We start from the raw sequence: 111,388 nt of genomic DNA, 5'->3' as shown, positions 1-111,388 counted from the left end.
CAGGCCGTATATTTCGACCAAATCCGTCTCGAAGATGAGTAACCAGTACTGAAAGGTTAGGTGCTAATATAGTACCTAACCTTTATTTTCAATGTGTTATGTGAATATTCGCGTGCTGATGGTAATTCAAGGGGCACCAATGGCACATGTACATTTCATGTATATTTCATGTAATTCTCGTGGTTATTATATTTGGCAAAAGTCATATGTAGGAAAGCTAATTCGATTTGACTTGAGAACTAGAGATCTACAAATCGCTCATAAACGTTCAAAAATTCTACTTAGTACTTTTCATCGATTAAAAAAAGAATGCACTGATTTTGATGAGATCAGAGCACATTTAATTAATGAACGAGATATGTTCATCGAAGAAGGGATTCATTTAGAGGCAAACTACATTTATTGGATTAATAGCGGGAATTTACCTAGTAGACAGCAGAATGATAGCCGCTTTCAAGCTAAAGGGCATAAAATTAGCCAAGTTGCTGATGAGTGGTACAACGAAATGAAATCTGAATGGAGGCCATTAACATTTAAAGGTAACAAGGCTGCGATTGATTATTTAATTAGCCTATATGGTGATAAAGATATTCAATCATTTAACAAACCAAAGGTAGCTAGTTTTAAAAAGGCTTTAAAGAATAAGTATAAGTCTGAATTCTCTAGCCAATCCATGTTTAAGAAAGTATCAGCTCTTTTTAGCTTTGCCGCTGATAAAAGGGATTATATTACTAAAAATCCTTTTAGTAATATGGGATATAAGAAGATTAAAAAAATTAACCCTAGAATCTCAGTATCCACTGAATCACACAAAAAAGTACTTGAACTTATAGAGCACAAATCTCATCTGTGGTGGCTTATACAGGTACTATATTACACAGGTATGAGAGTGACCGAATGTATACAGCTAACAGAGCAGGATTATGTATACATTGCGGATAAAGGACAAAAGATAGCTTGTATAAGTGTTAATGATAGGGATGGTAAGAGGATTAAAAATTCAAGTAGTATAAGAACTATACCAATTCATAAAAATTTACTTCAAAGCGGAATTATGGATGAGAAGCCTGTATTTCCATGGGCTGTTCATAATCCAGTATCTAATGCTGTAGCAAACCTATTTAAAAAAATAGATGAAAAGCATAGCCCACATGACTATCGATACGCTATGAGTGATAGGCTAAGAGATATATCAGACCTTCCCGACCATATAAGGTTTAGCATACTTGGTCACAGTAGTAGTAGTATGACTGATAGCGTATATAGAGGGAAAGAGCCTATTTTTCTGATGAAAGAAGCAATTGACCGAACTTAGCCATGTTGTTCCAACATAGCTAAGTTTTTACCATCAGCACGCGAATATTCACATAACACATTGAAAATAAAGGTTAGGTACTATATTAGCACCTAACCTTTCAGTACTGGTTACTCATCTTCGAGTACTATCAGTACTGGATCCTAATCCAAAAAAATTAGTTATTACAATGAATTACAATTCATACTCACATGCTAATGAGTTTAGTTTTACATGAATATTACATGATTATATCAGGCTCCAGTACTGATATGGTAGCGTTATGATAAGTACAAAACTGAAGTTCACTGTGTTCTCGCGACAAAGTTACTTGCCTTTAGTACTCGAATTATTTTGGGTCAGGGGGAATATACTGATTTTATGAATACTTAAAGTAATCCCTTACTGAAGTAAAAAATGATGAGCTTTTTATATCATTGAAGTAAAAGTTCAGTATACATAAATAGTAAATTTTGGTAATGAATTTTAAACAATATATTTAATATATCTATACTTTAACAAAGTGGAGTATATAATTCATCTTGCTATTGTTAAAGAATTAAATATCCACTTTGGAGATTAAATTAATTAGTATTAATGGGGGTTAATAAAACTGATGAAACTAATTCAGTGTTTAATAGAGGAAAAACAAATAAATAAACTGTATTTATTAGTGCAATCTATAAATCTATTCGAACATCTATAGTAGATAGTAATTTATTAATATGTATATCTACCGTATCTAAACACTTAACAGGTAGTACTGTATTATCAAGTAATATAGGTAACTCAGTACATCCGAGAATTAAATTTAACACATGCCTAGGAATTCATTTAAATTTTATCCATTATAAAACCCAATATATTTAACTCTATTAAAATACTTATCACTGTTAAAACATTAAGACATACTTTACTGAGTTCAAATAAAAAACCATATAGAAATATAATTATTAAAATTTAAATGCAAAATATTCGATATAATCCACAATGAAAAATTCATTTCTATTGATGCTATAAAATCAGCATATCAAAAAATTTCATCTTTAATATGGTTTAAAATAGATAAAAGTCAAAAGGTTATTGTAACACTTATCTTCTATTGATAAAATGGGAGTATTTTTACGTTAAATTAACTGAATATTAACACCAATGAATAGAGCAAAGTAAATTTAAAAGTTAACTTCTAAAAATATCATTTATTCATAACTAGTCAATCTTATTTTTTTTATAGCTTGTGATTCACTTTAAAATAATAAAAATAGTGAATATTATTAAACAAAAAAACACTAAAGATTAATTAAATTTCCTATGTTAGCAGGGCTAACATTATTAAAGATAGATAATTTCTTACTGATATTGCTAGTATGCAAATGCTAGATTTCAATAAGAGATAAAAATCAAATTTAATAAAAGAGGTTATTATGAAATATAATTTTGATGAGATTATTGATAGGAAAGATACAGATTCTCTAAATTATGATGGTTGGAGGCAGTACATATTTAAAGATGATAAGAACGCAAAATATAATTTTGATGATGATGAATTTATCCGTATGTGGGTTGCTGATATGGATTTTTCAACTCCTCCAGAAATATTGAATTCATTAAAAGAAAGATTGGACCGAAAAATACTAGGATACACTAAGGTCTATAATGATGAATATTATCAAATATTTGAAAACTGGTGTAAAAGAAAATATCAATGGGAGATAGATAGAAATGAAATAGTTATATCTCCTGGGATTATCCCTGCATTAAATAGAATAATTCCTTTAATCATAGATAGTAACGAGAAAATTTTAATACATACCCCATCATATGCACCATTTAAAAATGCTGGTGACTACAATTCAAGAGAAGTAATTTATTCTAATCTTAAATATGTAAATGGAAAATATGAGATTGATTTAGTCGATTTTGAAAAAAAAATAACAAATGTTGATCTAAATATAAGGTTATTCATTCTCTCTAATCCACAAAATCCTACAGGGCATATCTGGACTGAAGAGGAGTTAATCAGTATAGGAAAAATATGTTTTGATAATAATGTATGGATTATTTCTGATGAAATACATTGCGATTTGCTAAGAAAGGGAAAAAAGCATGTTCCTTTAGCTAAATTATTCCCTAATGAGGATAAAATAATAACTTGTATGGCACCAAGCAAAACTTTTAATTTAGCTGGGAATCTAATGTCTAACTTATTGATTAAAAATGAAAAAGTAAGACATGAATGGTTAAAATTATATGATGATTTTATATCTCCACTTAGTATTATAGCAACAAAATCAGCATATAAAGATTGTGATGATTGGCTAGAGCAATTAAAAGAATACTTAGATGATAATTTTAAATTAACTCATGAATTTTTTATGGAAAACTTCCCAAAATGTAATTTTATAATTCCAGACTCAACTTATTTAGCTTGGATAGATATAAATGAATACTTACCAAGCTATTTCAATAAAGATAAATTATCGCTATTTTTCGCTAATAAATCTGGCGTTTTACTGGAAGGTGGTAATATGTTTGTGGGGAATGGAGATGGATTCATAAGATTAAACTTAGCATGCCCTAGGGAAATATTAATTGAAGGATTAAATAGAATTAAGACCTCTTTATTATCACTATATTAAAGTGAGTGAAAATTATGAAAGATAATCATAAATCTAAAATACCATTTACTTCATACGACCTTGGTTGGGTTATTCTATGTATTGGAATGGCAATTGGTTCTGGTATAGTTCTAATGCCAATACAGATTGGCCTTAAAGGAGTGTGGGTATTTTTATTTTCTATATTACTCTCGTATCCTGCAATATATCTCTTACAAAACCTTTATCTAAGGACATTATCAGAAACAAAGGAGTGTGATAATTATACTGGAATCATAACTCAATATTTAGGAAAAAATTGGGGGATAGCTTTAGGCATTATATATTTTCTAATGTTATTAACAGGAATACTCGGTTATTCATTAGCAATAACGTATGATGGAGCATCTTATTTAAAAACATTTGGATTAACTAACAAAACACTATCAGATTCATTTTGGTTCCCATTAATAATATTATCATTATTAGTGTTCATTGCCTCCCAAGGAGAAAAAATATTATTTAAAATCTCAGGGCCAATGGTTATTATAAAATTTGGAATAATTTTGATTCTAGGTTTTTTCATGATACCACATTGGAATTTTGATAATATAAAAGCCATGCCTGATTTATTATCATTTACACGAGATGTTTTTTTAACTTTGCCTTTTACACTATATTCAATTTTATTTGTCCAAATTTTAAATCCAATGAATATAGCTTATAGGAAAGTAGAAAATAATAAAGAAATCGCAATTTACCGTGCGATAAGAACTAATAGAATTGCATATTTTGTGCTAGCGGTTGGTGTTCTTTTTTATGCGTTTTCATTCACATTTTCAATAAGCTATGAACAGGCAGTATCTGCATTTGAGCAAAATATTTCGGCACTAGCAATAGCAGCACAAGTAATACCAGGATCTACAGTCAAAGTAATGGCTACATTACTAAATATTTTTTCATTAATTACTGCATTTTTAGGTATATATTTAGGTATACACGAATCAATAAAAGGAATCATTGTAAATATAATATCTCGATTTATACCAAATAACAAAATAAGCAATAAATTATTAGATATTCTCATTGGTATTTTTGTTATCTTATCATTGTCAATATGGGTATCTACAAAATTCCCAGTTCTATTAGTATTCCAACTTGCGGGTCCACTGTATGGGATTGTAGCATGTTTAATACCAGTTTATTTAGTTCTATAAAGTCGATTCATTACAGAAGTATAAAAAATACTCTTCAATATACATTGCTTTTTTTGGCTTACTTCTTTGTATATCTCCATTTTTGAAACTTTTTGAATGAAATAAGGATGTTTAAATTTCAGTAATAAAATAAAATTATAGACAACCTATTATCATTAGGTTGTCTGTAAAATGGCGACGTTATATTGGTAAACCTCTAAATGATTTAATTTCTCTAATACCAAAACTTGTATTCATTTCTTTTATATTTCCAATAGAACGAATCTTCTCCATTGATACATGATGAAAATCATCCATATCTTTGACCACTAATTGTAAAAGGTAGTCATATCTACCAGAAATATTATGGCAAGTAATAACATTATCTACTTTTAATATTTCTTTTTCAAAACGTTTCATTGACTCTTCTGAATGTAAATCTAATGTAATATTCATAAATGCATAAAAATTATATCCAATGCTTTTAGGTTCAATGACTGCTTGGTAGTGTTTAATGGCACTTTGCTCTAAAATTTTTAATCTTTTCCAACATGCGGGGGGAGATAAAAAGACTCGTTTGGCAATCTCTGCGTTATTCAAGCGGCCATCTTCTTGTAAAAGTTTAAGGATTTGTATATCAATTTTATCAAGTTTCATCTTACTGCCAACCTATAAATTTAGCTGAAATAGATTAATTATTATTAATTACAATTGAACTGTTTCATACACGAAAGGTGCTTTTTAAAAAAATCAATTATTATCAAAAGTATTAATACATGATATTTAAATAACTAAATTTTCTAAAATTATAATCTATATTTTTATCTAATAAAATAGATTTTTAACTCTTTGTTTATTAACTTTATTCTAGAGATTACTATAAGTAGTATAGTATTATCATTTAAGTACTCCCTAATGATACCCGCCTAATTCAACTAAAATAGTATCATTTAGTACTTGATCCTATCTATATGATTCAGTATCATTTGACTATACATAAGGGGAATTTTGATATCCTCACGTACAGGTCATCAGCTGTTAATGATTAAAAAAAGCCCGACATAATGGGGTCACTTCATAAGCAGGACTTTCTGGGGGAAGTAGGAAAAAGAAGGAGAGGTGTTATTTTTGTACTTTGACCGCTTCAGCCTTCATGGCTGCATCAATTTGTTCTCGCAGCTTAGTGGCGTGATGATCATCCTCTTCATCGGTTATGGTTTGGGCTGTGAACATAGCCTCACTTCCATAGCGAAGCGGTTTTCTAACCGCAACATGATGCGCCACCAGCCAATTCATGCGCCGGGCATCGTCTGCTAACGTGTAACAGCTACTTACAGGCTGAGCAAGCAATGCGGTGCGGTAGGCGTTCCAGCCTTTGCACTCAGCAATAGCTTCGATAACCTCTCTATCTTGGCTGGTAGTGTCGAGATCTGAATAATCGACAGCATCTGGCACTGCTGGCGCTGGTGGAACGGCGACATTGCATAGAGCAGCACGTAGACCGACCTTGATTTCTTCTAGTTCGTCGTTGCCGATACTGCCATCAGTCAGGGCGTGATGAAAGTCGAGCGCCATCCGTTCTGTTACTTGAACTGCCTGAGCCTCTCGGCTCGCCCGCCCTTTCCACCCTTCCCACATGGCCGCAGCCATCATAAACCAGACGTTGCCACAGCTGTCTTTTTTGTTGTCGAAGAACCAATTCACAAAGTCCATCGACATGGCGTTATCTTTGGCAAACTGCTCACGTTCGGTCATGCTATCGTTTCCTCTGACTGCCCGGCCAAAGCCAGGTGCTGTTGCAGTGCAGCCCGAACGATGTCAAACATGCTATTCAGGCGGATAAAGACTGGGTTCGGCACCGTCGGCCACGGCAGGTACCACGGTTCAGTGCTGAAGTATGGCACCTCACTGATCACTGAAGAATAGGCACAGACTGTGCTTTTGATATCGTCAGATCCGTCGATTTCCTCCCAGCACACACGGGCTTGGTCTTTGGATAACTCCCCTTCCCGGCGCAGGCGCAGCACTTCACTGAACATGAAACGCATATTCGCCTCATTGTCATTGTCGATTTCGCTGCTCACGTTACCGGCCATGCAATTGACCAGGTAATCATTGCCGCAGTCACAGAAAAACTGCTCAACGGAGCGGTCGCTCATTGCGAACCAGGAGCCTGTCCACGCCTTGCCCTCACACGTTATCGTGATTCGGCCACGCCCAGGCCCGTAGTTTTCAGTCACCACGCGGATCGGGTCAAAGTCCCGAAGCTCGCTGATCTCAAGGCTCATCACCTTGGTTTCAGTTACTTTCATCGTCATTACCTTTTGTATAAGTTGACTTTCATCAGCGCGCGGGTGGCTTAAGCCAACATCTACTGATCGGTTAGTTTTACCAGCAAATTCCACATCACAACTTCTTCATCAGTGGCCGGACAGCACCCACCGCCAGACTTCCATTGTTTGACCCAAATACCCGAACGGTCTTCAATGAAAAAATCCAGATCCTGGAGAATTGGATTTTCCGCTGGCTTCTCTTTTGCAATTGGCATGATTAACAACCCCAATAATTTTCAGAAAGATAGAACACGGTACTTTAACGCTTGAATTTTTGAGTCTAACACCGGGTTCACCTTCCGGGAATTACTGACATTGCTTTTAACTCTGCTTGATTTCAGTAGGCAGATCCGCCTCAGGTGAAGCACACATCGCCGCAGCATACTGACGGGTAGCGACATCAATGTCGTCTTCAGTCTTTTTCGCTGACTTCGGCCCGTTGTCTGGGTGGCGAAGGTGTTCACGGTAGATCGCAGGCCACTGCACTGCGAGCATCGCCCGCAGCTGTTCGTCGGTCGGTTTTTTCGGTACCAGCATAAACCCGACAGGAATATGCAGCGCTGGTGGAGCGGCAAACACCGGCACCGGGTTTGTAATGCGATCGGCACGGTCAGCCGGATAAATGAAGCCTTTGCCGTTTTCGGCATAACCCAATGGAGGCGCTTCCTTCAGTTCGGCCAGCTCTTCCAAAGCATCAGCATTATCCCGCAGCCGTTTCGTTTGCTCGGAATAGCCCATGTCTTCCCAGCGCAACGCCTCCAGACGAAATGCCGCAGCGCGCGTTTTTAACTGCTCTACTGTCATTGCCATTACGATTTCCTGTTTTGCTACGTCAATTAGAGGGTATGTGGCTTTTCAAACAGCTCACGGAACTGGTATGAACCATCGGTATGAATAGCCCGCATACGTTGGTACAGCGATTCGTTAGGGATGGAGTGCCGGCGCTCCACATACTGCGATCGGAAGAACTATACCGGTATTGATACTCCGCCACCGGCATAGGCGCTGTTGCCCTGTATAGTTCCGCCTCCACAGAGGCCTTTTCACGGCGCGCAGTGTCCAGGTCTGTCTGAAGCTGAATAACCCAGCGCGCGAGCTCACCGGTTTCATTCCGGAGGCGGCTCAGGTCTTGAATCTGGTATTTGTCAATTTTGCCCATTAGCAGGGAATCCCTTTTCAGTGAAGAAAGCCAGCCCTTCGGAGTACATCTGCTTCAGTTCAGCAGAACCCGGCTCAGCAGCGCACTCCGGCGACCATTTCGCCATGTCGGCCAGACCGACAACCAGCTTTTTAACGATCACACGCTGAATGTATTCCCGTCGCTCTTCCAACAACCAGGCAGAAGCTTCAGTCATGTAGAAATGCAGGGTCTTGGCGAAGCCCACTCGCTCTGTCGTTTCAGCCCGGCCAGCCAGATAGTCGCAGCGTGCGATCGCAATGCTCAGACCATCTTCAGTGAGTGCATAAGCACTATCCCCCTCGGAGTGGGTTACACCGGACTTCATCACGCAGTAAGCATCTTTATCGCGCAACACCCAAAATTTTCCATTCTCGTGAACGATGTCTTTTTCCTGCATGGGGTATTACTCCTGCTTTACAGCCGAATCGAAGTCAGTTGCCCGGAACGAACGGCAGGTATTGAAGATTGCCCAGCAATTGGGACAGTTAACTTTTGCGCCACGAGGTGCGGGTTTGGTTTCCATCGCCGTGTCGCTCAGGCCACCATCAAGGCCGCACAGAGTCGTATAGCCGCCACCCGTGCCCAAATCCCCCACGGGCAAGTGAACATGCTCTTCCCCGCCGTCTTCCAGCAAAGTCACAACAACCAGGCGGCTCATCGGGCATCTTCCACGACTTTGAAGTCGATCACCCAAACCATCGGATTGGCCTCCCAGCAGTCAACGCCGTGGATAACCGACCACTTACGGGCGAACACATCGGCCAGGCAGTCACCGCTGCGGGTATCCCTGATAGAACAGCCTTCCCTCAGCGCATCGGCATCACTGATGTCGCGAAGGGGCTCAATACGAACCGCCGTAATCTCCAGCGTAATTCGCGACTCAAACTGCGTCATTTGCTGCGCCGGAAACCAGCGTTTAACTTTATTGGCTGAGCCATCTTCAAGGTCTGCACGATAGACCAGTCGCACACCGCAATCGCCATAGGTTTCACGGACCCACAACCGATCGCCTACATGCCCGAAACGACAGAAAAACGTCGGCCCAAACTTGGGGGGCAAAACCTTATCCACCAGCGCGCGCTGGCGTTTGGTCAGGGATTCCGGGAAGGTATCGAGGCAGATTTCTTTGATCAGTTGGCGGGTTTGCACCTTCTGGCCGCTGTGGATTGCCCGTACCTGTTCGTCGGTGAAATTGATAGGAAACAGTTTCATGCCCTTTCCCCCTGCAAACATGCTGCTTTGGTTTCGGTATCATCCGTATGCTCATTAGGTACGAGCAAGCTGAATACCGCATGTGGACGAAGGCCAGTCTCGAAAAAGCTCAGTCGGCCGCGAATAGACACTGGCTTCAGCGTCTTGGCATCCGCCAGCGTGAAGCCTTTCGGCCCGAAGAACCACGGAGATTCGCTCTCTTCGACACAGCCTGTGATTGTGGCTACGCCGACAATCGCGCCGTAAGATAAATACTTTCTTTCAGGCAGCATCAGGGAATCGCCATATTTGGCGCGCAGGATCTCCCGCGCCTTTTCCATGTCGGCTTTGGATGCCAGTTGCGCACTGGCGTGAATGAGCACCGGTCCGCGCTGGTGGGTGTTCCAGCTGCGGTTTTCGATGTCCTTGTGGCCGTGAGTGATAAGCCATGCCCACGGCTGTCGGATAGATAATGCTTTCATGCTTTGGCATCCTTCGCTTCGGAGCGCTTAGCTGCACTCAAAATGGCTTCCACCACGGATTGTGCGATAACGGAGCTACCCAGACCGCCGACATATTTCACGATCTGTTCACGGAACGCCACAGCACCCGGAGCGCTGATCGTTTGGCTTATTTCAGCGCGCTGCGCCGCATCAATCACTTCATTAGCCCAATCGCGGTCGAACCCTGGCATTGCAGGCAAACGTGACACAACATCAGACGGCAGCGCGTCGATGTAATCGCGCATTGCAATGACAACTTCCAGCAGTTCGTTTTTCATGTCAGATCCTTATCGCGCTGATGGCGCATAAATTATTTATGGATTGTGTGGCGGTGTTGCTTGCCGTGAAACCAGTATTACCCCACCCGTTCAGCTGACGAAGTTATTGAAGGCGCCTATTTTATTGCTTACCGATCTGATTTTTGGCATGAGGCATGAGTGATGTATAGAATGGATATTTTGTGTTGGAAGGTTTGGCACTCACAACCTTCCATACACTTTAATTTGATAGTTGTCATTCGCTACAGTTGCGTTAATGAATTATAGTGAACGTCGTAACGGAATCTGTTATTACTCAGCTCAATTCATTTTTGCTAGAGGGGCTTATGGAATTAAATAAAAATGGCTATCCAACTGGCTTGCTAGTGCGGGCGGTTTGGGACTGTTGTGATGATCTTTATGAAAAACTTGGCCGCGCTCCTAGCCGTCAGGAATTTAACAATGAAATACGAAAACGTGAGCCCCATCGAACTGGTATTAGCACTCATTCTCGGCAATGGGGAGAATGGATTCGTTTTCATAACTTTTCAACTTATGTAGCAGACATTCCGGGGATTATTCCTGAAGAAATGCTTCATCCTCAATATCTTCGTGTTTGGTATGCTGTCACTCAGCTTAGTTCTGCTTCAGCAGTGGATATTGTCAAATGGATTCTTAATAGCAATGCTCCGTTAAAGGAATCTGAAGTTCGTATTCAATTAGATGCATTAACAGTTAACAGCAAGGCCAGATATAGATATCTTGGTAGCCGCAAAAATGCACGTTCTGATCAGGGCAGCCCATATGACTTATTATTCCGTACAGGAAAATTGAGAAATACAAGATATGAGCTATATGTTCAGGAGCTTCATGGAGTTTGGGATATTAGTGATGATGGCAAAACGCCAAAGCGCATTATTTCCCCTAGGCAATGTGATCGCTTAGTTGTGGAAGCTAGGGATGAATTATTTGCTGATTTATCTGAAGAAGAAGTTGATTCCCGATTAAAAGCTTTACGTGAAGTTGTTATTCGACAAGGCCAGCCAGCGTTCAGAAGAAAGCTGATTGAAGCTTATGAGGGTAAGTGCGCTGTGACAGGGTGTTCTATCCAAGTGTTATTAGAGGCTGCTCATATAATTCCCTATGAAGGCCTCTGGCACACCCAAGTCCAGCATGGATTGTTACTTAAAACAGACATTCATACTCTTTTTGACCGAGGCTTGCTTTGGATTGATTCCAAAATGTTAATTAGGTTATCTGATTTGTTAGCTGGAACAGAATATGCAGAACTTGATGGGCAAAAACTAAGATTACCAAGTGATAAACGACATTGGCCATTAGAAATTCACTTGGAAGAACATCGTCAATATTGTAATGAAGAATTAAATGAAAATTAATATCTTTTTTATTCCTTATTTACTGGAACTCCAATCAACCCCCGATGTTCTGTTATGAGGAAAGCAGAGCTATCGTACTATCTTTGGCAGCCTTATCGTGCCAAGTATGGCATATTCAAGAGGGGGAAACCTCTGAAAGGAGATATAACCAATGTTTCGTGTTGATGTAGAAAATAAGTCATTAATCAAACTAAAACCAACAAGCTTTTCGGAGCTTGGGCTAAAGGAACGCTTTGATATTCAGGAGTGGATCGAAAAAAGTCCAACTATTTTAGGCCAGGAACTCCTTGTTATTGGAAAAGAGGTCACCCTTACTTCCAACAAGCGTCTTGATTTGCTTTGCGTGAATAAATCGGCAGCACTTGTTATTGTAGAACTAAAAAGGGATGATTCAGGCTCGTCCGTTGAATGGCAGGCAATAAAATATGCATCGTATTGCTCAAGCCTTTTACCCAGTGAGATTTTTAAGCAATACGCGTCGTATTTAGGTAAATCAGAATTTGATGCAACAAAAGAAATTGAGCAATTTATCGATGCTGATATCACGTCACTTAACACTAAACAGCATATTATCTTGGCCTCAAAGGAGTTCAATTCGGAAGTCATCTCAGCAGTATTATGGTTGCGAGAATATGGTGTAGACATTCAATGCACTCGCTTGGCTCCATATGTTGATTCCAATGGGGAGCTATTTATTAAGCCTGAAACGATTATTCCGTTACCGGAGGCTAAAGATTATATTGAACGAAAAGAAGTTAAGCAAAGAGTCATTGCTTCAAGTCAAGATGATTGGACTGGTAGTTGGTTCGTGAATGTAGGTGAATGCGAATATAGAACTTGGGATGATAATAGAAAATTTGGATTCATTGGCGCAGGTCAAGGGAAAGTGTATTCATCTGCGCTTAAGCGACTTGCAGTTGGTGACAAAATTTATGCTTACATGAAGGGATGTGGTTATGTCGGTTTTGGAGAAGTAACCAAATCAGCAGTTATGATTCGCGATTTCATTACTGATTCAAATGTTCCTCTTCTCTCTGCCGGATTAAAAGCGCAATACCCAGACGAAAACGCTGACAATGAAGAGCTTTCAGAATGGGTTGTTGGTGTTCGCTGGATCAAACAACTTCCGAAAGAGCAGGCGAAAACGTTTTCAGGCGTCTTCGCGAACCAAAATGTCGTTTGTAAATTACGGCATGAGCAGACATTAAAATTTGTACAATCCCAACTTGGTCAGTAAGAACTGCTAAGTTGGGACTATAACTGCCTACTTTCACCTTTCAGTTCGCTGATCATCTGCTCAGCCAATACCGCCGCAGAGCGCGCCTGGTTAATCAGCGCCGTGCTCATGCTGTCGTCCACTAGCTGATTAGCGCGCTGGTACATGCGAGCAACAAAGCGCTCCAACCCAGCGATTTCAGCCCCAGCCAGCAAAGGTGCAACGCCTTCAGTCAGCTGGTTAAGCGCTTCGTGCATACCGTCCACAAAGCCTTCGCAGTAGTCGCCGCTTTTACCTGTGCGATCGCTCACGCAGTCCATATCATCGCCATCCAACATCCGGCGCATCGTTGCCTTCAGGTTGTTCATTGGCCGTTCCCTACATGTTCCGCCAGCACAAGGAGGCGACGACCGACGGCCTTGACAACTTCCTGGCTAGTTTCACGCGTCATTTCCTGCGCAATGTTACCGGCATGGTTTGCCGCTGCGATGGTGGCATCCTTCTTGATTTTCCGCAGGCCGCGTTCAATCGCCGGGTAGTCCGTGTTGTGGAGAGCGTCGTTTGCGATCATAGCCGCAGTACCGGCCGCGCCTTTGTCCGTCACGTCGATGTGCTCAAGAATGGCCGCATGAGCATCTTTCAGCATTTTACCTTCAGCCATCAGCTGTTCCACTTCAGACGTCGGGATGTAACCTTTCGTCGGGCTGTTTTCCAGTGCAGGCATCAGTGCATAGTCACAAACCTGAGTGATGTGACGGCCCACGCTGTCTTCCGGCCCCACTTCGCGCAGGTCGGTCTGACTGGCGCGTTGCACGACGATACCCCAAACAACCTGGTCTGTTTCTTCAGGCCAGCCGTCACAGGCCTCTCCCCGGTAGTAGTCGATATGCTCTTCAGCGGCTTTTCGGGCTTTGTCGGCGCTGTCGTGCTCATCGTAACCGCCGTCGGTACTGTAGGAGAAAAACTCCAAACCGTCGGTCACGCGCTTGAGCTCTTCCACCAGATGGATGTTCTCAGCGCGCATCTGCTCGCCTTCAGTCAATTTGCGCGCCAGATAATTCACCAGCGGCTCGTTGACCTTCATGTCGCGAGGAATGCATTTGCCGTCCAGCAGACCTTGGATCTCAATTGGTGTCATCTTTCTTCTCCTGATATACCAGTTTGCCAGTCAAAATGGCGTCGCGGATGGTGTTGAACTCCTTCGCCCAATACTGCGAATCGACGAAAATTTCCAACTTGTTGTAGTCGTGCTTTTTGCGTTGAATGAAGGCCTGCGCGGCTTCGCGCGTGAAGTGTGCGTTGACGTATTCCCACTCCCAGACGTAGCCGGTTACGGTATGCTCTGGTAACTCGCCGAGCACATCCCATTGCTGATCGACGCGAATAGCCAGAAAATCAGCTTGGTATTCGGCCTGGCATTTTTGGTTGAGCTCGTTTCGCTCGTCCGTATCCAGGTCATCCCAGTATTCTTGGGGGCTAAACCAGCGAGCATCATCTATGGCCACCAGCCGGTCTTCGATGTAGTCCATATCCAGCCCCGTGATCAGGCGTTTCTTTTGAACGACGAACAACGGGTCTGCGGTACAGTGCTCATCAACGCCTTTGCCGACGCAGTGATATTTCAGGCGGGAGACAAAATCAGCCCAGGTTTCCGCGTTTAATGGCGCACCGGTCGCGAGCGAGGGTTTCTGTTCAGTAGTCATTGTTTCGTTTTTCCATCCAAAGGGCGCTTATATTCCACAACCAGTATCGCCCCGCCCTCTCAGCCAACGAAGCTATTGCAGGTACAAAAAAAGGGGCTTTCGCCCCTGTCATTTGCAACATGACCAGAAATGTTTGGCGTGCTCTCCTGGCAATGTATATTGCTTCAGCGGCGAGACGAACTCAGTCAGCAGCGGATCCCTCATCCAGACGTTGAACAGCGTCGTTAACGTGAGCACTTCATTTTTAAAGCACTCACCTTCAGCCAGATCGCGCGCGCGGATGCGGGCTTCAGGCGACAGTGTTTGCCCCGCAATCTTCTCCAGAAAATTCACCAGTTCTAAAGGGATCCGGCCTAGCGATGATGGTGCAGGTGGCTCATTTAACAGGTGAGTGATGATTTTGAGCCAATCATCATTGTTAACGACCACCAGGGGGATATTGCCAGGACGGAAATACTCAACCGATACAGCCCCGCCGTCATAGGCCTTAACCGTTGCACAATCGGATAAGACAGCCCTGTTTTTGCCTATCACATAATACCCCTGGTGATCGCTGTGCGTGCAGGTGTGAATTATCCGCAGCCCCGCTTCCAGTATCTGTTCGCTGGTGGTTTTAGCTGGTGAGTGGCTCATTACTGCATATCCTTTTTTTCCTGCCGACGGTATAGCGCTGTAACGATGAACACAATCAGCGCGGCCATAATGAGTGGGTTTTTAAACGGTGGTTCAAAGGGACCGAAACCGATCACGATCGGCCCGCCAAGGGCACACGCCCACAGCGATAACCAATAGATGGTTTCAGGGAAGTTCTCTCGGACAGAAGGCCTGGAAAAAATGAGAACATGAGAAACCAGCGCAATCGCGACTCCCATCCACAGTGAGTTGATATCCAACGCTCCCAGAATTCCCGCGACGCCTGCACCAAACAGTGCGTATGCCAAAGCGGCATACTGAACCAGCATGGCAAGTTCCCGACGGTCGGCTTTTTGCTCTTCCGTTAATTTCATCTTTTTCTCCAGGGTTAATGAATGAGGGAAAACTTATCGCTAACCTGCGCCATGTAGCGGATCATCTCAATCCCTACCCACTCGCCGACGTAGGTGCTGACACCGTTACCGATCTGCTTATACGCGGAGGTATCGCATACCGGGAATTCAAACCAGTCTGGAACCCCTTGCAAACGTGCATATTCACGCACTGAATACGGACGCGCTCCCAGAGGGAAACGTTTATCAACGACTAATCGTGTCGATTTATCCTTTGCATAGTGAGCTACACACGTCGGCGCGATATCGTCTTTGGCCGGGTCGCTAATGATGGGTAAATCGCGATATCCGCCCTGTAGGCGTGTTTCTACCGACTTAGGGATACGAACATCCGGGTTATCCTCTAAAATCGCGCTGAGGGGGATTGGGCGCGTATTTTCCGGCGGGCGGATATCGAACGGGCGTCGTGTGCCAATGATGATCAGGCGGTGCCGACGCTGCGGTACCCACAGCTCAGATTTCACGGGGCAGAATACCTGAATGAAATAGCCCGCCAGCTTGGTCATGGCTTCCATAACGACCGGGAAAGCCTGCATGCCCGGCACGTTTTCAATGACATAGAACTCAGGCCGGGCGACAGCCAGGTGGCGCAGTGCGTGAAGGAATAGCTCATCACCCGTTCGCGTGCCGTGGATGTCGCCGATCGTCGAATACTTCGTACAGGGATAGGTAAACGACATGCCGTGGCAGCTATCCTGCTCCAGCACCATTTCCTGTGTGATATCGCAGTGTTTGATATGGTCGCCCAGGTTGTGGCGATAGGTCTTAACGGCATCTTCGTCCAGTTCGAAAGACTGGGCGATCTGAATACCGGCATTCTTCAGGCCGATATCCATCAGCCCGGCACCGCAAAAATAACTGTTCATCAGAACTGGTGACATTCGACTTTCCTCAGAGATGGTCGATGATTTCTATGGCTATGCTCAGCCATATTGCACAGAGAGAAAGTGACAACATCACGCGGTAACGTTTAGGAATGTCATTCTCGCTGTTGAATTGAAAAAGGGCCCAACCGAATATCACACTCATCAGCCCAAGAAGAAAATAACCCAGGGTAGCGTGCCCTTCTGGTGTTTTACCGATAGCCGATAAAATCTGGTTTAAATGGCCCATTAATGACAAATCGCCTTAAGGTCTAAGCAAAGTTAATCCAAAGAATTGTGGCAATTGCACCCAGCCCAGCAATTCCGCCCGCCACCATCAGACCCAATGATGGGCGAGGGATACAGCACGCTACGACGAAAAAGAGGATGAAAAAGGCCAACATAACAATGGCAAAGGGTGAAATGCCACTCGCTCCTGATACAAAGTCGTGTACAGTCATTATCGATACTCTTAGTGATTGGTTTGACGTTCAGCGGCATACAGGCGAGCCAGAATGCCATCCAGCGCGCCATCCAGCGCTTTGTAAAACGAATCTGTGCCAGCCATTTCGTCACGCATATCCAGCAGCGCTTCCAGCTCGGCATCGTCGATCGGCTGCACGGCATTGCTGGTGGCCGACACTACTTCGCCCGCATCAACAGGAACCCCGGCTTTAAACAGTACGTCGATAGCGTCCTGTCGGTACATCACCGGACGGCCGGAAGGCGGCGTCCAGTTGATAGGCTCCAGCATCACTTTCATTTCGACTTTTGCATCCACCAGCGCTTGTGTCAGCTCGGCGAGCAAGACAACGTCAGCCCCGCTTGGTGGTTGAAGCCCTAAGGCTGGAGGGATTGCGACGGTTTGATAGCTCACGGCATTCACCTTCTTACTTGGCTTCGCCAGGAGCCGAAAACAGTTCAGGCTCGCGCATCTCGATCATGACACACATCCGGGTATAACCAGAGATAGCATCGCCTTCTGGCTTTCCGTCAATCAGCGCCTTGATACAATCGGGGCGATAACCCGACCAGGACACCGCTTCGCCTGCATCAGGCTCCACCAGCACAACCGGCGCAGACTTGAAGCCCATATTGCGGAACAGCTCGCGATGAATTTCGATGCTGCCTTCTACGAACTCAACACCGTTTGCGGCCAGGCGCTCTTTGGTCATACGGCAAGGCTGGCAATTTGGGAGGCTGAAGATAATGACTTTCATGGTGACCCCTGTTATCGGTTAGTTTGTTTACCTGCAACCAGTATCCCCTCCCCCCAACGGCTGACGAAGCATTTGACATAAAAAAAGCACCTCGAAAGATGCTTTTATTTTGGTATTTTAAAACGCCAGGCCCGCATGATGTTTGGTGGAAAAATGGGGGGCGCTGCAACCGTGCTTTTACTGATAATTGGAAAGTGGTTGACCGATCATCCCAGTGACCTTCAACAGTTCTCCAGCGGTGACTGTGCGCAGCATTTCGGAGCGCCCGAACTTAACGTAATCCTCACGGGACATGGTTTTGTAATCCGGATGTGGCCTGTCGTTACAAAGCTGCCAATTCTGGTCAGCGCTATCGCGGCGAAGCACGAAGACATCGACCGACATGTGCAGGCCAGCGCCAAACATTGCCGTAGCAACAATTTTTGCCTGCGAACCATCATTGCGCTGAATAAGCTGTTCCGCTTTGGTGACCAGTTCTTGTTCTTTCATTTTTCGTTCCTCAGCTGGTGGTTGTCATAAACAGGGGGAACCCCCCTGCCCTATTGGTTATGGACGGTCTTCCAGTGCCAGGATCTGTTTATCAATCGCCTGAAGCTGTGCAGCGAAACGCTTTTCGATTTCGTTACGCAGTGCCTGATAGGCAAGTAGCTTGGTCGAATACAGCGGCAAGCCACCGTAGAATTCAGTTGGGTTACCGGCCGCGCCGTGTGAGTTAGGTTTTGACCAGGCCGGATAAATAGCAATGGTTTCACCTTTGAACGAACCGATCTTGGCAGCGTCGTAGGTAAAGCCAGTAGTTTTACCTGAAGCCGGGATAGCAATATCAGGCTGAACCTGATCAGTAACACGCAGAGCAGCAAGAAGAGTTTTCATGATGATTCCCTTATGTTGTTTGTTTTGTTTACCTGCAATCAGTATCATCCCACTCCACCCGCTGACGAATAGCTAAAACAAAAAAAGCACCAAAAAAGGTGCTTTCTATGCATAGTGGGATTTGCCTTACAACGACAGTTCGTTAATCCTGCCCTCCGGCCGTTTACCCAAGGTCGTCATCTCGCCGAATTCAAAGAGGCCGCAAATCTCTTCCCCGATCGGAGCCACCAGCACGCGCCAGCGACCTGTACCATTCTCACCCCAAAGCTTAACACCAGCAGCGTCCAGCTCTTCTTCTGTGGCGAAGAACTTTGCTCCTTCCAGTTTATCGACAGCGATCAGTAACTGGCTATCTACCGTAAAGCATATCCCGTGCTGGTTCATGAAGAACAAACGACGTTGTGCATCACGGGTAGAGATAATAGTTTCCCCGTTTGGTAGCGGGGTGGCTGAAGTGGTTTTCACACTAATCAACCGCCCTGCTTTCTCCAGTCCACCGATCAGGATACCTACGGCATTGGTCAAATCGCTGTAAGGCGGCAAACCCACCAGCTTTTGGAAAGCCATACGTTCATCGTGTGTTTTCAGCTCCGTAGTGCGAGTATGAATTTTACCATCGTCGTGATCGGCTGCGCCCTGCTCTGCCAGAATTTTTTGCAGCATCAGGTTGCCTGCTGTCCCAGGGTCATTCCACAGTTTCTCGCCCTTCAGTAGGTTTTCGGCAAACAGGCTGCTTGTGGAAAAAGGTGCGGGCACTTTGCCTACAAACTGAAATACCACAGTGATGACACTTTCATACTTTTCCATTACACACCTATTCATTCGTTTTGTTTACCGAATGATACCACTATCTGATCACACGGCGAAACGGCGGAAGCGAGTCGAGAATGTTCTGGCCGTACCGTGTGTTCTTGATGCGAGAGTCCAGTATCGTCACTGCACCTGTATCGGTCTCGGTTCGGATGAGTCGCCCCACAGCCTGGATAAGTTTGATACACGCCTGAGGAACGGTTATTTCTTCAAAGGTGTTACGCCCCGCCTTCTCCATCCACTCAGTCATCGTCTGACTAACCGGATCGCTCGGTACGCTAAATGGCAGCTTGGCAATAATCACGTTATCGCAGTAATCCCCAGGCAGGTCCACGCCTTCACTGAAAGAGGCCATGCCGAAGATAATGCTTGGCTCGCCACGATCAATACGCAGCTTATGACGGGAAACGATTTCCGTTTTCGGCATCGTGGTCTGCATGAGGATGTGCTCTTTGATGTCCTCCGGCATACCCTCACACACCTCTGTCATTTGCTTGCGGGATGAAAACAGCACCAGACATCCTTTACGCCGTAACATCAGCTTAGGCATCAACTCGATCAGCTCATCGGTATGCGCCTCGGCATTCTTTGGGGTACTGCGCATCCTGGGTACGAACAGAACACCGTTGTTCTCGTAGTCGAACGGGCTTCTCGCCAGCAACGTTGGCGTGTCCATTTTCAAACCCGCTTCATTCAGGTAGGCATTGAAGTTGCCCATTGTCCGCAAAGTCGCTGAAGTAATGATCACCCCATAGGCTTCGTTCCACAGCTCTCTATCCAATTGCTCACCAGCATGCACTGGGCTGCTATGAATAATGACCTCGGATTTATTGTCACGCTTGATGTTTACCCAGCGCGCTACCGGTACTGCAAACTCACCTTTCTTCGCCGGGGCAGCAAAACGACTCATCGCTTCAAGCAAGTTTTCTACACGGTTCTTTAAATCACCGATAGCCATTTTGTGGCGGGCATTATCCTCAGCGACAATTTTATCGCCTGCCTCATCAATGATGATTATCATTTTCTCAACCAAACTCTGCATTTGGTTTGCCAGGTACAGCCCGTTTTTAAACAGTGCGCGCACATCATTGGGTACGTCACCTTCAGGGAACCGATAGACGTCAATGTTACCGTGGTCGTTCCGGAAGTTGAGTGAAGATAAAAGAGTTCCGCGAACTGTCATCATCTCGGCAGCCGTGTCCGATGCCAGCGCCACCAGCTTGTAAACGTGGTCATTCATCTTCTCACCGTAAGGGGTCTGCATGTCCATCACCATGTCACTGACGTCACCCAACCAGCGCGCCGTGTTATCCAACGAGGCATTTGCGGCAAAGTGCTCAATGGCCTTACTTGTAAGGTGATGGCCTTCGTCGAAAACGTAGATGGTTTCTTTCGGCGGTGGCAGGATGACACCACCACCCAAAGACAGATCGCTCAAAACGATATCGTGGTTAGCTATCACCACATCGACTTCTTCCAGTCGGCTACGCGCGGCAAAGAAGGGGCAGTTTTTGTAATGCGGGCATTTAATCTTAGGGCACTGGCTGGCGACCGCATTAACTTTGTTCCAGGATTTGTCGGCAAGCTCCAGCGGATATGTATCACGCTCACCATTCCAGTCACCACTTGCGAATTCGTTACCCAGACTCGTCATGTCGTCGCGAACGTAACCATACGCATTATGCTCGGCATCGACGTGCGCATCGTAGCGCAGTCGGCAGAAGTAACGGCCACGACCTTTCGCCATAGCGTATGAAAATTTAAGACCGCCCTGGCTTTGGATTTCCGGCAGGTCTTTAACGACAACTTGCTCCTGAAGCGCCACGGTTGCTGTAGACAGAACGAGAGTCTTTCCCTTTTCCATCGCCAACGGGATCAGCGGCAGGCAGTACCCCAGCGTTTTACCGGTGCCGGTACCGGCTTCAACTACACCGACAATAGGCTTGTCGTTATCTTCGGGAATGTTGGTAATGATGGATGAGCAAAAGCGGATCATGTCTTGTTGACCAGCACGCGGCTTCAGTCCCTTGGATTCCAGGAAGTTGCTGTATGCTTTTGCCGTTTGTTCTTCGGCGGTCAATTTGGTTTTGCTGCTCATCGTTCTATCCCATAGATTTATTATTTACTGATTTAATTTTATCGCACCACCAGCGCTGACAAAGTGACATCCAAAATTAAACCGCCACAAAGGCGGTTTAGTTCACTTACTCCACAAACCAGAGCGAGGCAAGATAGGCGCACCCGGCAATCTTTTGTTCGTGCTTCGGGTCGAAGCTTTTCAGGATAACCACGATATGCGCCAGCGCCCATTTCAGTTCGACACCTTCCTTGGCTGCTGGTGGGCATTCAAGCCCGTGGTAAAACCAACGCTCAATGAATGCAATCCAGGGGTTCTTTCCCTGTTTGAATTCGTCAGGGATGAGATCCCATTTTGGCAGAAACTTTTCAATGTCCGGAGGCCCAAATGCCAGAATGACCTGTGTGATGTTCTCGTTCGGCGTCCACGTCTTCATGATTTTCCTTTCCAGCGTCAGGATTTGGTTTTCAGTGATTCGGCAATTTTGGTGAGCACCGCACGCAGCTGAGTTTCATCGGCGATGATAGCCGGGATGGCGTTCAGGCATTCCTGGGGCAGGTAGATATTACCGAAGAATACCAGCTGATCTTGAGTTGGTTGGAAGCTGCAAATCCACTCCCAATCGTTATTGGTTTCCCAAATACACAGCAACTCGGTACCGTCGTTATTTTCGGTCGTCAGTTCCAAACCGCGACGCTCGGCAAAGCTATGGGTTGTCTTTGAGATCTGCATTTTTAATCCACGAGTAAGGGCGGTATTGAGTTCTATTATCCAGCAGTTCTACAGTTGACGAAGGGGGATGGAGGTGTTTTTTGTTTTGGCGAACAAGGGGGTGGTTTTTATTGGTTTTTCTTCTGCTTTAGTTGATATTCTATCGTAACACGCTGTTTATTAAGCGATTTTAAACTTTGGTTTTTTTGGCGAAAAAAATGGTTTTTGCTACAGGAAATGAGGGGAGGGGAGGGCTGTAAAGAAAAAGCCACCGGGGTAGGTGGCTTAGAAAAGAACTTACTCACTGTCTTCCTGAAGACTTTTTGTTAGCTTCAGACGTATCAGACGCTCTATGTCTTCGACGACTTTTTGATTGAGCCTGTTAAACTCAAAGCGGACTTTCCGGCCGTTACCACTGTAACTGATTCGTGCATACTGATCCTTGTTCTCGAATGCGACAATATCAGATGTTTTCCATGCAGCGGCGGGCTTCGCTTTATCAGCCATGATTTCCAACATAGTGGCTACTTCTTCCAGGATATCTTTCTGCGTCTCCTGAATATTCTCAACAGGCTTGTCCTTACGGTTGTCTTGGACTTCCTGGCACAGCTCACCAATGTCGATCATTTCCTTCTTCGCCGAACCCTGCACCTTCGCTAAACGGCTATAGAAAGTATTCGGGATACCTTCGCAATCTGGGAACAGAGCGATCAGGCGAGGGTCGATTTGGGCAGCTTGAATCCGCTTACGGACAGACTCGGTACTAATGCCGATATGCTGCGCAAGTTCCTCATTGGTCGTGAAACCATTCTCTTCCATCAGTTTCAAATACTGCATACCAACTTCGCGATACGAGAATTTGCGAGAGCTTTGTGCGGCGCTGATGATAGAGAAGATATCTTCGTTTGAGATATCGTTTGGTAATACCCACAGCGGTAAATCAGCTGATAGCTTTTCACAGCAGTAGCGGCGTCGGCTACCTTCAATGAGTTGATAGATTCCATCTACGCGGACAGCGATACCTTCGGTATCCACCCCTCTTTCCCTGATCTGCTCAAGGATGTCACGCATGGAGTTCTCGTCGAGCGCTTCCTGGTTGCGTGGGTTGAGGGCGTGAACCACTGTTTGCTCAGATACTTTACTGCCAGGAACGACAACATGCTCGGCATCGACTTTACGGCCATCTTTTAAGGTGAATGTTCTCTTAGGTGCGCCTGCACCCCGCAGTGGTGGTAATCCGCTTTTTTGCTCAAAGCCGGTTCGCTTGCCTGCACCCAGATACATATCCTTGCTTGTGCCTCTTTCTACGTCGGTCATTTTTATTTCTCACTTTTCGCCGAAAAACTTTTGATTTCATTAATAAATTGCTGATACACAGAAGTGACTGACATTTCTGCCATGTCAAATTGTTTTGCAGGGCACAGGTCTTCTGACTTCTTGATATCCAAGACGGTGCGGCCTCGTTCGGCCGCAGCAACAAACGCTTCAGAGTGTTTGATGTTCGTAGTCATAAACTTGTCCTGCACAGTTCGCACCAGCTTATTCAGAGTGCGAACTTCGTGCTGGCTTTTATCATCGACATTAACAGCCAGCACCTTCATCCATTTGATGTTTTCACCCCTGGATGGAAGTTGTTGCAGACGAGCGCCGATCGTCAACATGTAGTTCGTCGTGGATGCAAAGTCATATTCACGCGGAGTGATAGGAACGAGAAGGGCGTCGGCGGCTTCGTTCGTAGACCAGATAATTGGTGAGTCCTGCGGTGGGGTGTCGATGAAGATTAGGTCGTAATGCTGTTTCAGCACAGGGATAACAACATCTCTAAAGCGCGTTAAAAGCGTATTGCGCTCTTCCTTGTTCAACCGCCAATAGGTATCAGTAAAACGGTCATCAGTAGGGAAGGCCGTGATGACGTCCATATTTGGCAGGTGAGTGCTAAACGGAATGTTGGCAATGATGTCCGCTTCTGAGTAACCGGCGTTGATGTACTGTGAGAAATCACCCTCAGGCTCGTATTCGGCTAACAGCACATCAGTGATAGTCAGATAGATATCATCTTCGCTGGTGGAGCGGATCAGGTTGTTACCGATAGACCCTTGGGGGTCAAGGTCAATGATGCAGCAACGCGCGTTCAGATTTAAATCCAAAGCTGACGCCAAGGCGATCGTCGCGGTCGTGGTACTTTTGCCTGTACCACCTTTGTGGTTTTCAACGACGATAACCCGAGACTCATACATGTCGGAGTAACGGGGCGCGCCCAACTCATTCATGATGGCCTGCACGTCAAATCGTGTGTAAAGGTGGTTTTTGTTTTGGAAGATAGGCTCACCAATAATTTTCTGATCTTGTAACTCGGTCAGAATTTTAGTGAACGTATTACGTGACTTGCCGAAGAAATCAGCGAGCATCGTTTTGTTCAGGCAATGGTTATAAATGAGTCTATCTAAGCCATCTACCTGCTCATCAGTGACCTTGATGGTATTGGCTTCGGTGATGGATTCTTTCAGAGAAATTTGCTCGGCTTTCATTCGCTGGCCGATGACCAGGATTTGATCAAGAATTGACATAAATAGCCCTCTAATTGTTTTTCATTATTATTAATGCAAATTGAGCGCAAGACAAGGTAAAAGTGCATTGTAATGCACAATTATTAAATATTCGCATCGTGAATGTCAGGGTGGGGGTTGGCGAACAAGGGGGTTGTTTTCACATTTAAAAGATAGGTCACCCCCTCCAATGCACTGGCATTACTGTGTTTGAGAGGGAATGTACGTTTGACGAATTATTGAGTCTGTAACGCAGCGACTTCCGCTCTTGTGGCAAGGCGCTGACTACCAAACAACCCCTTGATCAGAACAGGTTTCTCTTTTTTCCATCCCTTGATGGAGTTCAAGCCAAACGGCTTCGGCTTGTTGTGATTCCAGCTTGCGATAACACTGGTCTCATTGACCTCGACGATCAGGACAGGGTGTACAGACACGGTGGGAATATTCGTGCTCCCCAGTTTGTGGCGAGTGATAGACCATACGGTATCGCCCACCTTCAGTTTGCTAATGACCATAGCAGAGTTCCCGGCAGATAAAATGAAGCCGCCCGCAGGCGGCTGGTGGATGGACGTTAGGAGTTAACCCAGCTGGTGGTTTGCTCCAGCGCGAACTTAACGATGTCACATTGGTAAACGTGCCCCTCGTTAGCATCGTTCGCGATCTTAGCGCCGATAACTTCAGCCACTTCGTAATACCAGATGCCCGGCCCTTCTTTCCCGGTGAAGGTCTCATCGCACTCTTCAACGATGTCGATAGCCAGTTCACGGATCCAATCGGCACATTCGATTTCACCACCACCAGCAACGTTGAAGTCGATACGTTCCTGCGCGGTGTCATCATTCACGATGAGTGGGACGCGGGTTTCGTTGAAGCTGCTGAAGATGAACATCGCGACCAGAGTTGGGTTCAGAGACATGGTGTATCCTCGTTTGTGTTATCAGTTGTTGGACTTCCAGTATCCACCAGCACCAACCGGTGACGAAGGCAAAAGGATGAAAAAAACATATTTATTACCGCTGCATCACTTGAGGGTTACCGCAGTTCCGATATACAGCATGCCGCCGTTCAGGAGTGGTGTTGCTTTAACACCGTACACGGCATTCGCCTCGCCATTTGACGCCTCGGATGCAGCCGCACTTAATTCCTCCAATGCGACGCGAGCTTGCCTTGACGGTATCACTCCCCGCCTATTGGCTTCAAAATTAGCGATGACTTGAACCATCCCATGAATTTTTTGTATGGCATAAATATCAGGAATGAGATCGGTTGTAAGTATCAGCATTGTTCTACCTCACGCGACTTGATTCACTCGCTACGCAGCGGGTGGAACTTCTTTAACGACCAAGATCTCAACTTCAGCGCCCTGTTCCTTTTGCGTTAACTCGACACAGCGCAACGCCGCAGATTTTGCAGAGCACCACGAGTGCGCATACCAGTCACGCTCTCCAGTTCGGCAGGCAACAGCATGGGTAGCTTTCCACGTCAGTTCCGCTTCTTGCACTTTGCCATTTGGCAGTGTGCAGTAAAATTTGCGCAGCCCCTTTTTCATTTGTCACCGTCCTGTTGGGCAATACCCAGAGCTGCGATCTCTTTGCGAATATGGTCAAAGCCAGCCCCAGTATTCACATCATAATCACTGACTACCGCATTCAGCACCTGTACCTGTTCGGCTGGAGTAAGGGCGCGTTCCAGGGAAAGGTCAGAAGCAACATCCGCGACGTTTTCGAGCGTCAGTGTATCGATGGCAATCATCTGGCCTTCTTTGAAATTGCTCATCAGATAATTGATCAGGTACTCACGAGTGCCGAAATTCATACAAATTCCTCAGATTGGGAAATTAGCCCCCGTAACCGGAGGCGATACAATTACGCTCGACGGCAATATGCCTGTCTGAGTTTAAAGGCTTCTTCAGCAAGATTGAATGCCACGTTAGCCGCTTCGCTATCCCTCGGCCCCGATGGACGGTTATTGTCCCAAAGGGTAGATGCCACACCCGTAAGCGCGCTTGCCAAGAGTGAATCGAAAACAGCTTGTTCCTCGTCAGAGGTGATGATTATCTCATATCCCATTATTGCCTCGTTATTGGTATAGGGAAGGGGGAGTGACCGCCGGAGCGGTCAGTCGTCAGTCAATTAAGCTGCGAGGAACGTGATCTCATACGAACTCAGTTTATCGTCACGTTCCATGCCTTCAGTCAGCGCGATGATTTCTTGCCAGAGGGCTTTGGTCTTCTCACCGCCACCTTCAACCATGCCATCGACCTTCAGGTAGCGTTCTGGGTGGGTGACGGTCAATCTGCGCTTCACGGGATCCCAGCCACTGTAATGACTGATTTGAATATCGATATCCGCCAGCTTTTCCGGCGCGGTACGTTTGAGGTTAAGCACAGCATCGAAGGTAAAGACAATACGGTCGTTATTGTCTTCGGTGTCGTACCAGACCGTGTAACGAGGCTTCTGACGCACACCGCGACCGGAGCGACCCCAATTGGTCGTGTGCTGACGGATGGATAGCAGGGTACGTTTATGGGAAGTGATACCTGCGTAACGTAACAACTCAGCTAAAGTATGCATCGGTTTTCCTCGTGTTATTTGTTTTGTTTACTCATTAAATTCTCACACGACCCGAACTGCTGACGAAGTGAATCACGATAAAAAATACGCGCCCTTTCATCCCATTCCCCAGGAAAACCAGAGCCAAACTCTTGGCCGCAAAATTGGCAAGCAGACATACCCCGCTCGACGCGCGTTCGGGCAGGGTATCGAGTTTTGAAATGGCTAATCAGTGTAGGGATTTCACCAATAGGCCGTTATCGCGGGCATGTATTAGCAAAGCATTGTGCCGTGACTGTACATCTGCCAAGTCACTTACGCTGCCGTTAGTGATCAGCCAACCATTGGTGCCTGGGGTGCTGTATTGCACCATGCGCTTGCCACCCGCCTGAGTGTAACGGTGTGCGCGCACCTCTATACCCTGAGGAAACATACCTACCCCCTAACTTCGCTCAATGAGGAATTGCATAGCATCATCGTTGCTACGCAGAACAACGTCTTTGTGCTCCACCCACTTGAAAGCACCGTTACTGCATTGGACAGGATCCCTGACAATCAGCGAACCATCAGCGCCAATGACATACTCATACCCAGCTTCTGCAATTGCTAAGCGATAATTGGAAGCCACCAGCATTAACAGTGTGTCGAATACTCCAGAGGCCAAGGCTTTTTTAGCGGCTTGAATGCGTGCCGATGTTCCGGCGTTTGGTTCCAACTGCTGAATACGCGTTGCATCTTCCAGGAGCATTACGATCAGGCCCTTCAGTTCGTCAATCATGGAGGTAACTCTCAATGCAGGGTGCCCCGAAGAGCACCGAGGGTTTTATTCAGGCTTGAAGTCCGAAGGGACGACAACGCGGAAAAAATCGAAGTCCTGCACGGTGGCCTTACGCATGTCATCCGATGGGGTGATCAGCTGCGGCTCCATAGACAGGCACGCACCTAACTGCGGCTTGCTTGCCAGAACGCCTAAGATGTTCGGTTGCTCAGGAAAGGTATAACCAAATGTGTGGCCGTTCTTGACCCAGTATGTACCGTTGATTGCGCTCATCGCTTTTGTCCTTACGCTGGTGGATCTGTGGGTCAGATAATGGTTGATGGCACGCTCAACGAACGAGACCGGCAGACCACTGCCATGCGCCAGGCGCTGAGTGTTAGAACGAACCAGCTCACGCTCATAACCAAAGCTGCTGCTGTAGTGGTACCACAACGTGCGACCTTTCTTGAACAGGTCGGACTCGTTTGCTATGCGCATGAACTGAGCCGGAGTCTGGCTCGGGCGTTTTGGTTTTTGGTTGATAGCGTTCATAGTAATGACCTCGATAACTGTTATTCGTTTTGTTTACTGCCTCTAAAAACAGTATCACCCACGGGTAACCGCTGACGAAGCGAATCGAAGGAAAAAAAGATATTTTTTTGAGAGGGGAGGGCAAAACAGAATGGGGGAGATCCCCCCATAGTTTAGATGGCGTATTACCGTTCGGTAATGCTGGTGGCATTTTGCATTCCGGAAAGTTTCACCCAGGCCATAACTTGTTCTTTGTCCAACTGGCCGCTCAGGGTGATGTAAGCCGGAGCGGCAACCAGGAGCGAATTACCGATAGAGAAATGGACGTTCACATCAACGCGGGACGCCCAAGGTATAGCAAACCAGAACACGGCATCGAATGGGGAGTGGATATTGATGCCATGTATCAGCTTCACTTCCCAGCGAACACCATATTCACCTCTGATGCCACGATAGAGGTGACCACGATCGCAGGCCCAGTCATCACCATCTACGTCACGCCAGATAAGCAGTTTATCATCTACAGCCTTAACGCTAGCCCCATAACGGGATAACAGATTCAGGATGGCCGCTGGTTCCTTAGCGAGGATGCTTTCAAGAACCACTCGCGAATCACCACGAACCTGTGTCACCGTCACAGTATCGTTTTCACCGAACCAAACTTGATGACCACTTTCTGCCAGGTGAGCAATCAGATTTAACATTGTAACTCCATGTGTTAATTATTTTTGTGTTAATAGTTAACCATGACCTTTACCGCTGACGAAGTTAAAAGGACGACAAATTTGGAAGGTGTTAAAACGGGGATTAATTGCAAAGAGATTGGCAAACCACATCATGCTTAGGTCTGCCGATATGAATGGCGCAGCAGATCTCAGTTTTTGCAGTCGAGCTTTTTGACGAGCCAGCGCTGAACCGGGAGGGTCTCTAACTCCATTTCAATGGTACATCTCTGGTCTGCAATGATGGCTTCATAGGTTAACGTGTCTTTAGAAACCGTACCCTGGGAAATGAAAATCTTTGCATTTGCTAAATAATCAAATGCAACCTTGCGAGCGATGTGCTCGTTCTCTTCGTTCAGATGCAGTTTTGGCAACTCACCCTCAGCCGTAGTAGCTTGAGCCAATGTAGGTAACGCAAGGGTCAGCGACAATAAAATAAGCAATCTTTTCATTGGATATTAACCTGTTGGGATTATAATCTGCCGAAGCATATCATTTCTGATATACCTCGGTTCTGTTTTTTTGGGTTATCCGCCAGGGTAAAGCAACTCGAAACGTTGAAGGAAAGCAACGCGGGCTTCCTCCGCCGGGAGAAGTCGTAACCCCATCAAATCCGCTGGTGGATATTTAGCGGGATCCGGAAACGCCTGGGCACCATGTCGGCCGAACATACTCATTTCAGTTGCGAGCATACGCAAATCAGCCACTTTCACCTCCGGCGACTCCACCAGCGGCAAACCATACTTTGCTCGAATAGCGCGATCGACACGACCTTCGATTTCACGGTAGTCCGGCAAGCGCGCTTTAAGAGGGCTGCTCACATCACCGCAGTATGCTTCACTGGCATCATGCATCAAGGCTTCGAACGCAAGATGCGGTTTGTAGTGGTTTAATAAATTTGGCCACCTGAACAGAGGTGATATGCTCACCTCAGAACAACACAGGTGCCTTAATGAAAAAACGAAATTTCAGTGCAGAATTCAGACGTGAATCAGCCCAGCTGGTTGTGGATCAGAACTATACAGTTGCAGATGCCGCGAAAGCCATGAATATCGGGCTTTCCACCTTGACGCGGTGGGTAAAGCAATTACGGGACGAACGGGCAGGCAAAACACCGAAAGCATCCCCTATCACGCCGGAACAAATTGAGATACGTGAGCTGAAGAAAAAAATTCAACGTATTGAAATGGAAAACGAAATATTAAAAAAGGCTACCGCGCTCTTGATGTCAGACTCCCTGAACAGGTCTCGGTGATCGGGAAACTCAGAGCGCATTATCCTGTGGCCACTCTTTGCTGCGTGTTCGGAGTTCACCGCAGCAGCTATAGATACCGGGAAAACCGGCCTGACAATCCGGACGGCAGGAGAGCCGTATTACGTAGTCAGGTTCAGGAGCTGCACGGCCTCAGTCATGGCTCAGCAGGTGCAAGAAGTATCGCTGTAATGGCAACACACAGGGGCTTCCGGATGGGACGATGGCTTGCCGGACGGCTAATGAAGGAGATGGGGCTGGTGAGCTGTCAGCAGCCTGTTCACCGGTATAAACGTGGCGGTCATGAACACATTGCTATCCCGAACCACCTTGAGCGACAGTTCGCAGTGACAGAGCCCAATCAGGTATGGTGCGGCGACGTAACGTATATCTGGACCGGTAAACGCTGGGCATACCTGGCCGTTGTACTCGACCTGTTCGCAAGGAAACCCGTGGGCTGGGCAATGTCATTTTCTCCGGACAGCAAACTGACAACCAAAGCGCTGAAAATGGCATGGGAAATACGAAATAAGCCATCCGGGCTCATGTTCCACAGTGATCAGGGTAGCCACTATACAAGCAGGCAGTTCCGACAGTTACTGTGGCGATACCGGATAAAACAAAGTATGAGTAGGCGTGGTAACTGCTGGGATAACAGCCCGATGGAGCGCTTCTTCAGAAGTCTGAAAAATGAGTGGGTGCCGGTGACCGGCTACATCAGCTTCAGTGAAGCAGCCCATGCAATAACGGATTATATCGTCGGGTATTACAGCGAAGTCAGGCCGCATGAATATAACGGTGGATTACCACCAAACGAATCAGAAAACCAATACCGGAAAAACTCTAAAACCGTGGCCAATTTTAGTTGACCACTACAGTTCAACCAAATGGCTGACCAGCACGCAATGCTGAGCCACGCTGTAATGCTGATCCAGGTGACCGGTAAAACGACAGATATTGGACAGAGCCGTCGCGATATCCTCAATATTAATCGCATCAGGGTTGATATCTTGGAACGAAAAACGTTTCCCGCTGTGGGTCAGTATCCAATCCGGGGCGGAGCCTTGTTTTACTTGTACGTGCATAGCTGCCAACAACTGCGCCACCAGCGACCGCTCCAACACAGTCAAATTACCAGACGTATCTGCCTGAAGGAATTCAAGCTGCTGTTTAGTGTACTTCGGCAAAGTCATCTTCTCTCCGATTTCATAAACGCTTTAACGCGCAGATTTTAAAGCCAACTTGTAACGGGTCTTTACTGCTTACTGACTGATTTTGCTCTTCTGAATTTGTTGCCAGGCCTCAATCTCTCTTTGAGAATCAGCATCCATGTCACCGGCCTGCAATGTGATTTGTTCCTCCAGAATGGAATCGAGATAGAGGTGATAGCGAGCACGCCGCTGTATACGCATAACAAAGAGAGCAAATACCAATACCCCACTACCGATCAGCGAGAAGGAAATGGCTGGGAGTGATGTCATCGGCATAGAGGAACTGCCGTCGTTAATCCACATAGACAGCTTTACCACCAGCACCGCAATGACCAATAGAACTACTGGGCGCATGATTGGGCGAATGGTACTGAAGCGGTCATCCCGGATGGAAAGGAGAACACCTTGAGAGGGGTCGTAGAGTGCCATCGTAAATACTCCGGTTGTTAATCTTAAAACAAAGCTAGCACGGTGCATTTGGCTGACGAATAGCGAGCGGCCACAGTAGAACGTCTTTTTTGGGTAAGTGAGAGCGCTTGATTACGTATGAGAGATACCAGAAAAAAACGCCACTGTTGCTGGTGGCGCTTAATCATATCGTGTATGAATTATCGAACGGAACAGACGGAAGCGATTAGATATCCAGCTCAACGTCAGTTCGGGGACGACAACAACAAGGCAACACTTCGCCTGGATTCACAAAGGCCAGGGGCTTAGTCACATACTCCACCGTACCGGCCAGTAAAGACACTCGGCACGAACCGCAGTAACCTTCCCGGCACTGATACTCAACCACAATGCCTACTGACTCCAGTCGTTCGAGGATGGTACTCACGTCGCTGGTGGCTTCAATCCGCTTTTTGCTATGTACTGCATGGATACACCCAGACATAATTCCACCCTATGTAGTGATACTGAACCAAGGGATCTTAAAATGTGCTAAAAACGCCTCAGCGGCTCCCAGAGGCGTTTCTTTGTTTCCAGTGCAATCGTATGTGGATTTAAATCAAAAAGTCGCCCTGAGACGTTTTCATGGCGAATGAGAAGGGATCCCGATCCTTCTCCGATCTACTTTACGACGCCGTGGAGCGACTCACGGCGTCGATAAAACGTTTTTCCCCAACACCAAACAAGAACGAGTCCAGCGCTTTACGGCCCGCTAACTCAGCCCCTTCCAATGCCGTTGCCAGGAAGTCGATCGGGCACACCATGCGGCCAGACAGCTTATGGGTGACCACCAGGTGATGGTCATTCATGGAGCGGGTAACCAGAAACTCTACTTGTTCACCATGTACCGATCGGCTGAAGCTCGCTTCCACTGAAACATGCGCATAACCATTTGCCGTTTTTACCTTGCCTGCCAACTCCATACGCTTCTCCTGTGTCGTTTTCTTGTCTGTGGTCAATCCTACCACCAAGCACCCTCCGACAAAGCGGGATTAACACAACTTGCCAGCGATTCTCTCGGCCAACCCCTCACAGGAGAACAACAAGTTATTTTCCTGTTCACGGTTCCCAAAATGAAAAAACCGCCCAAGTGAAGGCGGTTTCAAATCCAGCATATTGCTCGCGTTATTCCTCGGTCAGAGGCTTCAACGAGAAACGCCCAATCCGGGTATAGCGACCCAGATAGAACCCGACGAACGAGCTCAACACCACACACATGGTTCCAGTAAACCCAATTGGTTCATGCAGTACATGCTGCTGAATGTTCATGATCGCCCACATGCAACCGGCGTAACACAGAAAACCAGGAACGGATACCAAACGTTGCTCTCCGTTTGTCAATGGCCTTAGCCACCCATACACCGCGCAACCAAATAAAGCGAAACAGATAAACAGGCTCGGAAACGCTCCATCAGCCAGGGCATTCATCCCCGCCACAACCAGAAACAGTAACGATACGTTAAACCAGTACAGAGATCCCGGTGCCGGTATTTTAGTGCCAAACAATCCAGACTCACTCGGTGCCTTTGCCGCTTCGATGCTCATGCTTACCCCTCGTTGATTGTTAGTTCGTGATCGGCCAATCCAATCACTTGAGCCCTCGACATCCCCCACGGATAACGAGAGCAAAACTCAGAACTTTAAAACCCTGCCCAGCCTCATCACCAAATCGCGATAAAGCCACTTTCTTCGCCCCCGACAGAGTGACCCACCTTGTGACACAACATCACCAGATGAATATTAAGACCCATACGCTCCGTGACGAAATTGCTTAACGAAGCCAATGATGAGTATCCAATTTCGTCACTGAATGCCTTGCCCGCGAAATCACAAAGTAACTTCACCAAACCTATCTCATCCACCAGCGCCAGGCTCAACGTCAACGCAACTACCTCTGTGCGCTCTCCCACCCCAGATGCTCGTTGCGCCGATCGCTCTGTGGCAATTCCGCCGCATCCGACAAGCTCGGCTCCACACTTTTCAACAGCGTGAACTATGGGGACCCCCAAAACTCTCCCTCAGGGCTTCCTTCTCAAATAACCGGGTGGAAAGCTGAACCCTCTTTCACACCCGAGAAACGACTCAAAGAGTACGGGAGCCAAAAAAATCAGGCAAAGGTTATCGGCCTCGTTTTGCGCCCGTTTTGGGACGGACTCAAAACCAAATCCGTTAACACCCCCAGTGGAATAAACCGTAAAAAACCCCAAAACCCCCGGAGGAAACTCACTCCAAAAATCCAAAATGCATTCACACCCCTCAACAACCCCCGGAGGAAAATCATTCGAGGCATCCTGCTCATCTAAACCTCATACTGAACCCGCCATCCGCGACCCGCGAAGTGCTCTAACTCAACACCCTAAACAATCCCACCCATATCATTGCCCGCAATCCCTGAGAAAAAACAAAGCGCCATTTCCGTACCTCATTCTCACTTTGTTTACCCGAATTACATTCACATCGAGAACAAAACAAAAACAAAATCGCTCCTTCTTGTTTCGTTTACCTTCCCACCTTTCCCGATCGCAAATAGTCACCGCAAAAAAAACAAACCCGGCCATCCCGAATTCATTCTTGATACCCCAGCGCCCGTTGAAAGCCCGAGAGTCGCCTAAAGGCTCACTAACTGATCGCCTGAAGGCTCACTTTACAGAGGGAGACGTGTTTAAAATTAGGCGTAAAAAACCGGGACGGTGCCCGGCTTCAGATGTGCTATGGCGATGCGTTAAGTTAGCTCATAGAGGCAAGCTCATGGATTGGCGCGCTCATATTGAGAGACCAGCGGGAGACCTTGTTCTCAGCATCAACTTGATAGCTGACCAGGAACATGTAAATCCCGAAGCACAAGCGTGAAGGCTCAGTGAAGCCCAGCATGCATTTCGATTCCCTCGCCCCGAACAATGCCATCACCTTCAAGAGAACGTCCTGATCCCATTCATCAGCATGATGGATATACACCAGAGTGTTGCGTTGCAGACCCTTCGCAAATACTTCAAGTGCAGCCAGATCACTATTGGTATCAGCCAACACCTTAACGGCCGCGATCTTTTTGTGATTCGCCATTGTCATTACCGTTTCGACAGTACCGTCCAAAACTTCATGGGTCGCCTTTAGTCCCCAAAGTAACTCTTCGTGTTTTGTACCCAGGTTGCGGGTGAAATTTGCGCACACTTCACTGATTGCAATTGTTGCGTGTCTGTTAACGTTTTCGTGAGACATTCTCAACATTCCTCTTGAGTTGATTTTAACCATACCGGTCGTTTTGTTTACGCAGCTATAACCCCACGCTAAAGCTGCTTCCTACTCTCTGTTATCCGCCGGGATAACAGCTGGCGAATTGCCCGGTTCTTTTTCATCTCAGAACGGATCAAACTCAGCTGCGGTTCGTAAGTAACAATGAGCGTCAATTCACGGGGTGTAGCATCCGTGAAAACTTTCGCTGGATAGCTTTCCCCTTTGTTCACTTTCAAATACTTCGGAACCACCCTTGCAATTTCCCCTCCCGCCTTTCGCAATGGAGTCATCCTCGCCCAGCGGATCCGAACGGATGGACCCTGCTTAACAACGTTGAATGAGTAATGCGCTTTTTCACCACCGGCCGTTGCCAGCTTCCAAAAATCTTCTCTCAGCGTCGTTGCTTCGGCAGTCAAAACATCAGCCGATCTGTCCAAGGCTTTGACGCTTTCCTCCAGATGCTTGATGTAGCTTTCCACATCCATAGAGTTACCCTCACTTTAAAAATTCAAAAAGACCAAAAAAACGGAACCCCTATTATTACCCCACATGAGATCTCTTCCGGCTAAAGCAAAAACACCCTAAATAGGTTCAAAAACTCAGCCCCCCCAAAAAAAGCGGTAATATTATTACGCCGCCTTAGTGATCTCATGGACTGTTTCTCTTCTTTTGCACTCTCATGGCGAAAAGAAAGGCATCAGAGTTGTTGGGTGAACACATGAAAATACCTTTTTGAGCAAGACTGCGATTTTGGGGGGCAAAGAGGCTAAATCACTGCCTTTTAACTAACCCCGTATATAATATGGCAGCAGAGTGATCTTGTGGCATTTCCCTTGATTAACACTCTTATGGCGAAAAGAAAGGCATAAGAGTTCAATAGTCGTTACGTAATCCAGTCACCAGGCACACTAAGCACTAAAACAGCACATCAACTCAAGGTTTTTCGTCCCCGAAACGAGGCGCTTTTCCGGCTTGCGATCGAAATCGTCCCATCAAAATCTATCCTGGTAACAGCCGAAACATCGTGGAAAAGAGATGAAGATTAGCAGGTGTTGCCACTCAAAATAATTTGGTTCAATCGGTGAGTTTCTGACCTGTATTTGGGTTAGTTAATTTCGTCAGCGGTTATCCCCATGATAAAACGAGAGGGGTAATCCGTACCAAAAACAAGAATTATTTTTAAGTCGATAGCCCTGATTTACGGCCATATCTAGCCGTAAATCAGGGATAAAAAAGGCCATGAATGAAGGCTAAATCTGGCCTTAAAAATTGGCTAAATATAGCCGTAAATCATGTCCTTTTTCGTCCTCGTTTTGTCGATGAAAAAGGATGTTTTGTGATTTTCGAATGGCTATGATGTGCTCCGATTGTCTCGGGGCGAACGAATTTTTCGGGGTGATATCTCGACTGTCTCACTTTGTTAGCAGCATGAAGTGGCAAGGATGGGGGGGACGGAAGGGTATCACAAGCTGTAATTGTGTTAATAAAAGGTTAACAAATGAGTAAGAAAAACGCGATCGTATGTGGTGTGGACATTGGTTATAGCAACGTCAAAATTGCGACTGGCGATGCTTTTGCTTCTGTACCAGACGTCTCAATCTTCCCAGCGTATGCCACCACGGAAGAAGAAGAGGATGTAAATCTGGTGAAGCGCAATCGTGACCACGAAGTCACCGTCTACCCGAACGGAAACATGTGGCGAGCATTTACTGATCGTCCAGATGGGCGTGAACTACATGACAGTTATCACACCACGGAAATGTACTTGGCGCTGTACTTTGGCTCGTTGGCAAAAATTGCCGAGAAGGTCGGTAGCACCATTGACCTGTTGGTAACTGGTTTGCCTGTAAGGCTCGCCAGTGATGATAACGAGCGCTCCAAGTTGGTCGCCAGGTTGACAGGTACATTCACGATTAATCCGTCCACAAAAGTGACGGTCAAGCAAGTGATGGTAATCCCGCAAGGTGTTGGTGTTATCAACGATGTCGCGAACCGCGAAGGCTTTATCAGTGAAGATGAACTGTCAGAATCTAATATTCTGGTCATCGACCCTGGTTTTTTCTCGATGGACTATGTGGCCTTCAGTAATGGTAGCCGCGTGATGGGCTCCAGCGGCTCTTCACTGAAAGCCACCAGCACGATCATTGAAGGAATTGTTCGCACTCTCAATGAAGAAAACCCGCATGAGCGGCGTGATGATCTTCCTGAAATGGTCGAAATTGCGTTACGCAAAGATGCGGCTTCGTTCTTCAATGGTGCCCGCCACATTGAAGTAAAACCGCTGCTAAGCAAAGTTATTCCGCAAATCGCTGGTGGCGTAGTAAAAGAATTGCGCAAAAATGTCCGTGCGTTAGGGGCTATTCACATCATTGTGACCGCTGGTGGTGGAGCTCCTTATTATGAGCAGGCCGTGCGCGAAGCGTTCCAGAATGCCCGTATTGTAACGAGCCCAAATCCGGTCGCAAGCAACGCAATTGGCTTCTGGAACTACGGCGTTGACACCGTCATCTACGGTGACGAATAACGGATAAGGATACGTAATGCAGTTACGGGTGACGATTAATGACATTCTTTGTCCCGAGCTCGCTGCGTACCTTGAGTCCTGTCCACCAGGCAAAAGAAGTAGCGCACTGGTTGCCCTGGCGAACAGGGCTTATCTTGAAGGGTTAGGGCGTGAGGCAACGCCCAACATCTACAAGAAAGGAAAGGTAAGCGAGAAGCCGCGCTCACAAAAATTGGCAAAAGGAGGAAAAACAGGGCAGAATATTTCGTCGCCGGTGGGGACCGGTCTACAATCGTCTTATTCTGAAAACCAACCTGAGTTAGCAAAGCAGCAAGTAGCTCAGCCGTTGGCATCAAAAGCAGTAGAAGCAGTATCCGTTATACCAGGAAGCAATATTGAGTCTTCGGAGCCGCGTGGGGCGGTGTTGATGAAGAGCGAGGCAGGAAGCGAAAATACATTGTCGGTATCAGTAGATACTCAATCTACTGAGAGGGATACCTATGTTAACGCTGAAAAATCGATCCATACAGAGACCGCGTTGCCGCGTAAGCGGTTCCGCTTAGGCTAAGCCACTCTGTTGGGTTAGGGGTAAACAAAATGGGTAAATTACTGTTAAGCGCCAGTGTGGCAGCAGTAATCCTCTCATCTCAAATACTCCCGGCACAAGCTGGGGTGGTTGATTTGAAAGGAACGGCATGGGAAAAACATGCCAAGAATGAATGCGGTCTGGACCCGCATCTCTTATACGCCGTTGCTTTGTGGGAAAGCAAACAGCGTGCCGGTGGCGGCGGTTATGTCGCCCCAAGCCCTTGGGCACTGAATAATGCAGTTTACGGTGCCTACTATCCAAAAAACTACGAAGATGCGAAGCGCGCGCTTAAGCGCTACATAGCCGCATCTAAAGTAACCGATATCGGTATCGCCCAGGTCAACTATCGCTGGAACGGGAAGTATGTCAGCAAGCCAGAGGATCTTCTGGATGTAGACACTAACATTCGGGTTGGCGCGAAAGTGTTATGTAACGCTATCAAAAACTCCCCAGATGACATCGTTTTAGCAATAGGTAGTTATCACACTCCGAACCCGGAACTGCGTGACAAAGCGCGTTGGTACGGTACGAATGTGCTCAGAATCTGGAAGAGGCTGATTGAAAATGGTTAATGAAAACATATCGCTATTGAGCTGCGCTGCTTCACTGGAAACACGCGCGCAATCTTTTTTCCGCAGTCCGTTTGTTCTGTCTGAAGATGATCGCTTAGTGTTAAAAGACAAAGACCTTCTAGCGCAGCTGACAAAATCTGTTAAATCATACAACGTACCTGTTTTTATAGTTGACTACATGCCTGGACGCAAACTTACAGAAGTGGATAACTTCGTCCGGCATGACTCCTATATTCTTCGGCTTGCACTTCTCGTGTACAGCATCAGGGTGAAAATTCTCAACGGCACGCTGGCCGAGTCATTTTACTGGTTGGGCTCCGATGAAGCGTTGAATTTCATTGAGCGGCTTGACGATAGTCAAACCATTGACGCCATCATCAAGGGCGAACTGTATATCAAACCGGTTCGTTCGCTGCGGGAGCTCGCTTCTGGGGAGTGGAGCTCTGTTTTTGGCAGTGATAACCCGCACATGACTTTGCCAGCTTATTTGCAATTACGTTTTGAACATTGGAGCACAGATCTATGAAAGCCGCACTCGTAAAAGATGAAGACATTTTTGCTTTGGCACAGCGGATGGTCAAACTGGGCTTCCGTCGTCGTATCATTACCACGTCGCTTAATGCAAGTGACCGACTCATTGACCATTTGAAAAAACAGTTCGGTCAGGAAGAAGTGGCAATCGGACGCTTGAAACTGTCGGAAACCTTCTTGGCTTCGCAGCCAAAAAAGATGGAGGCAACCAACTTTATGAGCATCTATCTACGTCGCGCGAAGGACCCTAGCAATCAGGATGACATCAGTGAAGTGGTCGATTCGTTTGAAGTGTATCGCGAGTTAAATATGCGATTCAGACCGACTATTGCGGCGGATGTTATGCTTCATCCGAACGAAGCCTGGACACTGGCGCGTGACTTCCGTTCTGATGAGATCCGAATGGTGAAATGCGTACATTGTAAAATGTCCTTTATCACTCCCTTTGATGGTGATCGTTCGAATAAAAAGCATAAGTGCCCGTTCTGCGAAGATAAGGCTCATTAATGCAAACGCGAACTTTGATTGGAATATTCACAGCGTTAGCTTTGCAGGGATGCACTTTTCATACGTTGCCTGGCAGCCAGTTGGTTGCTCCCGGTTATATGCGCGTGAATCTGTGCCAAAAGCTGGACTCGCCCGAGCTTTGCAAGTCGAAGTTTGGCGAGTTCAAGAAACGGCTGATCGTGAAAGACATTTCCTCCACGGCGGGGTATATCATTCCAGATTCTGTTGGTTGGGGATGGGTGGTAAACAAAGTGAATGCACCTTTTGTTTTCTACGACCCGGAACTGAAGACAGAAATCCCCCCTCTGGAAGGGGAATTTATTCCGGGAAATTTCGAACCAGCCCTTAAAGTACCTTGCACGAAAGATGCGACATGCAGCCACCAGCAAGTGCTAACCGCTTGGAAAGATTCAATTTAAATCAAATTCACAGTGTTAGATCCCTTATTTAAACAATAGGGGATTTTTTTTAGCCAGATTTCTTCGTCAGCTGTCATGGCGGGGTTACTATGCTCTCAACACGAAAAACTACTTACCTGCAACTCTACGAATAAGGTACCGAACATGAAAAAGATTCTGACCGCTTCTTTGATTACTCTGGCAATGGCAATGACGGGCTGTGCTTCTAAACCTGTTCCGATGCCGGTGGATACCAATCCGTCGGAGGCTTTACAGTTTGCCCGTGCAATGGAGATGCGCCAAATTACAGATGCAGGTGATAATTATGTCATCTATAACAAGCTGGTTGACGGCGGGCGTATTCTCCCACTTGAGAATCCAGTAAGAGCAGGAGAGGTTGCCAAAACTCAACGGTCAGGTGCCGGTACGGCAGATGTTGTTGGTGGGTTGGCTATTAAAGATCCATTCATTGCTTTAACAGGTTTTTTAACCGCGAAAAGACCTCAGCCTTATACTGATGGGGTTGTTTTATTCGGTTCCTGGGCAGGGGGAGACCGGGAAGTAGATCAGTCTCAAATGTTTGAAGCCTTTAAAACCTTCGCCCCTAAAATGGCAGGTTTTAATGAATATGAACTATGCGGGCAGGACAAGAGCTGGAGTTGGTTCTCGTTAAGTAAAGCTAAAGAAACCGGGCACCTACCAAAACCGCCTGTTTTAGTCAGCCCTGAAGAGTATCGCTCTGGGTACGCATCGGCCTGTTTCTTCTATCTTGCGGCGAAAAAAGAAAACATGCCATTGATGAAGGAACTATCTGTGGCCCTTGGTGCAAAACGAGCTCTGTTTGTGCCAGCCTCCCAAGAGCATGCTCCGTATGTGTTTTACAACGGTAAGGTTCTTGAATTCAAAAACTAATATTACAGACGAAAGTAGAAACCCCGCCAAAACTGAGCGGGGTTTTTTATGATTAACGCACTTGTATTGAAGCGCCTGCTTTATCCTTCAGGTCATTTATATCAACGCTATCAACGCCATCCTTGAAACGGTCGAGGCTGTTTTTACGTTTACCGTCAACGTTGAGAATGCTGCCTGAACCGGTAATGCTGTCGAGATTGACTGATTCGGGCGTTGGCAGTAAATCGGCTGAGTAAAGTGAACCAATCCATTCCGACAGATCGACTTTTTGGAAGTCAATTCGACCAAACTCTTCCAACGTTAAGCCACGGCAATCCGGATTCTTGTTATCACCCCAACCAATGCCCAACTGGGCGCGCCCTTGTTCTTGGAAAATTCGCCCAATCTGTGAGTTGAACGTGCAGTAACTTGACCGTTTTTCAATGCACTGCCCTAACACTTTGGATTGGCACCAGCTATCGATGAAGGTCGCAAGTTTGGTTTCTTTTTTCACAGCAAGCTTAAATTCATCTGCTGTACAAGCCCAGATGATGTTTACCAAGATGTTTGCAACCTGATATGCCATGTAGGCATAACCGACAACGGAAATAGCGGAAGTAAGGGTGGAAGACAGCTCTACAGAACTGGCTAATGCGCCGTCGGACCCGACCGCAGCAACCGATTCTGACCCAGCAGCTGTGCCCCCGGCCTGGAATAACGCATTTGTTACGCTCGAACCAAAGGTGTCCAAAGTCCATTGAGCAACTTGTTTAGTTAAAGTGCCCACCGCCTGATCCATCATTTCTCCGATACCGAGATCTGCAATTTTATCTGCAACCGCTGACCCTGCATTACCAGTTAAGCTATCCAGTGCAGACATTGCAGGTTTAGTGATTGCATCAATAGCACTGTTAGCCAATTCAGAACCCATGTCGAACATGCCTTTACCTTGCTCGAACATGCCCGCTTTAACGGCCAGCGCATCTGAAACTTTCAGGGTGTAGTAGGTTAGCTGAAGATACTCAATCCAGCTGACATCAACAGGCTGGTTGCAGCAATCGACCCAGCCACCCAGTGCTGATTTACAAGTAGCAGCTTCACCTTTGAATAAGGTGCAAGTGCGATTGACGTTGATAGTTTCATCACCGCAGGTCATTTCGTTAACCGCGTAAGTCGCCGCTTGAAGCATTGCGACTGCCGTTTGGAAGTCTCCACTAGGTTCCGATTCTGGCGTTAAACAGGTACCGTTGATGCACTGCACCGCTCCAGCACACTGGTAAGTCTCGGTTTGTGTAGTGCTTGGCACTGTAACATCTTGACCGCAGTCCCAGGTCTCAGAAGCTTGCCAACAACCGCTTTGCCCACCAGCTGCGCCTGTGATGCAGGAAGACTTAATAAATTTGCAGGCATTGTTATTATCAAAGTCTTTGCATGAGTTATTCACTCCGGCATCAGTACCACAGTTAGATACAACGGTTGCACTACGGCAGAATGGGGAAAGCCCGCCGATCGGTGGTGTTTTAAGATCCTTTTCGCACACAGTAACCCCATTGATATAAGCGCAGCCATTCGCGTCAGGTGTGACTGTTTCATTGCAGGTGACCGAATAGTTTTGGCAATAACCCTGATTGACTGCATCCAGAAAAGTATTGAACCCTTCTTGGTTGTCGGCAATCCATTCATCTTTGCTAACGGCCTTAGATGGGTCGTAGCGAACTTCCAATTTCGCATAGCCTTCACCATTGCCATAAACTGAAACGCGTGTTTTGAAAATCAGTTCATCGCCGTCTTGTACTTCCTGGAAGTTCTGAGTCACGTCAGCCTGTGGATCAACACGCCAACTGGTATCCAACTCGCAAGGCCCTTCGGTTTCTGGTGGGAATAACTCACCTTTGCTGTAGTTCCAAGGTCGGTATTTCCCATCAGTACCTGCATCCTTCATTCCTGCAACAGGGCCCGCAAATACTTTTTTCTCACCAAGGTAGATCTGCATATAATCATCCCAGGTTGCGTAAGTCAGTTTTGCACTGGAAATGGCTTGCGGGTTGTAAACGCGAACACCTGTATATTCTTCATATATTTTACAACGACCATCCCAGTAGTTATCGCCGACTCTACCCACCCAAAGAGTTACGCAGGCTTCACCGCAACCTTCAATGTTGGCAGAACCGGAGCTATGGCTCAGGAAGCCTGCCACGTAAGGGTGGGTTAAACGATAGGTGCCACTGACGCTGGTGGTGCGAGTGCACTCTTTATAATCAGGAATGTGTTGCTTAACACCGTCCGTATTCAGTTCGGAGGTCATTGAGCAGTCATCCAGATCCTGCATGTATTTATCCTGGTTCGCCAAGAAATCTTTGTGTTTGTCAAAGATAGAATCCGTGGCTTTCAGTTTTGCAGTCGTTTTCGTTGAGCCTGAAACGGCGCGATAGGCTTCGCCTCGCAATGACGATTCAGAGGCAAGTGCAGAACCAGTATCAAAGCCTAACTTTTGGGTTTCACCATCATTACCATACACGGATTTCAGCTGATCCAGGGAGGTGGATGACGCCTCGCCAGGATACACGTTATTTAAGTTAACGGCCTCACCATCCCCATACTGAACAGTGCCGTTACTATTTGCAGAAAGACCGGGTAGAGACTTATAGAATTCAACCGCTGACTGAGCATTTGCTGCCGAGTTTGCCGAGTAAGCGTAGGGGGCATACATCGCTACACCCAAGTGGCTCATCGTGAACAACGTGCAGACCGTTTTTGAAAACCAATTTTTCCTAAAAAGGGTTATCATTCGTAATCACCTTGTAGATTGCAGGCATTGATGGCTAGGCGTATCACAGAAAATTTCGTCACCTGAAAGAACTGTGAGAGAATCAATGCATAGAGACGCCATTGAGCAAGCATAAATCAATGACGTATACGGGCAACAAAGAAGGGCAGCAAAACGAGGTGCTTTTCTTTTACTGATATTTGGGAGTAAAACATGAGTACATTTGGCGCACACGGCGTAGCCTATCTACCCCCCATTGTGGTTCACAGAGTTCCAATAAGCACGAAAAAGTCACCACCCAAACCACCGGGGATCCAAAGAGACATTGCGCTTTGCATGTTTTGGCTGGTACTCAGCGTTCCCGCTGCTTATATGCTCTATATCGGTTGAGTTTTTTAGGCCAAAAAAAAGCCTCCGACTGGAGGCTTTTGTATGTTAAGGGTTATTTCTTCTCGTTATCAGACATCAGCGCCTCGACAGATTCTTTTACGACATGAGCATCAGTACGATGCATGTTGCTCTTCGTGGATTCTACCTTGCCAATAATCGCCATTGCTAGCTGCTGATCGCCGCCTTCAAGCCTACCGTTCACATATTCACCGCCGGTTGCGAGGGTGACAGCGTGGAAGGCCTGAATACGAGCGTGTTCCATTTGCTCTGGCGTATTGTCTTTGTCTTTGACGGTACCGTACAAGTGTGAGATGGCATTTTTAGCGTATTCGCCTCTTTCACCTCCAACACCAGTTACTTGAGAAGCCATTTCCTGTCCCTGACCGTAACCTTCCTGATAAGAGAACCCCCCCGGCTTAATGCCGTTTGAAACCTTGTCTAAGGCGCTTTGAACCTTAGGCATCGCATCCCCCGTCATTCCATAATTTGATTTGTTCACCAGTTCATATCGTGCAGCATTGCCTCTCATAGTGTTGAGTTCTTGGGTTGAACGGGATTCATGATTCTCAACCTGTCCTTTATTATCGAAATGCTGATCAATAACGTGCCCCTGGGCTGTGCCTGGTGCTGATTGGGCATAATTACCAGCTATGCCTGCTGCTGCCTGACCCTGGGTAGAACTTGAACCATTATTAACACCACCAGCAATACTATCGATATGCGCTTCGGCTTGCTCTGCGTTAGCTGCGATCCCTTGGTTTGCCCTGGCAGCATCAGCGCTGACCTCTGGTTGTTGCGAACCTCCACTAACGAAACCTGACAGTTTAGCTACTTCGCCAGCTTGACCTATTGAAGCCGCTGCGCTGAACTGAGCGAATGTATGCGCATCTTCCTGTGTCATCCCTAGTGAAGAGAGGCGTGCTGTATCTTCGTTGATCCGCTGAGATAAGTCTTCGCGACCAGCCAATACCTGAGTTAGTGCGGCTTGAGCTTCGTTGCTACCTCCAATGGATTGCGCAATCTGTGCTGAGTTCATGTTTTGGCCCAGAGAGCTACTCATCGAATACTGTTGTGCTTCAGAATAGGATTTTTGAGCCGACTCCTGTTTTTTATAAGCTTCACCGTATTGTTGGGTTGCCGCAGTGCTTTGTCCTGCTGCCTGCATGCTGCTGTAATAAGCCATTGAAGACTGTGACCTGATTTGACTGAGTTGCGAGCTTAGCGCGTCACTGTTTGAAGCGTTATCACTGCTTGAGTAGCTCGCGTCCGCCGTGTGAGTTTTACCTTTTGAAGCTGACTCATTACGCTGTAAGGATGCCGACCCAGAAACTGAGGCACCAGACCCTCCAATTTTCAAACCAGCAGATGCCTCAGCGCTACCTTGAACAGAGCCCATATTCAAAGCTGTCAATGCTTCAGCTTCGGAAGTCCCGTTACGCGAAGCGACATCTTGAACAAACGAACGCTGGGAAGAGGTTAGAGAACCCAAAGCAGCTTGCATGGCATCCTGGCTTTGTTGAGACTGGGTTCCATTTCGCATGTTGGAAGCAACCTCTTGGAACATTTTCCCTTCTGATGCAGAGCGTTCAACCGAGGCTGACTCGACGTTCTGTTTAGCGCTGGCGAGGTTAGTAGAAGCAGATTGCTTCATATCAAATTTAGGCAATGCGGAAGATGCACCACCCATGACAGACCCACTGGAGCGATCGAAGTTCACATCAGCGCTTCGGTTGTTCATGGCTGGCGCGTTCGATACATCAGGAGCCATCTGCTTGGTATCAGCTGCGTGAGGCGCAGCGGCGGAGTTTGCCAGTGAGTTAAAGGCGACCGAACTACCCCATACGATAAAGCCACCCAATGCAGGGATCATCGCATATAAATTCCCAGCAAGGCCGATGCTTTTTTGAGTTTCAAATAGCATCAGATATAGCTTATCGAATGAAATCGGATCTATACCATTGAAAATGGCAGACAAGTTAGTTTGAGTGTGAACAAGCACGTACATGTTTACAACTGCTGCCAGTGGCATCCAAGTCTGAGTCCAGATAATGACCAGAAAATATTTCATAACCAAGCGAACACCCATAATGCCCAGACCGAATAAAAAGGCCATGAATGGCGTAAGAGCATAGATTAGCCCTTGGAAAATTGGCATAAACGCCGCCATCCAAGACAGGAAAGACGCGCCGGAGGATGCCCACTGGAAGGCTTGTTGGGTTTGCGTTTGAGTTCGGGTGATAGCAGCGGCACCTCGGAAGGAGGCTTCATATCCATACTTAGGCACATCACGAAGGTAGGGGTACATGATCATCGTCATTTGGAAATCACGCATCGTTGTACCGCTTAGGTTGTAAAAATTCATGATCTCCTGAACTTTTCTGCTCGTATTACAGACGTCACCATCGCCCTGACAAGTCCGGCCCAAAGCGGCATAAGAACGCTGGTAGGCTTTACGGAACATGTCAGAAGAGGATGCATGTTGCATGATCAATTTATCAAAAGCATCTGCACAAGAATATTGTGAAGATACACCTTTCATATCTTCCATTCCTGGAGCCCAGCCCACCATATTGCCATCATAAAGCACGACGTGCTGGAAGCGGTCATCAGATCTCAGCCCTTGCACGCCTTGAGTGCCTCTATAAAGAGTTGAGTAGGTTTTCGCCCCCCGAATAACATCTTTAGTCACGCAGGTTTTCATATAACTTTCCACGCTTCTGGCGAAATCTACACGCGGTTTTTCGTTGGCTAAAAACCAGCGCATTGGGTTTTTTAATGTGTCATAAAGAGACGTCATTGCCACCAATGGATCCAATGCACCATACTCAGTCATTGAAGGAGTGGAGAATGCTTGCTCCATTTTTTCTGTAATTGAATACCCGACAGTGGATATGATGGAGGCCGATGCTGCAAGGCCTGCCGGAACGTTATCAACTGCACGGAAACGTCCGCTAGTAACATCTTCGATGTTGACACGAGCCGAAACCTGGAAGAACACCATATACATGACAATACAGACGGCCATGTTTTGGAAGGAGACGGTTTTACCTGCTGAAATAGCCGATGAAATAACAATCCCGATCACCCCTAACAATGCAGCAATGCGAAATAGATCTGAGAACATCCCACTATTCATTAGCATTGCAACTGCGTTGAAAACATTATGCATAAATTCAATGTCACCAACGGTATATACGTTCCACTGAGTCATTTACTCATATCCTCTTAGAGTGCGCCGTCTACCGACCCTTCACCTTGATATTCAGTTAAAGGCAGGGATTGCATGTAGGACTGGAAGGTTTCCTGGATCTTCTCTTCACCGCCGTATCTGGCCGCTAATGTGCTATAGGAAATTGCCAAATTACGTCGCGCATCTTCTATCAACTTATACATCTCTTCGTAGTAAGCTGAAGCAGAATCATCGTTAGACTGCGCCATACGGGCCCCTGTTGCTGCGGCCGTTAGTAGATCACTGAGGTATTGATTCGCAGCCGAGTAGGATAGGACAGGTGAGATGGCTCGAATATACGAATGACTGGCGTTCAGGTCATGCCTTGCCAAAATGATAGCTTTATTACCAGCGCCACCAACGTTGTAATACCCAGCCTGTTCATGCCGCTCTCTAGATACTTCACCACCCGATTTTGCCGAAACCAGATACCCATCATCAATGAAGAATTTATTAATGGTGTTAGCAACGCCATTCAAGCCAATTTGCTGTTGCACTGGGTTTTCGCACGTTTCGGTTTGGTTTACGCAACTCCACATATGGAAGGCGGGGTCACCATGAATAATAGAATCCAACACGGAGCTAGTTGCCAGAGGGCCAAGTCGAACAACGCTTTTTTTAATGGATCCGTCTTTGTCTGTACTGATATCTTTTCCAACAATAATCGTACCAGTGAGAGACATAACCAATTCTTTCTGTTGTTGCTCAGAGCCTTCGAATTGAGATGAGAACTGTCCATTTTGCAGCAAGCACCACATGAGGTTGCCATAGTCGCCACAAGGCTTACGTTTCCCTGTATCACCTTTGACTTTCTCTGGGGCTTCACCACCACCTGAGTTACCCCACATTGCCTTGAACTGGTCAACAACACCATCAGACGAGAGTTGGGATGACACGGACATTTTGGCATTTTCACCAAATGCGGAAGCTGTATCTACCAGTAATCCTTTTGCTAATTGGCAGGAGTTAACGGTCAGATCGTTCATTTGCTGAACAACAGCCTGCATTTTTGAAATGGCATTATCCAGAACTGCATCCATTGCGTTAAGTGCCAGCTGAAAAGCCAGACCAGCCGCGTTAGCGGCGATGTTACGTAGCATCTGAACAAACTGCTCGGCATTGATAAATGAGAAAGACCCACCAAAAAGGTCGATCCCTCCACAGCCGCCCGACGCGGCAGGAAGATCGATTGTGACTGGCGTAAGAGTTCTTAGTTTATTTCGGAGAACAAAGCCCCCACCAGTGTACCCATCACGAGTAATGCTGTGATAATCTCCCGCGCCAGTTACATTGGACATTGAACCGAACATACTATCGAGCTGGGTACTGATATCCGCAGCATTGGAAGAAGACGTGAACACACCCGACAGAGCAATCGATATTGCTAAGATAGTGCGTTTGAGCCCTTTAGATTTTTGATGTTGTAAAACCATTTTTTGTTACTCCCGCTACTGTTATTTCGCCTTTGTAGATGCTGCGTAACCAGATTTCTTCTGAATGTATTTGATAAAGTCGTCCGAGTTCTCCAGGTACTCTTCCGGCATATCTTTCAGGATGCTCGAATCGATATACCCATTGTCGTTATATGGAAGCGTGCTTTTGTACTGCTCGTTGGTGATGAGCCCCGAGTCATGTGCAATCATGATTGTGCGGGATATCAACTGATCGGCACTGAGAGGCCCGAATGAAAGAATCCGCGTTGCCTCTGGAGGAATAGCCAGTGCGAGCGCAGGAGTGTTGGTGATCTGCAATTTTGCTGCTTGACCAGTATCTGCACGCCAGTTCTCCATGATGTTTCCAGGCATTGGTTTACCATCAATCGAAATTGGAATAACTTTCATACCGGTCATGTAAGTGAACGTATTCATGATCGCCGCTTGTTTCACACAGATTGAGCAATCTTCGCCACGGAAGAAAAAGAAAACCCCAGCGCGTGTGGCAATGTCTTTTATAACAAGCCGTGAGTTTTTTTCAGCCTCCGCAGACTGGTCCATAGCGCCGAAGGTAGACGTAGAGCGACGACTGCTTTCATCAATCAATGGATCTGTAGATGTCACTAAGCGCGCCATATCAGTAAACCGGCTCGCCTTGTCCAACATAATGCGCTGCGCAAGGTAATAGGCCCGGACGTTTTCCTGGGTTGGCTCGTCAATTGCGCGGTCACGTAATTTCTGTACGTTTTCACGGTACCAGGCCACGGTAAAGGCTTCAGGCCCCTCTTCAGGAGTAACCGCAACGGAAGGTTCAGGGACAGGCATTTGCTTGTCCTGCTCTACGGTTTTGTCCGCTTTAGCAACAGTAGTCTCAGGTTCGATTTCTTTCGGCGGTTCAGGAGGCATTTTTTTCCAGAACCAGCCTTCTTCTTTTCCATCCAGAAACGAGGTACCTCCAGCGGTAACCTGCCCGTTGGAAGCCTTTGGTTTATTATCTTTGCCACCCTCTGCTACCGCATGAGCAGAGAGCACCCCAAATACCAGGGTAGCGATGACTGTTTTATTGAAACTTTGGAATTTCATCTTCATTACCTTTGGTAAGAATTGCCGCTATCCTGTCAGTCCAAAAAAAGGAGTTTTTCCCCTTAAAAACCCTGGCTTTTTCAAGCTGTTGGCACAGTTGATAGTGTCTATATCTTTGTTGCCCGATCTTCTTAATGATGCTTTCGGGTTTTATACCAATTTCCTTACAGGCCTCATCGAGGGTCATGCGTCCGCCGTACTTACGTTCAAGTTCACGCTGCAAGCTGAGACGGTTAGAGTCAGTGCAGAGTATGGCTGGCAGCTTAAAAACAGGCATGAGCATCGAACGGCTGTGAGCACATACGAGAAGTTTCATCAAATCCCTCATCTGATGAATCAATGAGCGGTCATTTTGTCATACACAGGCAAGGAAAACGGCAAAAAAGGCCAGCAAAATGAGGCCAAAAACCGGTGTTCTCAAAGGGTTGAAGGAATCGCATGTGCTTGCGTTTTGTTTACCATCCTTCCGTTGTCTGTGAATGCAGCTCCGGTTATGGCTGGTAAAAAAAAGCAAAAAAAAACCCTGTCCGAAGACAGGGTTTTGGGTGGTTACCCTAGGCTGGAATTACGATTTGCTCTTGTTGCGAGTAAACGCGATCGGCATCGAGACAATCAAAAGAACTTTGATGACAAAGTCCTCTGTCACCTTGATGCCAAAGTGACTACCGAAAACAATCACCATGACAGCAATTGCAACAGTAAAAACAAGAGAGAAGAAGCGAAGGGTATTAAGTTTCATTTTAGGGCTCACTGAGGGAAGTTAAGCACAACGAGGATGTTGTGCGGAGGGGAAGTTAAATCGAAGTTATAGAGAGTGACGCAGTTTCATAATTTTACCGTAGACATCCTGAAGGATGAGCACGATGAAATAAGCGGCCAATGCAACACAACCGGCAGCAATGACAGACATGACAACAATAACAACTACCATAGTCATGACATCAAAGCTGAAAAATACCGTTGCAGCTACAATGATTACCGCAGGAATCAGCGGCAGGAATTTAAATATGTTTTTCATACATCACCAGTGAAAGAGAGTTTGTGGACAGCAAAAAAGCAATTAGTGAAACAGGTGTGCTTTTAAACCGATGGTGTAACGAGAGTAGATACCACCAAAGAGAGAATCTTTGAAAACATCCGGTTCTTCATTATCAGACAAAACAGCCTCAGCCATCTCCACGATACTCACCAACATCTGCGCGCAGAATGAGTTTTTCTTAAACAAATCCCGGTACAAACTGGTATGAATCACCCCATTCAAGTCCATCGCCAAGTTAATCAATAATGCTTGATTAACAGACAGCGAAGGGCAGTCAGGGTCATTGAACGATTCCGTACCAACACCAATTCGGTTCATTGCAAGCAATGTCCGAACCTCGCCTTCCAAATCAGCAAAGCGATGATTGATGTCAATATAGGTTTCTTCATTAATCACCACACCGAGATCATCGCGTAAATCAGAACCGCGCGAGTAATCTTCTTCATCAACGGGCACAATTTCCAAAAGGATGTTGCGAACAGCGATAGGGAAAGTTGTGGTGTAGCTATTGTCAGAGGTAACGTAACGCATGAGAAATACTCCTGTAGATAAAAATGAAGGGTAAGGATTACCAAACACATTGTTCTTTCATGAACTCGGGCTCATGTGCCACGAAACGAACAGCCTCAGCCATCGTTGAGTCGAAGAACCTGGAACACAAACTCCGGCCAAGCATGACTATCTCTTTTTTGAGAAGGTCAAGGCTAGGGTCGGAGAAACGGCCACATGCACAACAATACGCAAAACGAGTCGCCAGCTTTAATACCTGGGATTCGTTCTGATTAATACCAAACGCAGTATTGGCAATGCCAAGTCCACGATCGTTAAGCAATTTCACAGTTAACATATCGGAATGAATTAACGCCAAGTCAGCTTGCTCCTGAACATCAGAAGTGGGCCAAAGGCGCATCTTTTCAGATACGAATCCGTAAATGCTCAATTCGACAGAATGAGACATACGTACCTCTTTAATAGATTTATGAATTTAGAAAATTAAAAGATACCGGGCTTGCAACGAGCCAATGCGGCCAGAATGCGTTCGCGAGCAGGGGAGGGGCTAACAGTTGCCTGAATGCCTTCCATCCAATCCTCAACCGGTATGCGGGTGAATTTGTCGTCTGTATTGCGGATACGAAATGCAATCACTGCCCAACGTGATAAAGCATATTTAATACAAGCTTCATCACCCGGAACGACAACGCCACGCAGTTTCGCGGAAGCGTTATTGTATTCAATCAATGCACAAGCACTCATACAGTTCACCAAAACGAAAGGCCCGCTACGGGGCCTTTGCTTTTCAGAAGTTAATATTATCGTTTACTGTGACAGGAATAGGATCCTGATGTGCAGCAATATCGATGAAGTTAAAACGTTTAATGTTGGTGGCGCGAAGCACTTTGCCAGTAGAGAGCACAAAGGTCTCAACATCAGCATGGCGACTATCAGGCCAGGACTGAGAAATTGAGGTTTCGCGGATTAAATATGACCGTTTATTTGATGTGAAAGACACATAAGGTATCAGCATTGCTTAACCCTCTGAGCCCATCAGACCGTAGCCGTATGTCGTTAACGTATGCACTAAACACAGTGCATCAACGGTCATGTACGGCCACCAATTACCTGTCTCATCACGGAAGAAGTGTATTTCTAGTGAATCCGGGGCCATTGGGTGGTACGTATTGATCACGAAAGACTCTTCAAAAACGGGTAGGTTTTCAAACAAACTAACACTACGCTTTGGTGAATTGCCATGCACGTAACCAATGAGGTCATCAATCATTTCAACGGTAAAGCCGCTTTGTGGTTCAACGACAGAAGTATCAAAATTAATATATTTAGCCATGATGAATATCTCCAAGAGAAAGTAAAACGCTGACAAATGCCAGCGTTATTCTTTAAGCGGTTATGCACACTTCCGAGCAGCTTCGTTCGGGTAGTAGTGATAGAACGCCTTCTTGTATTTTTCGAAACCGCGACGCTGTGATTCAACGAAGTCCATATTTGATGGCGCATCGTAGTGGTTCGACTGAATTAAACGATCTTGTTCAGCCAGGTCATGCTTCCAGCGATGCAGAACACTCATACGAGTCTCTTCTGGGTCCAGTTTGGCGAAGAAGCAGCAGCTAGTGAAAGAGCACAGATCCGACTGATTTTTATCAGAGAAGATCCAGAGAATTTCATCAACACGCTGTTCAACGTTGCTTCTGGGGGCCGTCATGATGTACAGAGAGTCACGAATAATTTCGTAAGCCATCTGTTGCGAATAACGCAATTCATAACGATCATCTTTGGCAGCGCAAATTGCTTCATAAGTCCGGTCGTCAGCTTCAAACAGTTCGTTGAAGGACAGCTGATTTTCATGAGCAAATGCATTTTTGGACATAGTCATTTTGATCACCTTTAATAGATTTAAAATAAATTTAGGAATTAAAAACCCGGCCTCATGCAAAGCAGGAGGCTAAGGATTTGTTTAGGAAGGTTTTAAAATTAACGAGTTAAAGCTTTGCGGGAGACTTCGAGAAGCTTTCCGCGAAGGGCAGAGACAGAACCTACAGCAACACCAGTATCATCGAATAGAGAAGTCATAATGTTTGAATTAGCACCGCCGAAGCCAATACCAATAACAATCACACCTTCTTTTTTCGCGTCATTAACCATCTGAATAACAGGCCCGGAGTTATCGGGCTTACCATCAGTGACCACGACCATGACATGGCGATCAGCGCGCGCATTTAGCAAGTCACTGAACGCAGGCCATAAAGCTTGTTCCAGTGGCGTACAACCATTTGCGCTAATACCAAATTGCTTAGCGTTAACCGCAGCCCGGAAGCTTTGTTCACGCGCTTTTAGCAAGCCAACGTTATTTGCGGTGGCATGTGGGAAATGATAGGCCGAAGTCGAAACACCTTTGATGCCGTCCAACGCAAAGAGCAAGGAGACAACAGCGGCTTCAGCTTCAACCATGTCAGAACCCAATGAACTGCTTGAATCAAGCAGAACAGTAAAGGCAGAGTTGAACTCAACAGCTTTAGATTTGTGTCGGAATAACTTGGTTTCTCCTAAAAGAGCCGAAGTCAGCCGACGCGTATCCATAACACGACCCGTTTCTTTGTGTGTACGACGAGTTTGTTGCATACCTTGTAGTAGCCCGTGCATTGACTGACGAAGGCCAGACGCAGCCTGAACACCTCGGAGAACCGAAGCTTCTCTGGTTGCGTGACGCTTAGCCGGAGCAATACCGAACGGGGTAGCAGCAGGTGTGCGTTCACTTGGAGAAACGTTGTCTTTAATACAGTCATTCAAGCGTTCACCAGCACCTTTAATAACCTCGTTGAGATTATCATCAGTGACATTGGCAAAAGGGTCTGAATGGTCTGATTTAGACGGTGTTGAGCTGGTAGAAACGCTGGTGGAAACATCACTGCCAGAAGCAGGGCTGTCACCATTTTCAGGTTCATTACCAGGCTGAGCGGAAGTACCTTGAGACGATTGACCGTCAGAAGAGCCATCGCCAGCATCTACATTAGAGTCAGCACTATCATTATCTTCGCCAGGCTGTGAGTTATCACTGCTTGGTTCGGATTGTGAATCGTCACCGGTCTCAGGAGGCAGATCATGTTGGTCTTGTTGATTATCGTTAAAAGCATCTACTGCAAGATCGTAAAGACGACAGGAAATATCCAGACAGTCGGCAATGGAAGGCGCGTTAATCGCCAAACCGAGAATGTCCATCGCTGTATCAAACATGTTTTGTCCGAATAAGCGAATGAAGTCTGATTGGGCTTGATCAACAGGAATGTTAAGTGCGTGATACCGTTTGAAACCACACAAGAGTAAACCGTTGATAAATGCTACAGCAGGATCATCAGTTGGTTTCGTGTCCTCATTAAAAACAAAGTGATTTAACGCTTTGAGAAATGAAGGCACTCCGGGAAAGCGACGACCTATCGCACGTTCAATACGAAGATCTTCGGTTATGTTTACCAACTTACCAAGAACACTTGGGTTGTAGCCTTGTTTGGCACGAGCAGGAATGTCTTCTTTCAGAATCGGAAATTCTGTGTATTTGACATGCGCAGCTTCGTGAACCAAATAACCCAGAAGGACGTCAGACAATTTTTCAGCATCCTTATAGAAAGGAATGTTGATAGTGAATGAAGAACCTTGCTGAGAAGCACAAGCCGTAGAACCACCAACAGTTACATTCACTCCGAGCTGATCGCTCAGGGCGCGTGCAACGACGGGCAGAGAGTTATAAATACCCATACTTACCTCACAATAGATTTAATATAAATTTAAAAGGACGAAAACGAGTCGTTAAGGACGTTTCAAACAGGTGCGAAGGTCACCGTTGTCAGCCAAACGTAAAAAAAACGTTTTGCTATCCAAAGTCACCGAGGCGTTTTGCAGTACCTGTTGCCAGGTAAAGCGGTAGAGAGAGTGAGACGGGCCTAAACGGAGGATGTCGAAATCAGTTTCAGAAACACCAAGCCAGGGCAGGGTATTACCAAACAACACAGCAAAAGCCATAGGAAGCTGCTCACCGTATTTACTAAACTCAACAAGTAACTCGTTGTTGCACAAAAGATACTTTTGCATAACCAAGTCCATATTTAGGAAATTAAAAAAGGCCCGTAAAGGGGCCTTAGATTTAGAACATCATGATCCCATCGTCTGAATCGGTATCAGCAAAATCCAGATTAACTGGAGTAGCAGAAGCCGGGGCATTCAAATCGACAGCGGCAGCAGGAACGACGAAAGAACTCAGCAGCGCGCTATCATCAACAACTTCAACAGAACCAGCAGGCTGATTAACTTCAACAGTGCTTGACGTATCAGCCACTGTAACAACCGGGTCTGCAACAGGACCGGCCGGAGGCAAGTCGAGTGGCAGGTCGGCCAAGAAGCTATCATCAATCGTTTCAGCAACAGCGAATGCGTTCGTGTGTGGAACCACGTCAGCAGGAGTGGCTGGTGTTGTTTCCAAAGCAGGTTGTGCTGGTGGAGAAACCAAATCGGTAGTCGGCAACTCAAAAGAGGCGTCGAGAACCAAAGAGGCATCCAAACCAGAATCAGCTTGCGGATTTGAAAGCAACGATACAAACGACTTAGCAGCTTGTGGATCGCGGAGGTTGTTTAGAAGGGATAATGCATTGTTGTAGTCTTGACCGGTAACTTTGCCTGTCAAAGGTAAGTTATCAAGCACTTGAGACATGTACTCGCACAGACCTTCAACACTGGGGTCAATAAACGCCAGAGTACGAAGTTTTTCAGCAGAACGACGTAGCGGATTCAGTGTGTGTTGACTGATTGCATCTTTGCTATTCAGGTTCTTTAAGAACTTGTCAGCAACGGAGGCAACGTCTTCATAGACTTCATCTGCTAGACTTTTTACCTGACTTGCAAAACCATCTTGAATGATGGCATTGCCATAAGGAGTGATATGAATCGCAGTAAACCCAAATTGAATTTGGGAATCCATATAGCCGATATCAATCGCGGCATCGCGCACAAGGATTGCACGATACTTTTCCTCAAATGAATTAATCCAGCCATTAAAATCAGCCTTCAAAAATTCTTTTTTGTAGTCATAAAACTCTTGCTTCACATCCTTCAGTTCATCGATGAGTGCATTGACCTTATCCGTTGGGACAGCATAGCCGCCCATGAAAGCAACACCGTAGGACAAACAAGCTTTCTTAGCCTTGTTCTTAAAGCGTTCAAACGGGTTAATCAACTGCGGGTCAATCACTTTCTTAGAACCAAGAGACACCATGACTTCTGGTGGCAGTTCGGCATTTTCACCTAAGTCTTGACGTTGCAGCTTTTTACGGCCGCTAATGCAGGAAATCTCAGAAAGAGAAACCAGGATTAATTGGTCTAAAACTTGAGTGTGAGTTTGGTTATTCGTAGACATATTAGTTACCTTTTATTTATAAATTTAAAATATTAAAAAGGCCCAGAAATGGGCCATTATTTATTTAGAGAATTGCATTTAGAGAGGTGTTAACAAGGTTTAACCGAATACCGCTTTGAGGATGGCATGCAGAGCACGCTTATCATCAGCACCGGCACGGTTACCGATTTGTAAGTCGAAGGAAACTTGCAGAGCTTCAGGCATTTTGGCCTTATTCATCAGCGAGAAACGTTCAACCCAGGCAATCAGCGAGCGAGTAGAGCACGTAACAGACAATCGCGTGTCTGGCGAAACAGCGGATACCTTGACAGAAGAACTGTCATTGGACTGATTAAAATCACCAGCGATATCACTGCCGACAAACAACTTACGAATGATGTTAGCGATTTCAACAAACTTACCTGCGAGCACTTCATCTGAAATGAACTTCTTGATTAACGAGGTTTCAACGTCTTTTGGCATGTAATTCGCGTTGATGAACATATAGCGATCGAGGTTCGCGACGTTCAGCACTTTTACACCACCATAGACACCCGTTAAATCACCTTGGCCGATCGAGTTGGCTGTAGCGACAAAACGGAAGTTAGGATGCTTTTTGATCACTTCGTTGGTTTCAGGAATAACAAGATTCCCACCTTCTAAGATCGCGTTAAAAGCGTTAGCACAGCTTGGGTCAAGTTGGTCGTATTCATCCAAAAGGAAAATGAGGCCAAATTTGTAAGCAAGTGCCAGAGGACCATAAAGGAAGTCTGTACGGGTATCACCGGTCATTGTGTCGCAAACGAGACGAAGACCACCGACAAGACTATTAATGTCCAAATCCTGAGAAGCTGTTGTTTTCATCAAAGGCCAGTTCAGTCGAGCGGCAACTTGCTCAACAATACTGGTTTTACCGCAGCCTGTAGGGCCGGAGATCCACAGCGACTGACCCTGAGGGTAGTTAATCCACATCAGGACAGACGCACGCAGAGACGGCTCAAACACGTAATGATCATTTCGGCTAGGGATGGCAGCACTGAATGCATTATCCGCAGCGAAACCAGCATACGGTTTAACCTGCGCTTTCATGTGTTCTGGAATGACAACGCCGAATAATTCCGGAGAGATTGCGACGTTACGAACCAGGGTATCAGCAGCTAGAGTAGTGTTAAAAGTAGACATGTATTACCTCAATAATTTAGATAGATTTAAAAGAGTTAGGGAATTTAAAAGTGAAGAGTCGTCGAATTAAGCAGCAGGAGAACAGCAAACCAGATTGGAATGTGTATACCGGCTACTCATTTGTCCTTGTTCACAGACAATCGACTTAGGTGCATAAGTGGCAAACGCCGTAATACCACGCTCGGAAAGCGCGGTGATCAGGGTTGGCATAAAGTAGGTTTTGGCATAAACCAAAACACCTTCAGCCTGGTGACGGGAACACAGCAGCAAAGCGATATCTGCTAGTTCGTCGGCACGTTGCTGCATTAACGAAACGGTGGGGCAGTCATTGAACGAGAGTTTTTCACGAATGATTTGTGAAATGTCACGTTCAACATCAATCACACCCATTTCGCGTTGTGCGTCGGATGCTTTATATGCAGTCAGATTAACGATGGACATGGAGAGACTCCTAAAATTAATAGATTTAAAAGGTTTAAGGCCTCAGAAAAGAGGCGAGATTTAAGGTATTGCAAAGTTCCAGTAGAGTGACTGGAGGCACTTGTTGTTCTCAGCTTGAGAACGAAACACCGTTTTCGACGCATAAAAAAACCCGCTGCTTAAAAAGCAACGGGCTATCGAATTTGGTACAGATATGCGTGTGCCGTGTGAATGAGAGTAAACGCATTCAGAATGGCGATATGGCCGAAATTAGGTGTTTAGGGGCAGGTTGCCAGAAGTTAGGCGGTGTGTACCGCACCGCTACAATAATCAATTCTTACAGCTGGGTCAACAAGAAAAAACCCGACCGAAGTCGGGTGTGAGAGAGTTAAAACAACAACAAGGCATTGTCTTCAACACCGGTGAGTGCATCTCCTTCTGCCACAACAGGTTTGATGGCTTCAGGTGGAATATAAACGCTGTCCTCTGGGGAAGCTTCATACTCATAGACAGACAGGCTGGAGCGAAGAGACTCCTGAGTCACACAGTCCGGATATTGCTCAGCAGTCACATTAAGACGCTCAGCGATCATTTTCCAGTTAGTGCGACCTTTGACTTTACTTTCCAGATAGCGAAAACCAAACCCATCAATACGGACAGGGTCTGTGCTTTTGAAACCAAGACCTGTTGCAAGACCTTGAATCGACGCCTTAAGCGTTTCTTCAAGATTAGACAACTGGGCTTTCACGGCTTCAAACTCGGCTTCTTTGGCGCGGACATTCGCAACTTGACGGCGGATGTCAGCGATACGAGCAGAGAGATCATCTGGAGCAGTAAATTCACTGGTTTGGGCCAGAATATCGGCATCAGAAACCAGCAGGATGTCTTGCTGTTTATCAAAAGCCGGAGCTACCTTTTGATTTAAACGTTCCCAGAACTCTTTGCATGCAGCAAACAAACGTGTGAAAGCGCCCTGGTTAGGTTTGATAAGGAAAATCTTCGGCTGATCTTTAGCGGACCAGAAAACAAGATAAGCTTGCGGGGCACCTGTTACGAATAACTGATGCTGCACCTGCCAGAAGTAATATTTAAATTCCGGCGAGGCTGAACCTTGTTCGAGGATAGCTAAATGTTTTTTCTCTGAGAGATTCTTGATCTCCAGTACAGAACGGTCATCGAGCTGTCCATCAAGCGAAGCTATCATGAACGGGTACTTGGCATGTCGAACGCAAAAGGGTGAGGCTATTTGCCCCAATTCACTTTCGCAGTAAGACCGCGCAAGCGCTTCGAGTTTGTTACCGGCATCCACCTGCTTAATCGCAGATAGATCTTCAGAAGCAAGCAAGCCTGCATACTGAAGGTATAACTGATAAGGCGTTTTCATAGCTCCAGGCGCACCCAAGAGAATTGGGGAGCATGTTGCCGTAACACCTGTTCTACGCCATTTGTGCCACTCTGGAGTTCCTTGTTCAATATCGACAATTTCACAGATTGAATCAGACATACGATCACCATTAATAAATTTATAAAATTAAAAAACCGGCAATAAATGCCGGTTATGTTTTATGCTGCTTTAGCTGTTGAAATCAGGTTGCACAACATCTCTTTGAGACCTTTGTGTTTGACTGAATTCAAGGCAGATTCAAGTTCGTCGAATTGACCGGACTGAAGAGCTTGAGAGTAGAGCACTTGCATGGAGTTAGTTTCAGCTTCAACAGAAGAAACCCACTGGGCTGCACTGGCTTTAAACTCCCCGTCAGCAAGACGATTAACAAAGTCATTTGCGATCCCAAAATCACACATGTGAACTGACTCAGAAACTTTCGTACTGAGCAGGTCACGGCGCGATTGTTCCAATTGACGTTTTGCGTAAGCCAATTCGCTGTCGTTGAAAGAAAATGCGTCTTTCAGTTCGGCGATCATGGTTTCGTAAGCCAGCGTTTTTTCTGCGCGGGTAACGAGTTTCGCAATTCGTTTGAAACTGCTTTGACGAACACCTGGAATTTCAGACATCGGAACTTGAAGTTCTTCTGGCTGAGATCCACCCGCATCAGACTTGGGTTGAACATCAACTGGAGCTGACTGAGCTTCCTGTGACGCAGGCTGAGATGCCTTCTCAACGGGTTGGGCCGATTGCGCAGGGGGAGCGACGTCATCATGAGCAACAATTTCACCCTCAATAACACTGTCGTCAGCAACAATAGGCTGAGATGAAGCAACATCATTGTTAGCAGCCTGAGCAGCTTGACGTTGAGCCATTTCAGCAGCAGCAGCTTCAACAGGGACATGAGCGGAAGACTTGAACCCTTCTTCACCGTAGGTATTGAGATAATCAATCACTGCGCTGATTCGAGTTCGGTTGCCTGGGATTAAATGAACGGTTTGTTTAAGGGCGGATTTCAGAACCATTTTCCACGGGAATGTTGTCCACGGAGATAATGCTCTTTTATCAACTTTTTTCCAAGATTCAGAAACTGCGCGAGCAGCGGCTAAATCTTCAACAGTTACAAAGTAAACGAGGTTGCGGCCATCTCGCATGAGAAAGTCCACATAGACACCACGGAAGTTACCGCGAGCGCCTAAGGTACCTTTATCCGTCACCGTCAGAATCAAATCCCCTTTGCTAGCAAATGGGTCAAACTCATGGATCGGACTATTACGACGACCTTGTGGCTTAAATACTGCATCATTCTCAAACACCAATTCAGCAACAATGTCTTGGCAGAGTCCTTCATCTGTAGCCATTTTGATCAGGCCGAGATAAGAGACATCCAAGATCACCCGATTATTGCGTGGAACCAGATATGCCTGTTTCTGTGCAGGGTCGAGTGTCAAACCGGAACTCGCTAACTGTAAAAACGCAGTCTCGAAAGAACGCGGGTTAGTTAACGCAATACCAGTGAGATAGTCACTGTTGTTAATGATGTGCTTGGCAAACACACACTCTCTCTGGAAAGAGATATGTGGGTGCATTGCAGCCTTTTCAAACTGACTACCTAGAGTCATCATGTGACGGGTCACTGTGTCAACTCTGACCGTGATGTCAGTGTTGGCTCTTTTCGCGTTATTGTTGTCATAAGCGCGACGGGCATTGTTCGAATAAGACATGGTAGTACCTCATATTTAATAGATTTAAAAATTGACCAAACAGATATGAAAACGCCACTCAACGAGTGGCGTTTACTGCGGAGTATTAACCGCGCATATCGGAATAACTGCCATTACTAACAATTGCACGAGCTGCAATGAGTTGGTCTGTGACGGTAGGCTTTGTAGAAGGTACGAAGATCGCACTGCTACGAGCTGTCACAGTTTGCTTAACGGTAGGTTGTTGAGCGGGCGGCTGTTGTTTGGCTTCTCTCTTGGCTGCGGCACTTTTCTGTGCTTGCTGGAGTGCTGCACGGAACTTGTTACCGATCGTTTTCACTTCGTCATAACTCATCTTCTGAACAACTAACTCAGCATCCAGACGCGCCTGTAATTCAGGCGAACGCAGTGGTTGTTGAGTTGGTGTCGAAGCAGTGATTGGAGCAACGTAAGACTGAGGATTAGCATCATTAATTCGCGTATCAACGACCAGGTTGGTCGCAATATCGTGAACGGAGAATGCATGGAACTCAGTACGCTGAACATCGGAACCATCTTTCACATAGCGAGCTGTGCGAGCGATAGCTTCGATAGAGATCTCAGAGTCTTTCTTGATGGTATTGTGGAGAAAATCAGCAACTTTACCGAAAGCCTTGATAGGGAAAAACTCAATCACTTTTTGCGAGTTGATCTTCATTTCACAACCCAAACGGAAAAAAATGACAGAGTCATTACCGTTTTTAGCGGGAGTATAACGAGGGTCGATCGCTACTTTACCTTTAGCTTTGGAGAACATAGTTAATACCTCAATTAATAGATTTAAAATATTTAGAAAGTTTATGCCTGGAAAGGCCTGACTAGCCTGAGGTTAAATCTCAGGTACAGTCTGTTTAGGAAGGGAAGTTAAGGGTATTGCAATGGCCAGTAGAGTGACTGGACGCACTGATATTCCTCAGCGTGAGGAAAAACACCGGTTCGACGAGCAGCAAAAAGCCCGGAGCCTTATAGGGCACCGGGCTGTCGAATTCTGTTTTGTAGGCATGAAAAAGCCGTGAGAATGAATGCGGGATTCATTCGTAGAGGCGCTGGTGGCCGAAATTAGGTGTTTTGGTTAAGGGCTATTGCCGGAAGTTATGCGATGTAATCGCCAGAACAGAGTAAGCGATAGGAGCGTAAGGGTCAATCGAAAGGCAAAAAAAACCCAGCATAGGCTGGGTTTCTTGGGAGGTTAAGATGAAAAATGATAGAAGAACATTCGAAACTCAATGATACGCAGCAGCTAATTGAAGGTATCGACGATGAATGAAGTCCAGGGTGGCGCGATAGGTAAAGCTATTGGAGTAGCTCGTTCCATCCAGATGGACAAAGATCATGAATGCGTCTTCTAGACGTGAACGATCTTTTTTTCTCAATCGATTCTTACCAATATTGCATGCTACTGAAGCCAACATGAATTTAACTTTGGCCATCAACTTGATAGCTTCAGTCCGGTTTTTAACGCCGCATTCACGAAGTGCAATATCATCATTTTGACTGATACAAAGAGGGCAATCATCAGCACCTTCATGGTGACAGCAATGCCATCCACAATCATTACAATTGAGGGTATAGGTATTGCGGGAAGCATCAAAGCCTTCCAACTGACAAGGACTACCACAACGAATACAGTTTTCGAACGTGGAAGCATTAATGATAATCATAAATCACCTTGAAATTAATAGATTTAAAATAGTTAAAAGCCCAGGAATCTGGGCTTGTTTAAGAGAGATTAGTGAATATCAGCTAACAACTTCCATGATCCAGAGACCACGACGTTTGTCAGTTTCAAGGTCGCGATAACCAGTCACATTACCCTTGCGATCAAGAACCTGAGCTTTACTGGTGCGCACTTCGGAGTCTTTCCAGAAAACAACAGTGTCACCAATTTTAGCACCAGAATTCTCGACAGCTTTTTTAAGACCAATAGCCCAAACTTTATTTTGCCCTTCGATTTCAACATAGAAGGACATATCGTTTGAACGGTCATTTTTCCAATGAGCCATACCAAAAGAAACCAACTTACCTTCGTGCTCAGTGATAACAGTGCGAGAAGGACGCTTGGCGCTTGAAGTGGTGGAATCATCAGAATCGTCAGACTCATCAAGTTCGTCATCTTCAGTAGAGAAACGAGACATGATTTGAACAGCCAGAACAACAGCTGACAGAGTCAGACAGCCACAGGCAATGATTAAAGGAATAGTGGATTGCACAAATCCAGCCGTGAAAATATAAAAAGCAATGCCAGCTGGCACTACGAACGAAGCGTTCTTAGGACGCCAGAACAACGAGAGGAACATGCCAATATAAACAAAGCCTTGCAATTCGAAAGAAGACATAATATTCACCATAAATTTATATGCGAAGTCCGGCCACAGAGAAACACCCTGAAATGTGAGGATTCAATGGATGTAAACAAAGCGACAGACATCGTAAAAACGAAGTCCGGACACAGACAAAACGCAGGAGTTGAGATAAGAGGAAGTTAACAATTTTTTTGGTTTGGATTGAGATCCAAAAATACCCTTTGCTAGGGCGGCAAGGTGACATGTTTTGTTCAAAGAACAAGAACACGTCAGAGATGCTCTGGCCTGATTTAGGCGTGCGAAACCCGTGAGGAAAGCCAGTTAGGCTACCAGGGGGCGGTGGTATATTCACACCGAAGTTACGGGTTCGCGTTTGAAGTTATGCTGAGAAGAGAGTAGGCCATCAGCTAGGCTGTTACAAAAGCCTACTTCAGATAACCAGTCAAATCAAGAACTGTTTTTCTTCCGCGAAATGCTGGCCTTTTCCCATGACTTGACCGTTTTCGTATGACTAAATAGTCAGGCTTAAATGCGACTAAATGTGAGGATAAATCATGGCAACTACAGAGAAGGCTAAAGTGACTGATAACGCAAAGCAGGGTCAAATCAAACGTAACAACCGTGGCAACCGTACACGTTCGCCGGAGCCTACGCAAAACAAAGGGCAGGCACCTACACGCGAACGCCGCGAATACTCTAACCCGGAGATCACCGTACCGTTCCAGCTGCAAACGCAAGAAGGTATTCGCATGCAGCAACGCCACTACAATTTGATGTCAAAGGCGCTGTTTAATCTGACCATTAACAGCACCGGACTGGAACGCCTCGGTGTAAAAGGGGCGATTGACCGCACCAAAAAAGCCGTGAGTGAAATCCTGGCGGGACCAGAAAAAGAAATTAGCTTCGGCATTTCAACGCTGACTAAAGTTCTTGAAGAGGCCGAGGCTTCTGGAACGAGTCGTATTGAAGAGGTTTCGTATACGGCCCCGCGCGACTACAGCATTCGAGTACGTACTCCTGATGCCATGCGTGTAGTGCGTTTGTTCCGTAGCTTCGATGAGCTGATAACGCTGCTTGATCGCTTGTGGTTGAACAACCTGTTTAATCAGGATGAAGTGGATGACTATAAAACCCGCTTGCGCGACAGTATTCGCAACATGGTTAACACCCTTGACCGGCACGCATCGGCCACTGTCGAAGAACTGAACGACAATAATGGCAAGAATGCAGATGTTGCGAGCCCAGCGAACAAAGAGCAAAGCGAAGCTGAAGCCACGCAAACCGAAAGCCATACCGAAGCGTAATTACCCTCTCATCAAGCCCCCTCACCAAGGCAGGCCACCCACCTGCCTTTTCTGTATGCGCTTGCTTGCAATTAGTGAAATATTTGTTAACGTTCTTCGCATCCTCTGTTTGATTTAATTAATAAAATAACAAATAGGTTTCTATGAAGAAGACAGCCATTGCTCTGCTAACTTTTTCCTTGTGCCTTCCTGCCCTAGGTGCAAATACACAGCAACAAAATACAAATCCCCCCCACACGCAAATCACGAACGATCTTGAAAATCTGTATCAAGAAGGTTGGCGGTATTCGAACGAGGGTAAGTTCGACCTCGCAGAACAATCATTTCTTAAAGCTGCCAAACAAAACCATCTTAAATCCCAGGAATCCCTTGCGTTACATTATTACTTCGGAAAAAACGGTAAGGTTAACTATCGGTTAGCAGGATATTGGTTTCACCAGGCCGCAGGTCAAGGCTCTGCCAGGGCGGAATTTACATTAGGAACAATGTATATAGATGGTGCTGGATTTCCCAAAGATGTTGATTTCGGTATTTTTCTGATTAATAAAGCAAAGGTTAAAGGGTATAAGCCAGCTGAAGAATACATAATCGCTTTTGAAAAATTGAAAGATTCATGCAGACAAAGTTCTTCAAAAGAATGTGATATTACGGTAACTCCACAAATAGGGTGGTAATAAAAAACCCTTGTAGATATACAAGGGTCTGATTCAATCAAAACTGCGAGTTAAATAGTTCGGCAGCAATCCATCCATTGATAGATCATGTATGTTGAATCTTGGCCTTTTCCTGTGGGGTAGCGATACATTCCACCTTGCCACTGATATGGGGATTCACCGACTTCATGGCCTTCTTTGGTTTCAGGTGTCGGACTGAACATATTCAGTTTGTATTGCTGCTTAGGTAAGGTCGGGTAGATCTTTGACCGGCAGACTGTATCATTCCCCATAGTCCGGTAAGCCAAACCACGACGGTGTTCAACAGCAAGCTCGCGAATACCGGCCAAGCTGGTTGTTCGAGTCGTGTCCATACTGCGCACCGATCCCGTCAATGGGTATTGCCCTCCCCAAGAGCCCGCACACCACCAAAGCGAGTCCATTGGTTGTTTCCCCGCGAATTGAGCCGCTGCCTCTAATGCACAAGCTTGCTGTGCCACGACGTTTGCAACCGCAGCCGATTCCGGGTTCTGGAAGAAAGCCAAAGCTGTGTTGTTCCAGGTTGGGTCAATCTCAGAGAAACTAACCACATCAAAGTCACTGTACGGGTCAGCAGTACATTGCCCCGGCAAATACAGGTCAAGCATACGCAACAGAGGAAGAGCGTACATGTGGGCGTTATAGAAGCTGATTGAAAACTTATTACGTCGCTCTTCATCACCGCCGTCGGTTTGGATGCCGTACTGAAGGTTATTGCCGAGGTTAAGGTTAACCCCTCCCAGCGAAGACATGCAGCCTGGCGTGCGTGTCAGTTCGATGATTTTGCGGGGCTCCCACATAGCTGTCAGCACGCCTGGGTGATACACCCCAAGACCGTCTTGGCAAGCACACGCCATACCACTAGCGGCATTGTCTGGCACTTTACCGGAGGGGCCCATTGTAATTCCTGCAACCTTGATTGGGAAAATACACCCCCAGCATACGTCGGTAAAAAGCTTGAAGGAAAGAAGTTGATTATCACGGCATACCTCATTCACCGCAGGCGCAGTCTCGGCTGTTTTATCAGCCATTGCATTGCCTGCAAAGCATAAGGAAACAGCCGTGGCAGCGATTAGGTGCAAACTGAATGATTTTAATTTTTTGTGTAAGGATTTCATTTTGCCACCTTATTAGCATAGTTGGCTTCAGGGTACTCATTGATGATGAATACTTTTCTGTCAGCAGTGACGATACTGGGTACCGCTTCAATACCAAAGCGCTCAGACATACCTGGCTGGATCATGTAGAGTCGGGCTTTCTCACCGTAATGCTGCGCTGCATCTTTGAACGTATCCCAGCCATCACCGTATACGTTCGTTGTGATCAGAATGGGATTGATGCCTGGCTCCGTGTTTTCGTACTCATGGCGCGCAAAGTCACGCTGCCACGGCACGCTGGCATCAAACACTATCAGCTTCTGGCCGAACGGAATCACATCTAACGGATTCACCTTTCCTTTTTTAGCGACGACAACCCCTTCAGGCGTGACAATATCTTGGGGAATGATTACCGTAGGATCGATGGTGTGGGTTGCGCGCTTCTTAACTGTCGGGAACACTTCAAATTCCTGGCGCTGGCGAGGCCAATAGTTGTTCAAAGCGTCTTTTTTCATTTGCTCAAAGTCGAGATTTTTAACCCCTTCTTCAATCATGTCCAGCAGGCTGCGCTCCACGACTTCTTTCGTAGGGCCTGCGGTACCCAGCTTACCGGTTTTACCCTTCAGGAAGTCGATATTCGAGATGCCAGATACGCTGGCTACAAACTCACCATCTTTCTCATGGATGATGGTTGGAACTGCGGTAACGGCATTATCTTTGAAGATGACCGGATCCAGATTAACTGTCACTTCTGCACCGGAGTCGAGCACCAGCTGTTGCCAGCGAGTGAGTTCGTCCATTAATTTTGCTTTATCAGTAACGCCACGAATAACCAACGAGACATCCCTGCGGCCATCGTAGTCGGTCATCATGTCTTTAATTTCCTTATCAGACAGTGATGCAGAAACTAGCACATAGTAAAAATCACCGGCCATTTTGTTTTGTTTACCGTCCGCAACGTCAGCATCTGCAATTGCGCCAGTGACAGTGTCACTTATCATTTCATTGTCAGTACGCGTTTCTGGCATTTTTCGAAGCATTTCGCGGTTATTTTCACGCGCTGACTTTGCATTAGCTTCTTCATTTTTTTGTTGCTCTCTTGCTACACGGATGAGGCTATCAATATCGGCCTTCTCATTATCCGTTACCTCAGCAGGGCGAGAGGGTAAATCCGTCAAAGGCAGTGATGCCGCACTGACAGAATAGGCCATGCTACTAAACACGGCCAATGCGATGAGAGCTTTGCGAAACTTCGTGACTTTTAGTTGGATTACCATATCGGGTAGGCCCTTCCTATGATTTGTGTTTCCGGCACCGATCCCCAGTAGCGAGAGTCGAAGCTGAGTTTTGTTCGGCCCATAAGCCAGATCCGACCCTCAGGGATAACTCCATTGCGAGTAAGTTCTTGAGGGGTGTGACCTGATTCTGTGGCAAGCGCTAGGCCTTCACCGACCATCGAACCATTTACTGTGGTCTCTTCATCATTCACAGAGATGGCATCCCCACCGACCCCGTCCACCATTTTGATGCCTTTCCCTGACTCACCCATGTATTTCGAACTGAAAGCAAAGGTAGTGCCTTTAACGGGGGTAGTGTCGTGCTTATCTACCAGATAAATACGGTAAGGGGGTAAGCACTGGTTATTTTGAGGGTCAATACCAATTTCGAAACGATGCAACACGTAATAACTTGATGGCGCAGAGATCGCCCCCACCAGCAACATCAGCAAAGCATGTTTTTTCCACGGTCGCTTTTGCTTATAAATCTTCTTCCAAAGTGAGTTCGCTGCGGCCATGACCACGATACCCCCGGTTAGTTGCCTGACGAAGAAACTGTTTGCGGGATCTGCATATAGGCAGGATATTTGTATAGAGCGGACTCATTGAGGACCATGTAGCCAGCTTTCGCCATTGCCTCGGCGCGCGCATGAACCAGTTTGATTTGAGGGTCGCTGAGAACCTTTCCATTTGCCCCGGTATAACTAACCACAGCAATGTAGTCAGTTGGTGCAGCGGGAGGGACGAACCGCCCATAAAGGGCGGCTCCCAGAAACCCGCAGAGTAATGAAACAGCTGCGGTCTTAATCATGCGGCTATACCTCGTTGTCGTTCTTCAAGAATTGAATTGATGGCATCCTGGGTGGACATGCCCTGTGCTTTACGTTTTCTGATAGCTGCCACGTCATCCGGCGCTGTCGAGTACAGCAGCATGGAGAACGGATCCACAATCAACCGGCTAATCCCCTGACCGGATTTGGAGATAACGTAAATTTCGGAGTAAACCCCTCGGCTTGAACGCACCGTTTTCAAGAAACGGTACCCTGCATCATCCAGTGCTAAGCGCTGGTGGTGCTGAGCTTCGTTGATCGCAGATTCACTCTGACCCAGTAACAGCATAAACGCAGAGTTGTCGGCGATAGATTTTCCGACGCTATCTTTGTAAATATCGTTAATGGATTGCGTGATCGTAATGGCAGCGCCGTTGTATTTACGGAAGCGGCGGTAACCTTTTTCAATGAACGCGCCGATGTTTCCTTTGAGTAAAGCCCAGGCTTCATCGATAACCACGATTTTCATCTGGCCGCGATCGCCCATAAACATGTCTTGCTGGATTTGGTAAATCAGCTGTAACAGCACAACCTGCTTCAGGTGCTCAGAGCTTTCCAGGCGCGACAGTTCCAGAACCGTAAACGGGTTACGGAAGTCAATGTTGTTTTTGCCTACGAAGAACTTGCCGTACTGACCCCGGCTGGTGAATGGGTACAATTGGTGCCCCAAACGTTTAATGTCGTTCTCTTCATCCGCCAGAAGTGATTCCGCAACCATATCAACGGTAGTCTCTTTACCGTGCTTGCGAACGAGATTGGCAACGTGTTCTTTCATACGAGCTTCTTCGAAGTCGTTCAGACCAGCCTTAGGCGCAGCCATCACAGATAGGAGACCGATAATCAGGTCTTCTTCACCGCCGTCTTCGTTATCCGGGTTTTCACCGAAGTAGTCTTCAATCAGTTCAAAGAAGTTGAGACATGGCTTCTTATCCGGATGGAAGTCCAGGTAGTCCCCGTTGTAGGTCTCACAAATGTTTTTGTACGAGTCCCCTACGTCGATACACCACACCTTCGCTCCCAGACTGCGATAAGCGGTAATAATGTAGTTGGTTAAGAACGACTTACCAGAACCGGACTCTGCCGCAATACAGGCGTTGTAGTTTGTATCAGAGTCGAACAGGTCGAGCATCTGCACCTGCCCCGATCGGGAAGTCAGCATTAACGCCGGGTTACTGGTACCTTGCCAGTCAGCGTAAAGTGGTGAGATAACCAAAGCTTCACTCAGTGCCAGCGTGCGGTAACGGCCCATTGATTTCTCAGCACCAGCCTCGTTGAACATAGGCAGGGACGAGAGGAAAATAGGCGCAACAAAGTAGCTATCCGGGATCATTTTGAATTGATAGGTGTTGAGGTAGCTGGCCGCTTCCTGGCTAGCACGGAATACACCGTCTTTGGAGTTTGAGAAGATAGTCACTGTGAATTTGGCTTTACAAATTGGCTCGCCGTTGTCCAGCTTGTCACTCAGCAGGTCGTAACCTTCTCGGATAGTTTTCAACGATGGGATCCATTTCACCATTGGCCCATCGGTTTGCTGCACGATCCAGTTACGCTTTTGCGTGAACTTGGTCTTCGCGTTTTGCTGGTCGAAGAAGATCATGCTCATGGAGATAATGCAGGACGATTTAATACCAGTAGCGCCGCTCATCATATCGCCGAGGAAATATTGAGCTTGCCCAGGGAAAAACCGCTTAGGTAGTTTTTTGGCGCTTAATGTGCGCACAAATGTTGTGCCTGTGTGACGCTCACCTCGCTGGTCTTCGTCTTCTGGATTGCCGAAGGCACAGTATTTATTGCGAATGAAGAACTCTCGGTCAGGGTCAACCAGTTGCTCAGAGATCATCAAATCGTCTTGCACTTGTAGCGGATTACGGTCACGCCACGAAGCAGTTTCCCCCTGATTTAAAATGGAAGAAAGCACATCGATGTAACGGTCGCGCGTCAGTGTAGCAGGGCACAAGCCCATGATCCCCAGCGTGGTGTCAAACGTGTTGCGGAATTCAGAAATCAGGTTGAATTCTTCTTCTCGCATGTCGTATTCGTTTTTCACCGGCACCTTCACCGTGATCAGCAACAAACAGTTGCGGACACGGGTACCCGTACCCTTCATAGGATAGTCGGTGCTGTGAAGCAGAAACTTAGAACGGTTGTAGATTGCATCGCGCAATACTTCGTCATCACAGTCCATGCGCAGAACGTCCATCTGGTTAATTTTGCCAACGATATTCGGGCTGGCAATCAGGTCGAACTGCACAATGGTTTTCGCCGGGAAATTTGAGGACAGCAATGTTTGTAATTGCTGCATCTCTTTACCGCTGGTACCGGATAAGGGACGGCAAAGGAAGCCGAAACCGATATATTTATTGTCACATAGGAAAATGTGGTTTTTCTCATCGTATGCCCGAACCGGGCACACATCTGAGAAGCGTTTGATAGACTTCAAACGCTGTATGATGATTGATTCGCTCATTCTAACCCCACAGAAAGAAGAACTTATTGACCAGCCAGGAAGGCTTTCAGACCTTGTTTTGGTGCGCCGATGCTGAAAGCACCGTCGTCTCGAATGATGAATGGCACCATACTGACGCCTAACACCTGAGCGGTGATTGTGCGGCGTGCCAATGCCTGCATATCACAGTCTTTAACCTGGTCAAATTTGGTTTTTTCATGCGCGATAATAGCGCGGTCGGCACGGTAGCGATCTGAAGCACAGTACAGCTCTTTGTTACGGATTTGGCTTGGCTCGCCGAGGGCACCCAGGGACAGAACGTTAACGGTGTATTCGTGCGGGTCTAGGTCAGCCAGCTGATTAAGGGCTGCGGCACAATGCACGCAGTTCGGGTCAGTGAATAGAATGACTTTTTTAGGTCCGTCGCCCCAAACGGCAGGTTGAAGATCAGCGATGTTCAGTTTCAGCTCTTTGATCGGAATGATGCTGGCATACTTGGTGATCTCATCAAGTGTGGTCAGGTCTTTCTTGGCCCAAGTGTCGTACATGGTGCCTTTGAACAGGTACCGGCCATTTGACGACAGCAGGTTGACTTTGCCGTCAACTTCCAGCGCGATAATGCCGTTGGTTGGCACAACGAAGCGCTTGACGTCTTTGCTTTCCTTCGGCGCGTTCATGAAGGCTTTGTTGTTAAACACAGTATCAGCGTTCACATCTGCACCGGCAAAAGCGGAAGCGGCGAAGCTGGCGGACAGAATCAGGGATAATACTTTCTTGCGTAGCGTCATTGGAGTGCTCCTGTGAATGAGGCTACATTTTCAATGGTGAAAAGGCGGATTAACAGCGAAAAGGCCAGCAAAACGAGGTCAAAAAACAGCGTTCTCTTTAAGGGGGATTTTTGCAGGATTAGAAAAAGGTAAGGCCGTTCGAGGGGGAACGGCCTTGCGCATGAATCCATTTACCAATATGTCTGAGTGGGGTTTATCCAATGCGAGGGGTAAGTCACACATCGAATGTCAGCATTGGCAAAATGCGGTATGGTTACCATGCGTCTGTAATTTTAATCACAATCCTTATAAATAGCAATGAGACCCTAAATGAAAGAAAGCCGCACTAGGCGGCTTTTATAACACAACTGACTGTATTTGAGGGGGAATATCAAATCATTCAGTTTGCATTAATTTCAATTGGAGCATTATTTGCTCGGTGTTTGAGGGGCTTGTGCCGCCACTGGAGGCGTGCTCATTGGTCGAATAACAGCACTCCGGGTCGATGCATGTGACGCGCCAACTTCCCAGCGGCGAGGTTCAATTTCGGTGTACACATAGCCAGGGACGTTCAGATCACCGTCTGCGGATTCATAAGGGTCAACCAACACACGCATTACCTGTGCCTGAGTACGGATTGGCTGAGGGTTTGCGGTAGCAGCAGGGACAGGTACATAACGACCACCAGTTGCCACACCACCAGCCCCGGCGGTACCTGCAACACTGTTTCGCTTCAGATCTACTGGTTTACCAGACAGCTGTTGTTCCGACACCGCATCAATGCGATCTTGGTAGTCATCACCATCGGTCAGCTGGTGGATGTCGCGGATGTTCATACAAGTGACAGCATTGGGCATACCTTTACAGCCGTATTCTGAATTCCCATCCACCAGCGAACAACCAGACAATGCGGCCAGACCAGTTACTGCGACACAGATTGCTAAAAGACGTTTTTTCCACATAATTAGTGAGTCCCGTTAGAATTGAAAGTGGTAGGCGTTGCTTTGCCATTAGGCTTGACGCGGGTAAATTTCAGCGTTACACCTTTTTGAACGATAAAATCGACACTGCGACCCGGATCGATTTCGATAACAGGGAACAGATCACCGGCCATGTTCATGTAGAAATCGGCCAAGCGTTCTAATGCTCCACCAACACCAGCGATAGCAGCACCTTGAAGGGCTTCGCTGCTCATCACTTGCTCATAAGGCGTGTTGTTTTTCTTACCGCTGTTGTTATCGCGGGTAACGTTGATAGTCGGAATGTTCTGGACGCTAAACAACGATGACGCAGCCTGTAAAAAGCCTGCGGTCAAGGCTTTCGCCAGGTATTGACCTTGCTTGGTAACCAGACGACCACGTACACCAGCCTTACCATCTTCCCCCACTGCATACGCATCGAGTGGAGATTCAAATACAGCACCATCATCACGAATGCAGGTGATCACCTCAGAGCGGAAGTAGCCGCGTTCGGACGACAGCTCGCCAAATCCAGCGGCCAACATGCCACACTCACGCACGTCCGCACGGAAGCGGTTCGGCAGGATGGCGTCTTTCTTGATGCGGATAAGCGCTGGGTAGGGGTCTTTGCGAGCGTTCTGTGACGTCGGTGCATCCATACCTGAAATGAAGACACCACTCAGGATTGAGGTCGCTGGGAGGTAGGTTTGGAATGCTGGATCATCATCAGGATCAGCGGCAGCGACCTCTTTTATGTCCTCATGCACAGAGATAATATCCGGCGTTGCTTGTGGTGCCGCCTTACCGTCTTTACCTTTGGCGTCTTTATCCGCAGCAAAATCAGCGGGGTTCGGCTGCTGGGTGTTTTCGTACACTCGTTGGAGCGTGCCGTCGTTATTCAGGTTTTCGTGAACACTGTCCGACGTTAACTTCTCTACACCTTGCTTAGCATTATTATCGCCGCTGTAGACGTCTTTTGACCGAACTGATTTGGAGTAAGGCAATACGGTAGAGCCTTCAGCAACACGTTTTTTCAGCTTTTCTTGTTCAATACGGTCGGTGCGTTGTTGTTGCTCAATGGCGATCAGGCGCTTGTTGATTTCGTCAACGTTAATGGATTTTTTCAAATCCGTGATGTTTGAGTTTTGCTTTTCAATCGCTTCCCCTAAAGCGCGCAGGCGAGCAGCGATCGCGTTCTGGCTAACCCCCTGGGTGTCAGTGTCAGTCAATACACTGGAAATAACTTGCTCTGATGGCCCGCGCGCCGCAGGTGTGCGCGATTCAGGCATCAGCAGGAGGATAGCTGGGATCAGTACAACAAACGTACCCCCCAACACAAAAAGACGTTTTTTCTTGGCGTCCAGCGTGTCCCAGCGTTCTTTCAATTTACTCATCTTTTTATTACTCCGCTAATTTAGGACGTACAGAATCATCAACCTGTGCCTGCTGTGACTGATTGCGAATGACAAAGTAGGCTTCAGTCTTTTGGCCCGGCTGGAGCGTGTTCCGGCTCCAGAGTGCGCGCGCGGCGAGGTTAGGGTGAGTGCAAAGTGACTCGTCTACCGTGATGGTAGAAGCGCCGGTATTCTGCGCAACGCCCACGATGACACTGAACTGACTGCCCTGAATATATTGGCCGCCAGCAAAGCTGTATTTGATATTGTCCTGCGCTGTACCTGTGCTGAAGTTACAGTTTGGAATGCTATGACCAGAGCCTAAATTGCCCATTGCATAGCCAGGAGGAATATCGCCCAACGCAACAGCCCGAAGAATGTTTCGGATCGTTTCGACGTAGTTGTCTTTCTGCTCCCATTTACGAGCTTTGGCTTCGTTACCGCCGTACATCACCCCTGCTGACTGCGCATGCCCCGCTCCGGCCGGAGCATTACCGACTTTACGCGAAAGCATTAACGAAGCTTGTACTGGTGCAATCTTTTGCGGAACCAGAGACAAAGACAGCGCGACACTTTCGTCACCTTTTTCGCTGATATACAGTGCGACCGGATTGGTTGAGGTCGTTGAAACATAGATCACATTGCCTTGTACGCTGACTTTTACGTCAGTCAGTTGCAAGCGCTGCACTGTTGGTCTCTCGAACGGCGTCACGATACGGTTAAGCTGGCCGAGAGAAATCGGGATCAGGGTATTTACGCCGGGCTCTACAATCAGATCCTGGCGAGAAGGGATGACATCATCAGTTAATCGGACAGGCTGAACAATGGCGTTAGGGACCGGTTGGACGTTAATGCCGTCTACGGCAGGATTATCACTGGAACTGGCATTGGTTGATGCGCCCGCAGTTGCTGTGTGATTACCTTTTTTCGATGCAACGACAACAGGCTCTTCAGATGCATAGTCCCCAGAACGCTGGAGTACGACGCCGTTATCGACTGACAGTGTATTGCTATTAACGTCAAGGCCATTCGCAATGGATGGCCCGGCGGTGATTGACGCAATCATCAGCGCCAATATTTTAACGTGTTTACTATTCAACATTTGTTCCCCCGAACAGTGACAGACGCAATACACAGGAAGTTACCGCGACGGTTTTGTTAATGCTGCTCACTTTGTTTACCTAGCTTTTACGTCATCGTAAAAGCGCTCAATGTGGTTATAACCCGCACGAGGCGGGTGACGAAATTTACGGGACAGTGTTCCCTGGATTTATTTGTCGCCTTTTTTGTCGCTCGGCAATTCGGCTTTACCTTGCTTGATGTTGATAAAGGTCAGCACAGGTCGGTAACCTTTCACATCAATTGTCATTTGGAACGTAACGGGCTTCACGATAGGGTTACCGGCGATCCCTTCAAGACCTTGACTGCCTTCTACGAAGTAGGTGCCAGGGGCTTTGGGGTCGTGGTATACGCGAGTCGGTGTAAAGCTCAGACTGATACGATCACGCTTAATCTGGTCAATCTGGTCATCAATGCGCTTCATGACTTGCGTGTAAATACCCGCATCCAGGAATGGGCCGATAGATTTCTTCAGCATGTCCACTGACTCAGGTGTTGCGTTACCCATAGAGTTAGCCAAATAGATAGCCCATGCCTGCATGTAAGGCTGTCCGGCCGTCTTTTCATCTAACCAAGTGGTTTCGGTCAGGTTGGGTGGAACAATGGTCACGATCTGTGAACGGTTCATTAATGTGCTGGAGAGAATGCCGATGCAGATAATCGAAACAACCAACACCAGTTTCAGCGTGGTGTTTTCGCCTTTCATGTTCAGCAAACCCTTTTTAAAATCTTTGCTCTTCATACAATAAATTCCCGGTCGAATGCGTTAGGTACAATGGTGCTTTTCCCGACAGAAACACCGAACTTCCAGTAACACAGATGCAGAAAGTATTTTTCTGACGCCTTTTGCAGAAAGCTGCCATAGAACCGAGTGATCACGATGCCGATGAGTGACATCGTAAAGATACGGCCCGTAAAGACCCCGATACCCAGGAAAACGAAAAATGGCATCGCTTCATCAACGCTCCAGAAGAAGAACTTCGGCGGATCATCGACAGAATGCGAGATGTGGACTGGCTCACTCATTCTTACCCCCAATTATGAATCGAAATACCCGAACCCCTTCGGGTGCTTTAACACAATGCCCGGACTCTTTTACTTCTCACCCCCTTGGGCCAATTGCGCCATCATTTGCATCAGGCCTGTCCCGTTGACCGAGCCTTGCACCATTGCCGATTTATCGCCGTACACCACGATGTTTGCAGGCGTTTGTTGAATATTGAGTCGCGCGGCCTCTTTCACATCTTCCGCAATTTTTGCGCTTGGGCGAGCGGCGTTAACGCACTCAATAATGCGCTGCCCATCCAGCCCATTGTTTTCAGCCAATTTGTCCAATGGCGTTGCCATACCGTGACCGTCGGAGCGGGTATCCGCAAAAATAGCCCGTGCCATCTTATAAAATGCCGGATTTCCACCTTGCTCTGCGGCACATTCAGAGGCGAGAGATTCGGTGCGTGATGCCTGGCCGTGTACCGGAACGTGCTTGAACACCATCGCGATATTGCCGGACGAGGAATCCACCAGATCCATCATTTGCGGGAAATGGGTTTTGCAGTACGGGCATTCAAAATCGGAATACTCAATGACGTAAAACTGTGCGTCAGGATTGCCGTAAATACGCTCACTATCTGTAGACGGCGCGTAAGACTCAGACGGTTTTTTACCGGTACTGAAGCCAATCGAATTTGCCCCTTTAGACTGTTCGTTGACTTTTAGCCCAGAGGCCGCAATATAACGGTCGAACGCTGCTTCCAAATCCCCCCGATTACTGATGACATTGCGCTGCATATCAGCGACAACGGCCAAGTCGTTAAGCAGGCGCGTTTGTTTATCCAACGTGTAGGCGACGAACCCCGAAGTGGCGATCATGACAGCCAATGGAATGCCATAAATGACGCTTTTCAAACCTGTACGCTTAGCCATTAATAACCTCGGGATTGCTGTAATTGTTCAGGGACGTAAACCATGTCAGGTTTCTTTATTGCCCCGCGTTTTTTCATTTCTTCCTGCTGGGCTTGTAGCCGTGGCAACAATACTTCAGCCATTTCACGGTCCATCTTGTCCCGGTCGGTTAAGTAGCTGGACTTGTGGAGGACCGTATTCAACTCGTGGATCTGCTCAGACTTATCAGTAAGCAGAACACCCGCGCCCAGACAGACTGAAAAGGCAATACACAAGAGTCCGGACAGATAGACGTGCTTCAGTTCATTCATAGTTCACCTCGGGGGATAATTTACCATTCCGGTTTTGGCGCTGATAATGAAAAGCACCGCAAAACGCGGTGCTTTTCGGGGGAGGAATTTAGATGCGTTTTGGAAGGTTACTGATGAGCAACGAACTGCCTATTGGGATCATCACAATCATGATGAGGGCACCAATCATCGGCGGTACTGGCAGAGGGACAAACAGTGACAGCAAAATACTGTAAATCCCCCAACCAATCAGCACCATGCTGCGGCGGTTAAGAAACGGTGACGAATAGGCAAACGTGTATCGCTTAGCGTTCCAGCGCATGATCCCAGCAAAGAGAGAGGGAAGTGTGACCACAAGCATGTACGGAAGCCAGTATATATTCAGGGTCAATCGATACACGATCATATAAAACCAGTAATTCAGGTTTTCGGCCATGTTTCGGAAGATGGAAGCGAAAAGGAAAAGTGGACCACCTTGATTTGCCATATCGGATGAATCGAGCTCATAGAAGTCACGCAAGAAGCCATCCACTCCAGTATTTACAAAGAATGAACGGTAGTTTTTGTTGACGTCCGAGATCACTGGTGTGAAATCCGTATCGCCGATCAATCGCTGGCCCCAGGCAACTTCTTTTTTCACGTTCTCGTAAAAATACGAGGCCGGGAAAAACATGGAAATGACGAACAGTATTGCCGTACTGAAGATGATAATCATCTTTATCGTCTGGGGCCATTTCTCTTCGGTTAATTGGTCAAGCATGTAAGATCCTTAATGCGAGTTTATCCGCCACCGCATTAATGAGCTCGCTATTCAGCCTGCGGGGTAACTGACTTGTAGTTGCCAGCTCGTTGAACCCTATTTTTCCGCCAAGGTGCTCGGTGACGAAATTAGCCAACGTAATGAAATAAACCGCCAGGCGTTCCCAGTCATTTAGAGGGCAATCAACCTGTTGGTTATATGCCATCACCGAGGACTGCACCGCATCGGCCACCAGCCCCTTAGTCAGGGTGCTAGGCAGTAAGGAGATGAGTGATTGCGTAATAGGCTCAACACACGGCCACACCAGCGTTAAGCTGTCATACGCGTTGCAATCTTCTTTACGTAAAAAATAGGTTTTCATTTTGATCATGACTTTTTACCCCCAACACGAATACGCGACTTCTCACCCCGAACTTTCTTCTCGTACAGTTTGAGGAACTTCAGGGCTTTCTTACTGGCCTGGTTGAAGGCCTTATCTCCCTTCGGTGACATAATGATGGGCACTTTACCTTTGACGATTTTGTTCGCCTGGTTAATTGCCATAAATTCAAGGTTTGGTAACCAGCCCAGCAACGGAGAAGGGAACAACTCGCCTTCTTCTTCCATAATGCGTTCACTGACCGAACCAGAGATCATTTCAGGGTCAGCACCAGCACTGGAGCCATGCCCGCGCATGACATACTTGAACTTGGTCATTGGTACACGCTTCATGACGGCCTCTTGCGCATCAGGATCGGGGGTACGCAACGCAGTAAAGTGGTTGGTGTTGGTGACGATTTGTTTCATCTTGGCTTCAGACCCCAGGCGCGCCTCAAAGTCGCTGGTGGACTGAGATGAAATAAATAGGCGGAAGCCCGCGCCACGGGTTTTGTTCAACATCTTGATCACTTGATCGTTAATGACCTCAGCAGCTTCGTCGATAAGAACCATCACTGGGGCCAGGTCATCCCCGCGTGGTTTCATAAAGTTGTACACGTCCGCTGACACACTGGTGATGTCTGACAAGAAGATAGAGCCCACCGCCGAACCAGTTTCTGCATCCGCTAAGGAGTCTAGCCCCATGTACAGCATGCCTCCGGTTGTGATGATGTCGCGCACGTTGGAGATAGGGCGGAAGTCATTCAACTGGGATTCATCGTCACTGTCCGGGGATAGTAATTCAGCCATGAAACCCTGAGTCAGCTGGCTGAGGATAGGCATCACGTTGAGGATCATCTTCTGGAAGTGCTCACGCTGGTGGCCGAGCATATCCAGCCCTGCTTCAATGCTTGGGAAGCTGCGGTTTGCTTTGATGTCGTTGCGGTAAATTTCGGCGCAAATATCAGCGATTTCCTTTGGCCCCTTCGCTTTGTTTGCATAACGATCCATGCGCATGGCGAAAATACGGTCAAAGTCATCTTCACCGAGCACCTGACGGCCAATTTTGGTCACTGATTTGATGATGAGATCAGCCAGAGATGATACATCCGACCCCAACTGGGTTTTCACGTTCTTGAGCGTGGGTTTCAATTCGCAGATTTTCATCAGTTCTACGACTGTGGTTAAGGACATGATACCGAACGATACGAACGGGTCACTGGTGCCATCGGCACGCTGGATAACGGATGTAATACGGTTAGCTACTTCACCTGCACGAGTGTAGTTGGTGATCGGAGAAATGCGCGCGGATTTCTCCGGGTGCGCCAGCGACATGTAGTTGAATTTATCTTCGCGGTTCACCAAACGCAGACACATTTCCATCCAGTCAGCCAACTCTTCATCGTTTTTCGGGTCGATGAGAATGAGCGGTTGTTTCTTCAGTGCTGCCTGAAGGATGAGCAACTTATAGTATGTTGTTTTACCTGAACCGGTTGTACCGGTCACCAGGGTATGCAATGACAGCAGATCTTCAGCGACTCGTATCCATTGTTGCTTTTCACCAAGCGCATGGATCCAACCCAAACCCATGAAGTTTTCTGGCACCTTGCTAACGAACTTTTTGATGTCGCGCTTGATGAGTTCGGAGGCTAACTGACCTTCAGGTTGACCCCATTCAAAACCATACCCCAGCAGGTAGCTGTCGGGGAATTTCATCATGACATCAATAACGGATTCCAACTCCATTTTCAGAACGTTAGGCTTTCGCTTTAACCGGCTCTTATGCTTGTAAATATCCCATGCGGAAGGTACGGAACGAGCCGCATAGGCCGCTTGTACCGCAACAGCCAAATAACAAGGAACCGCAGGCATATTGAATGCGGCATTGACCGCCAGTGAGGCAGCAATCCCCACACCCCAGCCTGCAATTTCCAGCGCCTCAAAGTTGGGACGCCAGCGCATGTTATAACTCCACTCACTCATTATCATTCACCATGAAATTTTGAATATTGCTGTTAACGAGGATGTAATCGACACCAGTACGGGTCACGTAGTCGAAATTATCGATCAGTACCTGTTGGAACTGATTTGCGTTGATGTTCAGATCTTGTGCAATACGGCGTTTTTGCAGCGAGGACAAGGCGATCACTGGGTCGCCATTGAACGCAGTTTTATTTGCCCCTTTGGTGGCAATGGCGCGATAGACTTCGGTCATATCCACACTGATGTCGGTCAGGTCAAACGGACTTAGGCTGGCACGATAACGGTGACCTGAAAGCTGGTCGATGTCAGTATTGAGCTCTTTACGCAAGTAGAAACACATTTGCGAACGATGGGTGTAATACTCGCAAGGAGCCTCCATAAACGGATACCAGATCCAATCTGCATCCCGCATCGGTTCGAAGAGTGAGTCCTCAACCCCGTTCTCCAGGATGATGCAGCAGTGGCCGCTTTCATGGAAAAGGGCAGACTGATTCGCGGCCACGTAGGACGCGAGTTTGTCCTTGGCAAGATCTGAGGCATTGCGGAACAATGGGCTTTGGTCTTGGTGCAGTGCAGTCAGTTGTTCGGTACCAAATGCCACCTCGTTATTCTTGTTGTAGCCAAAATCATTTTCCGGGGTCACTGGCGTAAAATTCCCATTGTCCACTTCGTCCTGTACGCGTTGGATTTTTGCTCTTGCATCAGACATAGGGTCGATAGCCGGTTTTTTCTCAACCAGATTCTGTTCGTCATTTTGATACCCATCAGCGACAGCGTGGTTTTTGAGAGTCTCCCACAAAGATAAGGTTTCACGGTCAAACTCTGGCTCCTGATAATGCTCTGGCTCCGACATGATTGGAGGGGGCATTTCGGCAGAGGTATCTTGCTTGCTCAAAACGTCTTTCAGGCTCCGTTGTTGTGGCCCAACTTTGGCTATTTTTGCTTCGGGCGAAGAGGTTTTAACAGGCTGACTTTGTTCAATTGGAGTCTGGAATGCTACCCCTGGTTTTTGATTAGCCAATTCCGCTTGTGCTTTGGCTTTCGCGTCCTGACGGGCATTCACTTTTTCGTAGTCAGCATCAGACAGAAGATTCAAGTGATGCAGTAGCTCGTGGGCGTTATCAGAGGTCACCGGATTCGAGGCTCCAAACATATTATCCAGCGGATTGTCATTCTCATCCGGCAGCAGAGTGCCACCTTTCAGGATTTCAGGATCGACGTCAGCCGGAATGCTGTTTTCACGCGGCTCTTTATTCCCCACGAAAGGACGACTTTCTTTCAGCACAGGGATGTTTTTCCCTTTACTGGTCTGGAATTCACGCCATTCGCTCTCAATTCGGATACGGGAGGAAATAGGCAGCGGCTCCATTGTGTCCACAAACAGAACGTCCGGAGAGATTAGACGCAGGCAACTCAGCGCTACTTTCGGCTCTTTACTGTTACGCGAATCGCGGTCATTCATGATGTGTGGGGCAATTCGCCAATATGCGGTATCTTCGTTTTTATTTACGTTCGGAATGCACAATTTGTAGCTCATCATCAGATCAGCCAGACTGTTGGCCGACTGCGGGATCACTGCACCGGACTTCTTCACGGTGTTGGTGATGTCTTTGACCGCAGTACCCCAAACGATAAACACGCCATAGGTGGTGACCCAAATCGGGTTGCCGGGTTTGTTGGGTTGCCACACTCCTTTCTTAAGTAGGTGGCGCATGGCATCTACGATGCGTTGGACCGCAGGCACACCCGATTGCGTTGCACGTACCGCATCACCGCCGTAGCGTTGCAGGTCGTGGCGGACAGAAATAACGTCAGATTCCTTCACAATTTTAAGGATCTTGTTTTTCATTTCAGGGGCGTTTTCTTCAGTGGCATCCAGGCGAACGGTACTCACGGCCATTGCCCGAGTCAGCTCGTTATAGATGTCGTTGCCTTCGCTCAGCAGGAACTCATGCAGGATTTGCGGCATGATCATCATCATCATGGCGGTGGTGCTGGAGTGGTGCTGCTGGTGGCGCGAGCTCTTCCAAACGAGGAAGTAACGTTCAATTTTATTGGCTTTTGCCCATTCATGGATCGGGGTGCGCCCCGGAGGCCAGTGATAGGTGCCGGATTTGTCCCAGACTTCGTAATCGGTAAACGGCTTGCCAATGTCATGCAGAAGGCCCGCTGTCGCAATCGCAAGACGCCAGGCCAACATGCGGCTGGATTTCACCACGGGCATTTCCATCGAATCGAATTCAATGTTTTTGGCTTTACGGATGCTCTGGAAACATACTTCAAGAGAATGGCGCATCAGTCCACTCTGCGCTCGGTGGTGGTGGTGTTCCGATGCAGGGAACAGCTGCACGAAGTTCGCAAAGCTATCAAGCATCGGCATCATCAGCTGCTCAAATTCGCTATCTCGGATATTCAGTTCGCGTTTAATGGCCTGGATCATATCGGTCTGCTTTTCACGCAGAATGTAGCTTCCCGGTATCAGTGCTGGAAAACCAATTTCGGCAGGCGGGTAGCGCAAAATGTCACCCCGTACAACCATTGAATCCACACCGTCGCGCATAGAGTCGATTTCTTCGAGGGTCTCCAGGGGGATGTTAATCTCGCTCTGTTCCTCATTTTTTTTGCCAAACAGCGTTTTGATGATCTTCAGCATTTAAAGCTCTCCGTTGTAGTGCAAGTACGATAACCCATGACTGGGGGTGTGCAGGAACGAAAAGGCCATCGTTTTGTCGGCTAAAACGGTAACTGGCAATTTTAAAAAAAAGGATAATGTCTGTGCTTTCTAACCGGAGAAGAAGTGATGAAAACCCGTAAACGTTTCGCATTGCCATTGTTGGCAACCTTAGTCATAGCCACCTTGACCGGGTGTGCAGCGGATGAACCAAAGGCCCCTGAACGCACCTATGTTGATGAAACGCAGGTGACGGTGGTCAAGGCGACTTACCCTGAAGGCTATGAGTTTTCAGAGTCTTACTACAGCACTGAACGTGGCGGTGCTGCACTGCGCCACCCAGGCTATGAGCATACGCTTGTGAGCCCATATGCCGTTCATGACCAAACGGGTAAGCGGTATGTTGCACACGATCTGGACACCCAGATTTTACTGACCAGTGTATCCAGCAGTGCCTATGCTAACGGCCCGCGCGGGACATTTACTCAGTCACCCAGGTTCTGCGATGAAAATTCGTTCATGCTGCCGAACAATAAGCAAACTGCCAAACGTGGCGAGTACCTGCAAATTAAAGAGCGTTATTGCTCTACACCAGGTTACCGTCTGAGCCAGCATGAAATTGACGTGCTGACCCGTGGCGAACCGGAAGAACTGCGTCAGTATCGACTCAAGATGTATGTCGATAACCAGTTCACCAAATTTTAAGTGACTAATTAATTCTTAAGTGGGGTAAGAAAATAATGTCCAAGCAAGTCAATAAAATTCAAGTCGTTGGGCCAATTGCAATTGGCGTGATGATTGCTGTGTCAATGGGCGCAAGTCTTTACACTGCCGTGCAAACGAGCGCCATCAAGACCAAACTTAACGCGCTTCAATCGCAGGTGGTTGAAGTCGAAAACTTTAGCAAAAGCATATCCGCAAGTGTTGAGGGGCACTTTGCGCAGTTGGCTAAATCCGGTGGTGGTGGCGTTGGTGCTAACGGTGATGTTAAGTCGGCGGTACAAGCTGCGTTAGCCGGTTTGGAGGAAGATAAGCTGGCAGAGAAACGCGCTGAACTATACAAAGGCTGGGAACAGGTCAGTGTCAACAAAGACGGGCGCTACATCTACGGTAATCCGGACGCACGATTCACGCTGGTGAATTATGAAGACCTGGAATGTCCGTTCTGTAAGCAGTTCCATAAGACGCCGAAATATCTGGTCGATACGGCCAATAATGGCGCGGTGAACTGGGAATGGCGTCACTTCAACCTGGCTTTTCATGAGCCAATGGCAACCAAAGCGGCAATGACAGCAGAGTGCGTGGCAGAGCAAAAAGGACCGAAAGGCTTCTGGGGTGCGACCAACTACTGGTTTGAGCACACGCAGGGCAATGGCAAAGGCTTTGAAGACAGCGCAGGCATCCCTGCATTGTTTGAGCTGGATAAAGCAGCGTTTGACACCTGTATGCAGGATCCGAAAATCATCCAGCGCATCAAGCGTGATATGGATGCCGGTACCAAAGACGGCGTAAACGGGACGCCAACTACCATCGTGATCGACAACAAAACCGGTGAACGTGAAAGCATTGTCGGCGCGAGACCATTCGCAGGCTTCGTTGACGTCATTGAGCGAATGGTGAAAGGTGGTTTAGAGAAAGCTCCCGCACCGGCACAGGCCAAAAAATAAATGTTGATGCCCGGTTTCGCCGGGCATTTTTTAATGTTCATTGAGTATCCCAGAAAAGCCATTGATTTATTCTAAAGGTTATTAAAATCTTCCGTCTCAAATCGTCTTAAATGTTGATATAATTAGTCATTAAAACATTAATTATAAGTGGAATGAATGGAAGGCGAAAAGGAAAAAGTCAAGATTTTCTATTCTTGGCAATCAAGCTATGACGAACGCAAAAATAGGTTCTATATTCGTGATGCTTTAACAAAAGCAGTGACGCATCTGAATGAAAAACAATCAACATTCATATATGAATGGGATCAAGCCACGGATTACTCATCAGGAAGTCCTGACATTTTAGCAACTATATTGGCTAAAATATCGGCATCACAAATCGTGATTAGCGATGTGACAGTGATACCTCAAAATGGGACACCTAAAAATGAATTTCCAAATCCTAACGTTATGTTTGAACTGGGTTTTGCAGTTGCAAAAATAGGTTGGGGGCGAATAATTACTTTGTTGAATAGTAGCGAAGGGCATGGCCCCAAAGACCTACCATTTGACATCAATAAGCAGAGGGTTTCACTATATAATTCGAATAGAGATGACGGAAAGAAAAACCTAGAAAAGTTACTTATATTCGCCATTGAATTGATCACCTCTAATAACCCTGCATACCCTAATGAATCTGACCCAGCCATAACAGAAAAAATCAAGCGCCAGAGTGATATTAATACCCTGACCGGTTTAATGAATTATCTCGATACAAATATACTTGATTATTATTTTGAGGCATTGCCTAACATAATGTATTTTGATGGCTCAACCTGCTGGGAATCATTTAGAGCGATATTCAAGTCAAGTGCATTTTATTTGTATGACACTACAACTTTCAAAATACTGAACAATATTTATGAAAACTGGAGTCAATTAGTTGAAGCTGGTCAGTTTTTTTATGATCATCACCAGAATGGACTTGATTATATATTTCCAGGGAGAAAAAGGTACGAAAGCAGCGATGCTCAGATGGCTTGGGATGTTATTGGCTCGCTTTCAATGTCATTGCAAATGGAATTGGCTTCTTTAATAGAGAATTTAAAAAATAAATTCCCAGAGATAGATATTAATAAAACCAATAGTGAAGGCAGAAAAGATATCATCCGATCAAGACCTTAGTCTTATTGAATAAAGGCCCATTACGGGCCTTTTCTTTACACGATAATGATGGATTCGTTTCGTTCTCGCCTATGGTTATATTGTTCCAGCAGCTCCATCATTGAGCCATTAATGTTGATGCGGCTCTGTGTGCGGGTAATCGCGACATAAAGCAGGTTCATCTCATCAATAATGCTTTGTTTCGATTTCTTCATCATCAAAGCTTCAATAATGCTTGGGTAATCATCATTGAGGATAACGTTATCCCATTCCATGCCCTTGGATGTGTGAGCCGTGGTGATAATAAGATCAGCATCTTTGTGGGTACGAGCCTCATTCAGGCGCATCGTATCGACCATGCCGGGGATATCAACGTAGTTTTCCATCAACCTGATAGCCCGCATCATGTTCGTGTCTTTGGTCGTTTCGGCAATCTCCTGGAAGTTGGCCCAGTTACCGTAATCTGTCAGCACCCGAGGGTTTTTAATAGCTTCATAGTTACTTGTTTTCATGGCGTGAAGATCAAGCAACTCCCCCAGATTGTACTTACCGATACCACCATTCCACATGACACGCTTCCCCATCAGGATAGCCTCATAGGCAGAAGAAATGACTCCCATGTACGTTCGTGAGATAACAGCATGGAAGCCATGTTCGGCGATTTCATGAGGCTGACAAACTTCATCCAGCTTACCCAACCCTACAAGTGGGTGGGTTTCGCCAATCATGGATAAGACCACATTGGCAAGAGCTGCAACCATTGGGCCAAAGCGGAAAGACTTTGTCAGCCTGAGGACTGACGCGCCTTTTTCTTCAACAACGTCCAGCGCATTCTCTGCACCACGCCAGCGGTTAATCATTTGATGCTTATCGCCGACAAATAACTTCGCACACTTGTTATTGAGCACAATATCGAGTGTCACGGGGTTGGCGTCCTGAGCTTCATCGAACAGGATAATGTCATAGACCGAATCCAATGCAGGGTTAGACATCTGATAAAGCTTCAGTAACGTGTTATTCGTGCAAGGCACGTCAGATTCCTGATCGATTTGTTGCTTCCAGATCCGACGCGCTGCGCGCAATGCCGAATCCACGCGTGAAGGTGGGATTTTGTCAATGTTGCCGAGATCTTTTAATACGTGGGTCGTGTTAATTTCATAGTCAGCTGAGTTCATAAAGTGTGAAAGGCCATTGATAGCCAGTTTGACCACGCGCCAATCCTCTTCCTCCATCAGATCGCGGTACTCTTTAACCTGAATATTCAACTTTGTTTTATGGCGATAATGCTTAAAGCGTGCAGCGGCCAGCGCATGAGAGGTTTTGCACTCCACGTTTTTAGGGAATTTTTTCTCCGCCTCTTCACGGATAGACTTATTGAAGACCAAGTAAAGCATCTTCTTGTCTTTATGCGTGTCGGCATAGACCTTTAGTGTGAATGTTTTGCCCGAGCCTGCATAGGCCTGCACGCAAACCATCGATCCGGGCTCAGCCTTGTAGTCGATAATCCTCTGTTGCTCGTCAGTTGCTGCCATGAGCCTTCCTGTCGGTTGAAATGGACATAAATGGTACGATTTATACAACCGAGTTGGCACAAAAAAGGAGAGCGGATCGGGGACAAAAAAGGCTGACTAGTGGATTCATTCGGTGTCTCATAGAGACGATAAATTTGGGGAGGTATTATCGTAAAACTCGGTAGTGGTTACCGGTTTAGAAATCCCCACAACAACAGGCCATAAGTGCATGAAGAATCCCGATGAAGAACCCTTAAATAGCGAGCCCATTAGCCCAGATAGCCTTGTTAAAACGTTACGCACGCTGTATATGAAGAGCACGCGCGCCCTTCGTGAGTCTGACCGGCAGGCACAAAAGAAAAAGCAACTGCAAAAGGCCGTGCAGGATGCCACAATGCAGTTAAACGAACTAACCATTCAAAGTCTGGATGAGCAGCGCAGTGAGGCGTTTCTGGTGCAGCAGGATATAGCAACAAAAGCACTAAGAAAGGCCAATCGTAAACTGGCGAAGTTCTTTGATACAGCTGAGGAAGTGGAAGATCGCACTACGCTTGCGATGACAAACCTTCGGGATTATCTCTCCACGAATATTGATGAGAGGAATAAATGATGTTTTACGCATACTCGGTGCTGTGGATGATTGCCTGGAGCCTCATTTCGATTTACGTGTATCGTAAGGACAAGCAACAGGCTATCGAGAGAGGCCCGCGAGTAGAGGAATTAACGCTTGATGCGCTGGCCTTTCTCGGTGGTTGGCCGGGTTGCATCATCGCCCAGCAGATGTTCAAGCATAAAACACGTAGTGCATATCAGCGCCGATTTCGTGCTTTAGTAGGGGCCTGGGTGCTTGGCTATGCTTCTTTGTGGTATTTTTTGTGGGTTGGTCAAATTATCTAATCACCAGCATTTCAGACCAAAAAGGGAGGTTGCATTTTTAATGCGCCTCCCTTTTTGTTTACTTCAAAAAAGTAAATTGCAAAAATACAATCCTAGGCTGCAATTTTGCATGGGGAGGATGCATGTATTTATCGGGATGGGACGACGTCAAAGTTTTCCTTGCTGCTTTTCGAACCAATTCCTTGAGGGGGGCATCGATTCGTTTGTCGATGGATCAGACCACGGTAAGTCGAAGGCTAACAAATTTAGAAAAACAACTCGGTGCTAAACTGTTTTACCGCACGCCAGATGGATTAGTTCCTACTGAAGTGGCAGAAAGAGTGTTAGGTATCGCCCAGGAAATGGAGCGTAACTCTGTTTCCTTTCTGCGCTTGAGTGAAGGATCTAATGGTGAATTCTCCGGTGACGTATCAATAGCTACTACAGACAGGCTTGCAGTCGAATTCCTAATGTCAGCAGTTAAGATATTGAGAGATCGCTACCCCAATATTAATGTCACCATGAAACTTGGCGCACAGATGGCAGATATGTCGCGTGGTGAAGCTGAAATTGCCGTGCGAATCCAAAGACCTGCGGCACCAGATCTAATTGCTAAAAGGCTAGGGAGCTGGGATGTCGGCCTATACGCAACCCAGACATACCTTGATAAGTTTGGCCCACCAGAACTCGGCCAGCACCTTGCTAACCATGATATCGCTTTATACGACAATAAATTCAGCAGCCCTGTACCTGATACGATGGTAGGTGAATCTCGCCGAGATGCGCGGGTTGTAGCCAGGCTGACATCAAGCTTCTTACTCACAACCTTTGTGCGTTCGGGAATGGCTTTAGGGGAACTGCCATGCTACCAAGAGCAACGGTATCCTGAGTTAATTCGAATATGGCCGGATAAGGCCAGAAAGAAAAAATATGAAGTGTGGAAAGTCGTACATAAAGATGCCGCTGAACTCGCTAGGGTAAAAGCAGTATCAGAAGTCATTTCTGAAGTGTTTGAACGTGATATTAAGCCATTTGTCGCAGACCTACAAAGCTCGCTGTAATTTGCGCTACAAAGCAAAAACCCGACCGAAGTCGGGTTTTCTTGATGCTGGCCGTAGCCGCTGAATTAGATGCCAGCTGGCAGGGCGGTCGTTACGGCGCTGGTGGAAGTCATCATGCCGTTGATGATATCCGGCGCGTAGTACAGGCCGATGGCCGCACCAACAGCGACCGCGAAGGTCATCAGGGACTGGCGAACAACCGCAGCAGCAACGCCGACGATGACGATCAGACCCACCAGCACGCGGCCCAGAGAACCCTGCATGTAGGAAGTGATTGTGGCCCACACTTCGCTAAAACCAGTTTGCTCGGTACCTTTCGCGTAAACGGCGGTCACGCCCAGAGCCAGAACAGCGGAAGCAGCCAGAACAGATTTCAGGTTACGGGCGGAGATAGTTTTCATCGTTAACATCCTTTCTTGAGTTAAATTTCAGTTTTTGGATGTTCACCTGACTATTTAACGGGTTTCAGCAGGGAACGCAGATAAATATACAGATACCGAATACCTGATTCATTAAAAAAGCCTGACAGAAATACCTTGAAACATGAGAAATAAGGTGACTTTTTGATGCAAAAAGGGAAATGGTTAGATGTAATGGATAAAAATCTGATTTATTGAGTTTTCTGCATGTAGAAAAAAGGTGAACAAATCGCATGGCTAAACGTTTTGTTGCTTGTTTTCCCTGTGTTGTAATGGTTAGTGCAATTACAAACTTCTAAAATGGTGACTCATGGATCTCAAGAAAAAGCTTTTGGTCAGTTCCTTGGCTTTCACTCTCTCGTTATCAGCCCAAAACGCATTCGCGTTTAAATTTGACGATCTGCTTAACGGTCTGGGTAGTAGCCAAGAACAAAGCGAACAAATCCCTCCACGCGCACAGAAAGGCGCGCAGATAAACCACCAAACGCAAATCGTAATTGGCTTCTCGCCAGAAGGGTCAGCCCAGAAGGCGATCATCAATGCTATCCGCTCGGCAAAGTCAGAGCTCCGCCTGGCCGCATATTCCTTTACATCGAGAGATATCGTGAAAGAGCTGGTGGCAGCAAAGAAGCGTGGTATTGATGTCAAGATTGTGGTGGATGAGAAAGGCAATAAGAGCAAGCACTCTATATCAGCGATGAATACGGTAAGACTGGCTAAGATCCCAATCCGAACCAACGGGCGATATGCCATCATGCACGACAAGTTCATCGTGGTTGACCGGCAAACGGTGGAAACTGGATCTTTCAACTACAGCGATAGTGCGAATAAGCGAAACAGTGAAAATGCGATCGTGTTGTATAATTTACCAGAAGTGGCTGAGGTTTATCTGGAGCATTGGGAACGCCGTTGGGCAGGCGGGACCGAGCCGGAGATGAGCTATTAAGTTGGAAGTGTCAAGTTAGCGAACTGAAAACCACTCTATATATCGAGTGGTTTTTTTGTTCAACGCAAAATGGCGGTGAGCTCGCTCTCGTTAGTATCGACAAAGAACACCTCCCATAGCTTTTTCGCCAGGGTAGGGTTGATGACATTCACCTTGGAAATAGGCATCACACGACTCAGACCCAACCCCATAAAGTGCTCATAGAGCATGCGGGAGTGCCCACCAAACACACTTAGCGGCTGATTCAGAAGAAACACCACCTCTGCCATTGTTAAGCCTTCAACCTGCAACGTATAGCCCAGCGCGCGGGAACAAATCTCACGCATTACGCCGCGCTTAACTCGATAAATTTCATCTTCACTGAAGTGCTTTGGTAACTCACTTCGATCGCAGGTCATAGGGTCGATGCCGTCAATATAGCAGGCCGAATCATACTCAATACGGTACTGTGGCTCACCACTGTCATCGGTATTTTGCAGGCAACCAACCGGGTCAAGAATGGTGCCATCCTCCAGGACTAACCAGCCATACTGCGTATGAGATATTGAAAAAACGCCGTGATCACCATCGTTAACCGCCTCTTTATGTCGCGTTAGCCGAGTTCCCAACATTGCCTTACCACCGAAAACACCCCGCTGAAGAAGCGCACGACAAACTAGGTATGAATGTTGTGGTGTCCATTCGGCGTGAGGAATGCTGATACAGTAGCTTGTCGCAATGAGACGGATTCCATCAATAAGAGGGCTTATCATATTTACTCCGATAAAAAAGGCGTATCAAGGATACGCCTGTCCCATTGATCTTACTTTTTTGATTTCGGCTTTTGTTCAGGCTCCGCCGAAATGTAACGAAGGGAGTCAGTCCGCTGGCCCGGCTCACCAACACCTTGGAGAATCAGTGAATAGGTTCGCTTGCCTGCAACGATAAACAGATCCGTTGCTTGCGACCAGGAGGCCTTATTTTCACTGCGCTGGACACGGAGAATACCGCCAGGCAGCAATTTCAGTTGCCAACCTTTCTCGTCTGACAGGTAGGCACTTATGTTCTCACCCTTATCCGTTGGTAGCAGGAAGATTTTGGCAGCAAACGTGCTGTAGAGATAAACGGTATCCTGTTGTTGAGCTTTATACTCAACTTTCAACGCCGAACCTGTGTAGTTCAGATCCGAACCCGTCATCGTCATAGGTTGAGCGAACTGATTAGTAGCGGGGAGCTCAACGCGCTCCGGTCGGATAGGTTCTGGTGAGCCTGCTGGTGCAGGCTCAGCCGCCTGAGTTGGTACAGGAGTTGGTACTGGCTCAGGCGCTGGCAGTTCAGCCTTCGCTTGCTCTTCAGCCACTGGGGCCGCTTTTACGTCACCGCCCAGTGAAGGGGAAACGTCGGCTTCAGGTGAATTTTCCTCAGCGATCCCAAACTTGGCCGGGTCATACTCCCGCTCATTGCTGGCCGCAATTGGAGCAGATTGCTCTGCCTTAACGACATCTTCAGCCGGAAGGATTTCTGCCGTAGGCATAACAGGCTCAACCACTTCGGCTTCAACCGGAGTTTTAGTTTCAGGCAAACTGTTCTTCTTCAGTTCGGCAATTTCCAACGCGGGCGTTTGCGGCTCGTTTTTGCTATCAGTTGTTACGGCTTCGGCATTAGTCAGTTCAGACTCATGAGCTTGAGTGCCGCTGTTCTCAATGTCCTCTTTGACTTTATCAGTCAGCGCAACACCGTCGTTACCGATATTAACCGACATAGCTTCGACTTTCTCAGCCGGAGTTTTATCGCTCGTTAAAATAACAGCCGTCATCGCACCCCCTGCGATAATGGCCGCTACGATCACGGAAAGCACCGTCTTCTTCGATACTTTCTTCGTTGGTTCAGGCGTGTCCGCTTCCGCAGAGCGTTCACGCAAAATTTCCTGACCGTATTCAGCGCCAGTGCCGCGTTTCTCAGTCATCTATTTCCCCTCAAATTCATTCATGCACATTACCGATCACTGCAACGTTCGTTATGTTTACCCCGTCGCAGTTCAGCCTATTTAACAAACCCCGCAGAACGGAGCCCATGACCAACAGTGTTACCCTCACTGCCTGGTTGGATTGCTTGGTGATTATAACGGCATTGCTTCCGCTGCCGAAATTCAGAAGGGCGAAAAGGTCTGCGTTTTGCTTCCCTTTTCAGATGGAGTGGATATAAAAAAAGAACGCCGACTAAACGGCGCTCCATGAAAGAAAAGGTGAACGACTACAGTTCGCGGGTACCACGACAGTCTGGGAATAGGGAGCAACCAAAGAATGCTGACTTGCCAGATTTTCGAAGAACCATCTTTCCGCCGCATACCGGGCACAACGGCTCTTTCGCATCAATGGATTGAGTGGTTGCTTGGGACTTAGGGGGATTCTGTTCTAACTCTCCATTCCCTTTAATCATTTCGATCAGTTGTGTACCGTCGAGTAAAATAACCTTTCCTTTCACATTTTCGCGTTGAGCGAACTTCCATGCTTCATCGGTAAACAGGCCTGACGTAATAATGAATCCACGGTGAAAGCCGTCTGCGAGCACCACACCGTAAATTTCGCGGACAATAGCAACACCGACACGGTTTGTTTTCCAGTGTTTGCATTGCACCATTTCCCGGTGGCCGAAACCCTGAAGCTCAACATCCACACCACCGTCAGCGCCAGCCTGAGTAACACGGGCGCGATAGCCTTTAGTTTCGAAGAACTTGCAAACCACTTTTTCGAACTGATCCCACGTCATTCGCTCTAAGACCTGACGTGCATTGACGACTCCTTTTAGCTTGCCAAGCGCACGCCCTGAAGCCGATAACTGAAGATATTTAACGACCGTCCCAACAAAGAAACACAAGCCGATATAGAAAAGGAAAGCACCCACTAGCAGCGGTAGTTTGGCATGGAGCAGGTTCATGACAGAGACCATTTTGTCTTCAACCTTCTCACCGGGCGGGAACAACACATCGACAATCGCCTGGCTGATGGCACCTTGATACCCATAAGCATAGAGAAGGACCGTGATTGCCGCGATTGGAAGCCCGATATAGACACGAAATAGCAATGTGGTCTGAGGGGCATTTAAAGTGCGCCAATTTTCTTTTCTGAACCACGTTCCGACAACAACCCGCCCAGAGAACGTGAAAAACAGGAAAATGGACAACGTCAGCAGAAAGGAAATCAGCTGAATTTTCGAGCTCCCCGCAAAAATCGTATTGAGCACTATAATCAGGCCCGACATACCATAGAAGCGGATCCGCATTGCCTTTTCGGGTGTAACCTGACGTTTCTTTCCTTTCGACATTTACTGCACCTATTTTCGTTTTTTAGGCCAAGCCCGGCGAGCCTTGGCCCTCACCGACAGCTCATTGGAATTTAGAATCACGATGTCGTAAACGGCAATCAACCCCACTACGGATGGCGTGCCGTAAACGACAATTTCAGGGATGAGAGGTAGGTATGGTGAAATGACAGCATAGTAAACCACTAGTGATAAGACATACGTTGCCCAGATGTAGTAAATTTCTTTGCGGGCCAGCAAAAATACAGCGGCACAGAACAAAGCCATGTTTCCAACACCGATAATGTGGAAGAGCTCGGCCTCATTCTTACTGGCATATACAGCCAGGGCATAAACACCAGCTATCATTAACATTAAAACGTAGTTCACCACACGCAAAACCATATAAACCTCAACAAAGTAGCTTAGTCATTTGAATGTGCCGAGTTTATCATCGGCAGATCCGCTGACGAAATCACTCCAGTTTCGGCCGCAGGCACGTACCCAGCCATAGCATCCTGGTTATCGCATGCGATTTGGTTGGGGATCCAAAAATCCCCGTTCGTTGCTTCAACAAACCGAAAAACCATTTGGCAGGGGACATTTAGGACAGACGCGATAATCATGGTTTGGTTGCTCCCCTCAATAAATCGGGCGCTTTCATACTGAGCATCCTCAGCGAGCCCTTCGTTAAATAAGACTTGTAGTGCATCCAGCTCCGTCACTGGATCCGTCGTCACCTCTTTGCTCGGCGCTTTCTGTTGCGCTGGGGCTGACAGAGGTGTCACAGGCATCGGCTTTCCCGGCCCGACGTTAGCGCACCCCCCAAGGATTAGAACCATCAAAACTGACAGATATTTCATTGCATTACTCCTTCATGACGATGGAATTGTGGTTATTGAATAAGTGGATTACCTGCTGAGCCGATATATCCTCCCAGCCTTCAGGCATATCCGGTAGTTCATAGGTCATGGTATCTTCACGGGCATTCACGGGAATGGAGCAAACGAGAGAGAAGTTTCCTTGCTCGTCAGATATTGCCCATATTTGGGAAAAACCAATGACAGCCCCTGCCGTGACGCGCTGATTAATGCCCAGCATCATGCAGATAGCGCGTTGATATCCCATTGCACCAGGCTCACCGTATAGCGCACAATCAACACCTAGCGCAGTCAAAGCATTTACAGCTAATTGCATTAGCTCACGAGAGACAGCCTCACCAGCAGGGTTGTCATGACGCAAGGCATAGGGAATGTGATCAGTCTCAGCCAAAAGGGAATCATCCCCGGCCAACTTAAAGCCGGTCACTTTTTGGATGTGTTCATAACGTGAGCGGAAAAAATATTCAGGTACGCAGAAGTCTGGTCCTGAAAAGTTGATGAACCCAAGCCGTTCACAGACAGCCAGAGTCTGAGCTCTCCACTCATTGTAGGCTTCTACGGCACGAGCGAATTCAGCCACCATTTCAGGTGATTTTGTCTGGTAGAAGATTTCAATCATCATTTTCGCGCACCATCTGCACCTTGGCGGATCACTGCCATTTGTACGTCGAGCGCATCGTAATTGTTGAACGGATTAAAATTGAACAATGTGTGTATGACACGGGCATGAATCCGGTCATGCGGGACCAATCCTCGCAAAGGCTTTGGTGTGCCAGGTGGGTTTTCCCAGTAACGACTATCCCATGAGTGATCACGGTTGTCCCCGGCCATAAAGTAATAGCCTTCAGGAATAACCCAGCGACCTTTTGTTGGTACATAAGCAGCGTGTGTATCGATCACAAATCTGTACGGTTTACCAGTGCGCTCATCACAGGCCGAGAACACAAGGAAACCACCTTTTTCTTCGGTTTTTTGCCCCAGTACCCTACCATTGACTCGATACGTTTTGTCTGTGTCAAATTCAACCACATCACCGGGAATGCCGATAATGCGCTTTGTATAAAGCGTGCGAGGTACTGAAGGAGCCTTGAACACAGCTACATCGCCGCGCATTAATCGGCCATCGTCCAGCAATTCCCCCAGCCTGACCGCCGTAACATAGTCACCTACTTTATAGGTGGGCTGCATGGAGCCCGTAGGGACGCTGTAGATTGAGCCTATCCACCGATCACTGACAAACAACGTCACGGACAAGGCAAGGGCGATCACAAGCCAGGGTTGCGGTTTTCGGCGTTTGATGACATCTCGGCCCAAAACTGCCACCAGCCCGACAAATAAAATACCGAGCCCATTCATGAATGCACCGCCTTCAAAGAACGCGCGTAACGAGTGAGTGAATCAGCCAGGCGTATGTAAATTGACAACAGGTAGAAGTGATATGCGCTACCTTGCGCCATTTTTACGGCCAATGGATACTCTATTTCTTCGCCTCCTTCCATGATTATGAGGGACAAGTTGACGAATTGGTCATCACGACTAAAGCGTACACGGATTACCCGATTCGTTTTTACCGGCAGGTAATAACAGCGATACCCGATCACCGCAAAAACCAGTAAGAAAAGAGCCAGCAAACCGACTGGGACAATCCAAGTTAATTCCCCCGATAAACAGAACCAAAAGGCAACAGAAACAGCACCGTCAGTCAGTAACGTGAATACGCGGTTGAGCCGTAGGCGGCCAGTCAAGATCATCAATGGTACGAATCGGAGCATAGCTTCCTCCTGTTTATGGATGCGGACAGGATACCGAACACCTAACCGGTGACTGAGTTTTTTCATCGACAAAACGAAGACGAAAAAAAGGGGGCTTATTACTGATAAAAATTGACCTCATTTTCTTTGTCAGCAAATTTGTCGTGATAGCTTGAAGGTAGATTCTATTGTTCTTTAGGAGTGCGCATGTCCACCAGCCTGATTGCTCGGCAATTACCCGCGTTCGTCAATGACGCGATAGGCGTTGTTAGCTTTGGTCCCAAATTACTGTCCCATTCCGATGACATCCTTGATTTCAACGGTAACAAAATGACGCTGGAAGAAGCCATGAAATCGGGATCTGAAGATACGAAAATCAGCGAAACAAGCGCACTCTTGGTAAAGCACCTTGAGGCTTGTGACCCTGCGGTGTACTTCAAGCGCAAGACGGGATTCCTGTCCCGCATCTGGGATGCCCTGACGGGGTCAAAAGAAACACGCATGATTGAGTTCACCATGAATTGTCGTCGTGTCGATCGGCTGGTGGCACAAGCCCCATTGATACTGGAGCAGGCGCAAAAAGGCGTGCATATCTTGTTGGCGCTTGAGCAAATCTATACGCGTGACATTGAAGCTTTGGACGCTTACATCCAAGAAGGCCGGGCATTTATAGCCCAATATCGTGAAAGTGGGGAGGGGCTATCAGATCAGTTGGAGTACGGACTGACCCGCTTAGCTCAACGCATCCTTAATCTGGAAGTCACCAAAGCCTCTTCAGAAATGAATAAGGTTCAGGTAGGGATGTTGCTGCACTCTGCCGCAACAGAGGTAGACCTTCTGGATGCGGTTGTGAAAAGTGCAATCCCTATCTGGCATCACCAAATAAAACAACTGCGAAGTGGAGCGGCCAATATCGAGATAGATCCGCAAGTCGAACAGCGTTTTCGAACGTTGGTAAACAAACGCAACGATAACGTTAAAAAGGGTAGCTGATATGACCAACACAATCACTGTCACCGCTGATCAGATTATTTTGAACAAAGAGTCTGAAAAGTTTGCCGTCACCCCAGCTCAGCGCGATCAGGTCGCTGCCGTCGCAAACACCCTTGTGCTGGGCGATCCAAGGAGCGCACATAACTTTGGCCGCAGCAAATCACCCGATGGTGCCTATCTGGATAAGCTGTTGGAAAACGTTCATGTCTATAACCAAGGCAAGGACGGCAAGCGGCTGAATGAAATCGTTGAACTTGCTCGCGATATCAGTACGTCTGTACAGCCTGGCAAGGTGCAGCAGCTGTTACTGAAAATCCCAGTGCTCGGGTACTACGCGACGCGCGCACTTCGACTCGCTCATCGGGCGAATGACCGTTTTGACAACGTTAAAAACCAAGTCAGCTTACTGACGGAAGACATCACCAGCATCTCGACTGATCTCATTGGTCACAACAATAACCTCGACATTTTGTATGAGGAAGTGCTGGCCGAAGTGCATGAGTCGGGCATTAATATTGTGGCCGCAGGTTTCGCGATAGAGCATATTGAAGCCACCCTGAAACAGCGCCGCAAGGCATTGAAGAGCGACCCAGAAAACAATTTGCTTGCTTTGGAAGTCAGTAATATCGACCACCAGCTGGCCGTACTGAAAAAACGCAAAGTAGATATCATCATGACGCAGCAGAAATGCTTTGAGGATTTGACCATGATCCGAATGATGCAGCGAAATAACCTCAACATGCTTGACCAGTTTGAAACCATCAAGCGTGTAACACTCCCATCTGCCAAACGCGCTCACTTGCTGGTGGATCAGGCCACACAAAGTAACAACCGTTCAAAGCTGGTTCAGGCAGTGGGCGATGTCGTTAATGCGCAGGCGAGACACCAGGCAGACTTGGTCAGCGAGAGCTCCATCCGAATTGCACGGGAAGGACATCGCCCGGTGTATGATGAGTCAACATTGGAGCACATTTCAAACACCATCGGCGGTGCCGCGCGCGAGATTAAACGGATCCAACGTGAAAGCGAAGGCCACTACGCTCGCCTATCTGAACGTACAGACGCCTGGCAGAAGCACCGCCGTGAACTGCTTTTGGAACTGGCGGAATAATTTAGCAGTTACATCATAGGCCGAGTTATTCGGCCATCTCATTTAACGTTTAGTGTCCGGAGGGGGGAATGGTTAAGACAGAACCAGATATTGTCTCGACTGAAAAACGTATTCAACACAAGCGAAATCGATTGTTTTTGACGGGTTGCATCCTGTTGCTGCTTGCGGGTTTCGTCTGGATATTCAGTTGGATGCAACAGTTTGAACTGGATACACTCCATGCTATGGCGATCAATAAACCTGTTAATTTGTCTCTCGGTTCAGGGGCGTCGATAGAAGGGGGATTTGTCACAATCGGCGGGGTTATTGAAAAATACCTTTCGTATAGTATTCCATTTTTAGTTGCATTGGCCGTTGTCGTGGTAGGGATTGCGATAATGCAGTCAGAAGCATCGTACCTCATCATCATTGCGCCTGTCGCCGGTGTCATTTTTTCAACAATAATCCTGACGCATGATGAACCAAAATCGTTACCTAGCGCCACTTCGGTACGGACTGAAATACTTATTCCTGCCGGTGAGGTTAATGAATTACTGAGCGCGATCACGACAGAATACCCAGGGGTTGGCCTTATCCTGAAGGATGCGATGGAAAAGGGGAGCAATGATACAAATGCGGTTACCGCTTTTGAAGGTGAAATACGTTCAGGCTATGCTGCGGGTGACGCTCGTCGTGCGATGTCCATAAGCGTGGCATTGGTTCAGGCTCTGGCTGTGGCCGCGCAGAACACTTCTGACGAGAAGGAAGCTAACAAGCTTCTGGATAAAGCGAGCCGAGTCGCAGCCCTCAGTGTTCGCATTTTGAGGGATAATTATTTTGTGGATAGCGAGTTGGCATATCGATTATATGAATTGGCCCAGCGACTTGAGCCAAGCATTGTTAATGATGCCAAACCAAGCATTGAAGTGAAGTATCAGGAGTCGGCTGAAATCGCAGGAATATCACGAATACTGAACTGTGCTTTACTTGTGATGACAATGATACTCATCACGTTGTCTGGATTCGCAAATAGAAATCTGCGTTTGCTGAAGCAACTGAGAACGCAGCCGTGAACCACAATTCATAGAAACGAAGAGCCCCGGTTTTGCCGGGGCTTTTGATTAATGGTAGTGCTTGTTGTGATCGTTTTCCTCTTCTGCTTGAGAGGCCGCTGACATAATAGCCGGAGGTTCGGCGTAATCCTTTCCCTCATCATCCGGCTTCTTAAAGAATTTTGACCAAATGTAGTGACCAGCCAGTAAGGCAACTCCACCACCAATCATCAGCACATCAAACAAGTCGAGCTTAGGCATTTTTCTTCTCCAGTCAAAATGGGTCCATACCCGGCTGGCGTTTAACGCTTTCGGGCAGCGTAGGCAGTTCCCAATTTAAACACGGGCATTCTGACAAAAACACAGAAAAGGAGAGCGAAACGAGGGGGAAAAAAATCTGGCTCCATACAGTGCCATGAGATAATTAAGGCTCTTACCAACGCAGAGGTTTTAATGGCATTGATTATCCGAGCAGGAACCGGCCAGAGTGATACCACAGTCACCAAGGCTGATGAGCAAGGGCTTCTTGACCCTGTATTCGTTCAAAGCGTTCTGAAAGGGTACCCTGAGTTTTCTCAGCTAAGTCAGGGCATCACGTTGAATGGTGTGGTCTATGATCGTGTTCTCATGAATGAAGACGCGAAACACAGCGAGCTGGGTTTGAATCAACGAGCCACCACTTTGCTGGAGGAACATGTTTGCCTGGAAGGGCCGATCGTCGGTGATGTGTTGTTGCTAACGTCAGGAGAGCTTTACTGACACGTCGGTAATAAAAAGGCAACCATGTGGTTGCCTTTTCTTGTTGGATCATCCCAGCTGGTGGGGGTATTTGAGCCACCAGTCAGGTGAGTATAGGAAGTTTCCTTTCTCTTTCCAGCCAGCACCTATCAGCTGATCTTTAACAAAGTCAGGTTGTTTGCGTAGCGTGTCAATGGAAACTTCATCGACAATACAGACCGTTCCTTTCTCACCTTCAATCTCACTTTTAATGTAACGTGTCAGGCCGATGAGTTGAATGCGTGAGCTGATTGCACCTGCTGTCCGATCCATTTTTTTGGCTATCACGTCTGGCGAATGATGCTCCCCAAGTAAAGTGAATAGGAATTTATAGTTGCCAGCGAACCATAATTTACCGTTGCGCGTTTTTTCACGAGCAGGTGCTGGCTGGCGCTTTTCAGTGGATGTAGGTGGTGTCGAAGCTGCGGGGGTGGCGTTTTTTTCAGCCAGAGGAGGGGGTTGAGGTGCTGCGGTATCAATAGCCTGTCGTTTGGCATTCACTGCTTTCAACAAGGTTGCAGCGGCCATCATGTGCTCATTACACCGAACTGGTGTATCGGCTTCTGTGACTGAAGCTTTCAGCGGCCAGGAGCCTGGAATCAGGTCGGTGATCTGGGTTGCGTCAGACCACCAGGTTGGGGCTGTTAATTGCAAACCATCAATGAGCCAGCCATTGTGCAACATAGGTAGCACGTCAAAATAACGCATTTTCGACAGCACTCGTGGCTGGATAGTTGCGCACATCCAGACCTTGGCCTCCCCTGAGTCTTCAGCAGTTCCGACACGAACCAAACCCATGATAGAGAGCTGTTGAATAATATTAGACATGCTGCGCATCAGTACCTGCGTTAGTGCATCCTTACTGGGGCGCTGAGACAGAGCTGTCAGCATCATGCCCACATCCTCTGGAGTCCAAGGCTTACCGTTATTGAGCAAGTGAACTGTTCGGCGAGCAGGCGCGTCAGCATCGTCGTTATAACGAAACGCAAGAGCAGGGCGTGATGTCCACCACTCAGGCGACCGCAGTGATTGCTCTCCACGCCATACCTGTGGAGCCCATCCCATCTCGGTCAGATTGCGATAAATGCCGGACATAGTTTTACCCAAGCAAGCAATACCGACCTGGTGATTTGGCACCAGGGTTATCTGGCTGAGGTCATCAATGTTTTCACAAGTGGCAATGTACAAATCCATCGCGATACACTTGCGTTGAATTTCTTCCACATCCTTACCGATGACTGACGATAAGGCTGTAAAAGAGTAGTTATCCTTCAGCCCCTTCACAAGCTTGAGTTCGTCAGTAATCGACCACGCGATGTTCTCTTGAGTCATGTTGAGGTCCTATTTGATTACTACAGTGCTGATATTTTAACCGAGGGCAAGTCACTATCGAAATTTTGTGACCTATTTTGCACAGGGTTATGTACAGAATTTGTGGATAAAATGGCGATCAAAAAGCTTGATTTAAATTTCAAAGGCATCATTGGATTAGCCCTCTAGATTTAAGCTAACGTGCAGGTCAACGGTTGCCTGGCAGCCGGGGATGTATCTCGGCCAATCAGTTGCATTTGCTCGCTTTATAACCACGACCTCAAATCCAAACTGATCCGCAGTCAGGTCAACAATAAAGTCAGCATTATCCGCAGTTGCTTCACACCAATAATGGCCGTGCTGAGATGATGATGTGTATAACCCTCCGTCAGCGTACCCATCACCTCCACGGATCCGTGTCGGATAGCCGCCTCGGGTTAACATTGCGGCCAGCATCAAACTGGCATATAGACAGGTTCCCTTGGTTGAGGAAACATTGCAGTGTGCTAGTAACCCGTCGAGTATAATTCTTGCCTTCTGGGCAATCTCGGTTAATGAAGGTCGGGCTGGTGGAATGGTTAGGTGATGTGGGCTCACGGATTAGCCCTCATTCAACAGACGCTGTATAGCCGCTCTGACACGCAGGATTGCCGCACGCTCAGCGATTGTGCTGAATCCCTTAGTGTTATGCTTGCGTTCAAAAATGTCTTTTTCCCAGGCGGAGATATAGCCCTTTTCCCGTGCCTCGGCCAATTTGACTACCAGTTGTTCAGGATCTGAAATGACACAGAAGGGGGTGGCACTAACCTTTGCGAGGGCCTGCGCTTCTGCGGTGGTTTCCGGTAGCGCTTTGGAAATCCCGGCCTGCATCATTTTGGTTTGGATGTTAGCTCGTATCGCGTGCTGTTTGACCGTTAATTTTTTCATAGGAAAGGTCCGCAATGCGAAGTCCTTTTCCCACTGGTTGATGACATTCTGATTGAATGCGGTTTGGATGTGACTTGCACCGTAGACCAGCGCACGACTTTCTTCACCCATGTCTGCTAATTTGGCATTGATAGACTCACGCGTTTTCAGTTGTTTCTGCGTTAGCTTCCGCTTGTCGATGTTGCTCAGGTAAAACTCAAATTCCCAGGGGGTAATCACGGATTGAGCCAATGCCATTTCAAGCAATTTTCGACTGGCTGCTTTCGTACCGTCTTTTGATATCCGATCAATTGCATTGAAAATGCCATCCGAACCCAGAGCCATGAATTTATTGACGCAGCAGTTCCCAACTCTTGCAGCCTTGTTGTTCGTTTTATTTTTGATAACGCAGATTTTTATGATTGGCTGATGGCCGCACAAGCACTGGTCAGCTATCTGCGCCCGAAAAACTTGCTGTAATGACCATTCAGTACGGGCACTTTCCCAATCTTCAGCCGTGGACATTTTCGTAATGCGCTGCATTAATTGTATGTGCTTGTAACTTTTTGCTTCGTTGCTCTCGCTCATTGTTTTTCCAGTCAATCAAATCCTTACCTTTTCCCTGTAGGGTATAGATTTTGCCAAATAAGGGTCAACGGAAAAGCACCCTGTTTTGCTGTCCTTTTCGGTACAATTAACAGCGTGTTAGTAATTGCATATTTATGCATAAAAACTAATGGAATATGAGTGAGGTTTAAGCCGTAAAAAAGGGGGTGACTCGTTAAAAGTCACCCCCCACACTGGATCCCCACCCAGACATACAATGCTTCACATTCGTTTGCATTGATTTAAATCATACATTCTTCAGAATTAGATGGAAGTCTTTTTTTGGTCAAAAAATGCATAAACCACGAATGAACATTTGAAGCGAAAATGCGTGATAAAATTGTCACGATTTTTCCATTGCTTACAGCAAGTATATATTTGCTCAGTATAATTTGCATTTTTACCACCGTGGGTCGCGTTTATGCAGCATGAATGACCTATGTGCAATGTGGGCACAAATTAACCAGAATTTAACAAATCACTCGATGGTGCGCACAACTGAAAAGCGCCGATAAAACTAGCCGTTTCATCCAACCTTTGTGACAAAATTGGTTTATCCTCTTTGGATAAATGCCTTTCTTGGCTAATTGGGCATTTCAAAAGCCAGACATTGTTTCTTGAATTATTACGCATGATCTCGGTTAAGTGATTTCGTCAGGCGACTGGGCGGGCTTACCATTTCTGTATTAACGTACAGAAGGAGCTCAGAATGACTGCAATAATTGATAAACAGATTTCCGCCGCGAACTTAAATGCATTTGGCTGGCAGTTGGGAGACCACATTCACTCAACACCGTTTACCTCCCATGTTTTTTATCTGCGGGACTACCGAGATGATCAGGTGCATTTGGTGACCATTGGACAGCGGGACTTTGATTCAGCGCGCACAAACCTTGATGTGCCCATTGGGGCTCATGTGGAGGCAATAGCTCAGCTCATTAAAAAAAGTAGGAAAAAAGCATTATCGCAAAAGCATGCTGGCGCGCTCAGCTTTGCGTTAGTGAATTACATCAAAAACACTGGCGCTTATCGCCAATGGCTCACTTTGATTTCACCCGGCGAACGCATGCACGCAGTCATGAATATCTATAGCCAGAAAAATGGCCTAGTGAGACTTCGGCCATTTATCGTGCGCCACGATGAGTTAATGCTGACACCGAACGATGTCATGCAGAGCACTGAACAGATTTTTGTGATGGATAAAGCCAGGAATCCAGAGTGGTTTAACTAATCTGATATCTACTCGATAATAAGAAAAGAAGAGAGCGTTTGCTCTCTTTTTTTTGAAGTGACTCAACATTGTGTAATTTTGCATTAACCTGCAAGTAGACGAGTAGGGCAGGAACGCATAAAATTATAATCGCGAAATGCCTTTATAAATCAATGGCTTATTTAACATAATCCTCATTATATGTATCGCGTTAACAATTTTAACAATTGGGTTTCCTGAGGAGATTTCGAACCTCAAAGTGTCAGAAATGGAATTGAAAGATGAAAATGAGAGCCAACGCATCTTGTTATCTTTCAATGTGCATAGACTTATACTTTAACCATATTATGATCGATGGATTAGACGTTAAATTAAAGGCACGACATGGGACACAACTTAGCGGAATTATCTAAAGAAGAAATGGACAAGGTTAATGTTGACCTTGCTGCTTCAGCCGTTGCTTATAAAGAGCGACTAAATAAGCAAGTGCTTGATGTTCAAGTTGAACAGGAGCAGCCAGAGCACCTGAGAGAATATTTCCGTGAGAGATTAGCTCATTACCGCAAGCTTTCCGAGACACTGCCTGGCGCGGGCTATTACGCAACGCTAGACAGCAAAGCACAGCAATGAGCTTACACTTTTAACCTACTTTTATATGGATATTAAATGACGGAATTAAACAAAAACGACTGGATCATTGAAGCTGATAAATCTATTAAGGATGTCTTAGCTAATGCACTACGAACCGATAAAAATGGTTCTTGGGATGAAAATCAGATAACAACGAACGCATTGAATGCCATTGGTAGCTTAGGGAAGCAATTGAAATGGAAATCGCAAAACCAATCTACTGTTTGGGAGTCATATAAGCAAAAAGGCAAGGCTGAGACAGCTTCAGGGGACGTACTTTTTTTTATTAAAGTAATCTTATCTAATGAGGTGACCATCGAGGGGGTAATTTACTACGAAGCAAAAAAAATGTATTTAAATGAAAGACAAGAACCTACAGGATACTCAGCTTTTGACTTCAATCAATTGGGCAGGATAGTACACCACTCATGGGGAAGCAACATATTACTATACGACGTAAGCCTTACTTCAAGTGCTAATGGAGGAGACCCGGAACACTCAGTTGGTTCGTTTGCTTTACCAGCTGCTTTTGTTTATTCCCTCCTAAAAGGCACTAGCAGATTTACTTCCAATCAATCCAAAGAATTACCAGGCTTAGGCAAGCCGTGGGCAAATTTTTTGGCTGATAATTTCTCTGGATTTGGTTTAGATTACCATCCCGCAGTCGTCGGTTACGCAAAGGAATACATATCTCAAAAGCATCCATTGTTACCTGCAAATATAGTCATTGCAACCACAAGTAAAGCGCCAGAGATAGAGCCAGAACTGGACCGCCGTTTTATTATTCCAAATTTATATATCCCGTCTGGTGAAGATGCAGATGGTGAGGTCATTCGTCATACTGATGATTAATGAGATCAGATGTTTGTGGGAAGTAAAAGTCTGTTATTATGGATTTGGGTGCTTGAATCATTTTGGTTCGAGCATTTGCAAGTTCCAAAAAGACGAAAGCCCCGAATTATATATGACAATAATTCGAGGCAGTCTCCAAACGTAGCAATTTGATTCTGCCTCCTTTAACAAAAGGAGTCAAGAGGAATGACCAAGTTTGCCCTTATTAGGCTGATTGCCGTATGTATTACGGTTTTGTGTTTCTCTCTGCTAATGCGAGATAGGCTTTGCTCTTTGAGTGTAAGCAGCGGAAATACAGTGGTTCAAGCTACTCTTTCCTGTAACGAGTAGTCTTGTGGGGGAGTTATCTCCCCCACATTTCTCTTTCTTTTGCCATGTTCGGTGATGCAAGCACCCTTTTCAATGCCTTCCTGACGATCAACGCACCTTCGCAATCGGGAGGTCATTGACGTTTGTTGTATATTCCGGAGACAGCATGCCGCGCGTCATTCCCCAGGATGGGTCACATCCTTTTCCAGCAAAGCCAATATTGAATTTTCCAGATCGATTCATGTTATCCAATAGAGCCATCAACTCTTCACTTCTTTTAAAAGGTTTGGCGGTGGAAAAAAGGTCGAACTGAGTAACATTTGAACCGGAAAAATCAGACAGCATCACGCCTGCTCGGTGGTATTGATACCCTTCCCTCCAAATTGCCCCCAGAGCTTTAACTGCGGCATTAATGATATCTCTTGTGTCTGCGCTAGCGTACACCAGACGCTCAGTAGCCCGATTGCTATACAAAGGGCCTGGCGAATAATGGCTTGTGCCAAGGAATACACTGACGACGCCACACAGTTGCTTTTCAGCCCTCAATTTCTCACTCGCTCTCTCTGCATAGGAACAAATTGCCTGGTGCATTTCGTCATAGCATTGAACTTTTTTGCCAAAAGATTTCGAGGAAATAATTTGCTCTTTAACTTTTCGCACTTCTTCTATTTCAATACAGGACTCACCGTTGAGCTCACGAACCGTCCTTTCAACGACAACGCCGAAGGTTTTTCGGATCGTAGCGATATTAGCATCAGCCAACTCTAACGCGGTATTAATGCCCATCATACGCAGCTTGGCAGAAATGCGACGACCCACCCCCCAAATCTCATCAACCGGTAATAATGACATCAATTTTCTTTGTCTGGTTTTTTGGCTTAATTCGACTACGCCCCCGGTTTTGCTCCAGCGCTTTGCCGCATGATTAGCCAGCTTGGCGAGTGTTTTTGTCGGACCAAAACCAACGCCAATAGGAACATGTGCAATTTGCAAAATGTCTTTTTGGATGGCCCGGCCAAATTCCTCGTACCCCCCTAACCTTTTACTTTCTGGCACGATCAGAAAGGCCTCGTCTATTGAGTATACTTCCATGACATCTGCAAAAGTGGATAACACAGACATAGTTCTGTCTGATACATCCTGGTACAAGGTGTAATTTGAAGAGAAGACTTGAACATTGTTTTTTTTAAAGAAATTTGCATTTTCAAAGTACAGAGCCCCCATTTTAATACCCAGCGCCTTTGCCTCCTTTGAACGTGAGATTACGATATGGTCATTATTTGCCAGAACAACAATAGGTAAGCCCTGGAGGCGCGGGTTAAAAGCAGACTCGCACGAACAATAAAAACTGTTAATGTCGCAGTGAGCAAACATCATAACGTTTTGTGAATAACGTAGGTCACAACCCCAAAGACGGTGAACTCAGCCCAATCAGCTATAGGAATTGGAGAAAAACTTGGGTTCATCGGGATAAGTGCTGGATACGGCGTTTTTTGGAGTTTTTTGATAGTAAATTCGCCATCTATGGAAGCGATGATAATGTTTCCGTCATGCGCCTGTAGGCTACTGTCTACGATAACAATGTCACCATCGCTAATATTGGCGTCGATCATTGATGTACCTGATACCCTCAAAAAATAGGTTCCCGCCGGGTGTGTTATTAATAATTCGTTTAAGTCTATGTTTTTTTTGGCGTAATCAGCGGCTGGGGAGGGAAAGCCTGCGGGAATGAGCGCCTCGAAAAAAGGCAGTTTTATCCCCGCTGGTAATTCACATAATGAAAATTGCATAACGCCACCTTTTGAATAACTGTAAATATATACAGTATTATTATTCAGGTGCGAATGATTGTCTAGTTGCTATTTTGTGATGGTATTCCGGTAAAGAATATACTCGCGATACAGAAGCATGATAAACCCACCCGCGACAAAGCCTGAAATGCTGCTCTGATATCCTTCTGGGGGGTGATAGCCTGCGATGGTAGCGAGTAAAATACAAGGCATACCAACCAATATAACGATTGTCCTTACGGCCTTTTGCCTGCCCATTAACATTAAAAAGGCAAGGCCAAGTATGAAGCCAAGCAATGTCGTAGCATCAACACCCAGACTAACAAGTCGGACTATGATTAAGGCGATTATAAATATTGCGATGAGCAGCTTATTTTTTTGGTTGCGGTACATGTAATGAATGAATTCAAGTAACCGCATCACCTCAACCTTCCCCGTGAATATCCATATACAATTTCATACCACTGTCGATGGAGTTCGTAAATATCTTAATTATAAGATCTGCATTTCTGTTGATAAGAGCATCGCGCAAAGGATAATAATATTTAGGCCATTCCTCTAAGGAAGTTGTTTCATAGAGGAAGTGGAAGCTAGGCCCCACACTTACCCAAAGCTGTGTAATCAACGCCATAAGCTCAGGGGAATCAGAAAGCGTAAACATCCGCAGTCTCAACGCCCAATGCAATTGAACGGCGGTTTTAATGTCCCCCGACAAGTGTGCCGCTTCGAGTTCGAGCGTCAATTCCACCAGTGAATTAAGCGCTTCGTCAGACATGATATTTATTGAACGAGTGATGGCGGGTAGTTCTAGCATCTTCCGTATGCCCATCAATTCAATAAGTCGATCAGGATGAATATCCGGAACCAAAAAAGCGTGGGAAGGTGAAACATGTAACGCTCCATACGAAGAAAGCCTTACCAGTGCTTCTCTTACAGGAGTAATGCTCATGTTTAAAGATTCTGCAATTTCCTTGGTGATCATCTTTTGGCCTGGAGCAAGAAACCCCAGAATTAAGGCGCATTTTAGACGATTTTCAACTTGTTGGGTTAGACTGATTCTACGCGGAGGTTTTGCATTTAATGACAATAGGATCTGGTCTGAAATGTCACATAGTTGAAATTTATTTTTATTCATAATTGAAATTCTCGCGGAACTTTAACCTAACAAAATATTTTTAGGAACATTTTATTAGAATTGAATATTCTAAAAAAATCAATTTTCAGAAGTAACGAATTCTTTCATTATCATAGATCATGATGATTTTTGAATGAACGACGGGTATCCTAAGAGTAGTCATAGCTGTGTACTCTGAGGTTACGGTGAAACGGTTATTTAGCTTGGATGACGTTGATATTATTGAACAAATTTTGAAGGTTTCAGATGCGCTAGGATGCAAAGGCTTCTCCTATGCGGTCCAGCCTAAAAGCAAAAAAGGTGGTTCCGTAATCGTCTCGAACTTTCCACCACACTGGCAGGTTAGATACGAAAAACTATCATATCATCACATAGACCCTATCATGACATGTGCTAAAAAAAGTATACAGCCTTTTCACTGGGCTGATGCTGGTAGCAAACCATATCAGGATGTCAGAAATATTCAGATATCCGACCATGCCATTCCTGGTGTACTGAATGGATACACAATACCTTTGCATGACCACATGGATAACGTAGTGGCCTTTAGTGTTTGGAATGACAATTCATCCAGCGAACTCCAGCGACCTCATCATCCAATAAATGATAATATATATAGAAAAATCATAACCCTACATGAGATGATGTTAACCAAAAAAAATGAAGTGGCTGAAATAGAACAACACATCCTTAGCAGCAGGGAACTACAGGTGCTGCAACTGTCCGGACATGGAAAAACCTACAAAGAGATCGCTCAGACTCTATCAATT

The 111,388-nt window shown here is 46.6% G+C and carries 137 protein-coding genes and 2 pseudogenes (1 of these 139 running past the window's edge); 33 read left to right on the top strand and 106 right to left on the bottom strand.

What is annotated here, in order from left to right; translation table 11 throughout:
- Positions 1-139: 139 nt before the first annotated feature.
- From P3L44_RS21920 to P3L44_RS21910, 3 genes and pseudogenes are all read left to right on the top strand, one after another.
- A complete protein-coding gene (locus P3L44_RS21920) occupies positions 140-1,315 on the top strand; it encodes a tyrosine-type recombinase/integrase (RefSeq protein WP_237072374.1) in 1,176 nt (391 codons plus the stop codon).
- Positions 1,316-2,718: 1,403 nt separating this feature from the next.
- Positions 2,719-3,933, top strand: coding sequence for a MalY/PatB family protein (locus P3L44_RS21915; RefSeq protein ID WP_237072373.1), 1,215 nt, complete (start codon positions 2,719-2,721; stop codon positions 3,931-3,933).
- 14 nt (positions 3,934-3,947) lie between these two features.
- A pseudogene (locus tag P3L44_RS21910) lies at positions 3,948-5,208 on the top strand (amino acid permease).
- Positions 5,209-5,288: 80 nt separating this feature from the next.
- On the opposite strand, the gene P3L44_RS21905 reads toward P3L44_RS21910, so the two are convergent.
- From P3L44_RS21905 to P3L44_RS21860, 10 genes are all read right to left on the bottom strand, one after another.
- Complete coding sequence (locus P3L44_RS21905; protein ID WP_237072372.1) at positions 5,289-5,744, bottom strand: Lrp/AsnC family transcriptional regulator; 456 nt, start codon at positions 5,742-5,744, stop codon at positions 5,289-5,291.
- A gap of 465 nt (positions 5,745-6,209) precedes the next feature.
- A complete protein-coding gene (locus P3L44_RS21900) occupies positions 6,210-6,842 on the bottom strand; it encodes a hypothetical protein (protein WP_052219367.1) in 633 nt (210 codons plus the stop codon).
- A complete protein-coding gene (locus tag P3L44_RS21895) occupies positions 6,839-7,399 on the bottom strand; it encodes a hypothetical protein (RefSeq protein WP_052219368.1) in 561 nt (186 codons plus the stop codon). The genes P3L44_RS21900 and P3L44_RS21895 overlap by 4 nt, the downstream gene beginning before the upstream one ends.
- 59 nt (positions 7,400-7,458) lie before the next feature.
- Positions 7,459-7,635 carry a hypothetical protein gene (locus P3L44_RS21890; protein WP_162762197.1) on the bottom strand — a complete coding sequence of 59 codons (177 nt, stop codon included), beginning with the start codon at positions 7,633-7,635 and terminating at the stop codon, positions 7,459-7,461.
- Between the two features lie 106 nt (positions 7,636-7,741).
- Positions 7,742-8,230, bottom strand: coding sequence for a hypothetical protein (locus tag P3L44_RS21885; RefSeq protein WP_042847123.1), 489 nt, complete (start codon positions 8,228-8,230; stop codon positions 7,742-7,744).
- A gap of 335 nt (positions 8,231-8,565) precedes the next feature.
- A complete protein-coding gene (locus P3L44_RS21880) occupies positions 8,566-8,997 on the bottom strand; it encodes a hypothetical protein (RefSeq protein WP_042847127.1) in 432 nt (143 codons plus the stop codon).
- A gap of 6 nt (positions 8,998-9,003) precedes the next feature.
- Positions 9,004-9,258, bottom strand: a complete 255-nt coding sequence (locus tag P3L44_RS21875) for a hypothetical protein (protein ID WP_042847130.1) — start codon at positions 9,256-9,258, stop codon at positions 9,004-9,006.
- Positions 9,255-9,812 (bottom strand): hypothetical protein, encoded by a 558-nt coding sequence (locus P3L44_RS21870; RefSeq protein ID WP_042847132.1) that lies wholly within the window; start codon positions 9,810-9,812, stop codon positions 9,255-9,257. The genes P3L44_RS21875 and P3L44_RS21870 overlap by 4 nt, the downstream gene beginning before the upstream one ends.
- Positions 9,809-10,273, bottom strand: a complete 465-nt coding sequence (locus tag P3L44_RS21865; protein WP_052219369.1) for an ASCH domain-containing protein — start codon at positions 10,271-10,273, stop codon at positions 9,809-9,811. The genes P3L44_RS21870 and P3L44_RS21865 overlap by 4 nt, the downstream gene beginning before the upstream one ends.
- Positions 10,270-10,572 carry a hypothetical protein gene (locus tag P3L44_RS21860; protein ID WP_042847133.1) on the bottom strand — a complete coding sequence of 101 codons (303 nt, stop codon included), beginning with the start codon at positions 10,570-10,572 and terminating at the stop codon, positions 10,270-10,272. The genes P3L44_RS21865 and P3L44_RS21860 overlap by 4 nt, the downstream gene beginning before the upstream one ends.
- A gap of 326 nt (positions 10,573-10,898) precedes the next feature.
- Here P3L44_RS21860 and P3L44_RS21855 point away from each other — a divergent pair, with 326 nt between their 5' ends.
- Positions 10,899-11,948: an HNH endonuclease gene (locus P3L44_RS21855; RefSeq protein ID WP_052219370.1), complete on the top strand. Its 1,050-nt coding sequence runs from the start codon at positions 10,899-10,901 to the stop codon at positions 11,946-11,948.
- Between the two features lie 151 nt (positions 11,949-12,099).
- Positions 12,100-13,185 carry a hypothetical protein gene (locus P3L44_RS21850; protein ID WP_042847135.1) on the top strand — a complete coding sequence of 362 codons (1,086 nt, stop codon included), beginning with the start codon at positions 12,100-12,102 and terminating at the stop codon, positions 13,183-13,185.
- 17 nt (positions 13,186-13,202) lie between these two features.
- Here the strand turns inward: P3L44_RS21850 and P3L44_RS21845 are convergent, their stop codons facing one another.
- From P3L44_RS21845 to P3L44_RS22180, 31 genes are all read right to left on the bottom strand, one after another.
- Positions 13,203-13,532 (bottom strand): hypothetical protein, encoded by a 330-nt coding sequence (locus P3L44_RS21845; protein WP_042847137.1) that lies wholly within the window; start codon positions 13,530-13,532, stop codon positions 13,203-13,205.
- Positions 13,529-14,302, bottom strand: coding sequence for a hypothetical protein (locus P3L44_RS21840; protein ID WP_213914251.1), 774 nt, complete (start codon positions 14,300-14,302; stop codon positions 13,529-13,531). Before P3L44_RS21840 ends, P3L44_RS21845 begins: the two co-directional genes overlap by 4 nt.
- Positions 14,289-14,867: a hypothetical protein gene (locus P3L44_RS21835; RefSeq protein WP_237072369.1), complete on the bottom strand. Its 579-nt coding sequence runs from the start codon at positions 14,865-14,867 to the stop codon at positions 14,289-14,291. The genes P3L44_RS21840 and P3L44_RS21835 overlap by 14 nt, the downstream gene beginning before the upstream one ends.
- Before the next feature lie 108 nt (positions 14,868-14,975).
- The gene (locus tag P3L44_RS21830) at positions 14,976-15,500 is read right to left on the bottom strand and encodes a hypothetical protein (protein WP_042847142.1); all 525 of its coding nucleotides are present in this window, start codon (positions 15,498-15,500) and stop codon (positions 14,976-14,978) included.
- On the bottom strand, positions 15,500-15,874 hold the full coding sequence (locus P3L44_RS21825; RefSeq protein WP_042847144.1) for a hypothetical protein: 375 nt from the start codon (positions 15,872-15,874) through the stop codon (positions 15,500-15,502). Before P3L44_RS21825 ends, P3L44_RS21830 begins: the two co-directional genes overlap by 1 nt.
- A 14-nt stretch (positions 15,875-15,888) precedes the next feature.
- Positions 15,889-16,794 (bottom strand): DNA cytosine methyltransferase, encoded by a 906-nt coding sequence (locus P3L44_RS21820; RefSeq protein WP_080750912.1) that lies wholly within the window; start codon positions 16,792-16,794, stop codon positions 15,889-15,891.
- A gap of 10 nt (positions 16,795-16,804) precedes the next feature.
- Positions 16,805-17,026, bottom strand: coding sequence for a hypothetical protein (locus tag P3L44_RS21815; RefSeq protein WP_042847145.1), 222 nt, complete (start codon positions 17,024-17,026; stop codon positions 16,805-16,807).
- A gap of 22 nt (positions 17,027-17,048) precedes the next feature.
- On the bottom strand, positions 17,049-17,237 hold the full coding sequence (locus P3L44_RS21810) for a hypothetical protein (RefSeq protein ID WP_042847147.1): 189 nt from the start codon (positions 17,235-17,237) through the stop codon (positions 17,049-17,051).
- 11 nt (positions 17,238-17,248) lie between these two features.
- Positions 17,249-17,653 (bottom strand): hypothetical protein, encoded by a 405-nt coding sequence (locus tag P3L44_RS21805; RefSeq protein WP_042847149.1) that lies wholly within the window; start codon positions 17,651-17,653, stop codon positions 17,249-17,251.
- Between the two features lie 13 nt (positions 17,654-17,666).
- Positions 17,667-17,996: a glutaredoxin domain-containing protein gene (locus P3L44_RS21800; protein ID WP_052219372.1), complete on the bottom strand. Its 330-nt coding sequence runs from the start codon at positions 17,994-17,996 to the stop codon at positions 17,667-17,669.
- A 177-nt stretch (positions 17,997-18,173) separates the two neighbouring features.
- The gene (locus tag P3L44_RS21795) at positions 18,174-18,485 is read right to left on the bottom strand and encodes a hypothetical protein (protein WP_042847150.1); all 312 of its coding nucleotides are present in this window, start codon (positions 18,483-18,485) and stop codon (positions 18,174-18,176) included.
- 57 nt (positions 18,486-18,542) lie between these two features.
- On the bottom strand, positions 18,543-18,917 hold the full coding sequence (locus P3L44_RS21790) for a hypothetical protein (protein ID WP_042847151.1): 375 nt from the start codon (positions 18,915-18,917) through the stop codon (positions 18,543-18,545).
- Positions 18,918-18,995: 78 nt separating this feature from the next.
- Positions 18,996-19,676, bottom strand: a complete 681-nt coding sequence (locus P3L44_RS21785) for a hypothetical protein (RefSeq protein ID WP_052219373.1) — start codon at positions 19,674-19,676, stop codon at positions 18,996-18,998.
- A 40-nt stretch (positions 19,677-19,716) separates the two neighbouring features.
- The gene (gene dinG / locus P3L44_RS21780; protein ID WP_072035186.1) at positions 19,717-21,777 is read right to left on the bottom strand and encodes an ATP-dependent DNA helicase DinG; all 2,061 of its coding nucleotides are present in this window, start codon (positions 21,775-21,777) and stop codon (positions 19,717-19,719) included.
- 106 nt (positions 21,778-21,883) lie between these two features.
- Positions 21,884-22,192, bottom strand: coding sequence for a hypothetical protein (locus tag P3L44_RS21775; RefSeq protein ID WP_042847153.1), 309 nt, complete (start codon positions 22,190-22,192; stop codon positions 21,884-21,886).
- Positions 22,193-22,209: 17 nt separating this feature from the next.
- A complete protein-coding gene (locus P3L44_RS21770; RefSeq protein ID WP_166268101.1) occupies positions 22,210-22,488 on the bottom strand; it encodes a hypothetical protein in 279 nt (92 codons plus the stop codon).
- A 276-nt stretch (positions 22,489-22,764) separates the two neighbouring features.
- Complete coding sequence (locus P3L44_RS21765) at positions 22,765-23,784, bottom strand: ParB family protein (RefSeq protein ID WP_042847158.1); 1,020 nt, start codon at positions 23,782-23,784, stop codon at positions 22,765-22,767.
- 2 nt (positions 23,785-23,786) lie between these two features.
- On the bottom strand, positions 23,787-25,034 hold the full coding sequence (locus tag P3L44_RS21760) for a ParA family protein (RefSeq protein WP_042847160.1): 1,248 nt from the start codon (positions 25,032-25,034) through the stop codon (positions 23,787-23,789).
- A gap of 215 nt (positions 25,035-25,249) precedes the next feature.
- Positions 25,250-25,528 (bottom strand): hypothetical protein, encoded by a 279-nt coding sequence (locus P3L44_RS21755; RefSeq protein WP_042847162.1) that lies wholly within the window; start codon positions 25,526-25,528, stop codon positions 25,250-25,252.
- Between the two features lie 56 nt (positions 25,529-25,584).
- Positions 25,585-25,929, bottom strand: coding sequence for a hypothetical protein (locus tag P3L44_RS21750; protein ID WP_042847164.1), 345 nt, complete (start codon positions 25,927-25,929; stop codon positions 25,585-25,587).
- A gap of 105 nt (positions 25,930-26,034) precedes the next feature.
- Positions 26,035-26,295 (bottom strand): hypothetical protein, encoded by a 261-nt coding sequence (locus P3L44_RS21745; RefSeq protein WP_042847166.1) that lies wholly within the window; start codon positions 26,293-26,295, stop codon positions 26,035-26,037.
- A gap of 30 nt (positions 26,296-26,325) precedes the next feature.
- The gene (locus P3L44_RS21740; RefSeq protein ID WP_042847168.1) at positions 26,326-26,562 is read right to left on the bottom strand and encodes a hypothetical protein; all 237 of its coding nucleotides are present in this window, start codon (positions 26,560-26,562) and stop codon (positions 26,326-26,328) included.
- Positions 26,559-26,828 (bottom strand): hypothetical protein, encoded by a 270-nt coding sequence (locus P3L44_RS21735; RefSeq protein ID WP_042847169.1) that lies wholly within the window; start codon positions 26,826-26,828, stop codon positions 26,559-26,561. Before P3L44_RS21735 ends, P3L44_RS21740 begins: the two co-directional genes overlap by 4 nt.
- A gap of 50 nt (positions 26,829-26,878) precedes the next feature.
- Positions 26,879-27,082, bottom strand: a complete 204-nt coding sequence (locus tag P3L44_RS21730; RefSeq protein WP_042847172.1) for a hypothetical protein — start codon at positions 27,080-27,082, stop codon at positions 26,879-26,881.
- A 63-nt stretch (positions 27,083-27,145) separates the two neighbouring features.
- On the bottom strand, positions 27,146-27,586 hold the full coding sequence (locus P3L44_RS21725) for a hypothetical protein (protein WP_042847174.1): 441 nt from the start codon (positions 27,584-27,586) through the stop codon (positions 27,146-27,148).
- Positions 27,587-27,794: 208 nt separating this feature from the next.
- Positions 27,795-27,977 (bottom strand): hypothetical protein, encoded by a 183-nt coding sequence (locus P3L44_RS21720; RefSeq protein ID WP_162762199.1) that lies wholly within the window; start codon positions 27,975-27,977, stop codon positions 27,795-27,797.
- 30 nt (positions 27,978-28,007) lie between these two features.
- Positions 28,008-28,313, bottom strand: a complete 306-nt coding sequence (locus tag P3L44_RS21715) for a hypothetical protein (protein ID WP_162762190.1) — start codon at positions 28,311-28,313, stop codon at positions 28,008-28,010.
- Between the two features lie 75 nt (positions 28,314-28,388).
- Positions 28,389-28,874, bottom strand: coding sequence for a hypothetical protein (locus P3L44_RS21710; protein WP_237072366.1), 486 nt, complete (start codon positions 28,872-28,874; stop codon positions 28,389-28,391).
- Between the two features lie 164 nt (positions 28,875-29,038).
- A complete protein-coding gene (locus P3L44_RS21705; protein ID WP_042847185.1) occupies positions 29,039-29,557 on the bottom strand; it encodes a hypothetical protein in 519 nt (172 codons plus the stop codon).
- 170 nt (positions 29,558-29,727) lie between these two features.
- A complete protein-coding gene (locus P3L44_RS21700) occupies positions 29,728-30,027 on the bottom strand; it encodes a hypothetical protein (protein ID WP_042847189.1) in 300 nt (99 codons plus the stop codon).
- 75 nt (positions 30,028-30,102) lie between these two features.
- Positions 30,103-30,429 (bottom strand): HD family hydrolase, encoded by a 327-nt coding sequence (locus P3L44_RS22180; RefSeq protein ID WP_370661374.1) that lies wholly within the window; start codon positions 30,427-30,429, stop codon positions 30,103-30,105.
- A gap of 98 nt (positions 30,430-30,527) precedes the next feature.
- On the opposite strand from P3L44_RS22180, the gene P3L44_RS21690 reads away from it, so the two are divergent.
- A protein-coding gene (locus P3L44_RS21690; protein WP_094963266.1) for an IS3 family transposase occupies positions 30,528-31,696 on the top strand; the annotation gives its coding sequence in 2 pieces (ribosomal slippage) (positions 30,528-30,777 and positions 30,777-31,696; 1,170 coding nt in all).
- Between the two features lie 12 nt (positions 31,697-31,708).
- Here P3L44_RS21690 and P3L44_RS21685 read toward each other — a convergent pair.
- From P3L44_RS21685 to mobI, 8 genes and pseudogenes are all read right to left on the bottom strand, one after another.
- A pseudogene (locus P3L44_RS21685) lies at positions 31,709-31,912 on the bottom strand (hypothetical protein); the annotation flags it as partial.
- Positions 31,913-32,089: 177 nt separating this feature from the next.
- Positions 32,090-32,467, bottom strand: a complete 378-nt coding sequence (locus P3L44_RS21680) for a hypothetical protein (protein WP_042847192.1) — start codon at positions 32,465-32,467, stop codon at positions 32,090-32,092.
- 205 nt (positions 32,468-32,672) lie between these two features.
- Positions 32,673-32,930 carry a class I ribonucleotide reductase maintenance protein YfaE gene (yfaE, locus tag P3L44_RS21675; protein ID WP_080750913.1) on the bottom strand — a complete coding sequence of 86 codons (258 nt, stop codon included), beginning with the start codon at positions 32,928-32,930 and terminating at the stop codon, positions 32,673-32,675.
- Between the two features lie 181 nt (positions 32,931-33,111).
- A complete protein-coding gene (locus P3L44_RS21670) occupies positions 33,112-33,408 on the bottom strand; it encodes a hypothetical protein (protein ID WP_042847195.1) in 297 nt (98 codons plus the stop codon).
- 202 nt (positions 33,409-33,610) lie between these two features.
- Entirely contained in the window at positions 33,611-34,030 is a 420-nt protein-coding gene (locus P3L44_RS21665) for a hypothetical protein (RefSeq protein ID WP_144139060.1), read from the bottom strand.
- Positions 34,031-34,146: 116 nt separating this feature from the next.
- On the bottom strand, positions 34,147-34,329 hold the full coding sequence (locus P3L44_RS21660) for a hypothetical protein (protein ID WP_162762201.1): 183 nt from the start codon (positions 34,327-34,329) through the stop codon (positions 34,147-34,149).
- A gap of 883 nt (positions 34,330-35,212) precedes the next feature.
- Positions 35,213-35,701: a hypothetical protein gene (locus P3L44_RS21655; protein WP_042847204.1), complete on the bottom strand. Its 489-nt coding sequence runs from the start codon at positions 35,699-35,701 to the stop codon at positions 35,213-35,215.
- A gap of 68 nt (positions 35,702-35,769) precedes the next feature.
- Positions 35,770-36,201: a conjugative transfer protein MobI(A/C) gene (gene mobI / locus P3L44_RS21650; RefSeq protein ID WP_042847206.1), complete on the bottom strand. Its 432-nt coding sequence runs from the start codon at positions 36,199-36,201 to the stop codon at positions 35,770-35,772.
- A 1,013-nt stretch (positions 36,202-37,214) separates the two neighbouring features.
- Here mobI and P3L44_RS21645 point away from each other — a divergent pair.
- The 7 genes from P3L44_RS21645 (at position 37,215) to P3L44_RS21615 (ending at position 41,728) form a co-directional block, all read left to right on the top strand.
- Positions 37,215-38,240, top strand: a complete 1,026-nt coding sequence (locus P3L44_RS21645; protein ID WP_042847207.1) for a ParM/StbA family protein — start codon at positions 37,215-37,217, stop codon at positions 38,238-38,240.
- A 16-nt stretch (positions 38,241-38,256) separates the two neighbouring features.
- Entirely contained in the window at positions 38,257-38,787 is a 531-nt protein-coding gene (locus P3L44_RS21640) for a hypothetical protein (RefSeq protein ID WP_237072363.1), read from the top strand.
- A 29-nt stretch (positions 38,788-38,816) separates the two neighbouring features.
- The gene (locus P3L44_RS21635) at positions 38,817-39,380 is read left to right on the top strand and encodes a transglycosylase SLT domain-containing protein (protein ID WP_042847212.1); all 564 of its coding nucleotides are present in this window, start codon (positions 38,817-38,819) and stop codon (positions 39,378-39,380) included.
- Positions 39,373-39,906 carry a hypothetical protein gene (locus P3L44_RS21630; protein ID WP_042847215.1) on the top strand — a complete coding sequence of 178 codons (534 nt, stop codon included), beginning with the start codon at positions 39,373-39,375 and terminating at the stop codon, positions 39,904-39,906. The genes P3L44_RS21635 and P3L44_RS21630 overlap by 8 nt, the downstream gene beginning before the upstream one ends.
- Positions 39,903-40,418, top strand: a complete 516-nt coding sequence (locus P3L44_RS21625) for a FlhC family transcriptional regulator (protein ID WP_042847218.1) — start codon at positions 39,903-39,905, stop codon at positions 40,416-40,418. The genes P3L44_RS21630 and P3L44_RS21625 overlap by 4 nt, the downstream gene beginning before the upstream one ends.
- Positions 40,418-40,837, top strand: a complete 420-nt coding sequence (locus P3L44_RS21620; protein WP_042847219.1) for a hypothetical protein — start codon at positions 40,418-40,420, stop codon at positions 40,835-40,837. The genes P3L44_RS21625 and P3L44_RS21620 overlap by 1 nt, the downstream gene beginning before the upstream one ends.
- 144 nt (positions 40,838-40,981) lie before the next feature.
- Entirely contained in the window at positions 40,982-41,728 is a 747-nt protein-coding gene (locus P3L44_RS21615; RefSeq protein ID WP_042847220.1) for a hypothetical protein, read from the top strand.
- A gap of 52 nt (positions 41,729-41,780) precedes the next feature.
- Here the strand turns inward: P3L44_RS21615 and traN are convergent, their stop codons facing one another.
- Positions 41,781-44,495 (bottom strand): conjugal transfer mating pair stabilization protein TraN, encoded by a 2,715-nt coding sequence (gene traN / locus P3L44_RS21610; RefSeq protein ID WP_196053746.1) that lies wholly within the window; start codon positions 44,493-44,495, stop codon positions 41,781-41,783.
- A gap of 192 nt (positions 44,496-44,687) precedes the next feature.
- Here traN and P3L44_RS21605 point away from each other — a divergent pair, with 192 nt between their 5' ends.
- Entirely contained in the window at positions 44,688-44,864 is a 177-nt protein-coding gene (locus P3L44_RS21605; protein WP_200129300.1) for a hypothetical protein, read from the top strand.
- Positions 44,865-44,916: 52 nt separating this feature from the next.
- Here the strand turns inward: P3L44_RS21605 and P3L44_RS21600 are convergent, their stop codons facing one another.
- From P3L44_RS21600 to P3L44_RS21585, 4 genes are all read right to left on the bottom strand, one after another.
- Complete coding sequence (locus P3L44_RS21600) at positions 44,917-48,075, bottom strand: conjugal transfer protein TraG N-terminal domain-containing protein (RefSeq protein ID WP_052219375.1); 3,159 nt, start codon at positions 48,073-48,075, stop codon at positions 44,917-44,919.
- Positions 48,076-48,089: 14 nt separating this feature from the next.
- Entirely contained in the window at positions 48,090-49,403 is a 1,314-nt protein-coding gene (locus P3L44_RS21595) for a conjugal transfer protein TraH (RefSeq protein WP_272662180.1), read from the bottom strand.
- Positions 49,404-49,547: 144 nt separating this feature from the next.
- Complete coding sequence (gene traF, locus P3L44_RS21590) at positions 49,548-50,609, bottom strand: conjugal transfer protein TraF (protein ID WP_237072361.1); 1,062 nt, start codon at positions 50,607-50,609, stop codon at positions 49,548-49,550.
- Complete coding sequence (locus tag P3L44_RS21585; RefSeq protein ID WP_166268095.1) at positions 50,587-50,925, bottom strand: hypothetical protein; 339 nt, start codon at positions 50,923-50,925, stop codon at positions 50,587-50,589. Before P3L44_RS21585 ends, traF begins: the two co-directional genes overlap by 23 nt.
- A gap of 36 nt (positions 50,926-50,961) precedes the next feature.
- On the opposite strand from P3L44_RS21585, the gene P3L44_RS21580 reads away from it, so the two are divergent.
- Positions 50,962-51,363 (top strand): hypothetical protein, encoded by a 402-nt coding sequence (locus P3L44_RS21580; protein WP_042847223.1) that lies wholly within the window; start codon positions 50,962-50,964, stop codon positions 51,361-51,363.
- Between the two features lie 51 nt (positions 51,364-51,414).
- Here the strand turns inward: P3L44_RS21580 and P3L44_RS21575 are convergent, their stop codons facing one another.
- The 17 genes from P3L44_RS21575 to P3L44_RS21495 form a co-directional block, all read right to left on the bottom strand.
- Complete coding sequence (locus tag P3L44_RS21575) at positions 51,415-51,627, bottom strand: hypothetical protein (RefSeq protein WP_042847224.1); 213 nt, start codon at positions 51,625-51,627, stop codon at positions 51,415-51,417.
- Positions 51,628-51,669: 42 nt separating this feature from the next.
- Positions 51,670-52,179: a hypothetical protein gene (locus P3L44_RS21570; RefSeq protein ID WP_042847225.1), complete on the bottom strand. Its 510-nt coding sequence runs from the start codon at positions 52,177-52,179 to the stop codon at positions 51,670-51,672.
- Between the two features lie 37 nt (positions 52,180-52,216).
- Positions 52,217-52,606: a hypothetical protein gene (locus tag P3L44_RS21565; RefSeq protein WP_042847226.1), complete on the bottom strand. Its 390-nt coding sequence runs from the start codon at positions 52,604-52,606 to the stop codon at positions 52,217-52,219.
- Positions 52,607-52,641: 35 nt separating this feature from the next.
- Complete coding sequence (locus tag P3L44_RS21560) at positions 52,642-52,902, bottom strand: hypothetical protein (RefSeq protein ID WP_042847227.1); 261 nt, start codon at positions 52,900-52,902, stop codon at positions 52,642-52,644.
- A 43-nt stretch (positions 52,903-52,945) separates the two neighbouring features.
- Positions 52,946-53,173, bottom strand: coding sequence for a hypothetical protein (locus P3L44_RS21555; RefSeq protein ID WP_042847228.1), 228 nt, complete (start codon positions 53,171-53,173; stop codon positions 52,946-52,948).
- Between the two features lie 3 nt (positions 53,174-53,176).
- A complete protein-coding gene (locus P3L44_RS21550; RefSeq protein WP_042847229.1) occupies positions 53,177-53,491 on the bottom strand; it encodes a hypothetical protein in 315 nt (104 codons plus the stop codon).
- 60 nt (positions 53,492-53,551) lie between these two features.
- Positions 53,552-54,037 carry a hypothetical protein gene (locus P3L44_RS21545; protein WP_042847230.1) on the bottom strand — a complete coding sequence of 162 codons (486 nt, stop codon included), beginning with the start codon at positions 54,035-54,037 and terminating at the stop codon, positions 53,552-53,554.
- 98 nt (positions 54,038-54,135) lie between these two features.
- Positions 54,136-55,857 (bottom strand): VWA domain-containing protein, encoded by a 1,722-nt coding sequence (locus P3L44_RS21540; RefSeq protein WP_226617179.1) that lies wholly within the window; start codon positions 55,855-55,857, stop codon positions 54,136-54,138.
- A gap of 108 nt (positions 55,858-55,965) precedes the next feature.
- On the bottom strand, positions 55,966-56,247 hold the full coding sequence (locus P3L44_RS21535) for a hypothetical protein (RefSeq protein WP_042847232.1): 282 nt from the start codon (positions 56,245-56,247) through the stop codon (positions 55,966-55,968).
- A 52-nt stretch (positions 56,248-56,299) separates the two neighbouring features.
- Positions 56,300-57,565, bottom strand: coding sequence for a DUF3150 domain-containing protein (locus tag P3L44_RS21530; RefSeq protein WP_052219376.1), 1,266 nt, complete (start codon positions 57,563-57,565; stop codon positions 56,300-56,302).
- Positions 57,566-57,664: 99 nt separating this feature from the next.
- Entirely contained in the window at positions 57,665-58,726 is a 1,062-nt protein-coding gene (locus P3L44_RS21525) for an AAA family ATPase (protein WP_042847233.1), read from the bottom strand.
- Positions 58,727-58,792: 66 nt separating this feature from the next.
- Positions 58,793-59,167: a hypothetical protein gene (locus tag P3L44_RS21520; protein ID WP_042847234.1), complete on the bottom strand. Its 375-nt coding sequence runs from the start codon at positions 59,165-59,167 to the stop codon at positions 58,793-58,795.
- A gap of 367 nt (positions 59,168-59,534) precedes the next feature.
- Complete coding sequence (locus P3L44_RS21515; RefSeq protein WP_052219377.1) at positions 59,535-60,650, bottom strand: lambda-exonuclease family protein; 1,116 nt, start codon at positions 60,648-60,650, stop codon at positions 59,535-59,537.
- 59 nt (positions 60,651-60,709) lie between these two features.
- On the bottom strand, positions 60,710-62,254 hold the full coding sequence (locus tag P3L44_RS21510; protein WP_042847235.1) for a recombinase RecT: 1,545 nt from the start codon (positions 62,252-62,254) through the stop codon (positions 60,710-60,712).
- Between the two features lie 85 nt (positions 62,255-62,339).
- Positions 62,340-63,029: a single-stranded DNA-binding protein gene (locus P3L44_RS21505; RefSeq protein ID WP_272662178.1), complete on the bottom strand. Its 690-nt coding sequence runs from the start codon at positions 63,027-63,029 to the stop codon at positions 62,340-62,342.
- 466 nt (positions 63,030-63,495) lie between these two features.
- The gene (locus P3L44_RS21500; protein ID WP_042847236.1) at positions 63,496-63,933 is read right to left on the bottom strand and encodes a hypothetical protein; all 438 of its coding nucleotides are present in this window, start codon (positions 63,931-63,933) and stop codon (positions 63,496-63,498) included.
- A 78-nt stretch (positions 63,934-64,011) separates the two neighbouring features.
- Positions 64,012-64,482, bottom strand: a complete 471-nt coding sequence (locus P3L44_RS21495) for a hypothetical protein (RefSeq protein WP_162762202.1) — start codon at positions 64,480-64,482, stop codon at positions 64,012-64,014.
- A gap of 647 nt (positions 64,483-65,129) precedes the next feature.
- Between P3L44_RS21495 and P3L44_RS21490 the strand changes: the two genes are divergently transcribed.
- Entirely contained in the window at positions 65,130-65,879 is a 750-nt protein-coding gene (locus tag P3L44_RS21490; protein ID WP_052219379.1) for an AcaB family transcriptional regulator, read from the top strand.
- Between the two features lie 143 nt (positions 65,880-66,022).
- Positions 66,023-66,553 (top strand): tetratricopeptide repeat protein, encoded by a 531-nt coding sequence (locus P3L44_RS21485; protein ID WP_042847238.1) that lies wholly within the window; start codon positions 66,023-66,025, stop codon positions 66,551-66,553.
- Between the two features lie 50 nt (positions 66,554-66,603).
- Here the strand turns inward: P3L44_RS21485 and P3L44_RS21480 are convergent, their stop codons facing one another.
- From P3L44_RS21480 to mobH, 17 genes are all read right to left on the bottom strand, one after another.
- The gene (locus P3L44_RS21480; protein ID WP_226617178.1) at positions 66,604-67,689 is read right to left on the bottom strand and encodes a TraU family protein; all 1,086 of its coding nucleotides are present in this window, start codon (positions 67,687-67,689) and stop codon (positions 66,604-66,606) included.
- On the bottom strand, positions 67,686-68,945 hold the full coding sequence (locus P3L44_RS21475; protein ID WP_173424828.1) for a TrbC family F-type conjugative pilus assembly protein: 1,260 nt from the start codon (positions 68,943-68,945) through the stop codon (positions 67,686-67,688). The genes P3L44_RS21480 and P3L44_RS21475 overlap by 4 nt, the downstream gene beginning before the upstream one ends.
- Entirely contained in the window at positions 68,939-69,349 is a 411-nt protein-coding gene (gene lepB / locus P3L44_RS21470) for a signal peptidase I (RefSeq protein WP_239955657.1), read from the bottom strand. Before lepB (P3L44_RS21470) ends, P3L44_RS21475 begins: the two co-directional genes overlap by 7 nt.
- Positions 69,350-69,480: 131 nt before the next feature.
- Positions 69,481-69,756, bottom strand: a complete 276-nt coding sequence (locus P3L44_RS21465) for a hypothetical protein (protein WP_042847240.1) — start codon at positions 69,754-69,756, stop codon at positions 69,481-69,483.
- A complete protein-coding gene (gene traC, locus P3L44_RS21460; RefSeq protein WP_042847241.1) occupies positions 69,753-72,242 on the bottom strand; it encodes a type IV secretion system protein TraC in 2,490 nt (829 codons plus the stop codon). Before traC ends, P3L44_RS21465 begins: the two co-directional genes overlap by 4 nt.
- 23 nt (positions 72,243-72,265) lie before the next feature.
- The gene (locus tag P3L44_RS21455; protein ID WP_042847243.1) at positions 72,266-73,009 is read right to left on the bottom strand and encodes a DsbC family protein; all 744 of its coding nucleotides are present in this window, start codon (positions 73,007-73,009) and stop codon (positions 72,266-72,268) included.
- Positions 73,010-73,416: 407 nt separating this feature from the next.
- Complete coding sequence (gene traV / locus P3L44_RS21450; protein WP_042847246.1) at positions 73,417-73,950, bottom strand: type IV conjugative transfer system lipoprotein TraV; 534 nt, start codon at positions 73,948-73,950, stop codon at positions 73,417-73,419.
- Between the two features lie 2 nt (positions 73,951-73,952).
- Positions 73,953-75,341 (bottom strand): TrbI/VirB10 family protein, encoded by a 1,389-nt coding sequence (locus tag P3L44_RS21445; protein ID WP_052219380.1) that lies wholly within the window; start codon positions 75,339-75,341, stop codon positions 73,953-73,955.
- A 7-nt stretch (positions 75,342-75,348) separates the two neighbouring features.
- The gene (locus P3L44_RS21440; RefSeq protein WP_237072360.1) at positions 75,349-76,443 is read right to left on the bottom strand and encodes a type-F conjugative transfer system secretin TraK; all 1,095 of its coding nucleotides are present in this window, start codon (positions 76,441-76,443) and stop codon (positions 75,349-75,351) included.
- 168 nt (positions 76,444-76,611) lie between these two features.
- On the bottom strand, positions 76,612-77,202 hold the full coding sequence (locus P3L44_RS21435) for a TraE/TraK family type IV conjugative transfer system protein (protein WP_052219381.1): 591 nt from the start codon (positions 77,200-77,202) through the stop codon (positions 76,612-76,614).
- Positions 77,199-77,486, bottom strand: a complete 288-nt coding sequence (gene traL, locus P3L44_RS21430; protein ID WP_237072359.1) for a type IV conjugative transfer system protein TraL — start codon at positions 77,484-77,486, stop codon at positions 77,199-77,201. Before traL ends, P3L44_RS21435 begins: the two co-directional genes overlap by 4 nt.
- A 69-nt stretch (positions 77,487-77,555) precedes the next feature.
- On the bottom strand, positions 77,556-78,383 hold the full coding sequence (locus P3L44_RS21425; RefSeq protein ID WP_042847254.1) for a DsbA family protein: 828 nt from the start codon (positions 78,381-78,383) through the stop codon (positions 77,556-77,558).
- Positions 78,383-78,673, bottom strand: coding sequence for a hypothetical protein (locus P3L44_RS21420; RefSeq protein WP_042847256.1), 291 nt, complete (start codon positions 78,671-78,673; stop codon positions 78,383-78,385). Before P3L44_RS21420 ends, P3L44_RS21425 begins: the two co-directional genes overlap by 1 nt.
- 88 nt (positions 78,674-78,761) lie before the next feature.
- Positions 78,762-79,412 (bottom strand): DUF4400 domain-containing protein, encoded by a 651-nt coding sequence (locus tag P3L44_RS21415; protein WP_042847258.1) that lies wholly within the window; start codon positions 79,410-79,412, stop codon positions 78,762-78,764.
- On the bottom strand, positions 79,405-79,782 hold the full coding sequence (locus P3L44_RS21410) for a hypothetical protein (protein ID WP_052219382.1): 378 nt from the start codon (positions 79,780-79,782) through the stop codon (positions 79,405-79,407). Before P3L44_RS21410 ends, P3L44_RS21415 begins: the two co-directional genes overlap by 8 nt.
- Complete coding sequence (gene traD / locus P3L44_RS21405) at positions 79,779-81,752, bottom strand: conjugative transfer system coupling protein TraD (RefSeq protein WP_042847261.1); 1,974 nt, start codon at positions 81,750-81,752, stop codon at positions 79,779-79,781. The genes P3L44_RS21410 and traD overlap by 4 nt, the downstream gene beginning before the upstream one ends.
- Positions 81,745-84,405: a MobH family relaxase gene (gene mobH, locus P3L44_RS21400; RefSeq protein ID WP_191901256.1), complete on the bottom strand. Its 2,661-nt coding sequence runs from the start codon at positions 84,403-84,405 to the stop codon at positions 81,745-81,747. The genes traD and mobH overlap by 8 nt, the downstream gene beginning before the upstream one ends.
- A 147-nt stretch (positions 84,406-84,552) precedes the next feature.
- Between mobH and P3L44_RS21395 the strand changes: the two genes are divergently transcribed.
- From P3L44_RS21395 to P3L44_RS21385, 3 genes are all read left to right on the top strand, one after another.
- Positions 84,553-85,128: a hypothetical protein gene (locus P3L44_RS21395; RefSeq protein ID WP_042847265.1), complete on the top strand. Its 576-nt coding sequence runs from the start codon at positions 84,553-84,555 to the stop codon at positions 85,126-85,128.
- A 35-nt stretch (positions 85,129-85,163) separates the two neighbouring features.
- A complete protein-coding gene (locus P3L44_RS21390; protein ID WP_052219383.1) occupies positions 85,164-86,090 on the top strand; it encodes a thioredoxin domain-containing protein in 927 nt (308 codons plus the stop codon).
- Between the two features lie 156 nt (positions 86,091-86,246).
- Positions 86,247-87,254, top strand: a complete 1,008-nt coding sequence (locus P3L44_RS21385; protein WP_052219384.1) for a hypothetical protein — start codon at positions 86,247-86,249, stop codon at positions 87,252-87,254.
- A gap of 35 nt (positions 87,255-87,289) precedes the next feature.
- On the opposite strand, the gene P3L44_RS21380 is transcribed toward P3L44_RS21385, so the two are convergent.
- Entirely contained in the window at positions 87,290-88,765 is a 1,476-nt protein-coding gene (locus P3L44_RS21380; RefSeq protein ID WP_042847267.1) for a 3'-5' exonuclease, read from the bottom strand.
- A gap of 208 nt (positions 88,766-88,973) precedes the next feature.
- Here P3L44_RS21380 and P3L44_RS21375 point away from each other — a divergent pair, with 208 nt between their 5' ends.
- The 3 genes from P3L44_RS21375 to P3L44_RS21365 all read left to right on the top strand — a co-directional run bounded on the left by P3L44_RS21375 (position 88,974) and on the right by P3L44_RS21365 (position 90,681).
- Positions 88,974-89,354, top strand: coding sequence for a hypothetical protein (locus P3L44_RS21375; RefSeq protein WP_042847269.1), 381 nt, complete (start codon positions 88,974-88,976; stop codon positions 89,352-89,354).
- Complete coding sequence (locus tag P3L44_RS21370; protein ID WP_226617172.1) at positions 89,351-89,641, top strand: DUF1294 domain-containing protein; 291 nt, start codon at positions 89,351-89,353, stop codon at positions 89,639-89,641. Before P3L44_RS21375 ends, P3L44_RS21370 begins: the two co-directional genes overlap by 4 nt.
- 122 nt (positions 89,642-89,763) lie before the next feature.
- Positions 89,764-90,681, top strand: a complete 918-nt coding sequence (locus P3L44_RS21365; RefSeq protein ID WP_042847272.1) for a LysR family transcriptional regulator — start codon at positions 89,764-89,766, stop codon at positions 90,679-90,681.
- A gap of 65 nt (positions 90,682-90,746) precedes the next feature.
- Here P3L44_RS21365 and traA read toward each other — a convergent pair whose 3' ends face one another.
- The gene (gene traA / locus P3L44_RS21360; RefSeq protein WP_042847274.1) at positions 90,747-91,082 is read right to left on the bottom strand and encodes a TraA family conjugative transfer protein; all 336 of its coding nucleotides are present in this window, start codon (positions 91,080-91,082) and stop codon (positions 90,747-90,749) included.
- A 328-nt stretch (positions 91,083-91,410) separates the two neighbouring features.
- Here traA and P3L44_RS21355 point away from each other — a divergent pair, with 328 nt between their 5' ends.
- The gene (locus P3L44_RS21355) at positions 91,411-92,046 is read left to right on the top strand and encodes a phospholipase D family protein (RefSeq protein WP_080750914.1); all 636 of its coding nucleotides are present in this window, start codon (positions 91,411-91,413) and stop codon (positions 92,044-92,046) included.
- Between the two features lie 59 nt (positions 92,047-92,105).
- Here the strand turns inward: P3L44_RS21355 and P3L44_RS21350 are convergent, their stop codons facing one another.
- The 8 genes from P3L44_RS21350 to P3L44_RS21315 form a co-directional block, all read right to left on the bottom strand.
- Positions 92,106-92,798 (bottom strand): hypothetical protein, encoded by a 693-nt coding sequence (locus P3L44_RS21350; RefSeq protein ID WP_052219385.1) that lies wholly within the window; start codon positions 92,796-92,798, stop codon positions 92,106-92,108.
- Positions 92,799-92,848: 50 nt separating this feature from the next.
- On the bottom strand, positions 92,849-93,991 hold the full coding sequence (locus P3L44_RS21345) for a hypothetical protein (RefSeq protein WP_042847275.1): 1,143 nt from the start codon (positions 93,989-93,991) through the stop codon (positions 92,849-92,851).
- A 287-nt stretch (positions 93,992-94,278) separates the two neighbouring features.
- The gene (locus tag P3L44_RS21340; RefSeq protein ID WP_052219386.1) at positions 94,279-95,349 is read right to left on the bottom strand and encodes a restriction endonuclease; all 1,071 of its coding nucleotides are present in this window, start codon (positions 95,347-95,349) and stop codon (positions 94,279-94,281) included.
- A gap of 9 nt (positions 95,350-95,358) precedes the next feature.
- Positions 95,359-95,730 carry a hypothetical protein gene (locus P3L44_RS21335; RefSeq protein ID WP_042847277.1) on the bottom strand — a complete coding sequence of 124 codons (372 nt, stop codon included), beginning with the start codon at positions 95,728-95,730 and terminating at the stop codon, positions 95,359-95,361.
- A gap of 20 nt (positions 95,731-95,750) precedes the next feature.
- Positions 95,751-96,119, bottom strand: coding sequence for a hypothetical protein (locus P3L44_RS21330; RefSeq protein ID WP_162762203.1), 369 nt, complete (start codon positions 96,117-96,119; stop codon positions 95,751-95,753).
- A gap of 73 nt (positions 96,120-96,192) precedes the next feature.
- Complete coding sequence (locus P3L44_RS21325; protein WP_162762204.1) at positions 96,193-96,789, bottom strand: hypothetical protein; 597 nt, start codon at positions 96,787-96,789, stop codon at positions 96,193-96,195.
- A 35-nt stretch (positions 96,790-96,824) separates the two neighbouring features.
- Positions 96,825-97,562 carry a signal peptidase I gene (gene lepB, locus P3L44_RS21320; protein ID WP_263057238.1) on the bottom strand — a complete coding sequence of 246 codons (738 nt, stop codon included), beginning with the start codon at positions 97,560-97,562 and terminating at the stop codon, positions 96,825-96,827.
- Positions 97,559-97,978 (bottom strand): hypothetical protein, encoded by a 420-nt coding sequence (locus tag P3L44_RS21315; protein ID WP_042847283.1) that lies wholly within the window; start codon positions 97,976-97,978, stop codon positions 97,559-97,561. Before P3L44_RS21315 ends, lepB (P3L44_RS21320) begins: the two co-directional genes overlap by 4 nt.
- A 186-nt stretch (positions 97,979-98,164) precedes the next feature.
- Between P3L44_RS21315 and P3L44_RS21310 the strand changes: the two genes are divergently transcribed.
- The 3 genes from P3L44_RS21310 to P3L44_RS21300 all read left to right on the top strand — a co-directional run bounded on the left by P3L44_RS21310 (position 98,165) and on the right by P3L44_RS21300 (position 101,113).
- On the top strand, positions 98,165-98,950 hold the full coding sequence (locus P3L44_RS21310) for a hypothetical protein (protein ID WP_237072357.1): 786 nt from the start codon (positions 98,165-98,167) through the stop codon (positions 98,948-98,950).
- A 1-nt stretch (position 98,951) separates the two neighbouring features.
- Positions 98,952-100,061, top strand: a complete 1,110-nt coding sequence (locus P3L44_RS21305; RefSeq protein WP_042847288.1) for a toxic anion resistance protein — start codon at positions 98,952-98,954, stop codon at positions 100,059-100,061.
- Between the two features lie 68 nt (positions 100,062-100,129).
- Positions 100,130-101,113 carry a hypothetical protein gene (locus P3L44_RS21300; RefSeq protein ID WP_042847290.1) on the top strand — a complete coding sequence of 328 codons (984 nt, stop codon included), beginning with the start codon at positions 100,130-100,132 and terminating at the stop codon, positions 101,111-101,113.
- Positions 101,114-101,161: 48 nt separating this feature from the next.
- Here P3L44_RS21300 and P3L44_RS21295 read toward each other — a convergent pair whose 3' ends face one another.
- Positions 101,162-101,353 carry a hypothetical protein gene (locus tag P3L44_RS21295; protein ID WP_042847293.1) on the bottom strand — a complete coding sequence of 64 codons (192 nt, stop codon included), beginning with the start codon at positions 101,351-101,353 and terminating at the stop codon, positions 101,162-101,164.
- A gap of 192 nt (positions 101,354-101,545) precedes the next feature.
- On the opposite strand from P3L44_RS21295, the gene P3L44_RS21290 reads away from it, so the two are divergent.
- Positions 101,546-101,851 (top strand): hypothetical protein, encoded by a 306-nt coding sequence (locus P3L44_RS21290; RefSeq protein ID WP_042847295.1) that lies wholly within the window; start codon positions 101,546-101,548, stop codon positions 101,849-101,851.
- 48 nt (positions 101,852-101,899) lie between these two features.
- On the opposite strand, the gene P3L44_RS21285 is transcribed toward P3L44_RS21290, so the two are convergent.
- The 3 genes from P3L44_RS21285 to P3L44_RS21275 form a co-directional block, all read right to left on the bottom strand.
- The gene (locus P3L44_RS21285; RefSeq protein ID WP_042847298.1) at positions 101,900-103,201 is read right to left on the bottom strand and encodes a hypothetical protein; all 1,302 of its coding nucleotides are present in this window, start codon (positions 103,199-103,201) and stop codon (positions 101,900-101,902) included.
- 156 nt (positions 103,202-103,357) lie between these two features.
- Positions 103,358-103,777 (bottom strand): hypothetical protein, encoded by a 420-nt coding sequence (locus P3L44_RS21280; protein ID WP_226617171.1) that lies wholly within the window; start codon positions 103,775-103,777, stop codon positions 103,358-103,360.
- A gap of 3 nt (positions 103,778-103,780) precedes the next feature.
- Positions 103,781-104,674 (bottom strand): hypothetical protein, encoded by an 894-nt coding sequence (locus P3L44_RS21275; protein WP_237072356.1) that lies wholly within the window; start codon positions 104,672-104,674, stop codon positions 103,781-103,783.
- 727 nt (positions 104,675-105,401) lie between these two features.
- Between P3L44_RS21275 and P3L44_RS21270 the strand changes: the two genes are divergently transcribed.
- The 4 genes from P3L44_RS21270 (at position 105,402) to P3L44_RS21255 (ending at position 107,714) form a co-directional block, all read left to right on the top strand.
- Positions 105,402-105,923: a hypothetical protein gene (locus P3L44_RS21270; protein WP_042847299.1), complete on the top strand. Its 522-nt coding sequence runs from the start codon at positions 105,402-105,404 to the stop codon at positions 105,921-105,923.
- A gap of 363 nt (positions 105,924-106,286) precedes the next feature.
- Positions 106,287-106,532, top strand: coding sequence for a DNA polymerase III subunit theta (locus P3L44_RS21265; RefSeq protein WP_166267796.1), 246 nt, complete (start codon positions 106,287-106,289; stop codon positions 106,530-106,532).
- Positions 106,533-106,568: 36 nt separating this feature from the next.
- Entirely contained in the window at positions 106,569-107,384 is an 816-nt protein-coding gene (locus P3L44_RS21260; RefSeq protein WP_042847303.1) for a hypothetical protein, read from the top strand.
- Positions 107,385-107,570: 186 nt separating this feature from the next.
- On the top strand, positions 107,571-107,714 hold the full coding sequence (locus P3L44_RS21255) for a Hok/Gef family protein (RefSeq protein ID WP_072035187.1): 144 nt from the start codon (positions 107,571-107,573) through the stop codon (positions 107,712-107,714).
- An 87-nt stretch (positions 107,715-107,801) separates the two neighbouring features.
- Here the strand turns inward: P3L44_RS21255 and umuC are convergent, their stop codons facing one another.
- The 4 genes from umuC to P3L44_RS21235 all read right to left on the bottom strand — a co-directional run bounded on the left by umuC (position 107,802) and on the right by P3L44_RS21235 (position 110,618).
- Complete coding sequence (gene umuC / locus P3L44_RS21250; RefSeq protein ID WP_042847494.1) at positions 107,802-109,067, bottom strand: translesion error-prone DNA polymerase V subunit UmuC; 1,266 nt, start codon at positions 109,065-109,067, stop codon at positions 107,802-107,804.
- Positions 109,067-109,483: a translesion error-prone DNA polymerase V autoproteolytic subunit gene (gene umuD, locus P3L44_RS21245; RefSeq protein ID WP_042847304.1), complete on the bottom strand. Its 417-nt coding sequence runs from the start codon at positions 109,481-109,483 to the stop codon at positions 109,067-109,069. Before umuD ends, umuC begins: the two co-directional genes overlap by 1 nt.
- A gap of 69 nt (positions 109,484-109,552) precedes the next feature.
- On the bottom strand, positions 109,553-109,903 hold the full coding sequence (locus P3L44_RS21240; protein WP_042847307.1) for a hypothetical protein: 351 nt from the start codon (positions 109,901-109,903) through the stop codon (positions 109,553-109,555).
- 4 nt (positions 109,904-109,907) lie between these two features.
- Entirely contained in the window at positions 109,908-110,618 is a 711-nt protein-coding gene (locus P3L44_RS21235; RefSeq protein WP_196053751.1) for a GntR family transcriptional regulator, read from the bottom strand.
- A 203-nt stretch (positions 110,619-110,821) separates the two neighbouring features.
- On the opposite strand from P3L44_RS21235, the gene P3L44_RS21230 reads away from it, so the two are divergent.
- Positions 110,822-111,388: the 5' portion of a helix-turn-helix transcriptional regulator gene (locus tag P3L44_RS21230; protein ID WP_162762206.1), read on the top strand. It continues 108 nt past the right edge of the window; 567 of the gene's 675 nt are visible here — the first part of the coding sequence; it begins with the start codon at positions 110,822-110,824; its stop codon lies beyond the right edge, outside the window.

It is taken from the genome of Providencia sp. PROV175 (assembly GCF_032707045.1).
Taxonomy (GTDB): Bacteria; Pseudomonadota; Gammaproteobacteria; order Enterobacterales; family Enterobacteriaceae; genus Providencia; species Providencia hangzhouensis.
Note: the sequence above shows the minus strand (reverse complement) of the source record. Positions and strands in the feature narration are given on the sequence as shown.

Bases quoted from the DNA above. Each gene is read 5' to 3' on its own strand.
- P3L44_RS21625 (WP_042847218.1), top strand. From the start codon at position 39,903: ATGAAAGCCGCACTCGTAAAAGATGAAGACATTTTTGCTTTGGCACAG.
- P3L44_RS21850 (WP_042847135.1), top strand. From the start codon at position 12,100: ATGTTTCGTGTTGATGTAGAAAATAAGTCATTAATCAAACTAAAACCA.
- P3L44_RS21730 (WP_042847172.1), bottom strand. From the start codon at position 27,082: ATGGGATATGAGATAATCATCACCTCTGACGAGGAACAAGCTGTTTTC.
- P3L44_RS21845 (WP_042847137.1), bottom strand. From the start codon at position 13,532: ATGAACAACCTGAAGGCAACGATGCGCCGGATGTTGGATGGCGATGAT.
- P3L44_RS21555 (WP_042847228.1), bottom strand. From the start codon at position 53,173: ATGCTGATACCTTATGTGTCTTTCACATCAAATAAACGGTCATATTTA.
- P3L44_RS21535 (WP_042847232.1), bottom strand. From the start codon at position 56,247: ATGCAAAAGTATCTTTTGTGCAACAACGAGTTACTTGTTGAGTTTAGT.
- P3L44_RS21310 (WP_237072357.1), top strand. From the start codon at position 98,165: ATGTCCACCAGCCTGATTGCTCGGCAATTACCCGCGTTCGTCAATGAC.
- P3L44_RS21550 (WP_042847229.1), bottom strand. From the start codon at position 53,491: ATGGCTAAATATATTAATTTTGATACTTCTGTCGTTGAACCACAAAGC.
- P3L44_RS21595 (WP_272662180.1), bottom strand. From the start codon at position 49,403: ATGTTCGGTTCAATGTCCAATGTAACTGGCGCGGGAGATTATCACAGC.
- traA (WP_042847274.1), bottom strand. From the start codon at position 91,082: ATGAAAACTATCTCCGCCCGTAACCTGAAATCTGTTCTGGCTGCTTCC.
- P3L44_RS21285 (WP_042847298.1), bottom strand. From the start codon at position 103,201: ATGACTCAAGAGAACATCGCGTGGTCGATTACTGACGAACTCAAGCTT.
- P3L44_RS21620 (WP_042847219.1), top strand. From the start codon at position 40,418: ATGCAAACGCGAACTTTGATTGGAATATTCACAGCGTTAGCTTTGCAG.
- P3L44_RS21670 (WP_042847195.1), bottom strand. From the start codon at position 33,408: ATGGAGTTGGCAGGCAAGGTAAAAACGGCAAATGGTTATGCGCATGTT.
- traC (WP_042847241.1), bottom strand. From the start codon at position 72,242: ATGAGCGAATCAATCATCATACAGCGTTTGAAGTCTATCAAACGCTTC.
- traF (WP_237072361.1), bottom strand. From the start codon at position 50,609: ATGAAATTCCAAAGTTTCAATAAAACAGTCATCGCTACCCTGGTATTT.
- P3L44_RS21770 (WP_166268101.1), bottom strand. From the start codon at position 22,488: ATGCAGATCTCAAAGACAACCCATAGCTTTGCCGAGCGTCGCGGTTTG.
- P3L44_RS21350 (WP_052219385.1), bottom strand. From the start codon at position 92,798: ATGATAAGCCCTCTTATTGATGGAATCCGTCTCATTGCGACAAGCTAC.
- P3L44_RS21475 (WP_173424828.1), bottom strand. From the start codon at position 68,945: ATGGTAATCCAACTAAAAGTCACGAAGTTTCGCAAAGCTCTCATCGCA.
- P3L44_RS21305 (WP_042847288.1), top strand. From the start codon at position 98,952: ATGACCAACACAATCACTGTCACCGCTGATCAGATTATTTTGAACAAA.
- P3L44_RS21860 (WP_042847133.1), bottom strand. From the start codon at position 10,572: ATGAAAAACGAACTGCTGGAAGTTGTCATTGCAATGCGCGATTACATC.
- P3L44_RS21765 (WP_042847158.1), bottom strand. From the start codon at position 23,784: ATGACCGACGTAGAAAGAGGCACAAGCAAGGATATGTATCTGGGTGCA.
- P3L44_RS21755 (WP_042847162.1), bottom strand. From the start codon at position 25,528: ATGGTCATTAGCAAACTGAAGGTGGGCGATACCGTATGGTCTATCACT.
- P3L44_RS21825 (WP_042847144.1), bottom strand. From the start codon at position 15,874: ATGAAATTAACGGAAGAGCAAAAAGCCGACCGTCGGGAACTTGCCATG.
- P3L44_RS21515 (WP_052219377.1), bottom strand. From the start codon at position 60,650: ATGTCTGATTCAATCTGTGAAATTGTCGATATTGAACAAGGAACTCCA.
- P3L44_RS21425 (WP_042847254.1), bottom strand. From the start codon at position 78,383: ATGGCTAAGCGTACAGGTTTGAAAAGCGTCATTTATGGCATTCCATTG.
- P3L44_RS21705 (WP_042847185.1), bottom strand. From the start codon at position 29,557: ATGTTAAATCTGATTGCTCACCTGGCAGAAAGTGGTCATCAAGTTTGG.
- P3L44_RS21815 (WP_042847145.1), bottom strand. From the start codon at position 17,026: ATGGGCCATTTAAACCAGATTTTATCGGCTATCGGTAAAACACCAGAA.
- P3L44_RS21795 (WP_042847150.1), bottom strand. From the start codon at position 18,485: ATGAAAGAACAAGAACTGGTCACCAAAGCGGAACAGCTTATTCAGCGC.
- P3L44_RS21485 (WP_042847238.1), top strand. From the start codon at position 66,023: ATGAAGAAGACAGCCATTGCTCTGCTAACTTTTTCCTTGTGCCTTCCT.
- P3L44_RS21680 (WP_042847192.1), bottom strand. From the start codon at position 32,467: ATGGCACTCTACGACCCCTCTCAAGGTGTTCTCCTTTCCATCCGGGAT.
- P3L44_RS21275 (WP_237072356.1), bottom strand. From the start codon at position 104,674: ATGAGCGAGAGCAACGAAGCAAAAAGTTACAAGCACATACAATTAATG.
- P3L44_RS21545 (WP_042847230.1), bottom strand. From the start codon at position 54,037: ATGACTATGTCCAAAAATGCATTTGCTCATGAAAATCAGCTGTCCTTC.
- P3L44_RS21480 (WP_226617178.1), bottom strand. From the start codon at position 67,689: ATGAAATCCTTACACAAAAAATTAAAATCATTCAGTTTGCACCTAATC.
- P3L44_RS21855 (WP_052219370.1), top strand. From the start codon at position 10,899: ATGGAATTAAATAAAAATGGCTATCCAACTGGCTTGCTAGTGCGGGCG.
- dinG (WP_072035186.1), bottom strand. From the start codon at position 21,777: ATGAGCAGCAAAACCAAATTGACCGCCGAAGAACAAACGGCAAAAGCA.
- P3L44_RS21410 (WP_052219382.1), bottom strand. From the start codon at position 79,782: ATGATCAAAATGAAAACCTATTTTTTACGTAAAGAAGATTGCAACGCG.
- P3L44_RS21775 (WP_042847153.1), bottom strand. From the start codon at position 22,192: ATGAAGACGTGGACGCCGAACGAGAACATCACACAGGTCATTCTGGCA.
- P3L44_RS21380 (WP_042847267.1), bottom strand. From the start codon at position 88,765: ATGGCAGCAACTGACGAGCAACAGAGGATTATCGACTACAAGGCTGAG.
- P3L44_RS21835 (WP_237072369.1), bottom strand. From the start codon at position 14,867: ATGACTACTGAACAGAAACCCTCGCTCGCGACCGGTGCGCCATTAAAC.
- P3L44_RS21490 (WP_052219379.1), top strand. From the start codon at position 65,130: ATGGCAACTACAGAGAAGGCTAAAGTGACTGATAACGCAAAGCAGGGT.
- P3L44_RS21445 (WP_052219380.1), bottom strand. From the start codon at position 75,341: ATGAGTAAATTGAAAGAACGCTGGGACACGCTGGACGCCAAGAAAAAA.
- P3L44_RS21510 (WP_042847235.1), bottom strand. From the start codon at position 62,254: ATGTCTTATTCGAACAATGCCCGTCGCGCTTATGACAACAATAACGCG.
- P3L44_RS21645 (WP_042847207.1), top strand. From the start codon at position 37,215: ATGAGTAAGAAAAACGCGATCGTATGTGGTGTGGACATTGGTTATAGC.
- P3L44_RS21885 (WP_042847123.1), bottom strand. From the start codon at position 8,230: ATGGCAATGACAGTAGAGCAGTTAAAAACGCGCGCTGCGGCATTTCGT.
- umuD (WP_042847304.1), bottom strand. From the start codon at position 109,483: ATGCAATTTTCATTATGTGAATTACCAGCGGGGATAAAACTGCCTTTT.
- P3L44_RS21640 (WP_237072363.1), top strand. From the start codon at position 38,257: ATGCAGTTACGGGTGACGATTAATGACATTCTTTGTCCCGAGCTCGCT.
- P3L44_RS21880 (WP_042847127.1), bottom strand. From the start codon at position 8,997: ATGCAGGAAAAAGACATCGTTCACGAGAATGGAAAATTTTGGGTGTTG.
- P3L44_RS21260 (WP_042847303.1), top strand. From the start codon at position 106,569: ATGACGGAATTAAACAAAAACGACTGGATCATTGAAGCTGATAAATCT.
- P3L44_RS21785 (WP_052219373.1), bottom strand. From the start codon at position 19,676: ATGGAAAAGTATGAAAGTGTCATCACTGTGGTATTTCAGTTTGTAGGC.
- P3L44_RS21820 (WP_080750912.1), bottom strand. From the start codon at position 16,794: ATGTCACCAGTTCTGATGAACAGTTATTTTTGCGGTGCCGGGCTGATG.
- P3L44_RS21740 (WP_042847168.1), bottom strand. From the start codon at position 26,562: ATGAAAAAGGGGCTGCGCAAATTTTACTGCACACTGCCAAATGGCAAA.
- P3L44_RS21605 (WP_200129300.1), top strand. From the start codon at position 44,688: ATGAGTACATTTGGCGCACACGGCGTAGCCTATCTACCCCCCATTGTG.
- P3L44_RS21830 (WP_042847142.1), bottom strand. From the start codon at position 15,500: ATGAGCCACTCACCAGCTAAAACCACCAGCGAACAGATACTGGAAGCG.
- P3L44_RS21800 (WP_052219372.1), bottom strand. From the start codon at position 17,996: ATGAAAGTCATTATCTTCAGCCTCCCAAATTGCCAGCCTTGCCGTATG.
- P3L44_RS21235 (WP_196053751.1), bottom strand. From the start codon at position 110,618: ATGAATAAAAATAAATTTCAACTATGTGACATTTCAGACCAGATCCTA.
- P3L44_RS21745 (WP_042847166.1), bottom strand. From the start codon at position 26,295: ATGCTGATACTTACAACCGATCTCATTCCTGATATTTATGCCATACAA.
- P3L44_RS21810 (WP_042847147.1), bottom strand. From the start codon at position 17,237: ATGACTGTACACGACTTTGTATCAGGAGCGAGTGGCATTTCACCCTTT.
- P3L44_RS21630 (WP_042847215.1), top strand. From the start codon at position 39,373: ATGGTTAATGAAAACATATCGCTATTGAGCTGCGCTGCTTCACTGGAA.
- P3L44_RS21635 (WP_042847212.1), top strand. From the start codon at position 38,817: ATGGGTAAATTACTGTTAAGCGCCAGTGTGGCAGCAGTAATCCTCTCA.
- P3L44_RS21710 (WP_237072366.1), bottom strand. From the start codon at position 28,874: ATGAACGCTATCAACCAAAAACCAAAACGCCCGAGCCAGACTCCGGCT.
- P3L44_RS21355 (WP_080750914.1), top strand. From the start codon at position 91,411: ATGGATCTCAAGAAAAAGCTTTTGGTCAGTTCCTTGGCTTTCACTCTC.
- P3L44_RS21365 (WP_042847272.1), top strand. From the start codon at position 89,764: ATGTATTTATCGGGATGGGACGACGTCAAAGTTTTCCTTGCTGCTTTT.
- P3L44_RS21255 (WP_072035187.1), top strand. From the start codon at position 107,571: ATGACCAAGTTTGCCCTTATTAGGCTGATTGCCGTATGTATTACGGTT.
- traV (WP_042847246.1), bottom strand. From the start codon at position 73,950: ATGTGGAAAAAACGTCTTTTAGCAATCTGTGTCGCAGTAACTGGTCTG.
- P3L44_RS21240 (WP_042847307.1), bottom strand. From the start codon at position 109,903: ATGCGGTTACTTGAATTCATTCATTACATGTACCGCAACCAAAAAAAT.
- P3L44_RS21435 (WP_052219381.1), bottom strand. From the start codon at position 77,202: ATGAAGAGCAAAGATTTTAAAAAGGGTTTGCTGAACATGAAAGGCGAA.
- P3L44_RS21300 (WP_042847290.1), top strand. From the start codon at position 100,130: ATGGTTAAGACAGAACCAGATATTGTCTCGACTGAAAAACGTATTCAA.
- traN (WP_196053746.1), bottom strand. From the start codon at position 44,495: ATGATAACCCTTTTTAGGAAAAATTGGTTTTCAAAAACGGTCTGCACG.
- P3L44_RS21345 (WP_042847275.1), bottom strand. From the start codon at position 93,991: ATGACTGAGAAACGCGGCACTGGCGCTGAATACGGTCAGGAAATTTTG.
- P3L44_RS21570 (WP_042847225.1), bottom strand. From the start codon at position 52,179: ATGCGTTACGTTACCTCTGACAATAGCTACACCACAACTTTCCCTATC.
- P3L44_RS21505 (WP_272662178.1), bottom strand. From the start codon at position 63,029: ATGTTCTCCAAAGCTAAAGGTAAAGTAGCGATCGACCCTCGTTATACT.
- P3L44_RS21415 (WP_042847258.1), bottom strand. From the start codon at position 79,412: ATGCTTGACCAATTAACCGAAGAGAAATGGCCCCAGACGATAAAGATG.
- P3L44_RS21290 (WP_042847295.1), top strand. From the start codon at position 101,546: ATGGCATTGATTATCCGAGCAGGAACCGGCCAGAGTGATACCACAGTC.
- P3L44_RS21585 (WP_166268095.1), bottom strand. From the start codon at position 50,925: ATGAAACTTCTCGTATGTGCTCACAGCCGTTCGATGCTCATGCCTGTT.
- P3L44_RS21665 (WP_144139060.1), bottom strand. From the start codon at position 34,030: ATGAGCATCGAAGCGGCAAAGGCACCGAGTGAGTCTGGATTGTTTGGC.
- P3L44_RS21270 (WP_042847299.1), top strand. From the start codon at position 105,402: ATGACTGCAATAATTGATAAACAGATTTCCGCCGCGAACTTAAATGCA.
- P3L44_RS21920 (WP_237072374.1), top strand. From the start codon at position 140: ATGGCACATGTACATTTCATGTATATTTCATGTAATTCTCGTGGTTAT.
- P3L44_RS21575 (WP_042847224.1), bottom strand. From the start codon at position 51,627: ATGAAAAACATATTTAAATTCCTGCCGCTGATTCCTGCGGTAATCATT.
- P3L44_RS21375 (WP_042847269.1), top strand. From the start codon at position 88,974: ATGAAGAATCCCGATGAAGAACCCTTAAATAGCGAGCCCATTAGCCCA.
- mobI (WP_042847206.1), bottom strand. From the start codon at position 36,201: ATGGATGTGGAAAGCTACATCAAGCATCTGGAGGAAAGCGTCAAAGCC.
- P3L44_RS21865 (WP_052219369.1), bottom strand. From the start codon at position 10,273: ATGAAAGCATTATCTATCCGACAGCCGTGGGCATGGCTTATCACTCAC.
- P3L44_RS21390 (WP_052219383.1), top strand. From the start codon at position 85,164: ATGTCCAAGCAAGTCAATAAAATTCAAGTCGTTGGGCCAATTGCAATT.
- P3L44_RS22180 (WP_370661374.1), bottom strand. From the start codon at position 30,429: ATGCATGATGCCAGTGAAGCATACTGCGGTGATGTGAGCAGCCCTCTT.
- P3L44_RS21905 (WP_237072372.1), bottom strand. From the start codon at position 5,744: ATGAAACTTGATAAAATTGATATACAAATCCTTAAACTTTTACAAGAA.
- P3L44_RS21735 (WP_042847169.1), bottom strand. From the start codon at position 26,828: ATGAATTTCGGCACTCGTGAGTACCTGATCAATTATCTGATGAGCAAT.
- P3L44_RS21335 (WP_042847277.1), bottom strand. From the start codon at position 95,730: ATGGTTTTGCGTGTGGTGAACTACGTTTTAATGTTAATGATAGCTGGT.
- P3L44_RS21615 (WP_042847220.1), top strand. From the start codon at position 40,982: ATGAAAAAGATTCTGACCGCTTCTTTGATTACTCTGGCAATGGCAATG.
- P3L44_RS21715 (WP_162762190.1), bottom strand. From the start codon at position 28,313: ATGCTCCTGGAAGATGCAACGCGTATTCAGCAGTTGGAACCAAACGCC.
- P3L44_RS21895 (WP_052219368.1), bottom strand. From the start codon at position 7,399: ATGAAAGTAACTGAAACCAAGGTGATGAGCCTTGAGATCAGCGAGCTT.
- P3L44_RS21420 (WP_042847256.1), bottom strand. From the start codon at position 78,673: ATGAATGAACTGAAGCACGTCTATCTGTCCGGACTCTTGTGTATTGCC.
- P3L44_RS21530 (WP_052219376.1), bottom strand. From the start codon at position 57,565: ATGTCTACGAATAACCAAACTCACACTCAAGTTTTAGACCAATTAATC.
- P3L44_RS21900 (WP_052219367.1), bottom strand. From the start codon at position 6,842: ATGACCGAACGTGAGCAGTTTGCCAAAGATAACGCCATGTCGATGGAC.
- P3L44_RS21525 (WP_042847233.1), bottom strand. From the start codon at position 58,726: ATGTCTACTTTTAACACTACTCTAGCTGCTGATACCCTGGTTCGTAAC.
- P3L44_RS21455 (WP_042847243.1), bottom strand. From the start codon at position 73,009: ATGACGCTACGCAAGAAAGTATTATCCCTGATTCTGTCCGCCAGCTTC.
- P3L44_RS21915 (WP_237072373.1), top strand. From the start codon at position 2,719: ATGAAATATAATTTTGATGAGATTATTGATAGGAAAGATACAGATTCT.
- P3L44_RS21325 (WP_162762204.1), bottom strand. From the start codon at position 96,789: ATGGTGGCTGAATTCGCTCGTGCCGTAGAAGCCTACAATGAGTGGAGA.
- P3L44_RS21760 (WP_042847160.1), bottom strand. From the start codon at position 25,034: ATGTCAATTCTTGATCAAATCCTGGTCATCGGCCAGCGAATGAAAGCC.
- yfaE (WP_080750913.1), bottom strand. From the start codon at position 32,930: ATGTCTGGGTGTATCCATGCAGTACATAGCAAAAAGCGGATTGAAGCC.
- P3L44_RS21330 (WP_162762203.1), bottom strand. From the start codon at position 96,119: ATGCCTGTGACACCTCTGTCAGCCCCAGCGCAACAGAAAGCGCCGAGC.
- P3L44_RS21465 (WP_042847240.1), bottom strand. From the start codon at position 69,756: ATGATTAAGACCGCAGCTGTTTCATTACTCTGCGGGTTTCTGGGAGCC.
- P3L44_RS21565 (WP_042847226.1), bottom strand. From the start codon at position 52,606: ATGTCTCATTCTGTCGAATTGAGCATTTACGGATTCGTATCTGAAAAG.
- P3L44_RS21750 (WP_042847164.1), bottom strand. From the start codon at position 25,929: ATGTCTCTGAACCCAACTCTGGTCGCGATGTTCATCTTCAGCAGCTTC.
- P3L44_RS21370 (WP_226617172.1), top strand. From the start codon at position 89,351: ATGATGTTTTACGCATACTCGGTGCTGTGGATGATTGCCTGGAGCCTC.
- P3L44_RS21440 (WP_237072360.1), bottom strand. From the start codon at position 76,443: ATGTTGAATAGTAAACACGTTAAAATATTGGCGCTGATGATTGCGTCA.
- P3L44_RS21870 (WP_042847132.1), bottom strand. From the start codon at position 9,812: ATGAAACTGTTTCCTATCAATTTCACCGACGAACAGGTACGGGCAATC.
- P3L44_RS21840 (WP_213914251.1), bottom strand. From the start codon at position 14,302: ATGACACCAATTGAGATCCAAGGTCTGCTGGACGGCAAATGCATTCCT.
- P3L44_RS21500 (WP_042847236.1), bottom strand. From the start codon at position 63,933: ATGATTATCATTAATGCTTCCACGTTCGAAAACTGTATTCGTTGTGGT.
- lepB (WP_263057238.1), bottom strand. From the start codon at position 97,562: ATGAATGGGCTCGGTATTTTATTTGTCGGGCTGGTGGCAGTTTTGGGC.
- P3L44_RS21655 (WP_042847204.1), bottom strand. From the start codon at position 35,701: ATGTCTCACGAAAACGTTAACAGACACGCAACAATTGCAATCAGTGAA.
- mobH (WP_191901256.1), bottom strand. From the start codon at position 84,405: ATGCTGAAGATCATCAAAACGCTGTTTGGCAAAAAAAATGAGGAACAG.
- traD (WP_042847261.1), bottom strand. From the start codon at position 81,752: ATGAGTGAGTGGAGTTATAACATGCGCTGGCGTCCCAACTTTGAGGCG.
- P3L44_RS21265 (WP_166267796.1), top strand. From the start codon at position 106,287: ATGGGACACAACTTAGCGGAATTATCTAAAGAAGAAATGGACAAGGTT.
- P3L44_RS21890 (WP_162762197.1), bottom strand. From the start codon at position 7,635: ATGCCAATTGCAAAAGAGAAGCCAGCGGAAAATCCAATTCTCCAGGAT.
- P3L44_RS21560 (WP_042847227.1), bottom strand. From the start codon at position 52,902: ATGAGTGCTTGTGCATTGATTGAATACAATAACGCTTCCGCGAAACTG.
- traL (WP_237072359.1), bottom strand. From the start codon at position 77,486: ATGAGTGAGCCAGTCCACATCTCGCATTCTGTCGATGATCCGCCGAAG.
- P3L44_RS21725 (WP_042847174.1), bottom strand. From the start codon at position 27,586: ATGCATACTTTAGCTGAGTTGTTACGTTACGCAGGTATCACTTCCCAT.
- P3L44_RS21520 (WP_042847234.1), bottom strand. From the start codon at position 59,167: ATGTCCATCGTTAATCTGACTGCATATAAAGCATCCGACGCACAACGC.
- P3L44_RS21340 (WP_052219386.1), bottom strand. From the start codon at position 95,349: ATGTCGAAAGGAAAGAAACGTCAGGTTACACCCGAAAAGGCAATGCGG.
- P3L44_RS21315 (WP_042847283.1), bottom strand. From the start codon at position 97,978: ATGCTCCGATTCGTACCATTGATGATCTTGACTGGCCGCCTACGGCTC.
- P3L44_RS21395 (WP_042847265.1), top strand. From the start codon at position 84,553: ATGAAAACCCGTAAACGTTTCGCATTGCCATTGTTGGCAACCTTAGTC.
- umuC (WP_042847494.1), bottom strand. From the start codon at position 109,067: ATGTTTGCTCACTGCGACATTAACAGTTTTTATTGTTCGTGCGAGTCT.
- P3L44_RS21385 (WP_052219384.1), top strand. From the start codon at position 86,247: ATGGAAGGCGAAAAGGAAAAAGTCAAGATTTTCTATTCTTGGCAATCA.
- P3L44_RS21700 (WP_042847189.1), bottom strand. From the start codon at position 30,027: ATGAAAAGATTGCTTATTTTATTGTCGCTGACCCTTGCGTTACCTACA.
- P3L44_RS21875 (WP_042847130.1), bottom strand. From the start codon at position 9,258: ATGAGCCGCCTGGTTGTTGTGACTTTGCTGGAAGACGGCGGGGAAGAG.
- P3L44_RS21790 (WP_042847151.1), bottom strand. From the start codon at position 18,917: ATGATACTGATTGCAGGTAAACAAAACAAACAACATAAGGGAATCATC.
- P3L44_RS21295 (WP_042847293.1), bottom strand. From the start codon at position 101,353: ATGCCTAAGCTCGACTTGTTTGATGTGCTGATGATTGGTGGTGGAGTT.
- P3L44_RS21600 (WP_052219375.1), bottom strand. From the start codon at position 48,075: ATGACTCAGTGGAACGTATATACCGTTGGTGACATTGAATTTATGCAT.